Origin of the sequence: Nocardioides lacusdianchii (assembly GCF_020102855.1) — a bacterium.
GTDB lineage: Bacteria > Actinomycetota > Actinomycetes > Propionibacteriales > Nocardioidaceae > Nocardioides > Nocardioides lacusdianchii.
The window spans coordinates 56,243-171,585 of record NZ_JADHZD010000009.1; the positions used below are offsets into that span (position 1 = coordinate 56,243).

The window sequence follows — 115,343 nt, forward strand, 5'->3', positions numbered from 1 at the left end:
CCGGGGGCGATCATCTCGACCGCGCGCACGATCTCGTCGGTGTCCTGGGTGGCCAGGCAGATCGGCCAGGCGTCGATGCCGGCGAAGCGCTTGAAGAGCGCGGCCTTGCCCTCCATCACCGGCAGCGCCGCCCCGGGACCGATGTTGCCCAGGCCGAGAACGGCCGAGCCGTCGGTGACCACGGCGACGGAGTTGCCCTTGATGGTGAGCTTGCGGACGTCCTCGGGGTTGTCGTGGATCGCCATCGACACGCGTCCGACGCCGGGGGTGTAGGCCATCGACAGGTCGTCGCGGGTGCGCAGAGGCACCTTGGACGAGACCTCGATCTTGCCGCCGAGGTGGAGCAGGAACGTCCGGTCGCTGACCTTGTGGACGGTGACGCCCTCCACCGCGTCCACTGCGGCGACGAGCTCGAGGGAGTGGTCGGCGTCGGCGGCCGAGCAGGTCACGTCGACCACGAGCCGGTCGTGGCGGGACTCGGTGACGTCGATCGCGGTGACCACCCCACCGCCCTTGGCGATCGACGTGGCGACGGTCCCGACGACGTGGTGGTCGGGAGCGGTGTACAACCGCATGGTGATCGAGTACGACGACGCGGTTGCTGCCATGCGCTGACCTTCCACCGCCGGCGGGGTTACGCACAAGTCACCTGGGGCTACGCTCGCGTTGTGGACATAGTGTTCGCCGACGCCCCCGACCGCAGCCGCTTTGAGCTGCGTGCCGGCGACGAGCTGGTCGGACTCATCGACTACCGCCTCGCCGGCGACGTGATCACGCTCGTGCACACCGAGGTCCCCGAGGCGTTCGGCGGCCGGGGGTACGCCGCCCGGCTGGCCCGCGGAGCGCTCGACGACGCCCGCTCCCGGGGCCTGCGCGTCGTGCCGTCGTGCCCCTACGTGGCGGCGTACGTCGCCAAGCACCCGGACTACGCGGACCTGGTGCGCTGAGGCGCGGCGACGTTTCGACGGCGCGACACGGGGAAGCCCTATAGTCCCGCGAGGAGCACAGCGGAACGGGGGAAGCGCATGTCGGAGCTGTCCGCAGAGGTCGACGAGGCCGACGCGGTCGTCGCGCGACGGCTCCGTTTCCTCACCCGTCCCCTGCAGGCCCTCGTCAACGCCCCGCACCTGCTGGTGCTGGCGATCGTGGCGATCTGGGTCGCCTGCTCGCTGACCTACGCCGTGCTGGAGGACAAGGGCCCGATCGAGGGCCTGTGGTGGGGCATCGTGACCGGCTCGACCGTCGGCTACGGCGACTTCTACCCCGCCTCCACCACCGGACGCGCCGTCGGCGCCGTCCTGATCGTGTCGATGCTCGTGCTGGTGCCGATCGCGATCGGCCACGTCATCGCCAACCTCGTCTTCGACAAGGAGTCGCTCGCCGTGGCGACCGTGCTCGAGGACGTCCACGAGCGCATCGACCGCCTCGAGCACCTCACCCTCGCCTCGCTGGAGGCCCAGCACGGACGCGCGTGGCTCGACGAGCGGCTCGCGGAGTACGAGGCGGCCGACGCCGCCCACACCGACGTCGCCGAGCAGATGCTCGAGATGTTCCGGCCCAAGTTCCCGCAGGACCCGTCGCACCCGGACCCGGGAGGGACCCGATGACCACGCCCGTACGCCGCCGCATGCGCTCGACCAGCATCTCGCTCGGCATCACCGCGCTCATGGCCTCCAGCCTCACCGGCTGCTCCTCGAGCGCCGACTACGCCGCCGTGTGCGTCGACCCGGAGACCGAGGAGCGCGTCGACGACGACCAGTGCGACGACGACTCCGACTACAACGGCACCGGGTCCGGCTTCTTCTGGTACTACCTCGGTGCCAGCTCGCGCGTGCCGGCGATCGGCCAGACGACGTCGGGCGGCACCTTCAACGGCAGCACCCTCAACGGCACCGTCCAGCGCGGCGGCCTGCCCACGACCGGCGGCTCCACCGTCAAGTCCAGCACCACCAAGGGTGGCTTCGGCGGCAGCTCGCGCGGCTTCGGCTGACGAGCACCTCCCGACCTCCCCCTCCCACGCCCGCCTCCCAGGAGACCCCGTGACCGACCTGCTCACCGCCCTGTTCCACGCTGTCGCCTACGCCGTCGTCGGCGGGGTGATGCTCGTCGCGGCCTACTACGTCCTCGACCTCGCCACCCCCGGTCACCTCGGCACGCACCTGCGCGGGGTCGACGAGAACGGCAACGAGTCGGTCCACGCGCACTCGCGCTCGGCCGGCGTCGTCACCTCGGCCTGGCTGGTCTCCAACGCCGCCGTCCTCTTCACCGCGATCTGGACCAACGGCGAGACGTCGCTGGGCTGGGCGCTGGGCTGGACCGTCTCCTTCGGCGCTCTCGGCATCCTCCTCAACACGGTGATGTTCTTCGCCGTCGAGGCGATCACGCCGGGCGACCTGCGCCGCATCGTCACCGACCCCGGCCCGGTGCGCCCGCTGGCCTACGTCGCCGCGGCGGTCGCGCTGTCGGTCGGCGCCATCGTCTGCGCCAGCATCGCGTGAAGGGCATCGCCTGATGTGGCGCCACCGCTCGAAGGCCCGTGAGGGCTGGCGCGAGAAGGTCGTCGAGCAGGGACTCGTCTTCCCGGTCACGAAGATGCCCGACGGCTCCGAGCTCCCCTACTGGAACGAGGACGCCTGGTACGAGGTGACCATGGAAGAGGTGGAGGCTCTCGAGGCCGCCACCGAGGAGCTGTGGGCGATGTGCCTGCAGGCCGTCTCCCACATGGCCACCACCATGACCGACGAGCGGCTCGGGCTGCCGCCCGGCTCGCTCGACGTCGTACGCCGCTCGATCGAGGCAGGCGACCCCGCGCTCTACGCCCGCTTCGACCTCGCCTACGGCGCCGACGGCTCCATCAAGATGCTCGAGATCAACGGCGACACCCCCACCGGCCTCGTGGAGACCGGCATCGTCCAGTGGAACTGGATGGAGGACGTGATGCCGGAGATGGACCAGTGGAACTCCGTCCACGACCGCCTCGTCGACGGCTGGCGCGCGCTGCGGCGCTCGGGCCGCTTCGACGGCGACCGGATGCACTTCCTCTACGACCTCGGCGAGGAGGACTCCTACGACGGCGGCGAGATGGAGATGACCTGCCACTACCTCATGGACACCGCCGTCCAGGCCGGCTGGCTCGCCCTGGCCCACCCGGTGGCCGAGGTCGGCTGGAACCCCGACGCCCGCGAGTACCGCGACGTCCACGACGAGCCGCTGCGCAACGCCTTCAAGCTCTACGCCTGGGAGGAGATGCTCGCCGAGCCGTTCGGCCGCTTCATCGTCGACCGGGCCGAGGCACGGCCCACGAAGTGGATCGAGCCGGCGTGGAAGGTGCTGCTCAGCACCAAGGCGCTGCTGCCGGTGCTGTGGGAGCTCTTCCCGCGCCACCGCCTGCTGCTGCCGGCGTACTTCGACGAGCCGCGCGACCTCGAGCGCTGGGTCGCCAAGCCGCTGCACGGGCGCGAGGGCGACAACATCCGCATCCACCTCGACGACATGCTCGAGGACGTGGTGATGCCGGGCGGCTACGGCGCGGAGGGCTGGGTCTACCAGGGCTACACCGAGCTGCCGAGCTTCGAGGGCAACCGGGTCGTGCTCGGGTCGTGGATCGTGGGCGGCGAGGCCGCCGGGATGCTGGTGCGGGAGTCGGACAACATGGTCACCGACTACTTCTCCCGCGTCGCCCCGCACGTCATCTCCGACGGGCTGGCGCCGACCGAGGCCCAGGTCGCGGAGTGGCTGGCCGAGCGCGTCGGCCCCGACGCCCCCACGCTGCCCTCGTAGCCCTTTCGGCGGTCGAGTAGCCGAGCGAGGAACGAGCGAGGCGTATCGAGACCCCTCAGCGCACCACCGAGTCCGTGATCGTCCGCCTCGCCCCGAGGAAGAAGATCCCCGGCAGCGTCTCGAAGCCGGCGCTCGGGTTGTCGGTGAGCCGAGAGCCGTCGATGGTCATCGTCCCGGTGCGGTCGTTGGAGACGAAGAAGATCGCGCCGCCGCCCTCGCGGGCCCGGTTACCGGTCAGCGTCGAGTCCTCGATCTCGAGGTGGATCGCGTTGCCGTCGAGGTAGATCGCTCCGCCCGATCCCCCGCCGGGCGAGCCGGGCCGGGCGGGGTTGGCGCCGCGCCCGATCGCCCGGTTGCCGGTGAAGGTGGAGGATGAGATCCGCCACGAGACGCCGATGCTGCTCAGCGCCGAGCCGTTGCTGCACCGCCCGCCGGTGAAGGTGGAGCGGCGTACGACGACCGGTGAGTCCCGGTGTTGGTCGAGCACCCGCACCGCACCTCCGCCGACGTCGGGGCCGGTGCGGTCGCAGCGGTTGTCGACGAAGGTGGAGTCGAGGATCTTCAACCGTCCGCCGCGGGCGAAGATCGCACCGCCGCCACCGCCGTCGGTCCTCTCACCGGTCGCGTTGCCGTCGACGAAGCGCATCCGCTTCACGACCAGCCGCGGCTCGGCCTGGTCGTCGCAGTGCGACGTCGTCCAGGTCTGCGCCCGGTCGCACGTGTTCATGTAGAGGATGCGGCGCTCGCCCTGCCCGCTCAGCGCGACGCGGCCGTCGCCGTCGAGCACGACCCGCGACGAGGTGTTGACGACCTTGGCGGTGCGCTCCATCGGGATCGTCACCGGGCCCGGGCCGCAGTCGAAGGTGATGACACCACCCCTCGCCACGGCACGTACGACGGCGCGCGACGTGCAGGACGCCGGCGTCCCGGACCCCACGACCGCCCTCGCAACGGTCGAGACGCGCTCCGCCCCCTCGGTGGTTGAGGTGCGAGCGGAGCGAGCCTCGAAACCACTCGCAGCCACCGGAGCCGCCGACGCCACCACCGCGACGACCGCCGCGGCGACGACGCCGGCGCGGATCACAGCGCCTTCTCGATGTCCTTGCTCAGCTTCTCCGGCTCCGTGGTCGGCGCGAAGCGGTCGATGACCTGGCCGTCGCGGCCGATGAGGAACTTGGTGAAGTTCCACTTGATCTTCGAGCCGAGCATGCCGCCCTTGGAGTCCTTGAGCCAGTCGAAGAGCGGGTGCGCGTCGTCGCCGTTGACGTCGACCTTGGAGAACAGCGGGAAGGTCACGCCGAAGTTCTTCTCGCAGAAGTCCGAGATCTCCGCCTCGCTGCCGGGCTCCTGGTTGCCGAACTGGTCACACGGGAAGCCGAGCACGACCAGCCCCTGGTCGGCGTACGTGTCCTGGAGCTGCTGGAGGCCCTTGTACTGGCCGGTGAACCCGCACTGGGAGGCGGTGTTCACGACGAGGACGACCTTGCCGTCGTACTGCGAGAGGTCCATGTCCGTGCCGTCGATGGCAGGCGCCGAGAAGTCGGAGAGAGAAGTCATGCCACGAGTCTGCCAAACCCTCGCCAACCCGCTGGCCGGTCCATCAGGTGGCAGTGACGCTGATCTCCTGTTCGCGACTGGTCGGACAGCCCGGACCGTCGCTCACCGTCCTGGGGTCGAGCGTCGCGCTGGTGGTCCCGAGCGTGCGGCCGGCTCCGTCCACCACCTCGACCACCACCTCGCCGGGCTGGTCCAGGTCGACGTCGAGGTCGGAGAGCGCGACGTCGACGACGTACTGGTTCGCAGGCGCGGTGAGCTCCTCGCACCGGTCGTCCTGACACACGTCGATCCGCATCTCGTGGTCGTCACCGACGGTCGAGCGGTCCAGCTGGACCTCCAGAACGTCACCGATGGCCTCGTCGCCGCAGCCCGCTGCACAACCGGTGGTTCCGGCGGCTACCACCAGCAGGCCGGCGAGCACCGCACGGGTGCCCCTGCCTCGGCGCCCGGGTGCGGTCATGTCCCGGAGTCTGCCACCGCCGAGGCGTCGTAGGGCTCGCCGAAACGTCCCGCGAAGGCCCATTCCGACAGGGGCCTGCGCGTGCGGTCGCGGTGGTCGCGCGCGGCGGTGCGCTCGTCGACCTCGCCGGCGTCACCCGGCACGCCGACAGCGATGCCGGTGAGCAGCCGGTGGGAGGGCGGTACGCCGAGCGCGTCGGCCAGCGCCTCGTGGTCGAAGCCGGCGAACTGGTGGGCGTGCAGTCCCATCGCGCGCGCCTGGAGGGTGAGGTGGGCCGCGGCCTGGCCGACGTCGTAGAGCGCGAGGTCGCTGTACTCCGGCGCATCGGGGCCGTCCCCGTCGCGCACGTGCGCGACGGTGAGGAAGACGACCGACGCCCGCGGCACCCAGCCGGCGTTGCCGCGGCTCAGGCTCTCCACCAGCCGGTCGTGCCCGGGCGTGCCCGGCACGCAGACGATGAGGGCCCACGGCTGGGTGTTGCCCTTGCTCGGCGCCCACTGGGCGGCGCGCAGGAGGGTCTCGACCTCGTCGTCGCCCAGCCGGTGCGCGGCGTCGTACACGCTCGGGCTCCAGCGCGAACGCAGCGGCTCGGCGAGGTGCTCGGCGCCGGGCTGGGGGGCGCGCGGGTCGTCGCTCATGGGGCGAGTATGTCCGGCGTAGACACGCGGCTCAGTCGAGGGCGTCGAGCTCGCGCAGCGCGGACTCCCAGCGCTCGCGCCGCTCGGCGTCGGTCTGCTCCCACCATTTCGGGCCGCGCTCGCCGAGCCCGGTCTTGGCCAGCTGCGTCCGGTGCCGGGTGGCCGCCAGCTCGGCGTCGTCGCGCGCAGTGCGGACGCCGGACCTGCCCCGGCCGAGGTGCGACTTCAGGCGGGCCAGCTCGTCGACCGGGATCGCCGGGTCCGTACGCCGCCAGCGCCGGCCGTCGACGACGAGCCACTTCTCGTCCTCGGTCGGGGAGTCGTGCGGCTCGGCCATCCCTCGAGCATGCCCGACGACGACGAAGGTGCCGGACCGGCCTGCGCCGGTCCGACAGCTAGCATGAGCGAACGCGAAGGCCAGGGAGGCAGCATGCAGTTCAGTCGTCACGAGAAGATGTGCTCCTTCTGCGGCGTGCAGGGCGGCCCGGAGAGGAAGCTCGCTGGTGGTCTCGGGGCGATGATCTGCGATGAGTGCGTCAGCCACTTCCACGAGAACAACCAGCACCCCGATCGCGTGCACGAGATGTCTCGCCCGCCGTGGGACCGGATGTCGCTCTCCGAGCTCCTCGCCACCCTGCCGCTCATCACTGCGTCATCCGAGCAGAATGCGGCCTTCGTCCAGGAATGGGTCGACATGCTCCGCGAGCGGCGGGCCTCGTGGACCGAGATCGGCCAGGTCCTCGGGGTGACGCGTCAGTCCGCGTGGGAGAAGTACGCCCACCGCAGGGCCGACGACTCGGCGACGGCCTGACACGGACTGACGGTCCGCCGCCGGCACCTCAGGCGTTCGTCAAGGACCGCACCTCGCGCCGCGTCGTCGAGGCGGCGCTGCGCACGGTCAGGTCCGACACGATCGGTGCCAGACATATGCCGATGCCTTCCGGGCGCAGCGAGGTTCGTGTGTCGGCGCGGACTGTTCCGACGCGGGTCAGGACGTTGGTCTCCGTCAGGGCGCCGACAAGGCCGACCAGGCACGCCAAGGACGCGTCCGTGCCGGGGCACCGGTGCAGCCCCGCTCCGAAGGCCAGGTAGTGCCGCGACGCGGGGGTCCGACCGAGCCACCGCTGTGGAACGAAACTGCACGGGTTCTCGTACAGGGACGGGTCCCGGTGCAACACGTAAGGACTGAGCACGAAGGTGTGGCCGGCGCGGAACTCGTACGCGCCCAGGTGCACACGGCGGCGGGCCACCCGCGAGATCAGCCATGTGGGTGGGTACAGACGCAGTGCCTCGAGAACAGTCGCCCTGGTGAACGGCGACCGCCCTTGCCGTGCCAGCGCCCCGTCGGCGTGGGGTGCGCGAGCCTTCACGGCCTCGGCCCGCACCTGCGACTGCGCCTCCCCGTGGTCGGCCAGGAGCATCAGCACCCACCCCGCTGCCGCCGCCGGAACGCGTTGCGCTGCCAGCAACGCGCCGATGAGCAGGTCCGCGCGCCGGTCGACACCCGTGGGTGTGTGTGCCGCCACGAGCGAGACGAGCGGCCGCGGCTCTGGGTCTGCTGGCGCCGGCACACGCAAGGACGCGTCAGCGCACCCGATCAGGCTCGCGACGCCCGCACGCAGGCGCTCGTACCGGCGGGCGATGCGACGCCGTGCCGGCGTCCCGAACGCTGGCGGGAGAGCGAGCACGTTGCCGATGACCTCCTCGAGCGCATCGAGGAGATCGGCCACCAGGTGACCGAGGTCGTCGTAGGCAGCGCCCAGGACGTGACGACCGACAGCCTCGGAGATCACTGACTCGGCGAAGGTCAACGGGTCCAGCACGACCGGCGAATCGTTCCGCACATCCGCCAGCCGCTCATGGGTGAGACGAAGCACGTGTGTGGTGAGACCGACCATGCGCTGGCCCGCATCCCGGGGCCGAGCAACGGCCGGACCGCGACGATGTCCTCTGACTCCGCCTGATCGAGTCGCCGTCCAAGGAGGTCGTGGCTGACGTCCCAGAGCCGGTCCCGGTCACGAAGGATCTGCAAGGCCAGGTGCGGGTCGTTCACGACTGTGGTCCTGGTGTCGAACGATGCGAGGCTGCCGTACCGCCTCACGTCCATGAGGAATCCCAGCCGGTCCTCCTCGTATGCGCGGAGGTTGCCGGTCAGGAGCGATCCGACTGGTCCGGGGGGACGGCTGCTGCGCGTTCCCGAGTCGCGCTTGACCATGTCGCAGGCCTAGGTCCAGTAATACCCGGCCGGCAGGCTGCGGCGGTGCAGCCGCTGGACGATCCGAGCAATGAGGTACTTCGTGGTGCGCAAGACGACCCCCGTCGTGATTTACCTGACTGATGACAGGCACACCCTGACGGGTGAGCTGGCGTGACCCAAGCCGACACGCCGTTCGTGACGCGTCTCTGACGTTCACACGCCAGGACGGTGTGCCGCAGGAGAGCCGGGCCTCCCTCCTACTCGCCGAAGTCCTGCCAGCCGAGGGCGAGTCGTGCGCTGATGGCGCGACTGCTGAACCAGCAGGCGACACCGACCGCTGCGATGAGCGCAAGGAGCAAGGCGGCGATCTGGACCCACGGGACCACGATGGTGATCTCGGGGACGAACCACCGGGTCAGCACAAGGGGAGCCACTCCCGCCAGCACTCCGACCGGGACCGCAACTGCGAGCATCACGCCGTACTGCCGGATCACCACGCCTTGGGCCCAGCGGAGTCGTACGCCCAGCTGGGTCAGGCGACTCGCCCACGGCCTCATCGACACGACCTGGGAGTGCGTCGAGGCGATGGCCAGGAGGAACAGGAGGACGAAGAGGGCGAGCGCAGAGGCGGTGAGCGCGGCTGGGGGAACGACAGGCGGCAGGTCGCGGTGCACCTCAGCGGTCTCTGGGTTGATCCCGGCCCGGCTGAGGGCCTGGAGAACCTGCTGCGAGTCCTCAGGACTCACGCCCGTGTAGATCAGCGCGCCGTCGGAGGTGGGCAGGCCCTCAGCCTCAGCAGTCGACGTGAGCATGATGGTGGGCACAGCGACGAACCAGGGAGTGGGCCTGATCTCGGCCCTCGCTGCTTCATAGGTGCCAGCGGCCGATCCCTCGGCATCGACCAGGTCCACCGTTCCGGACGCGATCGGCAGTTCGGGGTCGATGACCAGCACCCCGCCGTTGTCGAGCACCGCGGTCTCGCGCGCGCTCAGGGTGCGTCCTACGACTCGCTCGACGTCGCTGGTCGAGTCGAAGGCGAAGGTGTTGGCGAACGTGTTGGCGGGCGAGACGGTGTTCGTCAGCTCGATGATGTCGGGGTTGGTCCGCTCGCGCAGCTCACCCAGCACCCGGACCTGGACAGGTTCCTGGTCTCGGAGCGCCGGCACCCTCTCCGCCGCCCGGACCACCGCTGCAGGTACGGGTAGGGCGGGGGTGTCGTCGTTGTCCAGGGCGACCTGCCCGGGCAGCGCGGTGGCACCTCGCAGCGCGCGCTCCGCCTCGACTGCACTGGTCACTGACACGAGCAGCCCACAGCTGCACGCGACGGCCACCACCAAGGTCGCGGTCGTGAGCCCGTTGCGACGTGAGTAGGCCGACATGAGGCGGGCCGTCAGCCGTCTGGTCAACGAGTCGGAGGGCAGGCGGGAAACAATGCCGTCGAGGAGGTCCGGGGTCGCCAGCGCTGCCACCACGGCCACCACAGCCGACAGGCGCATGCCGTCGTTCGGTGTTCGCAAGGTCATCGCGAAGTAGACCGCCACCGCCCCCGCGACCGCCGCGCAGCCGTGCCGGAGGTTCCGCATCAGCCTCGGTGTCAGCAGCGATCGTCGCGAGCCGCGTGCGCGTGGCCGCGGGTCGCGGGTGACCGCCCACAGCAACGCCGTGCCCGCGAGTGCTCCCGCGACGACCCCCGACGACGTGGCGAGCACAGCGGCAGAAGGAAAGCGCCAGGTCGCACCCGGGCTCGACCACCGGCCCGCACCCGCCTGCGCGACGGCATGGCCGGCCAGGCTGCCCAGCAAGGCCGACGCGCCGACGGCGGGAATGACCCAGGCCAGGACCCCGACCGCCCCTGCGCCGACCGCGGAGGACACCGTGACTCCTTGACGCTTCAGGTTCCGGAGGGCCGGCCCCACACGGCGCAGCATCCCCCAGAAGGCCAGCAGGATCGCCAAGGGGGTCAGTGTTGCTACGGGCACCCAGAAGGTCAGGGGCGAGCGGGCGGTCCACGCCGGCTCGGTGTCCGCGCGCGCATCAGCTCGGGTCCTGAGCGCGGAGGCGAAGTCGCTCTCGAGTGCGCTGCTCGAGCCACCTGGACCGTCGACGAGTCCCACGTCGCTCACCGTGTCAGCCAACGGGGCGACGACCCGCAACGGTTCGGGGTCGGAGATGAAGAACGTCGGAGAGGCCGTTGCCTGGGACAGCGTGGTGTCCGAGGACGGATCCAGGGTTGCCCACGTCCCCGGCGCCGCCAGCACCTGTTCGTCGTCACTCAGGGTGTTCTCCACGACCCCCACAACGGTGAAGGCGTCTGCCTGGCCGAGCACGCTGATCCGCTCACCAACGGCCAGCCGGTCCGAGATCCCTGATCCGACAAGGGCCACTTCTCCGGCGCCGGTGGGAAATCGACCCTCCACGAGGTCGAGCGCGTCGGGAAAGGGTTGCGGCTCCCACGGCATCTCCCGGTAGTAGATGCCGTCGTCGGCGAGCTCCGGAAGGGAGAGGTCGGGTGCCTGCAGGGACACCACGACGGGGATGCCGGCTGACTCGAGCCGGGACTGCAGCTGCTCGGGCGACGTCGAGCCCGCCGGGATCGAGATGCCGAGCCTGCTGATCGACGCCTCGAAGCGCCCCGGAAGTCGGTCGGCCTCCTGCTCACCAGTGAGCGTCTGTTCATCGAGGAACACGTTGACGGCGAAGGCGAAGGCGATGACCACCACGGCCGGCACGACCGCTGCTCGGGCGCGCAACCGGCTCGCGAGCCTGCGTCCCAGCGTCAGGCTCAGCACGTCGGCTCGTCCGAGACGACCCGGCCATCGAGCATGTCGACGGTGCGCGTGGCGAACTGGCGACATGCCGGGTCGTGCGATGCGACCAGCACCAGGCGGCCGTCATCACACAGCTCGCGCAGGAGGCCGAAGATCGCGGAGGCGTTGGCGCTGTCCAGCGATCCCGTCGGCTCGTCGGCGAGCAGCACCCGACGCCCTCCGGTCAGGGCGCGCGCAATGCCGACTCGCTGCCGCTGGCCACCGCTGAGCTGGCGGGGGAACCGTGCTTCATGGCCGCCGAGACCGACACGCTCGAGCAGCTCACTCGCCTCGACCAGAGCCTCGCGGGCGCTGACGCCCCTCGCTTCCAGCGGTAGGGCGACGTTCTCCGCCGCCGTGAACTCCTCGATCAGGTGGTCGGTCTGGTGGACCATGCCGATGGTCTCGCGACGCAGCCGCACGCGCTCGTCCTCGGACGCTGCCAGCAGGTCGAGGCCGTTGACCCACAGCTCGCCGCCCGTGGGCGTGTCCAGGCCCGCGATGAGATTCAGCAGGGTGGTCTTCCCCGATCCGCTGTGACCGAACAGGCCGATGAACTCACTGCCACCGGCGGCCATGTCAACTTCGTCGACCGCGTCCACCCGCTCCGCCTCGGACACGTAGGTGCGCATCAGCTTGCGGGCTGTGATCAGTTCCGTCGACATGGCCGCCACTGTCTCAGCAGCCGTTCTTCGTGCGCATCGCCGAGGTCGAGTTGCTGTTGAACCACGCCAGGTCGGGGTCGCTGCTTGCCTTGGCCATGGTGATGCGGTCGCCACCGCCGTCGACGTCGTCGGCCATGCAGCCGGTGTAGGTGTTCGACCGGTTGGCCCACGAGTCCTGCTGGTTGTTCTCGCCGTTGGCGTCATTGAAGACGTCCATCCAGCTGCCCTGGCCATGCACCTGAGCAGCGATGAGCCACTCGTAGTTGCCGTTGCCCCAGACACACATGTAGTTCGTGCCGCACTGGTTCAGGCCCGCCTGTGCGGCCGTCGGTGCAGCGAGCCCCGCGAAAGCCATCGCCCCGGCGATGACCAATCCCTTAACGCGCATCTACTTCGTCCCTCCGTGAAGCCAAGCCCGAGTAACTTGGCGGACGAAACATATCCATTTTGTCAAGATATGTCTGACACCCGTCAGGCAGTGCCTGACGGGCACTTAGACTACTCGTGCTCCTCGAGGGCCTAGGTCCCTCTCGACGGCGCGACGGCGTGGCTCGAGACCACGAGGGTTTCGGCAGCCACCCGCCACGCTCGGAGACGAGGGAGAGCTCCTCACCTCGTCCTGGAGGCCCTTCCCGACGACAAAGGCCCCGGACCGGGGTCCGGGGCCTTCGAGGTGCTGGTGCGCGAGGGGGGATTTGAACCCCCACGCCCTTTCGGACACTGCGACCTGAACGCAGCGCGTCTGCCGTTCCGCCACTCGCGCATGAAGCAGAGGGAAGGCTACCCCACGCCTGAGGCACGCTCCCAATCGGCCGTGTCCCCGCGCGACGCCCCGCCCGAGGTCACCCCTCGGGCGGGGCGGCACCCGTGCGCAACGGCGACCGGCCGGTACGCTCGGCGGCACCGATCGGGGGGTGTGTGAAGCCTGCCCACCACAACGACGTGACGCCAGCGCGAGGAGAGGAGGCCCGGAGTGAATGCGCTCCAGAGGTTCGAGCAGCGGCTCGAGTCGGTCATCTCCGGCGTCTTCGCCCGCGCCTTCCGCAGCGCCGTGCAGCCGGTCGAGATCGCCGCGGCGCTCCAGCGCGAGTGCGACAACAACGCCCAGGTGCTCAGCCGCCAGCGCCGGCTGGTGCCCAACGACTTCCACGTCGAGCTCTCCGCCTCCGACCTCGAGCGGATCGTCGGACTCGGCCGCGCGCTCGAGCAGGACCTCGTCGACCAGCTCCAGGACCACGCCGACGCGCAGGGCTACGTCTTCACCGGCCCCGTCAGCATTGCGTTCGAGTCCGCCGACGACCTGACCACCGGCCGCTTCCGGATCCGCTCCAAGGCGCAGGCGAGCGTCACCGACAACGACCAGCGCACCCGTACGCGGTCCTCGCACGCCACGCTCGAGGTCAACGGGACGCGTCATCCGCTGCGCCCGCCCGGGCTGGTCATCGGCCGCGGCACCGAGGCCGACCTGCGCATCAACGACCCCGGCGTGAGCCGCCGCCACCTCGAGCTCGAGGTGAGCATCGACGGCGTCGAGGCGGTCGACCTCGGCTCGACCAACGGCATCCTGGTCGACGGGACGAAGGTCGCGCGGGCACGCCTGCGCGACGGCTCCACGATCAAGATCGGGCACACCGAGATGACCGTCCGCATCGACGGCGGTCGCGACGAGGCCGGGGGCTGGAATGTCTGAGCTGACCCTCTTCCTGATCCGCGTGGCCTTCCTGGCCATCCTGTGGATCTTCGTGCTGTCCGCGATCTCGGTCATCCGCTCCGACATGTTCGGCGCCCGGGTGCCCGAGACGGCCCGCGGCGGCGCACCCGCGGGCCGCAAGGGCAACGGCAAGCCGAAGAAGCCGCGGCGCGGCGCCCCCACCCACCTGCTGGTGGTCGAGGGCGACAACCCGGGCACCCGCGCCGAGCTCGCCGACGCCCCGCTGCTGATCGGGCGCGGCAGCGACGCCGCGATCAAGCTCGACGACGACTACGTCTCCACCCGCCACGCCCGCGTCGGGGCCAGCGGCGACGAGTGGTTCGTGGAGGACCTCGGCTCCACCAACGGCACCTACGTCGGCCCGGTGCGCATCACCCAGCCCACCACCATCGGTGTGGGCGTCCAGGTGCGGGTCGGCAAGACGATCCTGGAGCTGCGGAAGTGATGTACCTCCACTACTCCGCGATCTCCGACGTCGGGCGCGTACGCCGGGAGAACCAGGACAGCGGCTACGCCGGTCCGTGGCTGCTCACGGTCTGCGACGGCGTCGGCGGCGCGGTGCGCGGCGACCTCGCCTCGAGCACCGCCGTCCAGGCGCTGCGCAAGCTCGACCAGGAGCCCGACGACGACATCCTCGGCCAGGTGGCCGGCGCCGTGCACCGCGCGGACGACCGGATCGGTGAGCTCGTCGAGGAGGACCCCGACCTCAACGGCACCTCCACCACCGCGACGGTCGCGCTCTTCGACGGCACCCGGTTCGGCATCGGCCACATCGGCGACAGCCGCGCCTACCTCTACCGCGGCGGCGAGCTGCGCCAGCTCACCCACGACCACACCTTCGTGCAGTCCCTCATCGACGAGGGCCGCATCACCGAGGAGCAGTCGCGGACCCACCCGCACCGCAACCTCATCCTCAAGGCGCTCGACGGCATCCGCCACGAGGAGCCCGACCTCTTCGAGGTCCCCGCCGAGCCCGGTGACCGCGTCTTCGTGTGCAGCGACGGCGCCTGCGGCACGCTGAGCCCCGAGCGGATGGCCGACATCCTCTCCACCGGCACCCCCGACTTCGCCGCGGTCGAGCTCGTCCGCGCCAGTCTCGAGGCCGGCAGCACCGACAACGTCACCTGCATCGTCGCCGACGTCTCCGAGGAGCCGCCGCCCGAGGACCTGGTCCCCCTCCTCGTGGGTGCCGCGGCCGACCTGCCCCGCCGGATGCCGCTCGGCGGCGCCGTCGGCGGGCTGTTCCGCGGCCACCGCTCCGGCGACACCGGTGAGATCGCCCCGGTCCCGGCCGACGTGCCGAAGGGCGCGTTCGCCGCCGACCCGATCGACCCCGAGGCCGCCCGCTACGCCCCCCGCGACCCGGGCCGCTACGCCTGGCTGCGCCGCCTGCTCGTCGCCGCGGTCCTCCTCGGCATCGCCTGGGTGGTCCTCGCGGCCGGCTGGTCGTGGAGCCAGCAGCAGTTCTACGTCGCCGAGCAGGACGGCCGGGTCGCGATCTTCCGCGGCATCGACGCTGACCTGCCCGGTTTCTCGCTCTCCCACGCCTACGAGATCACCGACGTCGAGCTCACCCGCCTGAGTGACATCGACGCCGAGACCGTGCGCGAGGGCATCGAGGCCGACGACCTGGACGAGGCGCGGATGACCGTCGACAACTATGCCGCGCGCCAGGACGTCGACTCAGAGTGACGGGGGTGCTGCGATGAGTCAGACCGGGACCCTGATGGGCTTCGTGCACCGGCGCCGCCGGGGCGCGGAGCTGTTCCTGCTCGTCCTCGCCCTCGCGGTCGGCATCGGCGCCTACGCCGCGGTCGGCCTGGGCCTCGAGGGCCAGGTGCCGGCCGACATCGTCGGATACGGCGGATGGCTCACCGCGCTGATCGTCGCCGCCCACGTGACCGTGCGCATCGTCGCGCCGTACGCCGACCCGGTGCTGCTGCCGCTGGTGGCCGCGCTCAACGGGTTCGGTCTGGCCATCCTCCGCCGCCTCGACATCACCTACGAGGCGCTCGGCGACCCGCACACCTTCGCCCGCCAGCAGCTGGTGTGGATGACGGTCGGAGTCGTGCTGTTCATCGTCACGCTGGTGCTGATGCGCGACCACCGCGTCCTCCAGCGCTTCACTTACACCGCCGGCCTGGCCGGCATCGTGCTGCTGATCCTGCCGTTCCTCCCGCTGATCGGCCGCGAGATCAACGGTGCCCGCATCTGGATCAACGTCGCCGGCTTCAGCTTCCAGCCCGGCGAGGTGGCGAAGGTGATGCTGGTGATCGCCTTCTCCGGCTACCTCGTCCTGCACCGCGACGCCCTCGCGCTCGCCGGGCGGCGCGTGGTCTTCGTCGACCTCCCGCGCGGGCGCGACCTGGGCCCGATCATGGCGATGTTCGGGATCTCGATGATGATACTGGTGCTCCAGAACGACCTCGGCTCCTCGCTGCTGTTCTTCGGCCTCTTCCTGGCCATGCTCTACGTCGCCACCGAGCGGCCCGGCTGGCTGGTCGTGGGGGCGGCACTCTTCGGGGCCGGCGCGCTGGCGGCGTACACGTTCGTCGACAACGTGCAGAACCGCTTCAACTTCTGGCTGCACCCGCTCGACTACTACGACGACTCGCCCGGCAGCTTCCAGCTCGTCGAGGCGCTCTTCGGACAGGGCTGGGGCGGGCTGATCGGCCGCGGGTTCGGCGACGGCTTCCCCGAGCGCGTGCCGTTCGCCTACTCCGACTTCATCATCTCCACGATCGGCGAGGAGCTCGGGCTGACCGCCGTCATGGCGATCGTGCTCTGCTACGGCCTGATCGTCGAGCGCGCCCTGCGCATCGCGCTGATCTCCCGTGACGGGTTCGGCAAGCTGATGGCGGTCGGGCTCGGCGCGATCTTCGCCCTCCAGGTCTTCGTCGTCATCGGTGGCGTCACGGGCCTCATCCCGCTGACCGGCCTCACCACCCCGTTCCTGTCCTACGGAGGCTCCTCGCTGGTCGCCAACTGGGTGGTCATCGCCCTCCTGCTGCGCATCTCCGACCAGGCCCGGCGCCCGGCGCCGCGACTGGACCCGGTCGACGACTCGGCCGCCGACAGCGAGCACACCCAGGTGGTGAAGCTGCGGTGAACAAGCCCATCCGCGTCGTCGCGGTCTTCTGCCTCGTCCTCTTCATGGCGCTGCTGGTCAACTCGACCTACCTGATGTACGTCCGCGCCGGCGACCTGGCCGAGGACCCGCGCAACCGCCGCATCCTCACCGCCACCTACTCCCGCGAGCGCGGGGCGATCCTGGTCGGCGACGAGGCGATCGCGCGCAGCGTGCCGTCCAACGACAAGTACCGCTTCCAGCGCACCTACTCCGAGCCCTTCAAGTACGCCCATGTGACCGGCTACTTCTCCTACTTCAGCTCCACCGGTGTCGAGCGCTCGCAGAACTCCGTCCTGTCCGGCGACGACTCGCGGCTGTTCGTCACGCGCCTCGTCGACATGCTCAGCAACGGCGACCCCAAGGGCGGCAACGTCCAGCTCACCCTCGACGCGGCCGCGCAGGACGCCGCATGGAACGGCCTCGAGGCGCTCCCCGGCGACGCCGAGGGGGCGGTCGTGGCCCTCGAGCCGACGACCGGTCGGGTCCTGGCGATGGCATCGACCCCGAGCTACGACCCCAACGTCCTGGCCTCCCACGACTTCGGCGCGGTGAGCGAGGCGAGCGAACGCCTCAACGAAGACCCGCGCGAGCCGCTGGTCAACCGTGCCATCTCCACCACCCTGCCGCCGGGCTCGACCTTCAAGCTCGTCACCGCGGCGGCCGCGATCGAGTCAGGTGACTACGACGCCGACTCGATGGTGCCGGGCGGCTTCCGCTACCAGCTGCCCCAGTCCTCGACCACGATCGGCAACTGGGACGGCGGCAACTGCGGCGGCCGCCGGATCACGATGACCCAGGCCCTGCAGGTCTCCTGCAACGTCTCCTTCCTCAGCCTGGCCAACGAGCTCGGCACCGAGGCGATGGCTGACCAGGCCGAGGCCTTCGGCTTCAACTCCACCTCGTTGGAGGACCTCCCCGGGCAGGCGCCGTCGCTCTACCCGCGCGACATGGACGCACCGCAGACCGCGATGTCGGGCATCGGCCAGTCCAGCGTCACCGCCACTCCCCTGCAGATGGCGATGGTGGCCGCCGCGATCGCCAACGACGGCGACGTGATGCGTCCCTACGTCGTCGAGGAGGTGCGCGCGCCCAACCTGTCGGTCCTCGACCGCACCGACCCCGAGACCATCAGCAAGGCCATCTCGAGCAGCACCGCCGACGAGCTCACCGAGATGATGGTGGCCACGGTCGACTCCGGGACCGCCTCCCCGGCGCAGATCCCGGGCATCGACGTCGCCGGCAAGACCGGCACCGCGGAGTCCACCGCAGACCGGCCGCCCTACGCCTGGTTCGTCGCCTTCGCGCCGGCGGACGATCCCCAGGTCGCGGTCGCGGTGCTCGTGCAGTCCAGCGACACCTCTCCCGACGAGATCGGCGGCGGTGCCCTCGGCGGGCCGATCGCGAAGGCGGTCATGGAGGCGGTCATGGAGGCGGTGATCAACCGGTGACGACCCTGGCCCCGGGCGGCCACGTCGACGACGCCCGCCGCTACGTCCTGGAGTCCCGCATCGCCACCGGGGGCATGGGCGAGGTCTGGTCGGCACGCGACACCGTGCTCGACCGCGCCGTCGCAGTGAAGGTGCTCAAGACCGAGTACGCCGACGACGCGCTCTTCCGCACCCGCTTCGAGACCGAGGCCCGCCACGCGGCAGCCCTCCAGCACCCCGGCATCGCGTCGGTGTTCGACTACGGCGAGAGCTCCCTCGACGACGGCTCGGGAACCCCTCGTCCCTACCTCGTGATGGAGCTCGTCGAGGGCCAGCCACTGTCGGCGCTGCTGCGCCCCGACGCACCGCTCGACCCCGCAGCCGCGCAGGACCTGCTCGCGCAGGCCGCCGACGCGCTCGGCGTGGCCCACGCCGCCGGCATCGTGCACCGCGACGTCAAGCCCGCCAACCTGCTCGTCACGCCCGACCGGCGGGTCAAGGTCACCGACTTCGGCATCGCGCGTGCCGCGGAGGGCATGGCGCTGACGAAGACCGGCGAGGTGATGGGCACGCCCGCCTACATCTCCCCCGAGCAGGCCGAGGGCGGCACCGCGAGCGCCGCCTCCGACGTCTACTCGCTCGGCGTCGTCGCCTTCGAGTGCCTCGCCGGGCGCAAGCCCTTCGTCGCCGACAGTGCCGTGGCCACCGCGATCGCCCATCTGCGCGACCCGGTGCCCGACCTGCCCGCCTCCGTGCCGGGCGACCTCGCTGCCGTCGTACGCCGTGCACTGTCCAAGGCACCCGGGGACCGCTACTCCGACGGCGCCGAGCTCGCCCGCGCCCTGCGTGAGCCCGCCGGGGCCGCGACCGTGGTCGCACCGGCCGTGGTGCCGCCGGCCGGCTCCTCGACGCAGGTGATGCCGACCGTGGCGCCGGCCGCGCCGGCCGCTGCCGCCCCTGTTCCCGCGCCCGCGCCCGACCGACGTCGTACGCCGGCGCCGTGGCCGCTGCTGCTCGGCATCGCTGCCGTGCTCGCGGCCGTACTGCTGGCGGTGTGGCTCGGCACCCGCGACGACACCGACTCCACCTCCGGCGAGACCGACACTCCCTCGCAGACGCCCGAGCCGTCGCAGACGCCGACCGGGACACCCACCGAGACTCCGACCGAGACCCCGACCGAGACCCCGACCGAGACGCCCACAGAGACCCCGAGCGAGACGGAGTCGCCGGAGCCTGCGACCGTCGAGGTCGACCCGGCGGCCTACGTCGGGCGCGACCGCAAGGACGTGGAGAAGGAGCTGCGCGACCTCGGCCTCGAGCCCACGCCGGTGGAGCTGGAGAACCCCGGCGACCAGCCCGAGGGCATCGTGGCCTCGGTGGAGCCGAGCGGCACCCTCCAGGAGGGCGACACGGTGGCGGTGAGCTACTGGGCCAAGGTGCCGCCGGGCCAGGAGAAGCAGGACGACGGAGAGGGCGACGAGGGATGACGCAGCCGGAGCCGACGCTGATCGGTGGCCGCTACGAGCTCGGCGAGCTGCTCGGCCGCGGCGGCATGGCCGAGGTCCGCAAGGGCAAGGACCAGCGCCTGGGCCGCACGGTCGCGGTCAAGAGGCTGCGCACCGACCTGGCCAGCGACGCCACCTTCCAGGCGCGCTTCCGGCGCGAGGCCCAGTCCTCGGCGTCCCTGAACCACCCGGCGATCGTCTCGACCTACGACACCGGCGAGGAGATGGCGACCGACGGCTCCGGCGTCGCCCAGCCCTACATCGTCATGGAGTGCGTCGAGGGACGCACCCTGCGCGACATCCTGCGCGAGGGTCGCAAGATCCTGCCCGAACGGGCGCTCGAGATCACCGCCGGCGTGCTGGCTGCGCTCGACTACAGCCACCGTGCGGGGATCATCCACCGCGACATCAAGCCCGGCAACGTGATGCTCACGCCGTCCGGCGACGTCAAGGTGATGGACTTCGGCATCGCCCGCGCGATCTCCGACGCCGCCTCCACGATGACCCAGACCGCGGCCGTGGTGGGCACCGCGCAGTACCTCTCCCCCGAGCAGGCCCGCGGCGAGACCGTCGACTCGCGCTCGGACGTCTACTCCACCGGCTGCATGCTCTACGAGCTCCTCACCGGCCGTCCGCCGTTCGTCGGCGACAGCCCGGTTGCCGTGGCCTACCAGCACGTCCGCGAGCCGGCCTCCCCGCCGTCGGACCTCGACGACCAGCTCGACCCCGAGATCGACGCCATCGTGATGAAGTCGCTGGCCAAGCGGGTCGAGGACCGCTACCAGAGCGCCGCGGCGATGAAGGCCGACATCGAGCGCTACCTGTCCGGCCACCCGATCCAAGCGCCCGCGGTCCTCCCGACCGCGGCCGACACGCAGTACGTCCCCGCGGCACCGCCAGCCGACGCGACCACCACCATGACCGCCGCACCACCGCCCCGTCAGGGCCAGGAGCAGCAGTCGTCCGGCGGGCGTACGGCGTGGTGGGTGCTGGGCGGTCTCCTCCTCGTGCTCCTCCTCGGGTTCGGCGCCTACCTGCTCAACGGGGTGCTCTTCGAGGAGGCGCCCGAGCGCGACCCCGTCCCCAACCTCGTCGGGCTGACCGAGGACGAGGCGCGCCTCGCGATCGCCGACGCCGGGTTCCGGGTCGGCCGCGTCACCCGGGAGACCTCCGACACCGTCGAGGCCGACCGGGTCATCGAGCAGCGTCCCAACCGCGACGCCTTCGTCGACCCCGGCAGCTCGGTCGACTTCGTGCTGTCCCTGGGCCAGCCCGAGGTCGAGGTGCCCAGCGTGGTCGGGAACCTCCGCGCCGACGCACGTGCCCAGCTGATCGCGCTGGGCCTGCGCGTCCGGTTCCAGGCGGAGGACTCCGACGAGGACCGCAACGAGGTCCTGCGCACCGAGCCTGCCGCCGGCACCTCGGTGGCGGAGAACACCACCATCACCGTCGTGTTCTCAGACGGCCCCGAGAAGGTACCGGACGTCCGCGGCCTGCAGGAGCGCGAGGCCGAGCGGACGATCCGTGAGGCCGGCTTCGTCGCCGACGTGCGCACCGACCCGGCTTCCACCGAGCCGCAGGGCACGGTCGTGGACCAGATCCCCGTCGGCGGCACGCTCGACCAGGGCAGCACCGTGACGATCTTCGTCTCCGCCTTCGAGGAACCGACCGAGACGCCCACCGAGACGCCCACCGAGACACCGACCGAGACGCCGGTGCCCACGGAGACGCCCGTCCCGACGGAGACGCCGGTGCCCACCGAGACGCCGCCCACCAGCCCGACCCCCCGCGCCTCGCGCGACTGATCGCAGCGGCGCTCAGCCGTCGAGGGGCGTCGCGTAGGTGAGGTCGAGCAGTCCGGCGTACGCCGGCGCGGTGACCGACTCGAGCTGGCTCATGTCCCACGAGACGCCGCCACCCGGGATCGCGGTGTAGTCGCGGTAGGTCGCCAGGATCGGGTCGGTGGTGAGCTCGGCCTCGAGCCGGGCGGTGTCGCCGATGCCGACGATGACGTAGGGCGGGGAGTAGGGCAGGCCGTGCAGGGTCACCTGGTTGCCCTCGCACTTGATGCCGGTGGTGGAGATGAGTCGCTGGCCCTGGATGGTGACGGCCTCCGCGCCGGCGTTCCACATGGCGTTGGCGACGGCCTGGATGTCCTGCTGGTGCACCACCAGGTCGTTGGGGTCGCCCTCGTAGGCGAACCGAGCCTCCGGCGAGGCGTCGTCGAGCACGACCTGGACGCCCGCGCCGGTCTTCTCGGTCAGCCCGGCGGGGTCGACGAGCGTCGCGATCTCGTCCTGCACCCGTCCCACCGACCGGTCTCCCAGCTGCGTGCTCAGCGCCTCGACCTCGGCGTTGAGGGTCGCGACCCGCTCGGTCAGGTCGCCGGTCTCGTCCCGCTCGGCGCGCACCACGGACGCGAGGTCGGTGAGGCGGCCACCGCGCAGGTCGAGGCCGTCGCTCTGCTCCGCGCTCACCGCGAACAGCACGCCGCTCAGCAGCACCATGACCGGCGTCGCCACCCGCCAGAGGCGGTGGCGTGCGGGGCGCACGTGTGACTGGGGCGACATGCCGACTACGCTAACCCCCCGTCGGGTGCTACGCAGCCTCGGCGAGGCGTCGACGTACGCCGACGAACCGCATCAGCCAAGCCACAGGAGCAGCAGTGTCGAAGTCCACGACGGTCACCACCGGGGAGAAGAGCTCGCTCGTCACCCCCAGGTTCCTGATCAGTCTCCTCCTGGTCGTCGCCGGCATCGGCTGGATCGTCTACTACTACGTCGGCCCCCGCGGCAACCCGCTCGCCTTCCCGCCCGTCGAGGGCTCGCCGAAGGCGATCGCCGACCTCGGGAGGTGGAACTACGCCATCGGCTTCGGCCTGCTCATGCTCGGCCTCATCGTGTCCGCGCACCCCTCGACCCCGCTCGGCCGCGGCCGCGGCGTCGTGGTCGGCATGCTGGGCTGCTTCCTGGTCGGACTGATCTGGATCTGCACCTTCTACGTCTTCTCCGACGACCTCTCCAGCCTGTGGGTCATGAACGACCTCGGGCAGTGGAACCTGGTCGTCGGCATCGCCTTCATGGCGGTCGGCTTCAGCTTCGCGACCAAGTGGGAGTAGGTTCTCCCTCGGCCCCGTAGAACGGGCCCCGCGCCTCGAGCGGTGAGTGAGGCGCCTTCCTGGGGAAGGGAAGGCGTCTCTCTCACCGCTTGAGTCGATTTCGGGGGATTTGCACACAGCAAGCGCCCCTCGCACACCTGTGCGGATTTCCACACTGTGGAGAACCCCTGTGGAGAATTACACGCCTGTAGTTATCCACACCTGTGTGCACACCTGTGGAACAACAGCGGACGCAGCACGGCCCCCGCTCCACGTCGTACGACGCGGGGCGGGGGCCGATGTCACGGAGCCGGCGGGCGGACCTCAGGTGAGCGCGAGGCCGCGTGCCACGGCGACGGCCAGCAGCACGACGGCCAGCAGGCCCAGGCCCGTCCACTGCACGACGGCACGCCGCGCCCTGGGGGCGTAGGCGACCACGGCCGCGGCCGCCGCGCCGGCGACGAAGCCACCGAGGTGGCCCTGCCAGGAGATGCCGCCGACGACCAGGCCGTAGACGCTGATCGCGACTCCGAGACCGAGGTTCTGCAGGAGCGCGCGGGTGTCCAGCCGCGCCTTGCGGGCCACCACGAGCAGCGCGCCGAGGAGGCCGAAGAGGGCGCCGGACGCCCCGACGGTCGAGCCCGACGGACTGCTGAGCAGCATCACGGCCGCGGAGCCGCCGAGCGCGCTGACGAGGTAGACGGCCAGGAAGCGGGTGCGGCCGATGATGCCCTCGAGGGCGGGGCCGAAGAGCAGGAGAGCGAACATGTTCATCGCGACGTGCCAGATCTCGACGTGGGCGAAGGCGCTGGTCAGCAGCTGCCACCAGGCGCCGTCGGCCACGCCCGCACGCCAGATCCCGTCGCTGCCGGGGACCAGGTTGCAGGCGGCCTCGCTCGGCAGGCCGGGGTAGTACTGGTTGGGCGCCGACCGCGACCCACAGCTGCCGGTCGGGGAGAGCGCCAGCAGGTCGGCGACCCGCGAGAGGCGACCGCCGGTGGCGGTGATCGCGAGCCAGACGACGGCATTGATGCCGATCAGGACGTACGTCGTCAGGCGGGGGTCGGCGCTGCGCTCGCCGCCGTACATCGCGCGGTTCTGGCGCGAGTTCTTGTTCGCCTCCTTGACGCAGTCGGGGCACTGGAAGCCCACGGCGGCGTCGCGCATGCAGTCGGGGCAGATCGGCTTGTCACAGCGCTGGCAGCGGATCCAGGTCTCGCGACCGGAGTGCCGGTAGCAGGTGGGCACCCCGGTCGCGGCCGGGTCCTCGGACGGTTGGGTCATGAGGAGGAAGGGATCAGGTCCGCGTCAGCGCTCGACGGTGACCGACTCGATCACCACGGCGTCCGTGGGACGGTCCATGGCGCCGGTCGGGGCGCTGCCGATCGCGTCGACCACGTCGCGGCTGGCCTGGTCGGCCACCTCGCCGAAGATGGTGTGCTTGCGGTTGAGCCACGGGGTGGCGCCCAGGGTGATGAAGAACTGCGAGCCGTTGGTGCCGGGACCGGCGTTGGCCATCGCGAGGAGGTAGGGCTTGTCGAAGACGAGCTCGGGGTGGATCTCGTCCTTGAACGTGTAGCCCGGGCCGCCGGTGCCGGTGCCGAGCGGGCAGCCGCCCTGGATCATGAAGCCCTCGATGACGCGGTGGAAGCCGAGGCCGTCGTAGTACTTCTCGCCGCTGCGGCCGGCGTCGTCGCGGTAGTCCTTCGTGCCCTCCGCGAGGCCGACGAAGTTCTCGACGGTCTCGGGGGCGTGGTTCGGGAAGAGGTCGATGACGATGTCGCCCTTGTTGGTCTTCAGGGTCGCCTTCAGGTCGGCCATGGGGTGTGCCTCTCAGCTGTCTGTGGGGTGGGCCTCGCAGGCCCGCGTGCGCCTCGATCCTGCCACGCACCGCCACCCACCCGGACGGGGCTGGTCGCCTCAGGGTGGGCATGGTGAGATGGAGCCACAACTGACAGAGGAGGTCACGCATGCCTTTCCGCCGCAAGAAGTCCCTCATGGACCGGGCACACGACTACGTCGAGCAGGTCTCGGAGACCGTTCTGCCCCACCTGGAGTCCGCGTGGGAGCAGGCCGTGGACAAGGCCGGGCCCGTCATCACCGACGCGCGCGAGAAGACCCAGCCGCTCATCGCCGAGGGCCGGGCCCTCGCCGCCGAGAAGGCGTCCGTGGGCGCCGCGCTCGCGAGCGAGAAGGCCGCCGAGGCCCGTGAGAAGGCCGCACCGCTCCTGGCCGAGGCCAGGGCAACCGCCAGCGAGAAGGCGTCCGTGGGCGCCGCCCTCGCCGCCGAGCGCGCCGCAGCCAGCCGCGACATCGCGGCCGCGAAGGTCAACGAGCTGCGCGGCATCGAGCCCGAGCCCAGCGGGGGCCGGCTCAAGAAGTTCCTCCTGCTGGGCGGCCTGCTGGCCCTGGGCGGCGTGGTCTTCAGCAAGGTCCGCGCCAAGCAGGACGCCGAGGCCAACTGGCAGTCGAGCTACGTCCCCCCGGCCCCGCCGGCGGCACCCTCGACCCCCCAAGCACCCGCCGCGGCACCGGTCACGCCGGCCACCACGTCCGGTGACCCGCTGACCGACCCGCTGACCGACGAGGTCACCGCGGACGACGTGGTCACCGCCGAGCCCCCGGCCGCCGAGGACGTCGGTGGCGGAGCGCCCGGCGAGGCGATCAGCGACTCGGTCGAGGAGGCCCACGAGGCCACCACGCCCGACGCGCCCGCCGAGGTCATCGACATCGACGACGTGCCGCAGAAGAAGTAGCACCACCGCTTCGGGCGGTGCGTGAGGAGGGTTTCCCGGCTCGGGAGCACCCCTCACGCACCGCCCGTTCGCATGTCCGGGGTCGACACGCCGCTCAGGTCGCGTCCGGCGGCCGGTTGGCCTCGATCCACTCGTCGATCTGCTCCCACCAGCCGTAGAGCCACTCGATCCGCTCGTCGCGGTCCTCGGGGATCTCCTCGCGCGAGACCTGCCACCACCGCATGGTGATCTGCTTGTCCATCGGCAGCTCGCGCCACAGGTCGCTCACCGTCACCAGGTGGTCGAGCCCGGTGTGGGCGACCATCAGCACGTCGGCGTCCGGTGCTGCCTCCAGCGCCGCGAGCACGCCGCCCGGGCGCGGCGCCAGCACGTGGGTCATCTCCTCCGCGCGCACCGCCATCCGCTCGAGCCCCAGCTTGCGCAGCCGGGCGATCCCGCGGTCACGCCGCTCCGGGGTGAAGTTCCCGCCCTCGGGGAAGATCACGAAGGCGTCGTTGTCGTCCAGACCCGTGGCCAGCGCCGCGATCTGCGACTCCAGGTCCTCACCCGCGACCGGGTTCGGCGAGATGAAGCGGGCCGGGATGCGGTTGAGGATCACGTCGATCGCGGGGTCCCAGGCCAGGGTGTTCTTCAGGACCACCCGCGGCTCGCGGTGGTACCAGTGCAGCAGGGCGTACATCAGGATGAACGAGTCGCCCGGGCCCGCGTGCCGGCACATGACGAGCACCGGGCCGTCGGGGTGGCGGGTCGGGTGCGGGCCGTCGGTGCGGATCCGCAGCGCCAGCACGCGCCGGGCCTCGCGGAAGAACGCGATGAGCGTGCCCTGCACGAGGTCGTAGTGGATGCCGGCGAAGTAGGGCGAGCGGATCCGCCACCCGAAGCCGCTGGCGAGCCACAGCCCGAGCAGCACGACCAGTAGCAGCGTCTCGAAGCTCAGGTAGACCACGACGAGCCACAGCAGCCGCAGCGCGCGCCAGCGGCCCGGCAGCACCGGCGCCAGGGCGGCAGCGACGAGCAGCCAGGCCGGCAGCGTGACCCACAGCAGCACGGTGAGGGCGATGACCGTCGGCGCGACGACGAACCGGCGCAGCGCCCAGACCCCGGGGTGGCTCACGGCCCGGACCCCTCGACCGGCCCGAGGGCCTCGTCGAGGTAGTCGCGGGAGGCGGCGTACGTCGCCTCGATGCGCGCCTCGACGCCCCCGAAGTCACGGTGGGAGAGCAACGAGTCGTCGCGCGCCGAGGTGCCACCAGCAGGCAGGACGTGGGCCTCGACGCCCTCGGGGATGGTCGCCATGTCACGCATGAAGCGGTGGCGGCGGGCCACCTCGAAGCTGACCCGAGCGACGTCCCACGGCCGGGTGGGCGGCGCGAGCGGCCGGTCGATCCGGCCGACCTGGAGCACGAAGACCCGGGTCGCGCCGAGCTCGACGGCCCGGCCGACGGGGATGGAGTTCACCAGGCCCCCGTCGAGGAAGTGCTCGCCGTCGATCTCGGCAGGGGGCAGGAGACCGGGTACGGCGGCGCTGGCGAGGATCGCGGGCACGAGCGGGCCGCTGGTGAACCAGTGCTCCGCCGCGCGCTCGATGCTGGCGGCGCAGACCTCGAGGCGCACGGGCAGGTCCTCGAAGTGGGCGTCCCCGAGCTCTTCCTCGAGTCGACGCCGCAGCGGCGCGGAGGAGTAGATGTGGGTGCCGGTGGTGACGGCCCGGCGGACCGTGCGCAGCGGCCGGTCGCCGTAGACGTCGCGGGACCGCGCCGTGGAGGCCCACAGCTCGGTGAGCCGGTCCACGACCGCGAGCTCGGGCTGGCGGGCCACCAGCGCGCCGTTGAGGGCGCCGACGCTCGTGCCGACGACCAGTTCGGGCACGATCCCGCGCTCCAGCAGCGCGCGCAGCATGCCGACCTCGACGGCGCCGAGGACGCCACCACCGCCGAGCACGAACGCTGTCGTCACCCGGTGAGCCTAGTGCTCAGGCCAGCTCGGGGTGCTCCGCGCGCACCCGCTGCGTCGCGCGGCGCTCGGCCCAGAAGGACAGCAGCGGGATGGTGCCGCACGCCAGCGTGACCAGCGTGAAGGGCAGGTCCCACCCGGCGCGACGCGAGAGCGCGAAGGCGCTGAACAGGAAGATCATGTAGAGCCAGCCGTGCGCGACGCCGAGGTAGGTCGTGATGGCCTCGCCGAGGTTGTGGAGGTCGGAGCCGGTCGTCACCCAGGCGGGCGTGCTGTCGAAGACTCCCCACATCGGGGAGCCGTCGAAGTTGGCCAGCGGGACGCCGACCAGGCAGAGCACCACGAGGAGGACACCGACGATGGCGGCCATGACGCGGTAGGCGGTGAGGTTGCGGGACACGGCGCCAAGGTATCGGGTGCGGCCTACCCCGCCGACGGGGAGATCTCGGGAGCGGTCGCGTCCCGGCGCCAGCGCCACCAGATGAAGGCGGCGAAGCCCCCGAAGACCCACCACTCGACGGCGTAGAGCAGGTTGCGGATGCCGGTCGCGCGGCTCGGGGTGGGCAGTGCCTCCAGCTCGGCGGCCTCCAGGCCGTCGGCGGGCTCCTGCGCGATCAGGTAGGCGGAGTAGAGATCCACGTCCACCCGCTGGACGGCGTCCGCGACGCGGATCTCGGGGAACACCTCGTCATCGGGGTCGTCGTCGGTGACCAGGCTGCCGTCGGGGGCCTGGAGCCACCCGGTCAGCTCCGCCTCGCCCGCGACCCCCAGCAGGTCGGCCTCGGGCTCGGGCGCCCACCCGCGTACGACGAGCACGGCCGCGTCGCCGACCTGGAGCGGCTCGACGGCCCAGTAGCCCGACCGTCCGCCCTGCTCGCGGTCGGCGACCCAGAAACCGCCGTCCAGCCACTCGCCGGCGACCTCCACCGGGCGGCCCAGGTCGGGCGCGGGGAACGGATCGTCGTTGCCCATCACGTCGGTCAGCGGCACCGGCGTGATGCCGGTCAGGTCGCGGGCCTCGGCCTCCCGGCTGGCCTGCCAGGCGTCGTACTGCCACTTCCCGAGCAGCCCGGCGATGCCGACGAGCACGAGCGTGAGGACCACGGCGCCGAGGTCGGTCAGCAGGCCGGGCCGGCGGGAGGAGCTCACGGGCTCGATTGTCCCAGCCGTGCGGTGAGCGCTGTCCGGCGCCTGCGAGGTGAGGTCAGGTGGAGGCGAGCGCCAGCTTCACCGCGAAGCCGAGGAAGACCGCGCCCACGGCCGACGTCGCGCCGGCCGACAGCGCCGTACGCCGCCGGAACGCGTCGGCCAGCCGGGTGCCCGCGACGATGAGGACACTGAGGTACGCCGCGCTCGCGAGCGTGGCGAGGACCCCCAGCGCCAGGAACGAGATCGCCGGGTGGGCGTAGGCCGGGTCGACGAACTGCACGAAGAACGCGACGAAGAAGAGGATCGCCTTGGGGTTGAGCAGGCTGATCACCAGCGCCCGGCGGTAGGGCCGCTCACCCTTCACCTTCGGCACGAGCCCGGCCTCCTCGGTGGCGTCGGCGAGCTGCTCGGCGACCGTGCGCCGCGAGCGCCACGTGGCCCACGCCGCCCGCATCATGCCGATCGCGAGCCAGAGCAGGTAGGACGCGCCGACCCACTTGACCACGCTGAACGCCGTCTCGTTGGCCTGGAGCAGCGACGCCACCCCCGCGGCGGAGAGCGTCATCAGCACGGCGTCACCCGTCCACACGCCCGCCGCGGCGGCGTACCCGCTGCGCACCCCGCGCCGCGCGGCGACCGACAGCACGTAGAGCGAGTTCGGTCCGGGCAGCAGGATGATGAGGATCAGGCCGACGAGGTAGGTCGGGAGGTCGTTGATGCCCAGCACGGGACCAGTGTGGGACCGGCGGGTGGGCCGGCACGACCGATTTCGAGGGGTGGTCTGGTCAGGCTCGCGGGCCGACAGGACTGGTGGAGCCTAGGGGACTCGAACCCCTAACCCCCTGCTTGCAAACCGCCTTTGAGGACCGTCCGATCAGCGATTTGAGCGTGACTGTGCAGGTCAGAAGCGGACATCGTTGGACTGGTTCGGACTTTCCTTCCCCCTAATCACCCCACGATTGTGCTCCCAGAGCAGGGGGTTGGCTGTTACCGTCTTAGCAGGCGACGCACACGGGAGGTCTCGGTCATGGCACGACGACGAGGGTTCGGCGAGCTCGAGCGACGTACCGGGCCGACGGGGCCGTCCTACCGGGCGCGGTACGCGATGCCCGACGGCAGCCGCCACTCTCGCAACTTCCGGACCAAGATGGACGCCGAGGCCTGGCTCGCTCGCGAGCGGTCGCTGATCGACCGCGACGAGTGGACGCCGCCCAAGTCCCGCAAGGTCGCCGAGGCGCGCCGCGAGCGAGAGCAGGCGATAAGCACCGTCCAGAAATACGCCGAGCGGTACGTCGCCGAGCGAGGCTTGCGACCGACGACCGTGCGGGGCTACGAGGCGCTCCTGGCGACCCGGATCCTGCCGTACTTCGGTGCGATGCCGCTGCGCGACGTGACCCTGTCGGAGATCAAGACGTGGCGACGCTCGCTCGACCCGAAGACGGCGTCTTCCAACGCGGCGGCGTACCGGCTGCTGCGCTCGATCCTCCAAGCGGCCGAAGAGGAGGAGCTGATCGACCGGGCTCCGCCGAAGATCCGCGGCGCCAGCAGCGCTCCGGTGAAGCAGGAGGTGATCCCGGCGACCTTCGACGAGATCACGGCGATCGTCGACGAGATGCCCGAGCGGTTGAAACTGCTCATCGTGCTCGCCGCCTTCGTCGGACTACGGGAGGGCGAACTTCTGGAGCTGCGTCGGTCCGACGTCGACGGGGTCACCGGCCGCATCAACGTTGCGCGAAAGGTCGACAAGGACGCCAACCCCGCGGTCCGCGGCGCCTGCCCCGAGTGCGGTCGACACATCAGCACACCGAAGACCAGGAGTGGCATCCGGACTGTGCACGTTCCTCCGCCGTTTCTGCCGATGCTCCAAAGCCACCTGCTCGAGCACGCCGCTGAAGGTCCGAGGGGCTTGCTGTTCCCCGGGGACCGTACCGACCACATGAGCGCCCGCTACCTGATGGATCGCTACCGCCCGGCCCGAGAGAAGGCCGGTCGTCCGGACCTGACGATCCACCACCTACGCCACACCGCACTCACAATTGCCGGCCAGCACGGCGCGACCGGCGCCGAGCTCCAGGCCCGCGCCGGCCACGCCTCCCAGGCAGCCATGGCGATCTACCAGCACGCCACCCTCGACCGCGACAAGGCGCTGGCCGAGAAGATCGGCGACACTTACGCCAAGTGGGCGAGCAACCGATCGGAGCAAGCGTGACACCCGAAGAGCTGAGTGCCCTGCTCGATGACCTGATCGCCACTTGGGAGAACGAGGTTGCCGAGTTCAAGGCGGTCGGCGACAACTTCTCCACCTCCGACATTGGGAAGTACTTCTCGGCTCTGTCCAACGAGGCGAACCTTCGCGGAGTAGACCGTGCCTGGCTGGTCTTCGGCGTTGACAACACGACTCGTCGCGTGGTGGGGAGCGAGTATCGCCGCAACCGCGAGCGACTCCAGGGACTGAAGAACGACATCGCGAACAGCACGGAGCCACGGGCCTCGTTCCACGAGATCTATGAACTCGACCACGCCGACGGACGGGTGCTGCTGTTTGAGGTTCCTCCGGCTCCCCGCGGAATCCCGATCTCGTGGAACGGCCATTACTACGCACGTAATGGCGAGAGCCTCGGTCCTCTCGACCTGAACAAGCTCGATGAGATCAGACAGCAGGACGCGGGGGACGACTGGTCAGCCGCAGTCCTGCCGAAGGCCACCCTCGATCACCTCGACGGGGATGCGCTGACCGCGGCCCGCGGGGCGTTCGCAGCCCGGCATCCGAACCTTGCGCCCGAAGACATCGCCGCATGGAGCACTGAGACGTTCCTGGAACGGGCTAAGCTCACGATCGACGGCGGCGTCACTCGAGCGGCCGTTCTTCTCCTGGGTCGCGAGGAAGCAGCGCACTTGCTGTCGCCACTCCTGGCAGAGATCACATGGAAGCTGACCGGCCCGGAACAGGCCTACGAGCACCTCGGCCCCCCGTTCCTCCTGAACACAACTAAGGTCTATGACCGGATCCGCAACGTACAGGTTCGACTCCTGCAGCCTGGAACGCTCATCCAGACCGAGATCCAGAAGTACGACCGGCAGAGCGTTCTCGAGGGCATCCACAACTGCGTGGCACACGCCGACTACCGCACCGGTTCCCGCATCGTCGTCACCGAGCATCCGGACCGTCTCGTTCTGGAAAACGCCGGCTCCTTCTACGACGGCAAGCCGGAGGAGTACGTCACCGATACGCGGATGCCGAAGCGCTACCGCAATCCGCTTCTCGTCTACGCCATGACGGAACTCAACATGATCGACCGCATGGGCTTCGGCATCCAGCGGATCAACCTGTCGCAGGTCAAGCGCTTCCTTCCGTTGCCGGACTACGATCTTGACGACGCAAGCGCTGTGAAGCTCACGATCTACGGCGCGGTCATCGACGCGAACTACACCGAGCAGCTGATGGAGCGGAGCGATCTCCCACTCGAGGACGTGCTCGCGCTGGACCGGGTCCAGAAGAAGTTTCCCATCAGCAGCGACGCAGCGGCGCGACTGAAGCGCGCCCACCTCGTCGAGGGCCGTCGTCCCCACCTGCACGTGTCATCCGTCGTCGCAGCAGCGGCTGACACGAAGGCGGACTACATCCGGACGCGCGCACAGGACGACGCCCATTACGCCAAGTTGGTCACCGACTACCTGACGAAGTTCGGCGAGGCGTCGCGGCAGGACATTACCCACCTGCTGTGGGACAAGTTGAGTGACGCGCTCAATGAGAAGCAGAAGCGGAACAAGGTGATGAACCTGCTCACGAAGATGCGAAAGAGCGGGCAGATCCACAACGTCGGCACTCGTACCAAGCCGCGTTGGAAGCTTACTTAGACCTGCCTCGCGTGTAGCCACTTATGCATGGACGTAAGCACCCGTCCGAGTGTTTGCGCAGGTCAGAGGCCGGTTTTGCTTACTTACAGCCGCCGGCGTCCTTGCAGGATTTAAGCAAACAGGGCCCCTCGGACAGCAACGTCACTCGGAGAAGAGGTCCAACTGCGCTTCCTCGGCCACCTTAGGCTCGTCGACCTCCTCGCCGTCGGGGACCCACACTTCGATCTCGATCGGCAGCTCTCCTAGGTGGTGCTGAATCAGTGGCCACACGTCGCTCCACCGAAGCCCGCCGTTGCCACAGCCAAGCGGTGGCAACGCCAAGCTCTTGATATCCCACTCTTGGTACCTATCGGCAAGGATCTGGAGGCCCCTCTCGACCCACTCGATCTGCGACGGATTGCGCCAGTGGTTCTTGGTCGGGAAGTTCAGGATCAGCTCGAGCTCAGGCTTGTCGCGCTTAGCGTCGGCTGGGAAGACGTAGGGGACGCCTGGCCGCACCTCGTTCCTGTCGCACCGTCGGACGTAGTCGTCGAAGTTCGCCTTGTGTGCCTGCTTGAACTTCAGTGCGACGCCCTTGCCCATGACGCCGACGCAGTTCACCGTGTTGGTGATCGTCTGCATCCGCGACTTCAGGAGCGTGTCGCGTCCGATGTGGCGGCGCGTGATCGGCATCCGGACCTCCCCTCGGTCAAAATCTAGCTTCCGAACCTTCGAAGAAGGTGTGCCGGTCAACCTGCCCGGACCAGTGCCCAACGATGCGCTTAGCTCTTTCGACTACTTCCTGAGACGGAGCAAGGAAGCCCTCGATGAACCTAGGCAGCACGGCACCTGGCACCAGTACCTCGGCCTGCGTGATCCTCTTCAACTCCGGATCGGGTGCACCCTTGAAGTCTCGCCAAGTCTCAGATCGAATGCTGTCTAGGTCGATCTGGGCAAGACCCTCAGGCGCCGGCCACCACTTGGATGCACCGGCCGCCGCGTTGCCGTCGAACACAACCACGCCCGGCTCATCGAGGACATCTCCGGATACACAGATCACGACGACGTCTCGCCGCTCGAACTTGTACAGGCGATAGAGCATCGCGTTGCGCGGGTTGATGTAGAGGTTCGCGTAGCTGTGAAGCGGCATGTCGCCGACCCACCGTCCATCACGCCTTTCCTGAACACCGCCATCCGACAGATCGTCGTGACGGACGTCAGTAGCCAAGTCGTGACACAGAATGCCTCGGCTGGCGATGCGGGCGAGGTTCGCAACGGCGGTGATGTTGTAAAGGCTGACGACCTGGCCCCGAACGACAGCCGTCCTTTGGCGCTTTTGTGCGATCCTCGTCGCCTGATCCGCCCGGAGCCGCTTCCCGGCGGCCCTATCCGCGCGACGCCGATCCTCGTCCTCTTTCAGACGACGCTGCTCGGCCTCGTATCGCTCTCGACCTAGGGCGTGCTGCTCGGCTTGGCGTTGCCGGACCGTCGCTGCGGCCTGCTCCTGGCGCTCCCTCTCAGCCGTCTCGTCTCTGCGAAGTTGATCGGCCGTCACCTCGGCCAGCCATCGATCCAAGAAGGCGTCCTGGGACGTCCCCGGTTCGGCCGACCAGACGTGCGTCGCGAGACTCTCCACCAGATCGGCGTCGTGCGCACTCAGAGCGGCGACCCGGCGGTCGATGTTGAACGCCATCTTCTGACGCGAGTCACCGGGATCCGTTCCCGACAGCGCGCACCACTGGCCCCACAGGCGGTTCATTTCCGCGGTCCTCGGCGTTGCGACCCGGGCATGCCGTCATGGTCCCAGCGCAGAAGTCTCCCCGGAGCCGCTTTCGGTGAACTCGCAGCGCAAGCGCCACAGAAGTCGTCGCACACGAGGGTGTGGTTGTCATCCCTGGACGGAGAGGCCCAGCGGTCTGGCGGCCTATAAGTTACCTCGCATGGATGATAGTATCATTGATGCGAGTATCCCGGAGGTGAGTAATGTTCGTTGGTCGTCAAGCGCAATTGGCGCGGCTTGAGGCGTTACTGCAGCAGGTTCGTGCCGACAAGGACTCCAAGCCCGGCAGGGCACTCCTCATACGCGGGCGCCGGCGCGTCGGCAAGTCCCGCCTCGTGGAGGAGTTCGTCGATCGCGCCGACGTACCCCACGTGTTTTTCGCGGCGTCAGGGCGACCGGTACGGGACGAGCTGCACTTGTTCGCGCAGGAGGTCGCCGCGTCGAACCTGCCCGGAGCTGAGCTCTTCAGTGGTACCGAGCTGGCCGGTTGGGACGCCGCACTGCGCTTGCTGGCGACCGCCCTCCCCGATGACGGCAGTGTCGTCGTCCTCGACGAGATCCCCTACCTCGTCGCGTCCGACGAGAGCTTCGAGGGAACACTCCAACGGGCGTTCGACAGAGAACTGGCGCGCAAGCGCGTCGTAGTGATCGGCATCGGTTCCGACCTGGGGATGATGGAGGCACTCAACGAGTACGGGCGGCCCTTCCACCAGCGCGCGAAGGAAATGGTCGTCCCGCCCCTCACCCCATCTGAGGTCGGCGACCTGCTGGGCCTTCCGGCAGCGGACGCCTTCGACGCGCACATCGTCACCGGCGGCCTACCGCTGATCTGCGACGAGTGGCCCACAGCCATGCCGCTGATGGACTACCTCAGCCAAGCCGTCAGCGATCCGACCTCGGCACTACTCGTCTCGGGGGAGCGCTCGCTCGCCGCCGAGTTCCCCTCCGACGCACAGGCACGCACGGTGCTGACCGCCATCGGCAGTGGAGAACGCACCTTCACCAATATCGGCCGCGCGGCGGACATCCCGCAGGGTTCACTCAACCGATCCCTGACGGCCCTCGTGGCCAAGCGCATCGTCGCCGCCGACGAGCCGCTCTCGACCAAGCCCGGGTCGAAGGACAAGCGCTACCGCGTCGCTGACCCGTACCTCCGATTCTGGCTCGCCTTCCTCGGCCCGCACCTCGACGAGATCGAGCGGGGACGCGGAGATCGCGTCCTCGCGCGCATTCGCGCGTCATGGACCTCGTGGCGTGGGCGAACGATCGAGCCGGTCATCCGCGAAGCCTTGGAACGTCTGGCGCCACCCGTGCTCACGGGCGAGGACGGCGTGCCGGGCATCGTCGGCGGCTACTGGACGCGCACCAACAAACCCGAGATCGACCTCGTGGGCGGCGACCGCGCGCCGGTCGCGAAACGCGTCCTCGCACTCGGCTCGATCAAGTGGCTCGAGAATGCTCCCTTTGATCGACACGATCTCGGTGAACTCCACGCGCACAGGACTCAACTGCCGGGCGCCGCGGTCGATACGCCGCTCATCGCCGTAGCCAGATCCGGCTGCTCGGTCAACGGTGTCGAGCACTTCAGTCCCGACGAGCTCATCGCTCACGACTGACATCGACGGCATCACCGGCCGCGTCACGAGTAGACATCTCCGCCTACGATCGGGCCGTGCCTACAGGTGACGCCGATGACCTCCGCCGTCAGTTCGACGCCCTGATCTCGGGCGCCGAGTTGGGCGACCTGCGCACGCTCGCCGACCAGATGTCGGTGGTCTCGGGCGGTGTCTTCGCGAAGCGGACGAGCAACCCGCACCTGCGACACCCCAAGCGGGACGAGCCGGCAATCTTCCGTGTCCGGGTTGACCTCAACGACGCACGTCCGCCGATCTGGCGGCGACTCGAGCTGCGCTCCGACCTCACCCTCGCCGCGGTCCACCAGGTGTTGCAGGCGGTGTACGACTGGACCGACTCCCACCTGCATCGGTTCTCCGTCGGCGGCGACACGTTCGACATGGGCGCTGAGTGGTTCCTCTGCGAGTACGACGTCGAGGAGGGCGAGGACGAAGGCACGCCTGACGCCGACGTGACGCTCGACGAGACCCTGGTCGGGCCGGGCGACGTCTTGCACTACGTCTACGACTACGGCGACAACTGGGATCTGACGATTCGCCTCGAAGAGGTCCTCCCGCTGACGAACGACGCGCCCCAAGCGAGGTGCGTCGACGGACAACGGGCCGCACCCCCGGACGACTGCGGCGGACTGCGCGATGCCGAAGATCTCGCCCAGGTCGTCGACGACCCCGCTGCCTTCGATGTCGCCGAGCTCAACCAACGCCTCGTCTCACCTGCCGGCGGACTCACCGAGTGGGGAGTGCGCCCGGACCTCGTCCACCTGCTGAACCAGCTTCAGCGGACGCCGGTCGGCGACGACTTCATCGCCCGCACCCTCGCCATCGGGGCTCCCGAACAACCGGACGTGCCGACCCTGAGGGCCAACCTTCGCGCGTACCAGTGGTTCCTCGATCGTGCAGTTGGCGACGGCATCACTCTGACCGCAGCCGGCTATCTCAAGCCCGCCGACGTCGAGGCCGCGTCGGAGGTTGTTCCCGTCGTCGGGGACTGGATTGGGAAGCGCAATCGTGAAGACCTCACGATCCCTCTGCTCGAGTTCCGCCAGTCGCTCCAGCAGATCGGGCTGCTTCGGAAGTACAAGGGCAAGCTCCTGCTCACCAAGCTCGGCAAGGCCGCTAAGGCCGACCCGGTCGTCTTGTGGCGCCACCTCGCCGACCGCCTCGTCGACGGCAACGAGGACACCTTCACGACCCAGGCTCGACTGCTGGCCCTTCTGTGCCTTGCGTCTGAACCGGAGGGACGGCACGACAAGCGATTGGCCGAAGCTCTGACCTACCTCGGCTGGAGACAGCGCGATGGACGACCTGTCAGCGTCGACCAGCCCCGATGGGCCATCAGGGAAGCCACCCACGCGCTGGCAAATGTCGCCTCGGAACAGCGTGATCGTGGGATTCCTCGAATCGATCGTCGGGCACTCACGCCACTCGCCGTGCTTATGGCAAGGACCGCTCTCTCGACCCAGGCCACGTTCGACGGAACACCCTCGAGCGGTTAGACGCATCGACGCCGTGAGGCCCTATGTCATCCCGCCCACTATGACGCTGTCCATATGGGGGAGACGGTCAAGCATCTGGCTTGTGTGGTGGGACGTCCTAGATGCGCCGAACGGCGGCGCCCGTGGTTCATCCCCCCTAGAGTGCGTTGCTCGAAGGTCCAGTCGGAGCGTTGTGACATCCTGCGAATTGCGCATGAGGAGGTGCTGTGACCGAGCAGTCGCTTGAGGGGACCGGCGACGATGCAGTGTCAATAACGCCGATTCAGCACCCTACGGCTCTTGACGCGCACGCTTGGGCCCCGGTGCCGAGCCACCTGTCACTGACGCCCGAGAAGCGCATCTCGCTTTACGACGATGTGCAGTGGGAGGAGTTCGTGCTGGAGTGGGCCACGACGTTGACTTACGAGCAGGTCATGCGCAGTGGTGGGGCACACGACCACGGCGTTGACGTCGCAGGGTTCGTCACGTCCGCTGGATTTGACGACCTATGGGACTGCTATCAATGCAAGCATTACGGGAAGGCATTGCTGCCCAGCGACGCCTACCCGGAGATCCTGAAAGTCATACTCGGCACCCTGTCCGGTCACTACACCTGGCCTCGCAAGTACAGGTTCGCTGCCCCGCACGGAGTCGGCACAACCTTGGCAGGCGTGATCCATTCCCCCACTAAGCTCAGGTCGGAGCTGACCAAGGCGCTCACTAAGGACAGGAGCACCCTCACGCCGCAACTCGGGCAGCACTCGCTGGACACGGTTCTGGCTTTCATTTCGGATGCCGACTTCAGCATATTCGGAACAGTGGAGCTCCATGAGCTCGTGGAGGCACATGCAAGCACCCGGTGGCATTCGGCCAGGTTCGGTGTCGAGCTGCCGAACCGGCCCGCTCCGCCCGAGCCCTCGTCGGACCCCACGGATGAGGAACAGCACTACATCGCCCAGCTCCTGCAGGCCTACAGCGAACGCCACGGCGGGACCTTCACCGCACCTCATGCGACAGAGCATGAGTACGTCGGAGCCCACTTCGTGCGGCAGCGCGTGGCGTTCTACAGCGCCGAGGCTCTCCGCGTCTTCGCCCGCGACTCGGTCCCGGAAGGGACGTTCGCAGCCCTACAGCAGGACATTTTCGACGGCGTCATTGAGACGCACGACCTCGGCCACGCAGACGGGCTGCAGCGGCTGGCCGAGGTCACGAAGTCAGCCCAGGGCTTGGCGATTACCTCAAACGGGCTGCTTCCGGTGTTGGCCGTCCGAGATCGCACCGGCATCTGTCACCAGCTCGCGAACGAGGAGAAGTTGCGGTGGTGTCATGCAGCCGCTGAATAGCCCGCTTGAGCTGGGACTGCGGACCCTGGTCGTGCTGACGACCGCCTTTCCGCGGACGTTCGACCTCGACCGCCTCGTTCTCCTCGACTACTGCCTCTTGCATAGCGCCGACCTCGAGGGACCACCGAGTGTGCTGCCTGCAGTTCCGAACCGCAGCGGCGAACTCGGACTCAAGCGCACAGTCCTCGACCACGGCGTCCAGCTCATGGCGCGAGCCGGCATGGTGGACCTGGTGACCACCGCTGAGGGCATGACCTACCGCGCGGGCGAGGAAGCCGCGCCGTTCCTTCGGCTCCTCGAATCGCCCCTCCTGGGTGCCCTCGGAGAGGTCGCGACGTGGGCAGTCGACGAGTTCGGCGACCTCAACACGGATCAGGTTCGCGACCGGCTCCGTACCGTTTCCGAGAGTTGGGCAACCGAGTTCGCTTGGGAGCCGACCGACGAGGAGGGGATGGTCGGATGAGACTCGTTCACCTGACCGCCGTTGGCGCCGACCTCCCGCCCGCCAGCGTGGAGTTCGCACCACGCCTCACGGTCATCTACGGAGCCTCCGAAACCGGCAAGACCTACGTGATCGACGCGTTGGACTTCATGCTTGGCGGTCGCGAGCTGCGCGAGGTGCCTGAGGCTGCCGGCTATCGATTAATGCTGCTGGGCGTGGAACTCGACGACGGTCACGTGCTTACGCTGGCGAGGGACCTGCGCGGTGGCCGCGTCTCAGTGTTCGATGAAGATCTGCGGACCCTACCGAACCGCCTTCCGGACCGTGACTTGCTTGGCCAGCACCACAAGGACAACCCTGACACGATCTCCTATTTCTTTCTTGACCAGCTGGGGATCGCGGGTGCCAAGCTGCGCAAGAACGTGCGGAACCAGGTCCAGTCGATGAGCCTGCGCAACATCGCACACCTGGTGCTGGTCGACGAGGAGCGGATGCAGTCTCGCGTCACGCCGGTTGAGAGCGGCAATCCGACCTCCAGGACTGCGGAGCGCTCTGCGTTCAAGCTGCTCCTTGAGGGCGAGGACGACTCAAGCCTCACCGAGGCTGACGACGCGGCTGCCTTCCGACGGGTTAACCACGGTCAGGTCGAGGTACTCGACCGGGCGATTGAGCAAGTGCGCTCACAGATGACCGAAGCCCCTGAGCCGGCCGAGTGCCTCGATGTCTTGGCAAGAGTCAACGCCGCCATCCGGCAGACCTCGAGTTCGATGGCTGTCCAGCTAGCCGCCCGGGACCGTCTGGTGAACGAGCGAACCCGTCTCCAGGAGCAGCGTCAACTTGGTCGCCAACAGGCTGGCGAGATCCGCACTTTGGTCGATCGGTTCACCCTGCTCGACGCCCAGTACGCCGCCGATCTAGAACGGTTGGAACTGGTCAAGGAGGCGGGCACGCTGCTCGGCTACTTCGACACTGAGGCTTGCGTATTCTGCGGGGCCGACGCGGCTCACCAGCAGCGCGAGCACGCCGTCTACGAGACCGTCCAACTCGCGGAGTCGGTAGATGCCGAGTCCGCAAAGACTCAGGCGCTCCGAGGTGACCTCGTCCTCACGCTCGGCTCGGTGCAGGCCGAGTTGGACCGTCGGCGCGACCGTCTCAGCCAGATTGATGAAGCAATGCGAGCGGCCGATGACCAACTTTCCCAAGTGGACAACACTTTACAACCGGTTCAGTCCGACCTGGACGAGCTCATGGGACGTCGTTCGCAGGTCGAGCGATGGATCGAGCGGTGGGCACGAGTTGACCAGCTCGAGGAACTGCGCGCGAGTGTCGCCCAAGAACGGCCTACGCCGGTTGATCCGGTCACGCATGGGATCACCCTTGCCTCCCAGCAGGACTTCTCGCGCAAGTTGCGCGACGTGCTGACGCAGTGGCAGGTCCCCGGCGCAAAGGAGGCAGTCTTCACGTTCGACGGCACGCCGCAGATCAATGTGCAGCAACGGAGTCGCGAGGATCGCGGCAAGGGGATGCGCTCGGTTCTGCATGCTGGCTTCAGTGTGGCGCTGAGCGAGTTTTGCACTCAGCGCGGTCTACCTCACCCCGGTTTCGTCGCACTCGATACCCCAGTCCTCACATACCGCGATGCCGACTCGGCCGGACCGTACTCCGTCAGCCCCGATGTCTCGGAGGTCGCGGCGAGATCGGTTGAAGGTGACGACGAGCTACTCAGTGGGTCCGTCGCGCGGGCGTTCTATGCCTACTTGAGCAATGGCCATCCCGGGCAGACGATCGTGCTCGAGAACCAGACGCCACCCGTGGTGGACGACGCCGACTGCACGATTGAGTACTTCACGGGAAACCCTGCGATCGGTAGGCCTGGCTTCTACCCCGTAATCGGCTAGCGAGCTTGCATCTCCTCGATTCGCTCAGTCCGGTCTGCTGCACGGATGCTGATAGCTAGTCCTGCCCCATTCCGCCGCCTGTCCACTGGTCGAGTGCGGCACACGTCCCGAGCCCTTCGCGCCACACGGGCGTTCGGCAGAGGGCAGGATGCTCCTATGAGCGATGTCGGGTTCTTCGAGGACCTAGTTGTCACCGGGACACGGCGAGTAGTGGGTGAAGTAAGAGGACTGAGGATCCTCAGGGACGCCAACCTTGTCGTACAAGGGGTACTGCGCGGGGCAATACAAATTGAGGACAACTCGGCGGTATCGGTCAGCGGTCAACTCGACCTGTCAGTCGTACGGAATGAAGGCGGCACGCTGACGTGCGCCGGCCAGGTGACAGGCTCCCGCGAGCAGTTCGACTCCGCAGCAAGCTTCGACGTAGCCGTTGGATCATTTGTGAACGACATTGTGTTGCTTGACGACGGCACTTTGCGGCCGCCAGGCGCTAACGAGCAGTTCGATGCACACAGCCGGCAGCTGTGTCTGTGGTCGCCACGCGAACAACGGTTCAAAGCAATATGGTAGGTGCGTCCTTTCGCCGCGACCGAAGGACGTGCCTAGACCTGAGCCGCTCAGCGATGTCTCATGTCTATATGAGCACCGAGATCCAAGAGGCGGTACTTGAACTCCAAGCGATGCGGGAGCGAGTCCGGGCTATCCGCACGCACCTCTGCGAGCCAAAGTCCAACGCGAATCCTCGCTACCTCGCATTGTCCAATGTCGTCAGCAACCTGACGAAGGCGATAGAAGACCTGGAGGCCGAAACAGGATGACGAATCAGCAAGAGTGCTCACCAACGGGAGGCTTTGACTACACCGCGGCCGTCTACGACTACCTTCTTTCGCTAGGAGATCCGGGCGATGAGGTCTTGACATCGATCCGTCCTTGGCTCGAGAAGACCTACGGTCTGGGCTACTCCGACGCCGCCCGTATCCGTCGGATCGCCATGGTCGAACTCACCGCTCGAGGCAAGATTGAGCGACTCAACACCCGGGGTCGTTACGTTCGGATCCTCCGCTAGCGAGATCACTGGCACGTGCGGCAGTCCGCCGCGTACCGTCCGGGGCGCGACATTGCGCCGCTTACCCGCTGGCCTTACGCCGGTCGCATGGGTTGGCCAGTCGGCGATGTACCCGTTGGACCGCGTCGCCGTCCAACGTCACTCAACTGTCGCCAGGGGAAGAGGCATCGGCGGTCGGATGTTGTGTGCTCGATGATGCGTCATCTGCGTCTCGGCACTCACTGTCCGAGGTCAAGGACGCGCTCCGCAGCCCGTGCGACGTCCAAGCTAACAAGCCGCGTCCAGACTGAACGGGCGGCTGAGCATGCCCTCTACGTCTCGACCAATGGGCGGGCGCTAGGCCAAGGTAGGGCCGTGCACAAAGACAACGACGCAAGTGGCAAGCGCCGCAGCTTTTCGCAACGTGTAGGCGACAAGGGGGAGCTTGCCTTCCGCAACTTCTGCGACCGGCACGGCCTCTTGCCCAACAAAGTCGAACAGGACTACGGGATCGACTTCATGTTTCAGGTCGACCTCGACCACGAATCTCATCAAGCCAGCAACATCGCGAACAGCTTCGCCGGGGCGTGCGTCCGTGCAAGCACGTCCAAGAACGGAAAGGTGAAACTCAATCGCGGCGACGCCGCAAACCTGCTCAATTCGCGTTCACCTCTGGTCTTTGTGCTGGCACACATCAAAGGGAAGACCGCCGACACCGCCAAGATGTACCACCGACTAGTAGACCAAGACCTTCTCTCGGAACTGCAGGACTTCCTCGACACCGACGCAGAAAGGATGAGCCTGCGACCAGGTGCATGCCTCCCCGAGTCCCAGTTCGCCGAGAGCCTTTCAACTCTATTGTCGCCTGGGTTTCTCGAGACTGTTCGGCTCAACGCCGCACAGGCCGCCATACGCGCGGTGCTGCCCCAGGCCTCGGTGGAGATACGACGTCAACCGGATGGCCAACTTACGTTGGTCTCCAACGTCGACTACTTCTCCATGTTCGAGCACGACGATGCTGACTCTGAACGTGCGGTACTCGAGACAGCCTTCGGCGATCCGGCGCAGTTTTTCGATCGTGCTACTGGCCTGAATCCGCGCCCGGAAATAGTCAAGTACCTTCGTCATCTTCCCCAGACGGCGTTGTTCGGCGGAGTTGGCTCGGACACGGAGGTAGAGCTTGAGGTCACGAGCGGACACCAGAGAGCGGTAGCCGGGTTCACCCACCGGCGGATCGGCACCCACTGGGCCTACGTCCACCCTGCCGGAGTGAGCTTGATCATCTCCCACGCTCGCGAGCGAGACGGTCAAATGGTCCACGAGACCGAGGTCTTCATAGACCCGCTCGCGGACAACGTTCTCGAAGACATCGACAATGCGCTCGAATTCTTTGAGTTGTGCTCAGACGGCGCGGCCATCCGAGAAGTCGGCAAGGGTGGCGAATCGAGCGGCCTCAGCGTCACTGAACTCTTCCGCCCCCTCGACACCCTTGCGACACTCATCCGCTCCTGGCGCGTCTGCCGAGAGCTCAGAGGATGGCCAGAACGAGCCGTCGCGCTTCGAGACGTGACCGATGCAGAGGTCTTCTACACACTGAGCGGTATCGCCCAACTCGCCACCGAGCCAGAGTCAATGGCCCGGCACTCATTCGTCATTGAGACCGTGAGCCACCCAATCGACATAAGTGACCTCGTCGAACGCCCGGTTCAGGCACTCGTTCCGGTCATCGCGAATCTCATGGATCAGACCCTCGTGCTGACGGTTGACACGAACGCGACGACCTTCGCCTTTGACGGCGAGGTGCGGGGCTTCCGGTTCCAGGCCTCAACGGACATCGAGGTTGAGACACGACCGCTTGCCCAGAAGGCGTCGATCTACCCCGAAGTTGTCGTGGATGCGAACAGCCCCACTTTCGCGCTCGCGCCCGGGCGTCACCAAGGCTCCCTTCCGTCGGAGCTAGAGGACATCCGCATCGGTTGGCAGGAGTCCGAGGATCCCGAGGAGCCCGAAGAGCCCGAAGAGCCCGAGACGCCTGCGGATGCTGACGACTAAGTTCCGATCGAGGCCGCGAACTTGCATGCAGAAGACTCGATGGACTCGCGCTTTTTCAACGGAGGCGGGTCGAAGCGACCAATCACGAGGTCGGGCACACCCGGAGAACGTCCACTCGTCTCGTGACGCGCAGCCGGAGCCGAGATGTTGCGTCTTTCCGCCGCCTGTTGGGGTCAGCCGGCTCTGCTGTCGGCAACGCTCGAAAATGAGGCCGATCCGACGCTCGAAAACGAGGCCACCGGTTCGTGCTGTCTAGTCTGCCGTGTCTTGGGTCTTGATGCTGGGCAGGGTGTCGATCCCGCGGTTGCGTAGCCGGTAGCTGGCGCCCTTGAGGGTGAGGACGTCGGCGTGGTGGACGACGCGGTCGATCATCGCGGCGGCGACGGCCTGGTCGCCGAAGACGCCGCCCCAGCCGCTGAAGGGCAGGTTGCTGGTGAGGATCAGCGAGGCGTGTTCGTAGCGGGATGAGACGAGTTGGAAGAACAGGTTGGCGGCGTCCTGCTCGAAGGGCAGGTAGCCGACCTCGTCGACGATGATCAGCCCGTAGCGCCGCAACCTCGCGAGCTCGTTCGGCAGCCGGCCGGCGCGGTGGGCTTCGGTGAGCCGGGTGACCCACTCGGTCGCGGTCGCGAACAGGACCCGGTGGCCGTGGTGGGCGGCCGCGATCCCTAGGCCGGCGGCCAGGTGGGTCTTCCCGGTGCCGGGCGGTCCGAGGAGCACGACGTTTCGTGCTTCGGTGAGGAACCCGCCCGATGCCAAGGAGGCGATCTGCTGGCGCACGGCGGGTTGGGCGTCCCAGTCGAACTCCTCGAGCGTCTTCCTGGCGGCGAACCCGGCGGCACGGATCCGCAGCTGGGCACCGGATGCGTTCCGGGCGGCGACCTCACGGTCGAGCACGGCGGCGAGGTACTCCTCATGGGTCCAGCCGGCGTCGCGGGCATGATCAGCCAGTCGACCGGCTGCTTCGGTGATCCGGGGCGCCTTCAACGCACCCGCCAGGTAGGTCAGCTGCTTGAGTGCCTCGGTGGCGTCGGTGTTCCTCTTCGTGCCCATCAAGCGACCTCGCCGTCCGCAGCGCCATCGGTGAGCCCGCCGTCGATCAGGCCGAAGGCCCGGTCGTAGTCAGCCAAGTCCCGCCCGAGTTCCTCGTCGGGATCCGCGGCAGGTCGGGGCAGTTGGAACTGCTCCCGCAACACCTTCGCAGCGGCGACGTGTGCGGGGTCGGTGACCGTCATCCCGCGTGCCCAGACTCGGTCATGGGACGCGACCAGGCGCCCGTCGTGACGGACCTCGACCCGAGCCAGGTCGGCGTGCACGTCGACGAACCTTCCGATCACGTTCGGGTCGACGGAGTAGTCGTTGCTGTCGATGCGGACGTAGTAGTCACGTCCCGATTGACCCATCCCACCGCTGGTGCCACCGGCGGCAGGGGCAGCATCGCCGCCCGATCGGCGTCGAGCAGGTCGACCGGCCTGGCCTTGATCGTGCGCACCACCCGGGCGTTCGCCTTGCCCAGCCAGTCGGTGAACTGGGCATCGAAGTCGGCCGGCGATGCGAACTCCCGACCAGGCATGAAGGAGGTCTCGAAAAACCCGTTCCTGCGTTCGACCAGACCCTTCGATTCGGGGTCGTAGGGCTTGAGCCTGACCAGCGTGGTGGCCAGGGTGCCGGTGAACGCCCCCACGCCGTCGGCATGCCGCTTGCCGCGCCCGATGCCCGACTCGTTGTCCCAGATCAACCTGCGTGGAACCCGTCCCAGCTGCTGCAGCAGCAGCCACATCGCCAGCAGCAGATCCTGGGTGTGCCGGGTCGGGATCATCTTCGCGACCATGAATCGCGAGTGCGCCGCGGTGATCACCATGACTGGCAGCAGGACCTTCGAGCCGTCCTCGAGTGGGATCTTCTTCGGCGGGAACCACAGGTCGCACTGCGCCGCGTCCCCGGCCAGCCACGTCAGCCGGTCCGACGGGTCCACCGGCCTGTGTTCAGGCCGCAACTGGCGGACGTGCTCGCGGAACCACGTGATCGACCCAGGCCAGCCGACCCGCTCGGCAATCACCGTCGCCGGCATGTCCGGCGTCATGATCAGCAGCTGCCGCACCGCCGACTCGAACGGCGTGAACGACGTCGACACCGCCGGCCGCTCGTACTTCGGCGGCCCGTCCGAGGCCACCGCCCGCGCCACCGTCGACCGCCCGATACCCAGGTCCCGCGCGACCTGACGCTGCGGAACACCATCCGCCACCAGCCGCCGGATCAGAGCCCAATCCTCCACAGAGATCACCCATCCAATCTGTCTGGGTGGCCTCGTTTTCGACCGTCGCTATGGCCTCGTTTTCAAGCGTCGTCGACATCTACCAACGTCGGGATGCAATTGGGGCAGGCAAGCGGCGCGGAAGGATGACGTCATCACGGTGTCTCTGACCATGTCCCAGTCCCATCGCTGAACCCGTGCGCCGAATGAACTCGTTGTCCGGTAGCGAGGACTGGTCTGCGGGTCGCTTGGTCGTGAGACCGGTCGCGGACAGTGAGTCAGAACTGCAGCAAGGGCGCGTTAGTTTCAGAACGCTCATCAGCAACGACCAGCACCTTGTCTCGGACTACGATCTTCCAAGTTGGCTGGGAGGTAGGGCTTCCTCCCAGCCGTTGGAACTGCTTCAGCAATTCGGTCGGATCATGCTCGAATAGGTTCTGCACAGCGTCGAGTGAACGCATAACCCTGTTCGCCCATTGCGTGCTGTCCATCGCTGTGCCGGCTGTTGTGATTCCTGAGCGCGCGGCATAAACGCGGTTGCCACGCTCGTAAAAGGTCGATACGTGCCCCTTGCGCAGCACGACGCGATCCTCCTCAGATATCGACCTCTCCAGTCCCAGAGCGCCGCGTATCGGTATGAGCGGAGCGTGATCGTCGTCGGGCCAGTTGTCCGCCATGATCGCGAGCAGGATGTCCCTGTCCCAAGTGCCGTGAGGAAAGGCCCCGACGAAGTAGGCGCGGTTCTGCACGAATGCGACAAACAGCAGCGTCGAGGACCTGACTCGGCTGCCATCTTGGGGACGAGGTCCCAAGTGCAGATGGTGTAGCCCCCACGCGCTCAGAAACCGGTCCAAATCGCGGTAGCGCCGACGTCGTGGAGCTGACGGCGAGTTGTGCGAGATCTCCACGTCTCGACTCAATCGTCGCTCCAGATCGACGCCGTTCGTCACCTCGTGATCGACGGTCCGAATCCACCGACGTAACGCACCATCGCGCTTGAGGCGACGGATGAGCTCGCGTGAGTAGATGACCTGTCGGGGAATGGGCGTCGGGAAGCGATTGGCCCAGTTGGCGTATGTCGCGAGGAGGTCGTGGGTCTCCATCGCTTCAAGATGCGCGAGGTCGTCCACTCCAGGCGCCAACTCGCGTTGCATGATGACGCGCAGGTCGTCCTCGAGTGCCATTCGGACAGTGTGACAACGTCGACCGACAGTCCACAGCGGCGAGTCATACCGCCGCGCGCTCGCTTGGACGTCAGGCCGACGGCAGGGCTCTCGCGAGTTCTCGGTGCGCTCGTTCGATGGCGTGCGCGTCCAGTGCTCCAAGGGAGCCAAGGGCCGACTGCAGTCGCTTGGGCCAGAGGACCTGGATGTTGCGCGTGGTGAATGCGCCGCCGATCAGCGGCCAGTCGGCGTCGACGAAGCATAAAACGCCATGCACAGGGATCTGATCACCGACGACTGCACGGACCACCTCGACCTGATTGAGGACTCCGTCGACCAGCTTGGTGCAGTCCCGGCGGCCGACGATGAGCCGTTCCACGCGTGGGCGAAGGAGCCCGCCTTCGATCCGGAGCTGTGGGCGTCCGCTGTACCTCTTCGCGTCGATGACGTGGACGCCCGCGGGTGTTACGGCGAGGTGGTCGATGTTCGCTCGACCACCGGGGATGCGTCGGTCGTGGAGGATCCGACACGTGTCGGACTGCAGCGAGTTCAGGCGGCCACCGAGGCGTTCCTCGCCGATGGCTCCGGTGTTCCACGCTGTGGTGGATTGCGGATCGTCGCTGAGGGCCAGGATGAGACCGCCGAGCTTCGGATGCTTGTCGCGGATGCGCTTCTCGCGGCCGGCCTTGCGGCGCTCGAACTCGCGTCGCGCGGAACTCCCCGCCGCCCCGATATCAACTTCGAGATCAAATTCAGGTTCATCGCGATCATGAGCCAGGCAGCGGACGGTCTTGGTCTCGCGCTCGTAGACGGCTTCCGCCTTCGCAGGCAGCGCGGCGTCGCAGATCCTGCACGTGCCGGCATAGCGCAGGCGCATCCTCTTCTCGGCTGGCGCCGACGTGTCGTCCACGCTTGGACCGTAACCGTCGAGTGCCGACCAGGTACTCGCATTGCTGAAGACGGCAGCGAGCCTAGGGAACGGATGCCGGTCGTAGCGTCGGGCAAGTGCCTCGCCCTCGCGCGGCGGACCATGGCGAGGCTCGGCCGACTCCGCCAGGTGCCACCCCATGAATACCCTTCTGCCCTTCCAACCCGGTGCGATGACGCCAGCCCAGCTCGCTGCAGTGTCGTACCTCGCCCGCTACTCCGGGCACACCCACACGCTGTACTCGTCCCAGCTGCGGCGCTGGTTCGCCTGGTGCGAGACGAACACGCTCGACCCGCTCATCGGGATCCAGCGCGCTCACATCGAGCTCTACATCCGACACCTCGGACAGGCCGGGCTGATGGCCTCCTCGGTCGTGACCTCGATGCACGCCGTCCGCGGGTACTTCCGTTACGCCCACATCGACGGACTCATCGTTTCCGACCCAGCGGTCTACGCGCGATTGCCGAAGGTGCACCGTGACGAGTCCCGCACCCAAGGTTTGGATCGACTCGAGCTCATCCGGTTCCTCCAAGTCGCCCAGACCCTGACCGTCCACCACGGAGCGTTGGCGTTCCTCCTCGGCATCAACGCCCTCCGGGCATCCGAGGCGGCCGCGGTCCGGATCGAGGACTACTCCGAGACCCTCCGAGGACACCGAGTGATCCACCTCGTGGGCAAGGGTGACAAGCCCGCCACCATGCCCATCACCGTCCCCGTGCTGCGAGTGCTCGAGGCCTGCCGAGGTGAGCGGACCGAGGGCCGGCTCATCCTTCGCCCGGTGTCCGGCAACCCGATCGATCGGCGAGACGCCTACCGGATGGTCGCGCGCATCGCGAAGGCGGCCGCGATCCCACGCCACATCAGCCCACACTCGCTCCGCCACGCCGCCATCACCAACGCCCTTGACGCCGGCGTGCCGCTACGCGACGCGCAGATCCTCGCCCGGCACTCCGACCCACGCACCACCGAGCACTACGACCGCGCCCGCGGCAACCTCGACCGACATGGCGTCCACTTCCTCACCGCCTACGTCGCTGGTGTCTAGTGAATGCAGAAATGGCGACGCATGCGCGTATGCCAGCGCCCACTATGGGCTACATCGCCGACGCAGCCGTCAGCCGAGCTAGGGCGTGCTTCACCACGGTGTCTTTTGTGCCCGGGTGAGGGGCAAGTGACACACAAGGTCCAGAGAAAGTTCGGCCCACGTCGCCGCGAAGCCATCGAGTACCGCCGTGTATCCGCACCCAAGCCAGTTAGTGCGAGACAGTGGCTCCAACGTTGGACATCCATGGCGGGGGAACATGACAGTGGCGGCTACGAATTCTGTGCTTGACCAGCTACTTGATCCGGCGGCATTGGCCATCTTGGCGGTCCTGGCCGTCTGCACATTGCTTGTCCGTACATGGAGGGCAAGTCGCGAGCCGAAGAGCCATCACTCGTCCCCGTATGACATGCCTGCGACGCCATTAGGCGTCCTCTATGGCCGAGATTCAGAACTGGTGTCATTGACAGGCCATGCAACGGGGTTGATCGTGATTCACGGCGACCCTGGGGCAGGCAAGAGTGAACTGCTCCGCCACAGCTCATATGGCGCTCGCGTGAGCGCATTAGCAGGTGAGCCCGTTCGGGTTGGGCGAACTGCGGGCGCTCTTCAAGCGGCCCTGATTGAGTCGCTTTCGACGGCGTTGGCGGACGCAATGGAGCAGGAGGGCGCTGCGAAGAGGTGGTCGCGGACGCTCGCCTCAGCGATCGAGAACCTCACAGCGCAGCGAGTCGGCGAGCTTACGGACGCCATAGGCGGCCTCGTGTTCGACATGATCGCCGACCGCTTGGGTGAGTCTGGCGGGGAACTCGCCCGCGACATGCGCGATTCAGTAAGTCGTAGTGCAAGCGAGAGCCTCGACCATCGGATCAAGCAGGCGGTGAGTCCCGATGTGCTTGACATCTTTAGAGCTCTTGCGAGCGAGTTGCACACGCTGTCTGGCAGACCTCTGGCCCTGTCGATTGACGCCTGTGAAGTCCTGCCCGACGAGGACTTCAGGCAACTTCTATCTCTGGCTGAAACGCCAACTGCCGGGGTCTCGATCCGGGCCGCACTCGCGACCGCCAGCGGAGTTGAGAGCTCACGAGTTCTCGAACTGAAGATGGCGGGTGCTTCTGAGGTGGAGCTTCCTGGGTTGCAGCCGTCAGCGGTCGAGGAGTGGCTACGTGCCAAGTCGCTGCCAGTGCACCACCTCGGGCATCTGCTGCGAGCGACTGACGGGTTGCCCCTCTACGTCGACGCCGCAATCGGTCACCTCCAGGCTGGCGGACGAATACGGGAGCTTCCAGTCAGGGACAACTTCGTCGAACAGACGAAGGACCTGCTCCGACGTCTCGACGCAAAGCAACAGCAAGCTGTGGTCCTCTTGTGCGCCTTCACGGACCCTCCGCCAACATCCTACGTACAAGGCGAGCTCAGGTGCACCGAGCTGGAATGGTCGGTGATCGAGGCTGAACTGATTCGGCAGCGAGCCTTTGCCACAACCGTTGGCGATCACGCGTGGTTCCACGAGGTGCGCCGACGAGCATTTTGGGAGCACGCGCTAAATCCACCCCAAAGACACTTGAGCGCGGAGACGGCCCTTCAATGGCTGATCCCTCAGCTCGAAGAGGGCCCCACAACCTACGAACTTTGCGCTGATCTTGTGACCATGTTCGAGCATGTGCCGTCGGCGATCGCGAACTTCCAAAACCTAGACCAAGTCATGTCGCTAGGCGACGAGGAGCTGAAGTTGCTGGCCGCCTTTATCGAACTAGGCGAGCAACAGCGACAACACGTCGTCGAGGTGAACTCCGCTCTGGCGCACGCGCGGACTGCGTTCGGCTCTAGAGGTGACGCGTTGACATACCTCTCGAACCTTCAGGAATGCGGCCTCCTGACCATCGCCCAAGACGAGCATCAGGCGCTGGGAGTCCCTGTGTGGGGCTCGCAAGTGGCACGCGCCGCGGCATTCGGTCGCATCGTGCGCACCTTGAATCGGACCGTCATCCCATCTATTGCGTCCGCATTGTTTGACGAGTTGTTCCGTCCTGCACTCGGACCGTTCGCGATCTCGTCTTATGGCCTCGGCTCGCCTGGCTTGGTAAGCATGAGCGAGTCCCTGAGAGAGATGGACTACGAGCGCGAGGGCGACAAGGTGACCATCCACCGGCGGTACGGCGTCATGATCCGCGGCGCTCTCGGCGACGTCGCAACGCACGCGGTGGTGTCCTTTGACGATCAGGAGGGCAGAGATCGCGCGCTTAGTCTGCTACCCGACGTCAAGGACGAGTACTCCTTCGGGGCACGGTTTTCGGTCGAATCGGTTCACCCATGGCCGCATCCGAGCGCCCCGCTTCGTTCCAACCGGTTCTTGCGAGCTGTGGAACTACTGAGCGGCGTCGACCTTGGTCACGGCTCTTCGAACAAGCGCGTGACCGCCGTTAGCACGGAGTCGCTGGAGGACGAGCTAATTGCCGTGAAGCAACTCGATGCAGTGATGCGAGGGCGAACGGAGGGGTTGGAGCGATCTGCCATGAACTTGGATCGCAGTCGCGGCTATGCGTTCTACGAGATGAACGGGTCTCAAGCAATCTGCACTCTTTACGGGACCGAGCAAGTATTAGAGATTGCGCCACCTGACGGCCGGCCTTTCGGGCCGTTGTATGCCACATCCATTGCCCTGGCAACGGGACTCGAAGGGGTCTCGGTCGGGCGCATGACCTACCGATCGGGCCGTTCAGACAAGGACCCGCTCGCTGAGCGGCTGCAGGATCATGCCAAATCGGTATCGGCCTTCAACAAAGCGCAGCGGTACCCACGAAAGGAGCTCTTGCTTGAGCAAGACACACTCCGTCGTGAGCTACTCACTGCTATGGAGCTTCGCACAGACGACGCGATCGCATTGCGCGACTCCGGCCTCATCGTGGATAAGGGAACGTCGCTATACCGCACGACGTTCCTGTCCATCCACGCTACCCGTGGTCGAACTGACCTATTGGAAGGAATGGAGCACTCACTCTCCGAGATGTCTTTCGTCAACGACAGCGAGAATGTGCTCCATCTAGTGTTCGACGCACAAGAGGACGGCGGCTGGCTACAACCCGACGACCTTGAGGCCAGATTCGGCGTATCGGCCCCAGATTCAGAGCCCATCTCGTCTTCGCAGTCGGTCCTTCAGATGGGAATCGAGCGGCGACTGGGATATGACCCTCTCGGGAGCGGGGGACTGTGGTTCCGGTGGCCGGACCTACCTGAGGAGGAGTGAGTTAAGACCGCCCTGGGCTTTTACATCAAGTGCTGTCGCGCGAGCTAGCCCATTCCGCCGCGAAACGTGGGACCGGGAGTGTCGGACTTGCGACGGCACGACAGGGCCCGTGCGTCGATCTAACGTTGGGTTCATGTCTGACGCGTGGAACGTCTCCGAAGCCGAGCTTGATGCCTTCCTTTGTGAGTGGGAGGCCGTGGATCGCGCCGCAGCCGAATATCTTGCCGAGCGAGTGCCCGGCGTTCGCGGCAGCCTTGCTGACGACGACGCCCGCTGGGTCGGCCAACTCGCCGAGACCATCTCGCCTTCTGAGGAGCCCGAGGAGGATGAGGTCGAGGCGGTGTCGGCGGTGATGGCGCTCCAACACGCCGACTGGCTCGGACTGGTGCTCGGCGCCGTACGCCGTGGGCCAGGCGCTGTTCTAGATCCTCGACGCGTGCAGACGGACGTCGACCTGCTGGATGACATCGAGGGAGAGATCGAAGACCGCGAAGGTCACCTGGACGTGCTCGAGATGGCCCTGCTCCACCTGACACCGCTATGGCAGGACCTCGGCGTGCTGGACGAGGACGACCGGCTCACAGAACGCGGTGTTTGGGGGTTGCCAAGGGCCCTCCACCGGGCATGGAGCGAGTGAAGCGTCCTTGCGTCGCCATTGCGCGCCGCATCCGGGATCTACTGACCTGGCCGCAGGTCACCAGTCCTTCGCGGACGGCACGGGACGCATCATCGCCTCCAGGTCGTCGGTCTTGATTCGGATCGTTTTGCCGCAGCGGTAGGCGCGCAGTTCACCAGCAGCGATCTTGCGGCGGATGGTCTTAGCGGACAGGCTCACCCAGACCGCGGCGCCGGTGATGCTAAGCCACCGGGGTCGCTCGTCGGGCAGTTCGGCGGTCGCGGCCACCTCACTCACCGGCCTTGAGGAAGCGGCGAAGCTCGGCGACGGTCGTGTAGAGGCGGCCGTTGCCGTTGAAGCGCCACCAGCGCGGTCCGCGCTTGAGGCGGCGCCATTCGCGGACGGTTCGCTGGGGCGTGCGGATGAACGCGCAGAAGTCCTCGAACAGGAGGATGCCGTTGTCGTCCCAGTCGTCGGGGACGCTGATCGGTGCGATGGTCATCGTGACTCCTCGGTCATCGGAGCGCCGGGTTGCGCTCATGCCCGGAAAAGCAACAGCCATCGCCTCGGATCGGACGGCAGCCGTCGAGTTCTCTCAGTCACCTACGTCCCGGATCACCCTCCGAGCGATCACATCCGAGGAGAATTGTCAGAAACCGATCCCCGGTCCGACCGGACGCGGTCCGACCGGCTGCAGCTCCTCCGGTCGCCGCCGACGCTCGGCCAGTGCGGCGGCCTGCAGCGATGCCGAGCGTCGCGGCGCCTGTGCGCCGTACCGCTCGATGTCCTCATCGACCCGGGTCGCGGCGTGGCCGGGGCCGAGGTCGGCGCGGTCGCGGCTGAAGACCTCGATCCATTGCTGGCGTGCGTCGTCGACCGAGTCGGCGACCAGGTGAGCGACGTTGCGATGGCGGCCGCGGGTCATGCCGACGTACGCCGCTGCTGCGCCGGTGGCCTCGCCGACGACGAGGTGGGCGGAGTCGACGGTCTCCCCCTGGGCGCCGTACGCGGTGGAGGCGAAGGCGAGCTCGACGTGTCGGTTGACGTAGTCGGCGGGAAGCTCGCGTTGACCGGCGCGGCCGGTGACGACGAGGCTGCCGTCGTCTCCGATGCCGGCAACCGTCCAGACGTCGCGGTTGGCGACGCCGAGGTCGCGGTCGTTGCGCCGAGTGGCGACGCGATCGCCGAGGCCGATCCGCTCACCACGGCGGGTGACGGGCTCACCATCTCGCTCACCAATCCGCTCACCAGCGTCGTGGCGGCGGTCTCGGATGGCTGCGTTGATGGATCCGACCAGCTCGCGGGTGTCTGCGATGATCAGCTCCTCACCGGCTGCGCCGATGTCGGCGAGTGCGTCGGCGCACTCGACCTCGCTGGCGTGGACGACGATCTCGCCGCGCGCAGCAAGGGCGTCGAAGACCTCACCGGGACACTCACCTCCGCGCATGAGCAGGCTGAGGTCGGCGTAGGCCGGGTCGGCGAAGCGGTGCACCGACTCGAGCTCGAGATGCGCCTCGGGCCGCACCCACCGTGCGGCGAGGTCCACCACCCCACCACGGCCGACGGCGGGCAGCTGGTGGCGGTCACCGAGCAGCGCAACGGTGGCGTGGGCTCGGTCGGCGATCGCGAACAGCGCGCGGGCGGTGTCCTGGTCGAGCATGCCGGCCTCGTCGACCAGGAGTACGTCGCCGGGCAGCAGCCGTGCGCGGGCGTCGGGACTGGCGTCGACCTGCGACCAGTGGCCGTCCTCGTCCCACCGGAACCCGTGCTGGTGGATGAGCCACGCTGCCGAGAACGCGTCGGTGCCGACCTGCTGCCGGGCTGTCTGCGCGGCCTTGAGGGTGGGGGTGACGACGACGAGTCGTCGGTCGTGGGCGTCGAGTACCTCGCGCGCGGCGGCGAGTGCTGTGGTCTTGCCGGTGCCGGCGGCGCCTTCGATGACGAGCAGACCGGCCTCGCCGGCCAGGGCGGCGACGACCGTCCGCTGAGCGATGTCGAGGTGGCCGGCGCCGTGGACGCGGGAGGCGTGCTCGACCGGTCCCATCGAACGCGTGGCGAGGCTGTCGATCAGCTCTGCCTCAATCGCGAGGACCCGGTCGGAGGTGAGGTTGCGGATGTGATCGGGTACGTCGGTCCGTTCGCGCAGTGGTCGGCACTCGCGCACTGCACGCGCGGTGAGGTCCTCGGCGAGCTCGACTCGAACGGCTCGATCCACAATGACCCCGACGGACGCGATCAGCTTCTCCGCTTCTCCTCGGATGTCGGCGGCGTTCCACGCGGAGCGCTTCGAGCCCAAGCGCGTGAGCATCAGATCGACGGCGACGTCCCGCCGGAGCCGGCCGACGGCGGTCGGGTCGAGTTGTCTCGACTGGGTCGGCGGTTGGAACCCGAGATTGAGCAGCTCGTCGTTCCAACGCGACACAAGCTCGGCACCGTTGGCAGGGACGACCTTGTCGGCGCGCGCGTCCGCCCACGCGCGCCGGTCCCAGGTGCGTCGCAGCTTCGGCCCCGGTTCTTCACCGGGATGGTCCGCTCGCCATTCGGCCTCGTAGCGGTCGACGTTGCGGGTGATCTGCGAGGCGCGCTGGCTGAACCGTCCGGCGTACGGCGCGAGCTCCTCGACCTCGCCAGCCTCGTCGAGCGTGTACCCCCGGGCGGCCAGAGCCGCACGGAACTCCGGGTCGCACATGACGGCAGCGTGACCGATGCCGTTGAGTGCCTCGATGGAGTCGACGACGCCGACCGAGTGGAGGCCACGCCACGCACCAGAGGCGAACACACGCGCGTTGATCTGGAGGTGAAGGTGACGGTGCGGGTCGCCGGCACGCGAGGTGTAGTGCCGTACGACGGCAGCCTCGACCTTCTCTACAGGCACCTGGACCTGTCGACCACGCGGTCCCACGCGCGTGGTCGCGTGCTGCGCGACCCACTCGATGACCTCCCCTGCCGCGCGCGTCTGCGCGGCTTCGTAAGCAGCTGCGACGTCGGGGTGGAGCGCAGCCGCGAGCGACCAGGTCTTGGGACCGTTGACGACCACCTCGACGAACCGCAGCGCGTGGTCGTCGTCGCGCAGTCGTCCCTTCGCCTGACCGGTGGTGACGTCGTACCCGGCGACCCAGCGCTCGTACGCCGGGCCGTCGAGGTCGGGCCGCCGTTCGGTGGCGACACCGTCGTCGCTGACGACGACGGCGTAGTGCTCGGCGACGCCGCTCCCCTCGTCCAGGTAGTAGTCGTCGGCGCGGGAGTGGTCGGCCTCGACGTAGGAGCGGGCGGCGGCGCCGGAGCCGCGGTAGAACTTCACTCCACCGTGCATGATGTGCTCGTCACCGCCCGTCACGTCTCGTCAAAGACCCCTGAAATGACTGCGGTCCGTCCCCGGGGGGACGGACCTTCTACGGACCTTCGTAGCATGCGTGCCGCTTGATCTGGGAGGGGTGGGGACGCTGGCGGCGTAGGTGTTTCAGGGAGTCGTCAAAGCACGTCACAGCAGAAGTGAGTGAGCGCGACTCGGGTCGAAGCGGCGTACCCGCTATCTCGTTGCGGCAGTCACCTTCGAGCGGTAGTCGTCGAGCAGCTTGATCACGTCGCGAGCTGCCTCGCGCGGGACCTCGTGGCCGTCGAGCTCGGCCAGCCATTCGAGGAGTTGACGCCCGTCGAGGAAGCGCACTCCATCAATGTTTGCGTTGCCCGGCACGCCTGTGCGTGCGGCGCCCCATAGGACGACGGCGGCGGTGACTGTTATGGGTTTGGCGTTCGTTCGATGCCGGGCCCCGCTCTCTCGTTTGAGCACACTACGGAGCACCCCTTCGGCCCGAAGGGCTGCCTTTCGCGAGGACCCAGCCATCGCAGGGACGTCTTCCGTGGTGATCTGGTTTCGCCACTTGGAGTCGATGACAACCACGCCACCGCGGCGGGTCACGACGATGTGGTCGATGTCGCCCGCTTGGAGTTCGACGCTGTCCACCCAGCCCCAGATGAGGCGCTTGCGCTTGGCCCGTTGGAGTTCGTTGCGGGTGTTGTCCTCTCCCCACGCCCCCCGCATCTGCCACACAGCCTGCTGATCGTGGGCGAGGAAGGCGGTGTTCAGAAGGTGGAATCCCGCGGCGACGAGGCTGGCGTGAGTGGCGCCTAGGACGTAGAGACGTGCCGGCATGGGAACGGTCAGCATGAGGACGCTGGCGAATGCGCCGAGGGCGATGGTGCCGACGACCACCAGGCCGACGATCTTCGCGTTACGTCGCATCCACGCATTGCGACGGTGTCTCAACTGCCGTGCCGGATAGGACTCGGTCTTAGCCATGCCCGTCACCTTCCTTTCCCGTTCGCGAGTCAACACGAATGTCGACGCGCGGTACCGCGAACCACAAACTCTGGTGGGCCGCACCTCGTGCGATCAGCCGGTCTGGACGCTCTCGTAGAGGGGCGCACCGAACAGCTCCCACAACACTCGGGTCGCCGGCTGAGGGGCATCAGCCCCTCAAGATGACACGCATGCACCTCCACAAGCCGGACCAACGCTCGATGCCGAAACGTCACGGCGACGTGCCCTGAGACCGTACGCTCCAACGGCCCTTCGGAAATGGAGAACGTATGCTCGAGCAGCGGATGATCGGCCAACCAGGCATGACCGGGGCCCCGGTAAGGAACATCGACGCAATAGTCGACCTTGTCCGGACCGGCGCTACCGCGTTCGACGCGGCGGTTGCCTACGTCACGGACAGCGGCGTGGACGCGCTGCTCTCCAAGATCTCATCGAGCGGCGCTGATGCTGAGTGGGCTGTCGTCACGAAACGCTTCCTGGTGAGCATTGACTGGTATCGCTCGGATCCAACAGCGCTCGAACGTCTTGCGGCGCTGCCGGCCGAGGTCCGCGTTCACGACGGACGCCGAGTCGTTGATCGGCCGGGCTGCGTCCCCTTCGTACCGTGGCACCCGAAATGGTTCTCGGTGCACGGATCGTCAGCGAGAGGCCATCTCGTCGGATCGGGAAACCTATCGCGGAACGGCCTCGTATCCGGTCATGAAGCCGGCACCTTACAGATCGTTCGCAAGCCGTCGAACAAGACAGAGAAGGTAGTCGAGGCAGCCATCCGCGCCGGCGAGGCGTGGTTCGAGGACTCCTGGACCGGCGCCGCCCCCTTGCCCACCGTTCTCGACAAGTACCGTCGCGGATTCGCTGCCCTCCCCAAGACCGAGGTTGCGCGGAATGACGATGTCGCAGATGTGTCCGGCCGGGTTGGCACTCGCTATGGACTCACCGCCGAGCAGCTCGCCGCCCTGACCTCTGCAACCAACTTCTGGATCGAAGGCACAGGAGGCATCAGCAAGAACCGCGGGCCATCTCGCCCTGGCAACCAGCTCAACATGTCGGCCCTGACCCGGGTCTTCTTCGGCGGATCCGCCGACGAGGTTCCGAGAAACTCCGCTCTCCTGTCAGTCACCATCGAACATCCAACAGACCAGACAGTCTCGTCTGGTGCTCCCATCCGGTTCAGCGACAACTCAATGGATGTCATTACGCTGCCAGTTCCTGGGTCACCGTGGTCGACGTCCTACGACGATCGGGTCCTGCTGTTTACGAAGGCGACACGTGGCGCCGCCCTCCATTATGTACTCACTGTTCGTTCCGGTGCCGGCGCTCGGTCCTGGCGCAACGCGTCAGAGGCGCAGGGAACGAGTTTCTCCATGCGCAGCGGGAGGCGCTGGGGGGTCTTCGGCTAAGGCCTTTACGCCGCAACCCGGATCCGTGGCGGAAACGGCAGGTTGTCCATACGATCCCATTCGAGGAGCGCCCAGGCCGTCCTTCAACGTCGACGTCGTAGGGAGCGCGAGCTTGAATCGTAGACATAGTCGACGATCCCACCGGCGATGATCAGTTCTACAGCCTGATCGATAACCGAGCGCGGCACAATGAACCACTCGGAGGGGTCATAGTCGCGACCCTTGCGGTCGCTCTGGGTGATGTCGAGCCGGACCTCGGCGAACACCCGATGCAGCAGGTTTTCCAGGGCTGAGATCTTGACGTTGTAGGCCGTGTAGTCCGCGACGATCTCGACCGGCGCCATCAGGTACGTCGGCGACTTCTCAGCGTTCTTGATCCGCTTCTCGACCGCGTCCCGCGAGAACCCGATCTTGTGCAGATCCTTCATCTCGGAGATCTGGGGGTCTTTGCTCAACGAGCGGAGGACGTAGATGTGGCCGCTGACCTCATCGTCGTTGAGTATTTCCGGCAGCTGGGCCTCCGCGACGATCTGGCCATCCTCATCGCCGAGACGGATTCCGAGTGACTGGCGGTACATCGAAGACTCGGTGCCGTTCTCGAAGATGCAGCGGAGGCGTTCGCGCTTGTTCTCACGTACCGTGGTCCTCTTGTACTCGGTCTCGCCCACCTCAGCGATGAACAGCATCACGCCGTTGAGAACGAAGAACGCGCCCGGAACGATGTGGGTCATGCCGGGGTACGGCAGGAGTCTGCTCGTGCCCTCGCGAAGTTCTGCGTGCTTCCGTTTGAACAGCGGCTCGAACTGTTCAAAGTCGTGAGCCGGCTTCCGGCGTGCGACATCGCCCGTGTCAAAGTGTTGACGGCGCACTGGCAGGTCGGAGACATCGAGTAGCCCGGACTCGTCGCCGAGCAGGTCGAAGTCGTCCCCCTTCAACAGGTCGTCGATCGAGCTCGGCGCTTCGGGCACGTCCAGGAGCCCAAACTCATCGAGATGCTTCAGCGCGGCGATCTTCTCCTCGTTGGCGAGGATCCCGTCGAGGCGGGCGCCGAGTTTGCGTTCGGCGATCGAGCGGGTCTGCGAATCCGGGGCCCGACCATGTGCGCGCCGGAACTCCACGATCTCCAGGAATGCCCGCTCGAGCCGGTCACTCGAAGTGACCTTGCTCGGCTTCTCTGGCGCGTCCAGCAGGCCATCAACATCAGATTCGAGCAAAACCTCGATGCTGGAGGGGTAGACGAAGTCGACCTGGCCGACGTCGTCGGCGCTGCTCATGCTTCATCCTCCATCTGCGCCGCCCTCTGCTTGGCAAGGTGCTGCTGCTTGCGCTTCTGCAAGTACAGCAGCGCCTCGGCATACCGCTTCTCTGTCGGGTCCTCCGCGCGCACCTCGGGCTTACGTCCGTTGACCTTGGCCCACGCCTGGATCTTCGGGAACATCGCGAACGCCTCCTCGTCGGTGAACTCCACCCGCGTCGCAGTGATCGCGTCCGAGATGATCCGTAACACACTCGGCGTGACCGACTTGGACATGACCTCGAAGGCCCTCTGGAACGGGTTGACCGAGTCGATCAGGTTGATGTTGATGTCGTCGATGTTGACGAATTTCTCGGCCATCTTGATGAACCGCTTGTCGCCGACCTCGCGAACCTCGCCGTTCTTGATCACCGAGTCCACGACGACCTGCTGCCGCAGTTCCTCGACCTGCGACTCATCCAAGTCGGGGTACCGCTCGCGGATGATCTTTGGGATCAGCACCTTGTTGGTCGTCTCGGGATCTACCGATCCTGCCGCGGCACGCGCGAACGTGTCATCTTGCAGAATCGTCGCCTTCAAGTCGTTGAGGTCGGTCTCGACGATCTGCCTGACGCGGTCCGACGACGGCTCCTTGAAGCCGTTGATCTTGATGACCCCTGGCGCCTTCGGATCGTCGTCACCGGTGCGCTTGGTCTTGAAGGTGAAGTTCTGCGCCAACACCTGCTCCATCAGCAACGACGCGGTGATGGCCTTGAGCATGTTGTTCACCGATACCTTCACCTCGCCCTGCGAAGCGTCGGGTTCGGCGATCAGGTTCGTGAACTGGGCGTGTGCCTTGCCCGGGCTGTCCCGGGTCACGCGCCCGATGATCTGAATCACCTCGGTCAAGGACGCTCGGTAGCCGACCGTGAGGGCGTGTTCCGCGAACGGCCAGTCGAAGCCCTCCTTCGCCATCCCGAGCGCGAGTATTACGTCGACAGCGTCACGGTCCTTGGATGCGACGGTGCCGAGGTAGTGCAGCGTGTCCGCACGCTTCTTCTGATCCGTGTCGTCCACCAGGTCGGCCACGCGAACAGTGGCTCCCGTGTCCCTACGCCGAATGCTGATGATCCCAGTATCAGCGTCGGTTGCGTCGACGTGCCCGATCGAGTCGATGATGAAGCCGACCTCTTCGATCTTGTCCTTCGTGGACTCGCCAGAGTTCACATTGGGGATGTGGATGATGGTCTTCTTGTCCAGGTCGAACACCTCGCCGAGCGCATCGGTGTAGCGGCCTTGGTAGAAGTGGTGGCCGATGCCGAGCGACTCGAGATGCTCGTAGCCGTTGAGTTGGTCGTAGTAGTTGAAGGTGACCGGCGTGAACCTTGCCTCGTCCTCGGCGGACAGCACGGGCACAGAGTCGCCGCGGAAGTAGGAGCCGGTCATCGCGACGATGTGTGCGTCGGACCCGTTCATGACATCGCGGAGCAGGGCTCCAAGCCGGCTGTTCTCCGTGTCTGCGGAGACGTGGTGGAACTCGTCGATCGCAAGCACGGTGCCGTTAAACGCATCCGGAGCGAGCTTCTCGAACGCGAACCGCAGGGTCGCGTGAGTGCAGATCAACACAGCGTCGGGGCCGTTCAGGAAGTCGATGAAAGCGCCGACCTTGCCCTGCGAAGAACCGGGGTCACACAAATTGTGCTTCACGTCCCAGTCAGCGAAGAATCCGAACCTCGTCAACCTGGTCGATGAGAACGACGCCCCGATCGACCGCTCGGGGACGGCGACGATGACCTTCTTGCGACCCTGGTTGTAGAGCTTGTCCAATGCGACAAACATCAGCGCACGGGACTTGCCCGACGCCGGGGGCGCCTTAATCAGAAGGTGCTGTGCATCTCGCTGAGCGAAGACGCGCTGCTGCATCTCGCGCATCCCAAGCGCGTCGGTGTTCACCGATGCGCCAGTCTGGGCGTAGGTCACGTCAACGACGTTGAGCGGCTTGCTCATTTCTTCGTTCCGTTCAAGGCCTCGTCCGCGGTCATTGCTTCATACATAGCGAACAGGTCCGACAATCGCTGCTCGTCGGTCTCGTAGCCGCGCTTCGAGTAGATTGAGTCGACCAGTGCATCGACCTCAGCATGCGCCGCGCGCAGGTCGGCCGGCATCAGGTCCGGGTCGTAGAGCTCTCCAAGGGTCCTCTCGCAGTGGTACTCGCGGACGTCCAGCACTCGCAACGCTGCAAGAGTCAACTGCTCCTTGGCAGCATCACTCAGCGGAGGGACGGGGAAGTTGTTGTACACGATCGTGTTCGAGTACCGATAGTCCGTCTTCAACTGGCCACCCACTGACCGCGCCCAGGCCATGTGCATTCGCGACGTTAGCAGCGAGAACAGCCAGGGCTCGGCGTCATATACGCCGAAGGCCGCATCCGATATGACGGTGTCTGGGCCGAGGTAGTCGATCGGAATGTATTCACGACGAGCCGACGAAACGCGAGGCACGATGATCGAGTCCGTTGGCTTGTAGCTGATCTGAACAAAACGGTGCGGCTGGGCAGCATAAGCTGCCGTGCTTCCCGCCTTGCTCGTCGAACGCTCCGCCGCCACACGATCGAGTCGCGCACATATCGCGGCAATCGACCGCGCCAAACCAGCTTGGCCATCGGGCACCCATAGGCAATAGCGCTCGCCGTCGTTGATGAACTCGGACGACCCCATATAGCGCTTGATGAACGCCTCGCTACGACCGTCCGCCTTGATCATCTGCCTCCGCTCGTCAGGCGACAAGATAAGACCGCCGCCATCACGCGGCATTGATCCGAACACCATGTCCGGCCGCGGGGATCCCAGTGGCTTGCGCCGACGCTCCATCACGACGTCAGCACCATCTGCTAGGTATCCGTTGATGTTGGTGGCAGCGATTTGCAGGTCGTCGGTGTAGAGGTACTTCGGCGACGACGTCTCGTTCCTCAACCCGATCACGGCCACAGTCACGCCGGCGTTGCGCTTGGCGTTGTTCTCCCACTTAAACGAGGTGTAGGCGAAGCCGACCTCGATGCCCTTGGCGAAGATCATCGGGAACATCAGACCGACGTGTTCGCCTTGGGCGACTGAGTTGGTCGTCACGAAGGCGAGCGAAGCTTCCGTGCCTTCGATGTAGTCGGCCCCCTTGATGAACCACAGCGCGATGTAGTCGAGGTTCCGCGAGTACGGACGCTTCCCGAACACGTAGTCGTAGTCGGCCTTCTGGTCTTTGGTCTGAGTCTTGGCACCTGCGTACGGCGGGTTGCCGATGAGGTAGATCTCCTCATCGCCGTCGTTGGGACACACTGACTGCCAGTCGATCCGTGCGGCGTTGCCCTCTCGGATCTGACCGGTTTCCTTGAGGGGGATCAGCGGGATGGACAGGTTGAACTTCTCCTTGAACTCGGCGTTCATCTGGTGCTTGGCGATCCACAGGGCAAGGATCGCGACCTCGACGGCGAAGTCGTCGAGCTCGATGCCGTAGAAGTTCTCGATGTTGATCTTCGATTCGGCGTAGAGCACCTGGTGGTCGACGGCGATCTCAGCGAGCCGCTCGAGGATCGCGTGCTCGAGTCGTCGCAGCTCCTTGTAGGCGATGACCAGAAAATTCCCGGAGCCACAAGCAGGGTCGAAGACCTTGATCGCGCTGATTCGCTCCAACAGCGCCTCGAGTTTTCTCGGCGAGTCGTAGGCAGCGTCGAACTCGTCCTTCAACCCATTGAGGAACAGCGGCTCGATGGTCTTCAGGATGTTCGGGACCGACGTGTAGTGCTGACCGAGGTCCGATCGCTTGCCCGGAGTAACGATGGCCTGGAACATCGAGCCGAAGATGTCTGGGTTGATCTCCCGCCAGATCAAGGTTCCGGACTCGATCAGGAGCTCGCGAGCCCGCTTCGTGAACCTCGGCACGGTGTGCTCGGCCGCCACCGTGAACAACCGTCCGTTGACGTACGGGAACTCTCGAAGGTGCTGCGGCTTGTCGCCAGCGTGGGGAGTGTCCAGCGCCCTAAAGAGATCGGTGAGGAAGTCCGCGACGTCGGACCCGTCGGCCTGGGTGTGACTGCCGACCGCATTGGTGAACTGGTTCTCACTGAAGATGCCGGTGTCCTCGGCGAAGAAGCAGAAGAGCAGCCGTGTGAAGAAGACGTTGAGTGAGTGCCTGCCGAAGGGATCGCCGAGGATCTCGGGGTTCGCGGCGAGCAGCTCATCGAAGAGCTTTCCCATCCGCTCCGCCGCTTTGACGTCTGCGTGCGCCTCAGCGACGTACTGTGCCTTCTCCATGCCAGCCCAAGGCAGGAAGAACGTGAAGTGCTGGTCAATGTCGCCGACTGGCACTATCAGGTTCTCACCAGTCTTCGTGTCGACGGCGAGCAGTTCTGAATAGTCGGTGACGATGACGAAGCGCGGGCGGTAGCGCACGACCGTTGGCGCGGTTCGCAGCTCCTCGATGAGGGCCAGCGGATCGTCGGTCGTCTCCTTGAAGTAGACGACATTCTTCTGTGCGACCTCGGTTGTCGGGTCGTCGGCAACGTTCAGCGACCCGTTGCGCAGGCGTGTGACGTTTCCCTGCGAGCGGCCGTAGGCGAGAAGCAACTCAAAGATGAACTCGCGGTCATAGAACTTCCGCCCGCCGAGCGGCGCGACCCGCTCCGCTACGGCCTTCAGGTTGAGCTTCACGTAGTGAGTCTTTCAGTCGTAGGTCGGGCTCGCTGACACGTGTCGGATCTCAGTGTTTCGATCTTGCCAGCCGGAACCGACACATCGCCGTCCCCGGGAGCGGTCGTGGCGCTTCACTGCCGCCCCGCAGCCAAACGAGTGACCGCTCACGCCGCGATCCGCGCGCATCGAGAGTGAGCCATTCCGCAGCATCAGGGGTCGAGGTTCCCGTCTCGGTCAGCTTTGATGCAGTGTGCGGTGGCTCGAGAACCGGGGCGCGGTGGCGGGGCCGAACGCTTCTACCCGGCGGCCAGTGAGCTCGGACACGATGAGGCTCAGCGCCTCACTCCCGGCATCGCGGTGCGCCAGGAGGTGGCCCTCGTCGTCGACTGCGATGTATCCGTGTTCGAAGAGGGCGTCACAGCCGAGTGTGCACGCCAGCATCGCGGCCGAGGTGAAGTCGAGGCGCTCGGCTTCGCTCAGGGTGTATCGCGGTGCGATGTGTGCCGCGACGAGAAGTCGCGATGGGAGAAGGCGTCCGCAGATGGCGCACGGCGCTTCAGTGCGGTCGTCTAGGAGGTGGTGTCGAAGAAATCGCTGCTCCCGTCGGACAGCGATTAGGGCGATGCCGTCGGTAGCGATGTCGCGCGGGCGAAGGAATTGGCTCGCTTCAGGGGCGGTGATCGAAGCAGGAGACGCGGTCATACGAGGTCCGCGGGCGGGATTATTCGCGCTCTTGGCCTTCGCGACGCAGGTAAGGCACGCCGGGAGACCGCGCATCTGGTCATTAGTGGCGAGCAGAGGTGGCTCCCCCAGCAGCCGCTCGTCGGCGCCGCGAAACCAGTGGGAGCAGTCTAGGAAGTGCCGCATCCTGATCGGGGATCCGTTCGGCTCTTGCGACTCACGGTCAACCGGCACTTTTACCCACTCGATTGTGGGCCAATCGAATGACTCCTGTCGGACTTGGCGCGAAGCAAAGAGTCGGGCCAACTCAAGTGCAGGCAGGTATTGCTCCGGGGCGGCGCGACCGTTCTCGAACCTGACGCCCTCCTGCTCGAGGACGTCGTTGGGGTCGTCGTTCCGGTCGGGGTTGCTCCAACGGAAGCCGCTGCCGTGTCGTTGTCCGCCAGATGTAAGCACCCTGACGGCATTCGGGCAGTGTGAGCAGCTCTTGATGTGGCTACCCAGACCTCGTGAGTGCACATCGACCAACGACCCCACGTCGCCATAGGTGGTCCATCGACCCGCCGGAATGACAGACATGAGGGTGTGGAGCGCGGCGAACTCGTCAGCCTTAGATGGCGGGCGGAGGAGGCGGAAGCGGGTCTCGCTGAGTCGCTCGGCCCAGCCCTCATCCTTGAGCACGCGGTGCACCTGGCGGCGGATGGCGTCGTTCTCAGGGGTCGTGCGCCCCGACTCAGCGGGAGTCCCGGCCAGGTCGGCGATGAGCCACTTGAGCGCATCGCGGGGTGCTGGCTCATACAGCCTGGTTTGGTCGCCGCGGTCGTCGGTCGCGATGTCCCACATCCGGGCGTACAGGTCATCGAACTCGAGTTCGTATGTGGCGGCACGCAGGGTGGGAGGCATGTGCCGACAGCCTACGGGGCCTGACGGGCGCGCACCCACAGATCGTCCAGGCGAACGTCGCCGCTCCAGGCAATTTCGCGGGTTCACAACTGACCGCCGGCACCTCGTCCTGGCCACCGGAAACCCAGGCTGAGCTCCTAAAGGATCGGCGTCAGACGCCGCCGGCTATTAGACAACGGCTCTGTGCTGCGTGTGCGCACGAGATGTGCGGCTTTCCGGAGCGTCAGTCTCAGGGGCCTCGTAGTCCTGACCGGGTAGGTGACGCGTTCGAATGTTCCGGAGGCGCCGATTCTAGCCGGCCCAAAGCATGGACGGTTGAGCCCGTCTCCTTTCCCCCACCAGTCCCCCTAGAGGCCGATCTCGAAGTCGACCAGAACAGTCCAGAAAAGAACAAAACCCCAGGCTGACCTGGAGTTTTGCTGGTGGAGCCTACGAGACTCGAACTCGCAACCCCCTGCTTGCAAAGCAGGTGCGCTACCAATTGCGCCAAGGCCCCCGGTGAAGCGGAGTGGAGCGTCAGGCCTTCTCGACGGTGTCGGTGGCCTCGGCCCAGAGGGCCTGCTCGTGCTTGCCCTCGTCCATCTTCTTCTTCGCGACCAGCGCGCCGCCAGCGGCGAGGGCGAGGAGCAGGAGCTTCTTCATGGACTCTCCTCGTGGAGCGAAGGGATGGAGTGGGCCTAGGAGGACTTGAACCTCCGACCTCTTCCTTATCAGGGAAGCGCTCTAACCGTCTGAGCTATAGGCCCGCACACGTCGCAAGCGACGACGCCGAAGATTACCTGAGGGTGGTCAGGCGGTGCCAATCGAGGGGTCGGTTTCGAGGCTCGCTGCGCTCGCACCTCAACCACCGAGACCCGGAGAGGACGGTCAGATCACTTCTCGTCCTCGGCGAGGGTGACCTCGATGCCGCCGAGGAGGGCGGCGGCGAGGTTGTAGAGGAAGGCCGTCAGGGTGGCGATCGCGGTCAGCAGGACCACGTCGAGCACCGAGACCAGCAGCGTGAAGCCGAGCACCCGCGACATGCCGACGTAGTCGGTGATGTCGAAGGTCGAGTTGCCGCTGTCGCCCTCGACGATGCTCGCCACGGCCGAGTTGATCGAGTCCCACACGCCGGCGGCGCCGAGCACCGACCACACCATGAAGATGGCGACGAAGGTGACCACGCCGAAGGCGACCGACAGCAGGAACGACGTCTTCATCACCGACCAGGGGTCGATGCGGGTCAGCCGCAGCCGGGCGCGACGGGGCTGGCGCCCCGCCTCCCGGCGTGCGCGGTTGCCACGCGGAGCCTTGGAGTCGGCGTTGGCGCGGTGCTCCTCGGCAGCGTTGGACAACGTGTCCTGCAGGCGTCCGGTGAGGGACCTGCGGGCAGGCTCATCCCCGGACGTACGACGCGGAGTCGCGGTGCGGTCCGACATGGATCACTCCTCGGTGTCTTCGTCGGCGCCCAGCTCGTCGGACACCTGGACGCTCGCGTCAGCGGCGTCCTGAGCCTCGATTGTTGCACCGTCGGCCACGTCCTGCGATTCGTCGACCGGGGCACCGGCCTCGTCGGCGCTCGTGTCCACGCCCGCTGCGTCGGCCGCCTCCTCGGCGACCTTGGCCTCCACGGAGCGGGCCACGACGGCCACGGTGTCGCCCTTCTTCGGCGTCACGAACTTCACGCCCATCGTCGAGCGGCCGGTGGGCCGGAAGTTGGCGTCGATCGGGCTGCGCACGACCTGGCCGCTGCTCGTGATGGAGAGGACCTCGTCCTCCTCCTCCACGATGAAGGCGCCCACCAGGCCCCCGCGGTCCTCGTTGGACAGCGACATCGCCTTGATGCCGATGCCGCCGCGGGACTGCAGGCGGTAGTCGCTGATGCGGCTGCGCTTGGCGAAGCCGCCGTCGGTGATCGTGAAGACGTACTGCTCCTTGACCTCCTCCGATGCGGCGGCGTCGCCCTCGACCGCCTCCTCGGCCGCGACCTGGTCGGCGCGGATGACCGACATCGAGAGCAGCGAGTCGCCGTCGCGGAACTTCATGCCGCGCACACCGCCGGTGGCGCGGCCCATCGGGCGCAGCTGCTCGTCGTCGGCCTTGAAGCGGATCGACTGGCCCTTGCGGGAGACCAGCAGGATGTCGTCGTCGCCGTTGACCAGCTCGGCGCCGATCAGCTCGTCGTCGTCCTCGCGGAAGTTGATCGCGATGACGCCGGCCTGACGGGGCGAGTTGTAGTCGCCGAGCTTGGTCTTCTTGACCAGGCCGGTGCGGGTGGCGAGCACGAGGTAGGGAGCCTGCTCGTAGTCGCGGATCGCCAGCACCTGGGCGATGTCCTCGTCGGGCTGGAAGCTCAGCAGGCCGGCCACGTGGCCGCCCTTCGCGTCACGCGCAGCCTCGGGCAGGTTGTAGGACTTGGTGCGGTAGACGCGACCGGCCGTGGTGAAGAACAGCAACCAGTGGTGGTTGGTCGTCGCGATGAAGTGCTGGACGACGTCGTCTCCGCGCAGGGTCGCGCCGCGCACGCCCTTGCCGCCGCGCTTCTGCAGACGGTACTGGTCGGCACGGGTGCGCTTGGCGTAGCCGCCGCGGGTGATGGAGACGACGAGGTCCTCGTCGGGGATCAGGTCCTCCATCGACAGGTCGCCGTCGGCGGCGATGATCTGCGTACGCCGGTCGTTGCCGTACTTGTCGGTGATCTCCTTCAGCTCGTCGGAGACGATCTGACGCTGGCGCGGCTCGTTGGCCAGGATGTCCTCGAGGTCGGCGATCACGCGCTCGAGCTCGGCGAGGCGGTCCATGATCTTCTGGCGCTCCAGCGCCGCGAGGCGACGCAGCTGCATCTCGAGGATGGCGTTGGCCTGCACCTCGTCGATGTCGAGCAGCGCGATGAGGCCACCGCGGGCCTCCTCGACGTCGGGGCTGCGACGGATCAGCGCGATGACCTCGTCGAGGGCGTCGAGCGCCTTCGCCAGACCGCGGTAGATGTGGGCCTGGCGCTCGGCCTCGGCGAGGCGGAAGCGCGTACGCCGCTGGATGACCTCGATCTGGTGGGTGACCCAGTTGGAGATGAACTGGTCGATCGGGAGCGTGCGGGGCACGCCGTCCACCAGCGCCAGCATGTTGGCCGAGAAGTTGGTCTGCAGCTCGGTGTGCTTGAAGAGGTTGTTGAGCACGACCCGGGCCACGGCGTCGCGCTTGAGGATGATCACCAGGCGCTGGCCCGTGCGCGAGCTGGTGTCGTCGCGCACGTCGGAGATGCCCTGGATGCGCCCGGAGTCGGCGAGCTCGGCGATCTTCAGCGCGAGGTTGTCCGGGTTGACCATGTAGGGGAGCTCGCTGATGACGAGCATCGTGCGGCCCTTGGCGTCCTCGTCGATCTCGACGACGGCGCGCTGGGAGATCGAGCCGCGTCCGGTGCGGTAGGCCTGCTCGATGCCCTGGCGGCCCACGATCAGCGCGCCGTTGGGGAAGTCGGGGCCCTTGATCCGCTCGATGACGGCGTCCTGCAGCTCCTCCTTGGTGGCATCGGGGTGCTCGAGCGCCCAGGTCGCGGCCTCGGCGACCTCACGGAGGTTGTGCGGCGGGATGCTGGTGGCCATGCCGACCGCGATGCCGGCCGAGCCGTTGACCAGCAGGTTGGGGAAGCGCGAGGGCAGGATGGTCGGCTCCTGCGAGCGACCGTCGTAGTTGGGGCGGAAGTCGACGGTGTCCTCGTCGATGTCGCGCACCATCTCCATCGCCAGCGGCGCCATCCGGCACTCGGTGTAGCGCATGGCGGCGGCGGAGTCGTTGCCCGGCGAGCCGAAGTTGCCCTGGCCGTTGATCAGCGGCGAGCGCAGGACCCACGGCTGCGCGAGGCGGACCATGGTGTCGTAGATCGCGGTGTCGCCGTGGGGGTGGTACTGACCCATCACGTCGCCGACGACGCGCGAGCACTTCGAGAAGCCGCGGTCGGGGCGGTAGCCGCCGTCGTACATGGCGTAGAGGATGCGGCGGTGCACCGGCTTCAGCCCGTCACGTACGTCGGGCAGCGCGCGCCCGACGATCACGGTCATCGCGTAGTCGATGTAGGACTGCTGCATCAGCGTCTGGAGCTCGATCGGCTGGATGCGGTCGTCGCCGAACCCGAAGCCGCCTGCGCCGGTGCCGGTGGGGGTCTCAGTCATGTGGTTCTCTCCTGCGTTCTAGGGATGTCTAGGGCTGCTCGTAGATTCGGCTAGCGGCCTAGATATCCAAGAAACGGACGTCCTTGGCGTTGCGCTGGATGAAGGAGCGGCGCTGCTCGACGTCCTCGCCCATCAGGATCGAGAAGATCTCGTCGGCCTGGGCGGCGTCCTCGAGGCCGACCTGCTTCATCAGGCGCGCGTCGGGGTCCATCGTGGTCTCCCACAGCTCGTCGGCGTTCATCTCGCCGAGACCCTTGTAGCGCTGGACCGGGTTCTCCTTGGGCAGCTTCTTGCCCTGGGCCTGCCCGTCGGCGAGCAGCGCGTCGCGCTCGGCGTCGGAGTAGACGAACTCGTGCTCGGCGGGCTTGTTCCACCGCAGGCGGTAGAGGGGCGGCTGGGCCATGTAGACGTAGCCGTGCTCGATGAGCGGCTTCATGAAGCGGAAGAGCAGCGTCAGCAGCAACGTGTTGATGTGGTGGCCGTCGACGTCGGCGTCGGCCATCATCACGACCTTGTGGTAGCGCAGCTTCTCGAGGTTGAACTCCTCGTGGATGCCGGTGCCGAGTGCGGAGATGATCGCCTGGACCTCGGAGTTGGCGAGCACCTTGTCGATGCGGGCCTTCTCGACGTTGAGGATCTTGCCGCGGATCGGGAGGATCGCCTGGATGCGCGGGTCGCGGCCCTGGCGCGCGGAGCCGCCGGCCGAGTCCCCCTCCACGATGAAGACCTCGCACTCGGCGGGGTTGGTCGACTGGCAGTCGCTGAGCTTTCCGGGCAGGCCGCCGCCGCCGAGCAGGCCCTTGCGGCCGCGGGCGAGCTCACGGGCCTTGCGCGCGGCGATGCGGGCGCTGGCCGCGGCCTGCGACTTGCGCACGATGTCGCGCCCCTCGGCCGGGTTCTCCTCGAACCACGCACCGAGCTGGTCGTTCATGATCCGCTGGGTGAAGCCCTTGGCCTCGGTGTTGCCGAGCTTGGTCTTGGTCTGGCCCTCGAACTGCGGCTCGGCGAGCTTGATGGAGACGATCGCGGTCAGGCCCTCGCGGATGTCGTCGCCCGAGACGCGGTCCTCCTTCTTCTTGATCAGACCCCACTCCTCGCCCCAGTGGTTGACCAGGGAGGTGAGGGAGGCGCGGAAGCCCTCCTCGTGGGTGCCGCCCTCGTGGGTGTTGATGTTGTTGGCGAAGGTGTGGACCGACTCGGTGTAGGAGGTGTTCCACTGCATCGCGACCTCGAGGCTCATGTGGTTCTCCACCGACTCGGGGGTGTCGGCCTCGAAGGAGATGACGGTGACGTTGGCCTTGTCCTTGCGGCGGTTGAGGTGCTCGACGTAGTCGACGAGGCCGCGGTCGTACTTGAAGACCTGCTCGAGACCGCCGGTCTCCGCTCGCTTGATCGCGTCGTGGCCGGCGTTGTCGATCGAGTTGTCGACCGTCTCGTCCTGGATGGCGTCGACGCGCGACTCCGCGTCGGCCCGCTCGTCGCGCACGACGAACTCGACGCCCTTGTTGAGGAACGCCATCTCGCGCAGGCGCGAGGTGATGGTCTCGAGGTTGTAGGTGGTGTGCTCGAAGATGTCCTCCGAGGCGTACCAGGTCACCGTGGTGCCGGTGCCCTCGCCGTCCTCCAGCGCGCGGACCTGCGCGAGGTCGGCGTCGGGCACGCCGAGCTGGAAGGACTGGCGCCACAGGTGGCCGCGGTTCTTCACCTCGGCGACCAGGCGGGTCGACAGCGCGTTGACGACCGAGACGCCGACGCCGTGGAGGCCGCCGGACACCTTGTAGCCGCCGCCTCCGAACTTTCCGCCGGCGTGGAGCATCGTCAGCGCCATCGTGAGCGCGGGCATCTCCTGCCCGGGCGCGGTGTCGGTCGGGATGCCGCGACCGTTGTCCTCCACGCGCACCCCGCCGTCGGCCTGGAGCGTCAGGACGATGCGGGTGGCGTAGCCGGCGAGCGCCTCGTCGACGCCGTTGTCCACGATCTCCCAGATCAGGTGGTGCAGGCCGCGCTCACCGGTGGACCCGATGTACATGCCGGGGCGCTTGCGCACCGCCTCGAGGCCCTCGAGGACGGTGATCGCGGAGGCGTCGTACTCGAAGGCCTCGTCGACCGCGGTCGAGGAACGCTTCTCCGCCACGACCTCGGCCGCCTCCTCCTGCGCAGCCTCCACCGACTCGGCGATGGCCTCCGCGGGGGAGGGGGGAGCGTCGGGTCCGGGTGCCTGCGAGTCGGTGGTCGGTTCGGTGGTGAACTCGTCGTTCTCTTCGCTCAAGGCACAGCCTTCTTCCCGTCGCCTGCAAGGGCGTTCGACATGAGTCGAGTCGCTGCTGCTGCCACAGGCAGCCAGACGTGCGACTCGTACGTCCATACTACTGCCTCAGGCGCTCCCACCGAAGGCCCGACCCGTGAGTTGGGGACGACGGGGGCAAAAAAGTGCCCTCAGGGGCCCCATGAGGCCGGTTCACAGCGCCGAACAGGGGGGTCGGTGGGTCCCCCTACCGGCGCGGGGCCCTCAGATCGGCATTCCGGCTCATCCGTAGGTGTCGCGCGGTCCCCGGCCGTCGCGGCTGGAGAGCCGGCCCTTGGTCCAGCTCGGCAGGTGCGGCCCGAGCACCTCGATCACGGTCACCGTGCCGTGCCCGAGCTCGGTGTTGAGGCGGCGTACGACCGAGGGCGCGAGCAGCTTGAGCTGGGTGGCCCAGGCGGTGGAGTCGGTGCGCACGACGAGCCGACCGTCGTCGAACGACTCGGGCGTGCAGTGGTCGGCGACCTCGGAGCCGACCAGCTCGGCCCAGCGGCCGAAGACGCCCTGGACCTTGAGGTCGAGCTCCCAGCCGTGGTTGGCGATCAGCCTTCCCATCGCCTGGTCGAGCAGCTGCGGGTCGCGGTCGTCGGGGCGCGCACCCGAGGAGGTGGTGCGCGTACGCCGCCGGAAGGGCGCCGCCTTCCGACGCGCGGGCTGGGTGCTGGCGCTCGCCGCTGCGGCGCGGGCGGCGGCACGCGCCAGGTCGAGACCGTCGGCGCGGTGCTCCGGTTCGGGCTCTCGCTCGACGGCCGGGTCGGGGGTCGCCTCCTCGCCGGGCGTCGGCCCGTCCTCAGGCGTCACGGGTCACCTCGCCGTCCGCGACGAGGTAGCGCACGCCCTGCAGCGACGCGGGAACGTCAGCAGCTACCGCCGCGGTGACCAGCACCTGCTCGGCACCCGCGACGAGCTGGGCGAGCTGGCTGCGACGCTCGGCGTCGAGCTCGGCGAAGACGTCGTCGAGCACGAGGATCGGGTCGTCGCCGTCCGCGCGGAGCAGGTCGTACGACGCCAGGCGCAGCGCCAGCGCGAACGACCACGACTCCCCGTGGGAGGCGTAGCCCTTGACCGGCAGGCGCAGGTCGTCGGGCCCGGACCCCGTGCCGAGGGTGAGCAGCAGCTCGTCGCGGTGCGGGCCGACGAGCGAGACCCCGCGGTCGAGCTCGTCCTTGCGCCGTGCGGCGATCGCTGCGAGCAACGCCGTCTCTAGCCCGGCGGCCGAGGTGCGAGCGGAGCGAGCCTCGAGGCCCTCCTCGGACGTGGTTTCGAGGCTCGTCGCTTGCGCTCCTCGCTCCTCAACCACCGAGGACAGGTCGATGCTGGGCTTGTACTCGAGGTCCGCGTCGTCGCGGCTCGCGCCGCGGGCCACCGCCTCGTAGGCCTTGCCGAGGTAGGGGCGCAGGTCCTCCACGAGCCGCAGGCGCGCGCCGAGGATCTCCGCGCCGACCCGGGCCAGGTTGTCGTCCCAGATCTCCAGCGTCGCCATCGCGGCGTCGCGCGACGACCCGCGCGCGATCCCGGCGGTCTTGAGCAGGCTGTTGCGCTGCTTGAGGATCCGGTCGTAGTCCGAGCGCACCCCGGCCATTCGCGGGGTCCGCAGCACCAGCAGGTCGTCGAGCATCTTGCGACGGTCCGACGGGTCGCCCTTGACCAGCGTCAGGTCGTCGGGGGCGAAGACGACGGTGCGCACCAGGCCGATGATCTCGCGCGGCCGCGGCAGCGGGGACCGGTTGATGCGAGCCCGGTTGGCGCGACCGGGGTTCAGCTCCACCTCGAGCAGGGCCGTACGCCCCTCCTTGACCACCGACGCCCGCACCACCGCCTGGTCGGCGCCGGCGCGGATGAGCGGTGCGTCGGTGGCGACCCGGTGCGAGGACAGCCGGGAGAGGTAGTCGATCGCCTCGACGAGGTTGGTCTTGCCCTGCCCGTTGCGGCCGATGAAGGCCGTGGCCCCCGGCTCCAGCGCGACGTCGAGGTCGGCGTAGGAGCGGAAGTTGTGCAGGCTCAGGTGGGCGACGTGCAAGGTCTCAACTCTCGCTGGGCTCCTCGGCAGTGCCGGCACCGGCCTTCTTCGCGGTCTCGGTCTGGTCGGCGGAACCGCCGTCCTCGACGTCGCCGCCCTTGGGGGCAGCGGTGCGCACGGCATGGCCGCCGAACTGGTTGCGCATCGCGGCCACGGCCTTCATGGCCGGGCTGTCGTCCTGGCGCGAGACGAACCGCGCGTAGAGCGCCGCCGTGATGGCGGGAGTGGCGACGGCGTTCTCGATGCCGGCCTCGACGGTCCAGCGGCCCTCGCCGGAGTCCTCGGCGTAGCCGGCGATCTGGCTCAGGCCCGGGTCGTCGTCGAGCGCGGCGACCATGAGGTCGAGCAGCCACGAGCGGATCACGGTGCCCTCGCGCCACGAGCGGAAGACCTCGGTCACGTTCTCGACCATGTCGACCTTCTCGAGCAGCTCCCAGCCCTCGGCGTAGGACTGCATGATGGCGTACTCGATGCCGTTGTGGACCATCTTCGAGAAGTGCCCGGCGCCCACCTTGCCGGCGTGGACGGAGCCGAAGTCACCCTCGGGGGCCAGCGCGTCGAAGGCCGGCTGCACCTTCGAGATGTCGTCGGCGTCGCCGCCGTACATCAGGGCGTAGCCGTTCTCCAGGCCCCAGACGCCGCCGGAGACGCCGCAGTCGACGTAGCCGATGCCCTTCGCGGCGAGCAGCTCGGCGTTGGCGATGTCGTCGGTCCAGCGCGAGTTGCCACCGTCGACCACCACGTCGCCCTCGCCGAGGAGCTCGCCGAGCTCCTTCACCGTGGCGCGGGTGGCGTCGCCGGCCGGGACCATGACCCACACGACCTTCGGGCTGGGCAGCGCCTCGGCGAGCGCGGCCAGCGAGTCGACGTCGCTGACGTCGGGGTTGCGGTCGTAGCCGACGACCGTCAGTCCTGCGCGGCGCATGCGCTCGCGCATGTTGCCGCCCATCTTGCCCAGTCCGATGAGTCCGATGTCCATGTCCGCAGCCTAGCCGGGTGCGACGCAGGAGCACGCGGCGTGGCGGAGGAGGTCGAGTAGCCCCGCGACCGAGGCACGAGGTCGCGTCAGGGCGTATCGAGACCCACGTGATCCACGAGGTCTCGATACGCCACTCGTTCCTCGCGGCTACTCGACCACCGAGTGGGTTGTGCGGCTACTCGACCACCGAGTGGGTTGTGCGGCTACTCGACCACCGAGTGGGTTGTGCGGCTACTCGACCGGCGAGTGGGTTGTGCGGCTACTCGACCGGCGAGGGGTTGCGTCGGCCGCCCGGCTCAGGAGAGTAGGCGCCGCGGCATCAGCAGGTAGCGGAAGGACCCGGCGTCGTCGGCGTCGGTCCCGGAGATCACGACCGGCTTGGTGGCCTGGGTGAAGGCGAGGTCGACGAACTCGCCGTCGATGGCGGTGAGGCCGTCGAGCAGGAACTGGGGGTTGAAGCCTGTGGTGAGGTCGTCGCCGGTGATGTCGGCGTCGACCGCCTCGGTCGCCATCGCCTCGTCGCCGGACCCGGCGTCGAGCACGATCTGGTGGTCACCGAACTTCATCTGCACCGCGGTGTTGCGCTCGGCGACGAGGGCCACGCGCTTGACGGTCTCGATGAGCTCGGCCTTGTTGACCTTGGCGATGGTGAGGTGCTCGGCCGGGAAGAGCGAGCGGACCTTGGGGAACTCGCCGTCGAGCAGGCGGGTCGTCGTGCGGCGTACCCCGCCCAGGCCGGTGCCCTCGAAGCCGATCAGGCCCTCGCCGGCGCCGCTGGCGCTGAGCGCGATGGTGACCTCGGCGCCCGACGTCAGCGACTTCGCGGTGTCGCCGAGCACCTTGGCCGGCACCAGCGCGGCGACCGACTCGTCGGGGGACTGCGGGTTCCAGGTGAGCTCGCGGTGCGAGAGGCGGAAGCGGTCGGTGGCGAGGAGCGCCATCGTGGAGCCGTCGATCTCGATCCGTACGCCGGTCAGCACCGGCAGCATGTCGTCGCGACCGGCGGCCGTGACCGCCTGGGCGACCGCGTGCGCGAAGTCGGCGCTCGACACGGTGCCGGTGGCGGAGGGCATCTCGGGCAGCGTCGGGTAGTCGGCGACCGGCATGGTCTGGAGGCTGAAGCGCGCGGAGCCGCAGGTCAGCGAGACGCGGGGACCCTCCAGGGTCAGCTCGACCGGCTTCGCAGGCAGGCTGCGGCAGATGTCGGCCAGCAGGCGACCGCTCACCAGCGCCCTGCCCTCGTCGTTGACCTCCGCGGTGAGGGTGGCGCGGGCCGAGGTCTCGTAGTCGAACGTCGACAGCATCAGGCCGGCGTCGTTGGCCTCGATGAGCAGGCCGGCCAGGACCGGCGAGCTCGGGCGGACCGGCAGGCTGCGGGCAGCCCAGGCAACGGCATCGGCGAAGACGTCGCGTTCGACGCGGAACTTCACTGGGGTCTCCTCGATGAGAGGTGGAGCGTGGGACGTGCAGGCAGACAGGGACCACACGCAGGCGTGTGGGAAGTGCATCCTGCCACGCGCACCCGGCGCCCCGGCAGGGTTCTCCCCAGAGGAAGGGCCGGTAGACGTTGGTGGGTGATCGGAACAGTCTTGAGGTTCATAGTGGTCATAGGGTCGGTGGAAACTGTGGACAACCGGCATCTCTGCAGGTCAGCGCCCTGAAAGCATGTGGATGAGGGGTGTGCACCCAGCACGGTGAACTCGCTGTGGGGTGTGGACTCCGGCGTCCTTCGTGTCATTCGTCCCGAGGTGTCCACAGGGGGTGGGGACGAAGCGCCGATCCGAACCACAAGTTCTCCACACCTCGTGGAGCATCGCGCCCCGTGTCGCACGTCGTGAGGGACCCTCAGACCTGGCGCGCCTGCATCTTGACCCGGTTGGTGAGCTCGCTGACCTGGTTGAAGACCGCGCGTCGCTCGGCGAGCAGCTGGCGGATCTTGCGGTCGGCGTACATCACGGTCGTGTGGTCGCGTCCGCCGAACTCGCGGCCGATCTGCGGCAGCGACATCGAGGTCAGCTCACGGCAGAGGTACATGCCGATCTGGCGGGCCATGACGAGGTGGCGACCGCGGGAGGGCCCGGTGAGGTCCTCGAGCGAGACGCCGAAGTAGGCGGCCGTCTGGGCGATGATCAGTGCGTGGGTGATCTCGGGCTCGCCGCCCTCGGGGATCAGGTCCTTGAGGACGATCTCGGCCAGGGTCATGTCGACCTCCTGGCGGTTGAGGTTGGCGAAGGCCGTGACCCGGATCAGCGCGCCCTCGAGCTCGCGGATGTTGGTCTGGATCTTGGAGGCGATGAACTCCAGCACGTCCGGCGGCGCGGTGAGGCGGTCCATCGCGGCCTTCTTGCGCAGGATCGCGATGCGGGTCTCGAGGTCCGGCGGCTGGACGTCGGTGATGAGACCCCACTCGAACCGGTTGCGCAGGCGGTCCTCGAGCGCCTCGAGGCGCTTGGGCGCGCGGTCGGAGGTCAGCACGATCTGCTTGTTGGCGTTGTGGAGGGTGTTGAACGTGTGGAAGAACTCTTCTTGCGTCTGGGTCTTACCCTCGAGGAACTGGATGTCGTCGATCAGCAGCACGTCGACGTCGCGGTAGCGCCGCTTGAAGCGGTCCTGCCGGTCGTCGCGGATCGCGTTGATGAACTCGTTGGTGAACTCCTCGCTGGAGACGTAGCGCACCTTGGCGTTGCTGTAGAGGCTGCGCACGTAGTGGCCGATCGCGTGGAGCAGGTGCGTCTTGCCGAGGCCGGACTCGCCGTAGACCAGGAGCGGGTTGTACGCCTTGCCCGGCGCCTCGGCCACTGCGACGGCGGCCGCGTGGGGGAACCGGTTGGACGAGCCGATGACGAAGGTCTCGAAGGTGTACTTCGGGTTCAGGCGGGTCTCCAGCGCGGACGGACGCCGCTCGCCGCTCGGGGCGGGTTCGGCGTGGTCGTGCTGAGGCGCCGGCGCGGCGTCGAACGCCGAGTCGTACGCCGGCTCATTTGTCGACAAAGCGACAGATCGATCTGTCGACTCGTCGGCCTGGGGGGACGGGACGTCCTCGAGTGCTGGGTTCACCGTCACCAGCATCCGGATCTCGCGTCCGAAGCCCTCGCTCAGCGCGTCCTCGATGTGGTTGCGCAGCCGGCCCTCGAGCTGGTTTCGCGTGAAGTCGTTGGGGACGGCGATGATCGCGGTGTTCTCGTGCAGCGTCATGGGCACGCTGGGACGCAGCCAGGCGCGCTGGTTGGGCTGGAGGTCCTCGACGATCTGCTGCCATGCCGTCCCGAGATCTACCTGCTGGTCGTCCACCGGACCGCCTTTGCTTTCCACCGTTGTCTGAAGGCTCACACCGAACACTCGGCGAACCGTGGTCCACAGAGTTGTCCACAAGCTGTGAACTGACTGGCCCGAGGACCCGGGACAGCGTCCCCGAGGCGTGCCTCGCCACGATCGTTCCAGCGTTTCCGCAGGTCAGAGGCAGTTTGGGAGCCTCTGTGACCCGGGCCACACCACGAGCGCGACCCTGGACGGACCGAGGTGGCATGGCACCGCGGAGGCTGTGAACGTAACAACCTGACGACCGTCGCGGCAAGACGTCATCCACAGGGTGTCCCGCGGGCGGTGGTCGTGGGTTTGACCCCCTCTTTCCCCACCGCGTACCGTTGGCCGGTCGCTCCGTGTCGACGGGTGCCGCATGTCCACGATCCGCCTCATGGCGGCCACGTGGGTGGGCGGTGCCGGCCGAAAGTGTCTGATCGTGGCCAAGCATCGACCGCGCCGTGGAGTGGACATCCCTCGAAACCTTCGGAGAAATAGCCGTGAGCAAGCGTACCTACCAGCCGAACAACCGTCGCCGTCACAAGGTGCACGGCTTCCGTCTGCGCATGCGGACCCGCGCCGGCCGCTCGATCCTGTCCAGCCGCCGCCGCAAGGGCCGCAAGAGCCTGGCGGTCTGACGGCCCGAGTCCACGGCTCCCGCCGTGCTCCCCGCTGTCCACCGCCTCGCCGACAGTGACGACTTCCGTCGCACCGTCCGGGGCGGACGTCGTGCCGGTTGCGCGACCCTGGTCGTCCACCTCTGGGTGGACGCCGACGCGCCTGCGGCACCGACACAGGTGGGGTTCACGGTCAGCAAGGCCGTGGGCAACGCCGCCACACGCAACCGCGTGAAGAGACGACTCCGGCACCTGACCCGGGAGCGCCTTCCGGACCTGGAAGGCCTCCCGGGTCGTGCTGCTCTCGTGGTGCGTGCGCTCCCAGCCGCCGCCGAGGCGTCCTACGCGACGCTCGGTGCCGACCTGGGCCGTACGCTCGACCGGGTGAGCGGCACATGAAGCACCTCCTGATCGGGTTCATCCGCGCGTGGCGGTTCGCGATCAGCCCGCTCTACGGCCAGGTCTGCCGCTACCACCCCAGCTGCTCGGCGTACGCCCTCGAGGCCGTCACCGAGCACGGGGCAGTGCGCGGCACCTGGCTCTCCGTACGCCGTATCGGCCGCTGCCACCCGTGGGCTGACGGCGGCTACGACCCGGTTCCGCCCCGTGTCCCCTCCCGCGCCCCCGGCGTGGGCTCCACCACCCCGAGCCAGGGAGCTTGAGTGATCGACTTCTTCGTGTCCATCGGCAGCGCCATCATGACGCCGCTCTACTACGCGATCTCCTTCGTGCTGGTGGGCTTCCACAACGTCTTCGGCGACCTGTTCGGACCCACCTCCGGCCTGGCCTGGGTGCTGTCGATCATCGGGCTGACGCTCGTGGTCCGTGCCGCGCTGATCCCGCTGTTCGTCAAGCAGATCAAGTCGAGTCGCAACATGCAGCTCATCCAGCCCAAGGTGCGTGAGCTGCAGAAGAAGTACGGCCACGACCGGGAGCGTCTCGCCCAGGAGACGATGAAGCTCTACAAGGACTCCGGGACGAACCCGTTCGCGTCCTGCCTGCCGATCCTGCTGCAGATGCCGATCTTCCTCGCGCTCTTCCGCATCCTCGACCAGGCTGCGCGAAACCCGGAGACCAAGCGTGGCCTGATGACCCCTGAGCTCAACGAGCAGCTCAGCGCGGCCGTGTTCGCCGGCGGCAAGATCTCCGACACCTTCCTCAACGCGGAGGGCGTCGAGGTGCGGGTGCTGGCCGCGGTCCTGGTGCTGGCGATGACGCTCACGACGTTCCTCACGCAGCGCCAGTTGATGAGCAAGAACATGCCGGCTGACGCGCTGTCCGGTCCCTACGCCCAGCAGCAGAAGATGCTGCTCTACGTCCTTCCGGTCGTCTTCGCGGTCGGCGGCATCGCGTTCCCCGTCGGTGTCCTCTTCTACTGGACCACCTCCAATCTGTGGACGATGGCGCAGCAGTTCTACGTCATCCGCAACAACCCCGCGCCCGGCACCCCGGCCTTCAAGGCCAAGGAGGACCGCGACCGCGCGAAGGCGGCGAAGAAGGGCATCGCGATCGAGCCCGAGGCCACGGAGGGCCCCGTCGTCACCGAGGTGAAGCCGCCGCGCCAGCAGCCGCAGCGGCAGACCAAGGCACAGCGCAACCAGAAGAAGAAGCGCTGACCCCACAGTTCTCTGCGAGCCCGTCGAGGGCGTCGCACCCCGAAGGAAGCAGGAGACACACGTGAGTGAGCAGATGACCGACACGGACGCCGCAGGCGCCGAGGTGCCCGAGGAGTCGGGCTCCGAGCAGTCCGGGACCGACGAGTCCGGAACCCCCCGCCTGACCAAGGTCCAGCGTCTCGAGCACGAGGGCGACATCGCCGCCGACTACCTCGAGGAGCTCCTCGACATCGCGGACCTCGACGGGGACCTCGACATGGACGTCGAGGGGGACCGCGCCAGCGTCCAGATCGGCGGTGCTGACCTGAGCCTGCTGGTAGGTCGCAACGGCGAGGTGCTGGAGGCCCTCCAGGAGCTGACGCGCCTGGCCGTCTACCGCGAGACCGGCGAGCGCTCCCGTCTGATGCTGGACGTCGGCGGGCACCGGGCCGAGCAGCGGACCCGGCTCGTCGCCCTGGCCGAGAAGTCCATCGCCGAGGTGAAGGAGTCCGGTGAGCCGATGTCACTGGAGCCGATGAGCGCCTTCGAGCGCAAGGTCGTCCACGACGCCGTGGCCGCGGCCGGCCTGACGTCCGAGTCGGAGGGCGCAGAGCCGAAGCGCCACGTGGTGATCCTTCCCGCGTGAGCGACGACGTTTCACGTGAAACAGCACCCTCCGTGCCCGATGTGGCACGGAGGGTGTTCGCGTCCGAGCAGCTCACCCTTGCCGAGCGCTACGCCGAGCTCCTGGCGACCGAGGGTGTCGTCCGTGGATTGATCGGCCCCCGTGAGGCGCCACGACTGTGGGACCGGCACCTGCTCAACTCGGCTGTCCTCGCCGAGGCGATCCCGACGGGATCTGAAGTGTGTGACATCGGGACGGGCGCCGGCCTGCCCGGTCTGGTCGTGGCCATCGCCCGGCCCGACCTGCGGGTGACCCTCGTCGAGCCGCTGCTGCGGCGCACGACGTTCCTGGACGAGGTGGTCGACGAGCTGGGCCTCACCCACGTGACCGTCCGGCGCGGTCGGGCAGAAGACCTCCACGGCGAGCAGGTGTTCGACGTGGTGACGTCCCGTGCGGTGGCGTCGCTGGAGAGGCTGCTCGGATGGAGCATGCCCCTGGTCGCCCCGACCGGAGCGACGGTGGCCATGAAGGGCCGGAGCGTGCACGATGAGATCGAGGCGGCGTCTGCATTCCTCCAGAAGTGGCGCTGTGGTGTCCCCGAGGTGTCCGAGGTGGGCATCGGCATCGTCGATCCACCGACGACGGTGGTCCGGGTTCCGTGGGCCGACCCGTCGCAGATAGGTTGGCCCCTTGCCCGCGATGCCAAGAGTCGCCGTACCAAGCGCAGCCCGCGCGCACCGAAGTGAGAGGTGGCCCGAGTGACGGACCGTCCCAGCGAGAGCACGAGCGCGAACCCGGGCTCCGAGACGCGCACAGAGTTTTCCACCGACCGAGGTACGCCTGCTGAGCGTGACTATCCACAGGCTTCCCCTAGTTCTCCACAGGCTGGAGGGCAGTCAGCGGTGTCGGCCGAGGTTTCACGTGAAACCGGCCCGTCGGGCGTTTCACGTGAAACACGACCGACGTGGCAGGTACGCACCGCCGCCGACATCGCGGCCCAGGACAACGACTTCACCGATCACGGAACACCCCTCGCCCAGGCCGCCCAGCACTCGGTGCTCGCGCGGTCGGGCGGCCTGCGCCGGCAGGGCGTCCCCCGCCCGGACGCCACGCGCGTGATGGTGGTCGCCAACCAGAAGGGTGGCGTCGGCAAGACGACCTCGACGGTCAACGTGGCGGCCGGCCTGGCCCAGCTGGGGCAGAAGGTGCTCGTGATCGACCTCGACCCCCAGGGCAACGCGTCCACCGCGCTGGGTGTGGAGCACCACCGCGGGACCCCGTCGACCTACGACATGCTCGTCGACGGCCAGCCCCTCGCCGAGGTCATGACCGCGTGCGCCGACCTCCCGGGCCTGTGGGCCGTGCCCGCCACGATCGACCTCGCCGGCGCGGAGATCGAGCTGGTGAGCGTGGTGGCTCGCGAGCAGCGCCTCGCCCGTGCGATCAACGCCCACCCGTTGGTCGGCACCGCCGCCGAGGTGGGTGACGAACGCTTCGACTACGTCTTCGTCGACTGCCCGCCCTCCCTCGGCCTGCTCACACTCAACGCGCTCGTCGCCGGTCGAGAGATGTTCATCCCGATCCAGGCGGAGTACTACGCCCTCGAGGGACTGGGCCAGCTGCTCGAGACGGTCGAGATGGTGCGCCAGCACCTGAACCCGCAGCTCATCGTGTCGACGATCCTGCTCACCATGTACGACGCCCGCACCCGCCTCGCCGCCGGCGTCTCGGAAGAGGTGCGCAGCCACTTCGGTGACCAGGTCCTCAAGACGGCCGTGCCCCGCTCGGTGCGCGTGTCGGAGGCGCCGTCGTACGGCCAGACGGTGATGACCTACGATCCTGCGTCGGCGGGAGCGCTGTCCTACCTGGAGGCGGCCCGCGAGATCGCCAGCAAGGGAGCCCCTGCATGAACACCACTCCGCGTCGCGGCCTCGGCCGTGGTCTGGGCTCGCTGATCCCCACCTCCCCCAGTGCGCCGCCCGCACCGGCCTCCGATCCGGACGTGAAGGACGGCGCACAGAACGGCACCCCCACGGCTGGTTCCACGTGGAACAACGGCGGGAGCGAGGCTGGCCAGGTCGGGGGCGGCACCGTGGCCGGCGCCTACTTCGCTGAGCTAGCGATCAGCCAGGTGCGCCCGAACGCCCGCCAGCCACGGCAGGTCTTCGAGGAGGAGGCGCTGGCCGAGCTGGTGCACTCCATCCGCGAGGTCGGCCTGCTACAGCCGGTCGTCGTGCGCAGGAGCGGCGAGGACTCCTACGAGCTGATCATGGGAGAGCGTCGCTGGCGTGCCTCCCAGGAGGCGGGTCGGGACACGATCCCTGCGATCGTCCGCGAGACCGACGACAACGACATGCTGCGCGACGCGCTGCTGGAGAACCTCCACCGCTCCCAGCTGAACCCGCTCGAGGAAGCGGCCGCCTACGGCCAGCTGCTCGAGGACTTCGGCTGCACCCACGAGGAGCTCGCCCAGCGCATCGGGCGCTCACGCCCGCAGATCTCCAACACCTTGCGCCTCCTCAAGCTCTCACCTGCCGTCCAACGACGCGTGGCAGCCGGCGTGTTGTCCGCCGGCCACGCCCGCGCCCTGCTGAGCGTCGACGACCCGGGCCTGCAGGACAGGCTCGCCGGTCGGGTCACCGCGGAGGGGATCTCCGTGCGGGGACTCGAGGAGATCGTGTCCGTCGGCGTCTCCGAGGACGACTCCCCCCGCGTGGTGCGCCGCAAGCCGACCGCTCCCGGGCTCGCCGAGCTCGGGGACCGGCTCTCGGACCGGCTGGAGACGCGGGTGAAGGTCGACCTGGGCAAGGCCAAGGGCAAGATCACCGTGGAGTTCGCCAGCCTCGACGACCTGCGTCGGATCGTCGACATCATGGACCCGCGCAACCGCGACGACCGCCCGATCTGAGACGAGCAGCGACGACCGAGGAACGAGGTCGGCGCGTGGGCTCGGCCAGATCGAGTAGGCCCCGCGCCTGAGGAACGAAGGCGCGACGGGGCCGTATCGAGATCTCATGTGGACTGGAGGGTCTCGATACGCCAGCTCGTTCCTCGCCGGCTACTCGACCACCGAGGGGGGTGTGCTCGTTCCTCGCCGGCTACTCGACCACCGACAGGGCTGGCCTACTTGAGTGGTTTCGAGGCTCGCTTCGCTCACACCTCAACCACCGATTATCACCAGTCGTTAAGTCGACAAAGCCACAAAGCGACAGATCGATCTGTCGACAGGTCTACTTGTTGCCTTGTCGCTTTGCTCGCTTCTCTGCGCGTTTGCGGGCGCGCTCCCGCTTCTCCGAGGCGTCGAGCACGGCCGCTTCCTCGAGCGTCGGGGCGCCGCCGCCATTCGAGGCGGGCAGCCACCAGGAGCCGGGAGGCTGCTCGGCCGGGGGGTACTCGGCGATGACCTCGTCGAGCAGCCGCGACATCCGGGCGTGGAGCTCGGCGGTCTCGCCCACGGGGTCGGCCCCGGTCACGTGCATCGGCTCACCGACCTTGATCGCGATCGTCTTGCCGCGGGAGAAGTCACGCGGGTGGTCCTTGGTCATCATCCGCTGGGTGCCCCACATGATCACCGGCACGAGCGGTACGCCGGCCTCGGCGGCGATGCGTACGGCTCCGGTCTTGAACTCCTTGAGCTCCATCGCCCGCGAGATGGTGGCCTCGGGGAAGATCCCGACCGCCTCGCCCTGGCGCAGGTGGTCGACGGCGGTGTGGAAGCTCGCCACACCCTCGCCGCGGTCCACCTCGATGTGGTGCAGGGAGCGCATGAGGGGTCCGACCCAGCGGTGGTCGAAGAGCTCGCGCTTGGCCATGAAGCGCACCAGGCGACCCGAGGGATTGGCAGCGAGGCCGCCGTAGACGAAGTCGACGTAGCCGATGTGGTTGTAGGCCAGCAGGACGCCGCCGGTGCGCGGGACGTGGTCGGTGCCCGTCATCTGGAAACGCTGCCCGAGGGCCCGGAAGGCCGTCTTGGCGGTCACGATGATCGGGGGGTAGGTCACGTCGCGCATGGGCCGAAGCCTAGGGTCCGCGCCGCGCGGCGGCGAGCGTTCGTGACAGGCGACTCACGCGTCGCCCGGCATGCTCAGCGGCGGGTGGCGAGGAAGTCCGCGATCCGCCCGATCGCCTCCTCCAGCACGCTCGCCTCCGGCAGCGTGACCAGCCGGAAGTGGTCGGGAGCCGGCCAGTTGAAGCCGGTGCCGTGCGTGACGAGGATCTTCTTGGCCCGGAGCAGGTCGATGACGAACTCCTGGTCGTCCTCGATGGCGTAGACGTCGGGGTCGAGCCGGGGGAAGCAGTAGAGCGCCCCCCGCGGCTTGACGTTGGAGACGCCCGGGATCTCGTTGAGCAGCCGGTGGGCGAGCATCGACTGCTCGTAGAAGCGTCCTCCCGGCCCGATCAGCTCCTCGATCGACTGGTAGCCACCGAGCGCGGTCTGGATGGCGTGCTGAGCGGGCACGTTGGCGCACATGCGCATGTTGGCGATGAGCGTGAGGCCCTCGAGGAAGTCGGTGGCGATCTCCTTCGGCCCCGAGATCATCACCCAGCCGGCGCGGTAGCCGCACACGCGATAGGCCTTCGAGAGGCCGGAGAACGTCAGGCACAGCACGTCGTTGCCGCCGTACGTCGCCGCGTGGTGGTGCTGGGCGTCCTCGAAGAGGATCTTCTCGTAGATCTCGTCGGCCATGACCACGAGCTGGTGGCGCCGCGCGATGTCGACGAGACCCTTGACCGTCTCCTCGCTGTAGACCGCCCCGGTGGGGTTGTTCGGGTTGATGATCACCAGCGCGTGGGTGTTCTCGGTGATCTTGGCCTCGATGTCGGCCAGGTCGGGGTTCCAGTCGTCGTCCTCGTCGCAGCGGTAGTGGACCGGGATGCCGCCAGCGAGCGTGATGGCGCCCGTCCACAGCGGGTAGTCCGGTGCCGGCACGAGGATCTCGTTGCCGTCGTCCACGAAGGCCTGGAGCACCATCGAGATGAGCTCGGAGACGCCGTTGCCGATGAAGATGTCCTCCACGCCGACGTCGCGCAGGCCGTGGGACTGGTAGTAGTGCATGACGGCGGTCCGCGCGGACCAGATGCCCTGCGAGTCGGCGTACCCCTGGGCGTCGGGCAGGTGGTGGATCATGTCGGCGAGGATCTGCTCGGGAGCCTCGAAGCCGAACGGCGCGGTGTTGCCGATGTTGAGCTTGAGGATCCGGTGGCCCTCGGCCTCGAGGCGCTGGGCCTCGACCAGGATGGGGCCGCGGACGTCGTAGCGGACACCTTGCAGCTTCTTGCTCTGTCGGATCGGGCGCACGACTCATCCTCTCAGGCGCCGCGCGGGGCTAACATCGATGTCGTGTCCCGCAAGACCGCACGCCTCACGGTCGACCACCTCGCGGAGCTGGCCGACCCGGTCCGCGCCTGCCTGTTCTGGGAGCTCACCCCGGTGGACCGGTCCCGCCTCGACCAGAACGAGCGCATCGCGGAGAAGGAGAGCTGGGTCTCCGCAGTCCTGCGCGACTGGGGCTCGTGCGGGCGGGTCGTCCGCGTCGACGGGCGCACCGTCGGGCTCATCGTCTACGCCCCGGCGCCGCGGTTCCCGGGAGCCGCGTCACTACCCACCGCGCCGTCCTCGCCGGACGCCGTGGTCGCGGCCACGGCGTGGATCGAGCCCGAGCTGCGGGGCGGCGGGCTCGGACGGCTGCTGGTGCAGGCGATGGCCGCCGACCTCGTGGAGCGCGGCCACACGGCCGTCGAGGCGTACGGCGACACGCGGGGGCGGCCGGACGGCTGCGTGCTGCCGGCGGAGTTCCTCGGCAGCGTGGGGTTCAAGACCCAGCGCGCGCACCCGACGACGCCGCGGATGCGGATGGAGCTGCGCACCGCGCTGAGCTGGAAGGACGAGGTCGAGCTGGCGCTCGAGCGCGTGTGGGGAGTCGTACGCCCCACGCAGAAGGCGGCCCGCCCGATCGGATCGGTGCGGACCGCCTCTGGCGACTAGGTCAGATCAGACCCTCGAGCTCCTTGAGGAGCGCGGCCTTGGGCTTGGCGCCGACGATGGACTTCACGACCTCGCCGCCCTGGTAGACGTTGATGGTCGGGATGCCGGTCACGCGGTAGGACGAGGGGGTCACCGGGTTCTCGTCGACGTTCATCTTGAGGAACGTCAGCTTCTCGCCGTGCTCGGCGTTCAGCTCGTCGAGGATCGGGGCGACCTGGCGGCACGGACCGCACCACTCCGCCCAGAAGTCCACGAGGACGGGCTTGTCGGACTTGAGGACCTGCGCCTCGAACTCGGCGTCGGTCACAGCGGCGATGTTGGCCACGGGTGTGCCCCTTTCATCGGGATAGGTCGGTGGGGTGTCGATCAATCCAACACCACCCCTCGGACAGTTGTTCCCGCCCTCGCGGGGGTCGCGGTAGTCCAGTGAGGGATGGCTGATGTTCCGGCGTCCGGGCGACCATTCCTCACTGGACTACCCGAGCAAGTGGTGCATGACCTACATCATGAAGTACCTTCACTACATGAGCACACAGACGGAGGTCCTCGACCGGGTTCTGCACCTGGCCACCCTGGTCCAGGCCGACCTCGCCCGCTTCGAGCGCGAGCAGGGCCTCACGACGTCGCGGGTGCATGTGCTGTGGGTGGTCGGCGCGGGTGGCCCGAGCACGCAGCAGGCCCTGGCGCAGGCGCTGGGGGTCACCCCACGCAACGTCACGGGCCTGGTGGACGGACTCGTCGCCAGCGGCCACGTGACTCGCGAGGAACACCCCACGGACCGCCGCGCCACCCTCGTCACGCTGACGGAGCTGGGCACGCGCACCGTCGACGACCTGGTGGCGTCCCACACGGACCTGGCCGCCCGGCTGTTCGGGGACGTCCCACCGGAGCGCCTCGCGGTCTTCAGCGAGGTGCTCGACGACACGACACGCCGGTTCGCCCGGCTGATGGAGGAAACGTGATGGACGCCGTACGCCGCGCGCTGGCCCTGGCCTGGAAGGCGCTCAGGCTCGAGATCACGCTCTACCGGGCGCTGGGCCGTTGGCTCGTCCGCCGACCCGAGGTGCCGGCCGGCACGGAGCCCATTGGGTACTCCCGGCTCGTGGCGCCGATGCTCTGGCTGTGGATCTTCGGCTCCGCCGTCGAGGTCGTCGTCCTCGACGTGGTGCTGAGCCGGTGGTGGACACCGCTCCGCATCCCGCTCCTGGTGGTGGGTGTCTGGGGCCTGGTGTGGATGCTGGGGATGCTCGCGGCCTACCGCGTGCGCCCGCACCTGCTGGGCGCGGAGGCGCTGCAGGTGCGTGACGGCATCCACGCCCGCGTCGACGTACCCCTGGACCGCATCGCGAGCGTCCGCACCGTCGACCACGAGCTCCCCGGGCTGCTGAGGTCCGTGCACCTCGAGGGTGAGGGCGACGACGCGACCCTGCTGGTCGGTGTCGGCAGCCGCACCAACCTCGAGCTGGTGCTCACCGGCCCGACGACCCTCCAGACGCCGCACGGCCCGTCGACCGTGGCCCGGGTGGGCCTGTGGGTCGACGAGCCGCGCGAGGTGGCAGAGGTGCTCAGGCGCCGGCGGTCTGCACCTCTTCGGTGATCGCCTCGACGGTGGCGGCGGCGTCACCGGCGGTGGACGCCTCGTGGTCGAGGGCGGCGATGAAGCGCTCGGCGTCGAGGGCGGCCGCGCAACCGGTGCCGGCAGCGGTGATCGCCTGGCGGTAGTGGTGGTCGACGAGGTCGCCGGCGGCGAAGACGCCCGGGAGGTTGGTCTTGGTCGAGGGGTGCTCGACGAGGACGTAGCCGTCGTCGTCGAGGTCGACCTGGCCGGTCAGCAGCTCCGAGCGCGGGTCGTGGCCGATCGCGATGAAGAGGCCGGTGACGTCGAGCTTCCGCTCCTCGCCCGTCACGGTGTCGCGCAGGTCGATGGACTCGAGCTTGTCGGCGCCGTTGATCGCGGCGACCTCGGAGTTCCACACCATCTCGAGCTTCGGGTCGGCGAAGGCGCGCTCCTGCATGATCTTGGAGGCGCGGAGCTCGTCGCGGCGGTGGATGAGGTAGACCTTCGACGCGAAGCGGGTGAGGAAGGTCGCCTCCTCGATGGCGGAGTCGCCGCCGCCGACGACGGCGATGGCCTGCTCGCGGAAGAAGAAGCCGTCGCACGTCGCGCACCACGACACACCGCGACCGGACAGCTCGTCCTCGCGGGGCAGGCCGAGCTTGCGGTAGCCCGAGCCCGTGGACAGGATCACCGAGCGCGCGGTGTAGGTGTCGGTGGCGGTCTTGACGACCTTCACGTCACCGGTGAGGTCGACCTCCACCACGTCGTCGGAGACCAGCTCGGCGCCGAAGCGCTCGGCCTGGGCGCGCATCTCGTCCATGAGCGCCGGACCCATGATGCCGTCGCGGAAGCCGGGGAAGTTCTCCACCTCGGTGGTGTTCATCAGCGCACCGCCGGCGGTGACCGATCCCTCGAACACCAGCGGCTCCAGCGCCGCACGGGCCGCGTAGACAGCGGCGGTGTAGCCCGAGGGCCCCGAGCCGATGATGATCACGTTGCGCGTGTCGGTGGTCTCGCTCATGGGGCTGTGTCACTCCTGGTGGGTCGGGTGTCTTCCTACGATGTGCTCAACCGATCGTAGGCCAGCGTTCTTCCCGCGCCGGGGGTGATGCGGACCCCACCCGGGGGCGGGGGCCTCAGGGAGCCGGGAGCGTGAGCGTACGCACGGGCTCGGGGACGCCGCAGACGTAGACCGCGACCTGCTGGGCCGCGCCGTCCGGGCGCTGGAAGACCAGCGCACCGGCCTGGCCGTCGACCTGGGCAGCGAGGCGGCGTACGGAGCCGGTCGCGGGCAGCTCGCACCGCCCGAGCGCGTCGGTCGAGCCGAGCTGGTAGCGCGCGACGTCCTCGCGGAGGTCGGCGACCTGCTGGTCGAGGGTGGGGTCGGCCGACGACAGCGTCGGGAGGCCGGCGTCAGGGGCGACCATCGTGCTCTTGAGGGACTCGGGCGCGGTCTCGGCGGACCCGGCGGCGCTGTCGTCGTCGGCGTCCGGCTGGGCCGACTCGGCGAGCGAGCTCTCGCGGTCGGCGGTGGCGGCGTCGCCACCGGCGGCGGTGTCGTCACCCGAGCGCGGCAGCGCCTGGCCGAGGGCGACGCCCGCGACCACCACCGCGGCCGCGGCGAGGAGGCCGACACTCGCCAGGCGGCGACGGCGGGCGCCGAGGTCGGTGACCGGCGCGGGCACGGGCTCGTCGGAGACGAGGGGATCGGTGCCGCGCTGGGCGACGAGGGACGCGAGCGCCTCGTCGAGGCGGGCGACGACCTCGGGAGGGGTGGGCCCGTCGTGGCGCGACTCGGCCAGGAGGCGGCGTACGGCCTCCTGCTCGGGGGTGGGGCGGGGGGAGTCGGTCATCGGGTCACCTCCTCGGGGATCGGCGGTCGGTCGGGTGGCTCAGGCTCAGGCGCGTGGCGGGCCGCGGGGCCGCACGGTGGGTTGGACGGGGCCGTCGGGGGGCGGGTTCCCGTGAGGCGGGTCACCGGTCGGGTGGTGCAGGTCGGCCAGGAGACCGGCCAGGCGGGTGCGACCCCGCGAGCAGCGCGACTTCACGGTGCCCTCGGCGCAGTCGAGCATCAGCGCGACCTCCGCGACCGGGTAGCCCTCCATGTCGACCAGCACCAGCGCCGCACGCTGGTCGGCCGGGAGCGTCGCGAGGGCTGCCAGCACGCGCCGACGGCGCTCGGTGCCCTCGGCCGCCTCCTCGGGGCGGTCGTCGTGCGCCGCCGTCGCCACGAGCGTGCCGCGGTCCTCGACGTCGTCGGGCAGGGCCTCGAGGCGCCTGATCTTCGAGGCACGGATCCGGTCGAGGCACGCGTTCACCACGACGCGGTGCAGCCACGTGGTCACGGCGGCCTCGCCGCGGTAGGAGCCGGCGCGGCGGAACGCCGCGATCATCCCGTCCTGCAGGCCGTCGGCGGCGTCCTCGGGGTTCCCCATCGTGCGGAGCGCGACCGCCCACAGCCGGTCGCGGTGGCGGGCGAAGAGCTCGCCGAAGGCGTCGGCGTCCCCGTCGACGTGCGCCTGGAGGAGCGCCTGGTCGGACCGGTCGCTCACCGGAGCAGTCATCCGAGCACCTGCACCTCGGAGATCGTGCCGCGGAACCCGCCGTCGACCGCCGGGATCAGGGTCAGCCAGATGGTGACGTAGCGCCCCGAGACCGCCTCGTCGAGATCCATCGTGACCGGGCCGTCGCCGGAGGCGGTGGCGACAGGGCTCAGGCCCGCGACGCCCGTCGGGGCCTCGGAGGTGACGTACGCCGCCAGCGCGGTCTGGCCACCTGCGGTGGTCACCACCACCCGGCGCACCGCGCGGGTGGTGCCGAGGTCGACGACGAGACCGACGCCGCTCTTGAGCCCGCCGGGCCCGAAGTTCTGCTGGTAGGTCGAGGTCGTCCACGCGGTCGCCGGGTCGCCGTCGAGGACGTTGGGCACCTGGTCGGGGTTCTCCTCGCGCGGAGGCGCGCCCTGCGGGTCGAAGTCATCGGCGACGAGGTCGGTGAAGGGGGTCGGCTCGGCCGCGGTCGGGCTCGCGCTCGTGGTCGGCTCGTCCGTCGAGCCGCCGGGGGTGGGCGGCTTGAGCCCGAGCTGGTAGACCGCGACGGCCGCGACGCCCACCAGCAGGCAGATGCCCACGATCATCGCGAGCCGGATCCAGCTGCGCCCCGGCACCTGCGCGCCGGTGTTGTCGAGACCGTCTCCGGTGCCCCAGCGGTCGTCGGTCCACGACCCCGACGACCACGAGCCCGTGTCACGCCCGGGCGGCCGGACGCCGGAGTCCTGGCTGACCGAGGAGTCCTGGGAGACGTCCCACGGCCAGTAGCCCTGGCCGCCGGTCGCCGCGCGGCTGCCGGGACGCGGACGGCGTACGGGCTCCCCGTCGGGCGGGTCGGGGGCGAAGAGCGGCTTCGGGGTCGGGTCGTCGAGCGGCGGCGGGGGAGCGGGCTTGTCGGCGCGCGCCCGCAGCCAGTCGACCTCGTCGTCGTCGTGGAAGACCGGCATGCCGGCCTGGGTGGGGAGGTCGGTGACAGGTGTCGCGGCCGGCTCGGGCTCGGGTTCCGGCGTGGGCTCCGGGTCCGGCTCCGGGTCCGGCGTGGGTTCTGGTTCCGGCTCCGGGTCGGGCTCGATCGCCTCGACGTCGACCACCTCGCCGTCCGGGACGGTCGGGGTCGGGGCAGGCGTGGCCACCAGCGGCCGGCCGGGTGCGACCGGCAGGGGCGTGCCGGCGACGTCGCCGACGTAGTCGTGGAGCAGGTCGCGGATCCGGCGCGCGGTGTAGTCGGAGCCGCCCTCGACCGGCGCGTGCTCGGGGTTGAGGACCTGGTCGCAGAGCGCGTCGAGCGTCCGCGGGATGCCGGCCCGGACGCGGCGCGGGCGCAGCACGTCGCCGTGCATCTCAGGGGCCGCGGGCACGCTCGAGACCGAGATGCCGGCCCACTTGCCGGTGAGCGCGCAGTAGAGCAGCCCGGCGAGGTCGATCTCGTCGACGCTGATGCGGCCGGCGGGGAGTCCGCGCAGGGCGGCCTCGACGCCGAAGCCGATGATCCGCACCTGCCCGTGCTGGTCGACCAGCACGTTCTCCGGCGTCAGGCAGCCGTGGGCGAGGCCGGCGTCGTGGGCCTCGGCCATGCTGTCGGCCACCTCGCCGACGAGCCAGGCCGCGCGCCGGGGCGCCAGCGGGCCCTCGCGGGTGAGCAGGATGTCGAGCGACTCGCCCTGGCCCCACTCGTTGACGACGTAGCACCGGCCGTCGGCGACCTCCGCGTCGAGCACGCGCAGCAGGCGCCGGTTGACCACCGGACCGCTGCGCCGTGCGGCCTCGAGCAGGGCCGGCGCGCGCTCGTCGTCGCCGGGCAGCAGGTGCACCGACACCGCGCGGTGCAGCACCTGGTCGTGGGCGCGCCAGAACCGCCCGCCGTCGCTCTCGGCGAGCAGGTCGTCGAGTCGGTAGCGCCCGGCGAGGACGTCACCGGCCTGCATCGACGTCGGCATCGCTCACCTCGCTCCCCACACGTCCGGCGTCTGTCGTCTGCTCGGGCCCACTCTAGGGAGTCTCACCCGCGCCGGAGCCGCGCCGCGACGGTGTCGACCAGGGTGGTGACCTCACGCACCCGCAGCAGCTTCGCCCCGACGAGCAGCACGACGCCGCCGACGAGCGCGCTGGTCCCGCCGCGCAGCAGCGCCAGGAACGGGCCGGGACGCTCCCCGAGGCCGGCCATCGCGAGCTCGACCAGCCAGGCGGCAGCGCCCGCGGCGGCCAGGACGAGGACCATGCGGACGAGGAAGCGGACGAGCCGCGGCGCCTCGAGCCCGCCGACCGTGCGCTGGAGGACGGCGAAGCTGAGCGCCGCGCCGACGGCGTACGACGTCAGGTAGGCCACGACGAGCATCGGGGCCGTCTCCTCGGCTGGCCGGCTCGGCACGAGGACGACGGCGACTGCGATGTTGGTGAGCGAGACGGCGAGCTGGATGAGGAAGACCAGACGCGTCATCTCCATGGCGTAGAAGCCGCGGAGCATGAAGTAGTGGATGGTGAAGAAGACCAGCGCGGGTCCGAAGAGCGCCAGCGTCGGGGCGAACCTGGCCGCCGTGTCGGGGTCGGCCCACCCGAAGGCCACCGACGCCACGTCGCCGGCGACGACGGGCAGCACGACCGCGAAGGGGAGCACGAGGGCCAGAGCGGTGCGCAGCGTCGAGCCGACGGTGCTGCCGAGCTCGGCGAGCCGGTCCTCGTGGGCGTAGGCCGACAGCCGCGGGAGTATCGCGGTGGCCAGCGACACGGTGACGATGGAGTGCGGCACCATCATGATCAGCAGGCTGCTGCTGTAGACCGTCAGGCCGGTGCCGTCGCCGCCGTTGGCGGTGCCGCCGGAGGCCAGCCGCACGACCACGAGGTACGCCGCCTGGGTGACGATCACGAACAGCACGGTCCAGATGCCCAGGGACAGCGTGTGGCGCAGCTCGGGGTCGCGGAAGTCGAAGCGCGGGCGGTAGGTGAAGCCCGAGGCCCGCAGGTAGGGCACGAGCACCAGGCACTGGGCGACGATGCCGAGGGTCGACCCGACGCCGAGCACGACCTCCTGGGCGGTGCTGAGCGCCTCGTACTGCTCGGGACCCTCACCGATCTTCCCCCACACCACGAGGTAGCCGACGAGCATCAGCACCGCGATGAGGTTGTTGGCGATCGGCGCCCACATCATCGGGCCGAAGCGGCCGCGCGCGTTGAGCACCTGCCCCACCAGGACGTACATGCCGTAGAAGAACACCTGCGGCAGGCACCACCGCGTGAGGTCGACGATCGTCTCGAGCTGCGCGACGCGGTCCGGCTCGAGCATGCGGTCGTCGAGGTAGACCCGCAGCAGCAGTGGAGCGAGCACGACCAGCAGCACGGTGACGACGCCGAGGAAGAGCGCCGACAGGGTGATGACCCGGCTCGCGTAGGCGTCGCCGCCGTCGGGGTCGGCCTTGATCCGCCGCACCAGCTGCGGCACGAGCACGGCGTTGAAGATGCCGCCCGCCAGCAGGATGTAGACCATGTTCGGCAGCGTGTTGGCGATGGTGAACAGGTCGGCGCGCAGCGCGGCGCCGAGCGCCGCGACCAGCAGCGCGCTGCGGATGAAGCCGGAGGCCCGGGAGAAGACGGTGCCGGCGGCCATCACGGCCGAGGAGGCCAGGATCCGTTGCTCGGTCATGCGCGCTCCGGGGCCGCGTCGGCCCCCGTCGCGGTGGGATGCCCCTCGGCGTCACGGGTGGTCTCGTCCGCCGGCTCGGCGGCGGCCTCGGCGGCCGCGAGCTCGGCCCGGCGCTGGCGGATCTGGCCCGGCAGGCGATAGCCGATCATGCCGAACAGGACGAGGGCGCCGAGGGCCATCACGATCCAGATGAGGGCACTGACCCGCGCGGCGCGGACCGGCAGCACGTCGCTGGAGCCGAGGGGCTCCCCGTCGATGCTGGTGACGACGAGCCGGACGCTGTGCACGCCCGCCCGGGCGGCCGTCGCCTCGTAGCGGATCACGCTCCGCGCCTGGGGACCCAGCTCTCGCTCGCCGTCGCCGGTGACGGTGAGCTCACCGTCCGTGGTCGCCCGGACCTGCACCGTCACCGGCTGGTCGAGCCCGTTGACCACGGTGGTGGGGAAGGGCCCGGCGTCGCTGGACAGCGTGACGGCGGTCGGCGCCTCGACGGTGATCTTGGCGAGGTCGTCCTCCAGCGCCCGCTCGACGCGCCCGGCCGCGCGCAGCGCCAGGCGAGGTCGGGCGCGGTGCTGCTCCGACAGGGTCACCATCACCTCGTCGCGGACCTGCTGCTCGATCGTGGTCTGCAGGGTGAGCACGCGCTCGAGGAGGGTGGAGGCGTCCGTCGCACGCTCGGCCGCGGCGAACGCCAGCGCGCCCAGCTCGGCCTCACGGTCGGTCTCGGTGTAGGAGAGGCTGGAGGCCTTCACCCCGACCGCTCCGCGCTCGGCGACCTCGGCGACCGGCACGAGGTCGAGCCAGGGGCGGTCGAGCTCGGAGAAGAAGGACGCAGCGTCCTCGCCGCGCCAGACGGTCGGGAGGGTCACGACCAGCGGGGCGGTGTCGTCGGCCGTCAGCCGCAGCGCGGCCTCGCTCAGCAGTCGCTGGCGCAGCGCGAGGGGATCGGTGGCGGCGGTCGGCCCGGGGCCACCGGACTCCGCGCCGGTGCTGGTGACGACCACCTTGTGGCCGAGGAGCCGGACGACCGAGTTCGGGGTGGTGGGCGGCAGGAGGAAGGCGTTGTCACCCAGCAGGATCACGGTGTCGGTGGACGTCGCAGCGATCGCCTCGGGGCTCAACCGGTCGGCCGCCGGTGCCACGGCGGGCTGCGTGGGCAGCTCCAGCCCCGTCATCACCTCGGCGCTGCGCGCGACCGCCTGGGCGTACCTCGTCGCGTCGTTGCGCACCGCCGCCGAGACGTCGAGGTCCCCGAAGGGCAGGGTCAGCACCGGTTGCGGTTGGGTGTCCACCAGGGCCTTGAAGCGGACGAGCCACTCGGTGGCGGCAGTGGCGAGGAGCGCCTCGTCCTCGGTGAGCTCGGGATCCTCTCCCGTCGAGGGTGGCGTGAGGGTCTCCTCGGACTCGGGCGTGGACTCCGGGGACTCGCCCCCCTCGTCCTCCGTCGGCGTCTCCGTGGGCGTCGGCTCCTGCCCGGGCACGTTCTCGTCCGGTGCGATGCTGCGCGTGGGGTTGCCGAAGGAGAGCCGGCGCAGGGCGACGAGCACCGCGGGATCCACGAGCCAGCTGTACGGCGCGGCGCCGGCGGAGTCGGCCATGTCGAGGGCCGCGTCGAGGCTGCCGCCCTCCTCCAGCCGCCGCGCCCACCGCTCGGTGCCGCCGATCGTGCCGTCCGCGGCGTACCAGACCCGCCCGCGGACCGACAGGATCACCGACGCCTCCTGGGTGGCGTCGCCCGACGGGCGGCGCGGGATGAAGGTGCGGGCGCGGCCGTCAGCGACGGCGTCGCGCGGGACCGAGCTGTCGCCCAGGGCGTGGATGCCGATCCAGTAGACGCCCTCCTCGTCGGGCACCTCGAGCAGCTCCACGGGCACGGTGTCGGTGAAGGAGGCGGTCTCCCCGGGCTCGAGCTCGTCGACCGTGGCGAACGTGCCCGGCACGGTCACCCGCTGGCCGACGTACTCGGCGGGGTCGATGGTGACCGACTCCGCGAGCGCGGTGGCGGTCGGGATCGGCGCCTGGGAGGAGAAGGCGTGCAGGTTGATCCGGGTGAAGGTCTCGTCGCTGACGTTGGTGACGGTGCCGGTGATCTCGACGTCGCCGTTGCGCGGCAGCTCGGGGCTGATCGTGTCGATGTGCACCAGGAGCGGGTCGGGCTCCTCGGCCGGGGCGGCGTACGCCGGTGCCAGCGCGCCGCTCGCGGCCGCGCCGAGGGTCAGGAGCCCCGCCAGGGCAGCGCGGAAGGACGACGGGCGGGGCACGCACCGATGTTAGATGTTCGGTGGTCCCGGACCGGCACGTAGAGTGGCCTGTCGTGTCCGACGCCGTCCTTGAGCCCCTCACCATCGTCGAGATCCAGCGCCGCGTCGGCGCGGAGCTGACGCGCATCGGATCGGTCATCGACGAGCTCGGCGCGCTGTTCGACGGGGCCGGCGAGGAGCTGGCGCTGGTCGGTGGCCCGGTGCGCGACGCGATGATCGGCCGCCTCCAGAACGACCTCGACTTCACCACCTCCGCCCGCCCCGAGGTGACCGAGCGGCTCGTGGCCGGGTGGGCCGACGCGGTCTGGGACATGGGGCGCGACTTCGGCACGATCGGGTGCCGCAAGGGCGAGTGGCAGGTGGAGATCACCACCTACCGCTCGGAGACCTACGACCCGGCCTCCCGCAACCCCGACGTGTCGTTCGGCGACTCGCTCGCCGGCGACCTCGGCCGACGCGACTTCTCGGTCAACTCGATGGCGGTGCGCGTGCCCAGCCGAGAGTTCGTCGACCCGCACGGCGGCATCGTCGACCTCGCCGAGCGGGTCCTGCGCACGCCCGGCACGCCGGAGCAGTCCTTCTCCGACGACCCGCTGCGGATGATGCGCGCCGCGCGCTTCGCCGCCCAGCTCGGCTTCTCCGTCGCCCCCGACGTGGTCGAGGCGATGACCGCGATGGCCGCGCGGATCGAGATCATCTCCGCCGAGCGGGTGCGCGACGAGCTGGTCAAGCTGGTCTGCGCCCCGCACCCGCGGCTCGGCCTCACGCTGCTCGTCGAGACCGGACTGGCAGAGCACGTGCTGCCCGAGCTGCCCGCGCTGGCGCTCGAGCGCGACGAGCACCACCGCCACAAGGACGTCTACGAGCACACCCTGACGGTCCTCGAGCAGTCGATCGACCTGGAGCACCGCCTGGGAGGTGGCCCCGACTTCGTCGCCCGCTTCGCCGCGCTCATGCACGACGTCGGCAAGCCACGCACCCGTCGCTTCGAGGCCGGCGGCATCGTCACCTTCCACCACCACGACGTGGTCGGTGCCAAGCTCACCCGCAAGCGGATGAAGGCGCTGCGGTTCTCCAACTCGGACATCGACGCGGTGTCCACGCTCGTCGAGCTGCACCTACGCTTCCACGGCTACGGCTCGGGGGAGTGGACCGACAGCGCCGTACGCCGCTACGTCCGCGACGCCGGCGACCAGCTCGAGCGGCTGCACATCCTCACCCGCGCCGACTGCACCACCCGCAACCAGCGCAAGGCCGACCGGCTGCGCCGCACCTACGACTCGCTGGAGGAGCGCATCGCGCGGCTCGGCGAGGAGGAGGAGCTGGCCTCGATCCGCCCGGACCTCGACGGCAACCAGATCATGACGATCCTGGGCATCGGCCCCGGCCGCGAGGTCGGCCAGGCCTACGCCTTCCTGCTGGAGCTCCGCATGGAGGAGGGGCCGAAGTCGCCCGAGGAGGCCGAGGCCGCGCTCCGCGCGTGGTGGGCCGGGCGCTGACCCCGGATCAGGACGGGCGCGCGGCGAGGTGGGCGTCGAGCCAGTCCGGGAACGCCAGCAGGTCGTCGAGGACGACGTCGGTGCCGGCTGCCACGAGCTCCTCGCGGGTGCAGCCGCCGGTCAGCACCGACACGCTGAGCACGTCGGCGGCCCGGGCCCCCTCGACGTCGTGGACGTGGTCGCCGACGTAGGCGAGCGCGCCCTCGCGCCGCAGCACGTCGGCCTTCCCCACGCCCCACACCCATCCCTCGAGGTGGTCGGAGGAGAGACCGAGGTGGTCGAGGTGGAGCTGTGCGTTGGGGGTGTACTTGCCGGTGACCACGAGCACCCGCCCGCCGCGGGCGCGCACCGCCTCGAACGCCTCGTGCGCGCCGGGGAGCGCCGGGACGGTGGTGATCGCGTGGTCGGGGTAGAGCGCCCGGAACCGGTCGCCGGCCGGGGCGACCTGCTCGGGCAGGAGGTAGGGCGCGAGCAGGTGGTCGAGCGGCGGACCCAGCCGGGCGGTCATCTCCTCCAGGGGGAACTCCACGCCCAGCTCGTCGCCCAGCACCTCCAGCACCTGCCGGAACCCGGCCGCGGTGTCGATCAGGGTGAGGTCGAGATCGAATCCGACGACGAGGGGGGTGCGAGCTCTCACGCGGGCGAGCGTACGGGCGCGCGGACCCCGGGACGCAGGCAGGCCCCGCCCCCCGCGAAGGGGGACGGGGCCTGCGTCAGTGCCTGCGTCGGGTGACGCGGTGGCTCACTCGCCGGCGATGAACTTCTCGAGCTCGGCGCGGCCGACCTCGTCGGCCATCTGCACCGGCGGGGACTTCATCAGGTAGGCCGAGGCCGGCAGGATCGGGCCGCCGATGCCGCGGTCCTTGGCGATCTTGGCGGCGCGGACGGCGTCGATGATGATGCCGGCCGAGTTCGGGGAGTCCCAGACCTCGAGCTTGTACTCGAGGTTGAGGGGGACGTCACCGAAGGCGCGACCCTCGAGGCGGACGTAGGCCCACTTGCGGTCGTCGAGCCACGCGACGTAGTCGGAGGGACCGATGTGGACGTTGCGGCTGTCGATCTTGTCGGCGAGCTCGCCGGTCAGGTTCGACGTCACGGCCTGGGTCTTGGAGACCTTCTTGGACTCCAGGCGCTCACGCTCGAGCATGTTCTTGAAGTCCATGTTGCCGCCGACGTTGAGCTGGTAGGTGCGGTCCAGCGCGACGCCGCGGTCCTCGAACAGCTTCGCCATCACGCGGTGGGTGATGGTGGCACCGACCTGGCTCTTGATGTCGTCGCCGACGATCGGGACGCCGGCGTCCTCGAACTTCTTGGCCCAGACCGGGTCGGAGGCGATGAAGACGGGCAGCGCGTTGACGAAGCCGACGCCGGCGTCGATGGCGCACTGGGCGTAGAACTTGTCGGCCTCCTCCGAGCCCACCGGGAGGTAGGACACGAGGACGTCGACCTCGGCGTCCTTGAGCGCCTGGACGACGTCGACCGGCTCGGCCGCGGACTCCTCGATGGTGGCGCGGTAGTACTTGCCGAGACCGTCGAGGGTCGGGCCGCGCTTGACCTCGACGCCCAGCGTCGGGACGTCGGCGATCTTGATCGTGTTGTTCTCCGAGGCGTTGATGGCCTCGGACAGGTCCTTGCCGACCTTCTTGTCGTCGACGTCGAAGGCGACGACGAACTCGACGTCCTTGACGTGGTAGTCGCCGAAGACGACGTGCATGAGCCCCGGAACGGTCCCGGTCGGGTCCGCGTCCTTGTAGTACTCAACGCCCTGGATGAGGGAGGTCGCGCAGTTGCCGACTCCCACGATCCCTACTCGTACCGAACCCATGGGGCTCTCCTTCTCTCTGCGTGTCTCGCTGACTGGTGGTCAGTCGTTGGTGGTCGGGACGCCGCCGGCGGCCCGCGGGGTGGTGAACGGTGCAGGTGACGGGGCGGTCGGCGGGGTCGGTGCCCCGTCGCCGCGCTCGGCACGGATCAGGTCCGAGAGCCACCGGACCTCGCGCTCGACCGACTCCACGCCGTGGCGCTGGAGCTCGGCGGCGTAGCGGTCGACCTCGGCCTGGGTGCGCTCGAGCTCGCCCTGCACGCGGGCGAGCCGCTCCTGCAGCCGCGAGCGCCGACCCTCCAGGACGCGGAGGCGGATCTCCATGTCGGTGGAGGAGAAGAACGCGAACCGGATGTCGAAGTTGTCGTCCTCCCACGCGGTGGGACCGACCTCCGACATGAGCCGCTGGAAGTGCTCGTTGCCGGCCTCGGTGACCTCGTAGGTGATGCGTGGACGACGACTCGTCGACGTGGTGGTGGCGGCGACCTCGGTGATGAGGTTGGCGCGCAACATCTTCTTGAGCGCCGGGTAGAGCGAGCCGTAGGACAGCACCCGACCCCATCCGAGCATCAGGTTGAGCCGCTTGCGCAGCTCGTAGCCGTGCATGGGTCCCTCGTGCAGCAGTCCGAGGACTGCGAGCTCGATGGTGTCGCCACGACGTGCCATGAGACCTATCGTACCGATATATCCGCCGGTGACGAATCAAGGATGGCCCATCGGTCCCCGTACCCTTGACCGGTGACTCAGAAGAAGCGGAGAGCCACCGGACCGGCACAGACCCGACGGCCCCAGGCGCGGCGTACGCCGAAGCAGCGCGCGGCCAAGGTCGTCAAGGTCCTCGCGGTCCTCGGTGTGGTCGGGGCGCTCGTCCTGGGCGGTGTCGTCGTGGTGCTCTACCAGGCGATCAGCATCCCCACGCCCAACTCGGCGTTCCAGGCGCAGACGACCTTCGTCTACTACGCCGACGGCAAGCGGCAGCTCGGCACCTACTACGAGGACCAGAACCGCGAGTCCATCCCGCTCGGCGAGATGCCGCAGACGATGCAGGACGCCGTGGTCGCCGCGGAGAACCGCACCTTCTGGACCGACAAGGGCATCGACCCCAAGGGCATCCTCCGCGCCTTCTTCTCCAATGCCAGCGGCAACGACCGCCAGGGTGCCTCGACGATCACCCAGCAGTACGTGAAGATCCTCTACCTGACCAGCGAGCAGAGCTACAAGCGCAAGATCCGTGAAGCGGTCGTCTCGCTCAAGATCCAGCAGCAGCTCAGCAAGTCCGAGGTCCTCGAGGGCTACCTCAACACCATCTACTTCGGCCGCGGTGCCTATGGCATCCAGGCGGCCTCGAAGGCCTTCTTCGACCACCCGGCCAGCGAGCTCACCCTCCGCGAGGCCGCGGTCCTGGCCACGGTGCTGAACAACCCGACGAGGTACGACCCGGCCAACGGCAAGGAGGCCAAGAACGACCTCAAGGTCCGCTACGAGTACGTCCTCGACAGCATGGCCGAGATGGGCTCCATCACCACCGAGGAGCGCGACAAGGCGCTCAAGCGGCTGCCGAAGTTCCCCAAGGTCGCGGCGCAGAGCCAGTTCGGTGGCCAGAAGGGCCACATGCTCTCGCTGGTGAAGAAGGAGATCCTCGCCCGCGGCATCGCCTCGGAGGAGGAGATCGACGGCGGTGGCCTCCGCATCACCACCACCTTCGACCCGCAGGTGATGGCCGACGTCGAGGAGGCCGTCAACGAGCAGCGTCCCGACGCCGGGATGCCCGGTCCGGCCGGCAACAAGGACCTCCACGTCGCCGCGGCGACCGTCGACACCAGCACCGGTGAGCTGCTCGGCTTCTACGGCGGCCAGGACTACCTCGAGTCCCAGATCAACTGGGCCGAGGCCGGCGGCATGTCCGGGTCCACGATGAAGGCCGCGACCAACGTCGCCGCGATCCGCGACGGCTTCTCGCTCAACGACACCTTCGAGGGCAACAGCCCCATCGACATCGCCGGCACGGAGTTCGGCAACCAGGGCGACACCGACTACGGCTCGGCCGTGTCGATGCTCGACGCCACCGAGAACTCCGTCAACACCGCCTACGTCGACATGGTCGACTCGATGGACGACGGCCCGCAGAAGGTCATCCAGGCCGCCGAGGACCTCGGCATCCCGGGCAACGAGACCCAGAAGTGGGGCATCCCGCGCAAGTCGATCGACTTCCAGGAGAACGTCGGCGTCACCCTCGGCACCGCGCAGGTCAGCCCGATCAACATGGCCAACGCCTACGCCACCCTCGCCAACGAGGGCGTGCGCAACGAGGTCCACGTCGTGAAGAAGGTCGTCGACAAGAACGGCGAGGTCCTCTACGAGGCGCCGAAGCGCAGCAAGGAGACCGTGGACCCCGACATCGCGGCCGACGTGACCTACTCCCTCCAGCAGGTGGTGCAGTCAGGCTCGGGCACCGAGGCCCTCGCCCTCGGGCGCCCCGCCGCGGGCAAGACCGGCACCGCGACCAACGGCGACGACGACGTCTCGTCGTCGTGGTTCGTCGGCATGACGCCCCAGATGTCCACCGCGGTGATGTACGTCCGGGGCAAGGGTCGTGAGGGTCTCGACCTGCCCCGACCCGACGGCGCCGACCTGTGGCTCCCCACGAGCTCCGACGGGCGCTCCGGCTACTTCGGCGGCAACTACCCCGCCAAGACCTGGACCGCGATCATGCAGCGCGTGATGGAGGGCATGGAGGTCGAGGACTTCCCGGAGCCGGTCTACGTCGACGGTGACGCACCGGACGGGTCCGACACCTACACCCCGCCGCCGCCGCCCCCGTCGACGTCGCAGCCCACGCGGACCCCGACCCCGACCCAGACGCCCACGGTGGAGATCCCGACGGAGGAGCCGACCGAGACGCCGACGGAGACCCCGCTGCCGACGGAGACGCCCGTCCCCACCGAGACGCCGGTGCCCACGCCGGTGCCGACGCCGACGCCGACGCCGGTGCCGACGCCGGTGCCCACGACCCCGGTGCCCCCGCCGACGGAGACCCCGACGCCGGTCGGCCGCGTCCAGCAGCGGCCGGCCCTCATCGACACCAGGCCCTGAGGTCGGCGGTGCACGCCCGGGACCGTGACGCGCCGAGTCGCACCGACCCGGTCGTCGCGACCATGTCGGAGGTCGTCGGCGGGCCCGTCGGTGACCACGCCACCGCCCACCGTTGGTGGGACGCCTCGCGGGTACTCCTCGGCGCCACCGGTGTCGTCCTGGCGCTCGGCATGCTCAGCAAGGGCGCGTGCGTGCCCTCGGGGTGGAGCAAGGCCGACCAGCCCTTCGCCCAGCTCTGCTGGAGCAACCTGGCCGGCGCCCCCGTCGACGCCTCGACCCCGCCGCGTGTCGCCTCGTGGCTCGAGAGGCTGGCCGCCCTCGGGCCGGGCACCGGGACGGTCGCGACCACGGCCGCGCTCGCCGTGCTGCTGGCGTCGCTCGCCCTCCTGGCCACGGCGCTGCTGACCCGGGTCGACCGCCGTCGCCCGTGGGCGGCGGCCGGCTGGGCACTCAGCCCGGTCCTCCTCGTGCACTGGCTCTCGTGGGAGCTCGTCGCCGCCGTCGGCGTCGCCGTGCTCCTGTGGGGCTGGACGACCGGCCGCGCCTGGGTGGCCGGCGTCGGCGCCGGCATCGGTGCGGCGTTCGCGCTCCCGGTCGCGGTGGCCTTCGTCGGCGTGGTCGCCGTCGGTGGCCGGCTGCGCGACCGCGTCGACGCCCTCGTCGCGGCAGCAGCGGCGTACGTCGTGGTCACGCTGCCCGGCCGCGGCACCACCGAGGACCCGGACCTCGGCTCGATCTGGCTCCTGCTGGAGCAGTCCGGTGTCGGGGGGTCCCGCGCCACGCGTGCGGTCGTCCAGCTGCTCGTGCTCGCGCTGGCCGCCGTGGCGGCCTGGCGGCTCGTGCGCCGCGCCGGGTCGGGCCCGGTCACCGCTGCCCGCGTCGGCCTGGTGCTGCTCGCGGCGGCGCTGGTGGTGGCGCCGTCGGCCCCTCCGGAGTCGGCGCTGCTGGTGCTGCCGCTGGCCGCGATCGCCGTACGCCGCTGGCGCGACCTGCTGGTGTGGCAGGCCCTGCACCTGCTCGGCTGGGTCATCACCGGGTGGTACGTCGGGCAGGCGCTCGTGCCGACGATCGCCGACGACGCGCGGGCCTACTGGCTGGCGGTGGTGATGCGGGTGGCCGGCCTGGTCTGGCTGGTGGTCGCCGTGCTGCGCGACGCCTCAGGTGATGACGACGCGGTCGAACTCGGTCGCGGTGAAGCGGACCCGCACCTCGATGTCCTCGCCGATGCGGGGCACCCGCGCGCCTGAGGGCACGAAGAGCATCGACGCCTGCATGTGCGGCGGCTCGGCGAAGAGCCGCTGCTTGCCGTCGATGGAGAAGGGCGAGCGCACGAAGCCGACCGCGTCGAGGCCACCGCGCGCCAGGGTGGCCGCCCTGGCCTTGAGCGACTGGTCGCCGGTCGGCGCCTCGAGGCCGATGCCGTGGGCGGTGCCGCCGCTGACCACCACGATGTGGCCGTGCTTGGGGACGCTGCGGCCGCGGTAGCCGAAGACGTCGCCGCGCTCGACCTCGTGCACGTCGAGCACGGTGGCCCCGACCTTCAGCGCCCCGCGGTCGCCGAGCCAGAGGTCGGTGCCGATGCGGGGCCGGACGGTGAAGTCGGGATAGGTCGTGGCCAGCCGGGCGTGCTCGTCGTGGGTGAGGTGGGAGACGAACACCGTGCGGGTGGGCAGGCCCGAGGCCACGATGTCGTTGATGAGCCGGCTCACCTCGCCGAGGTGGGAGGTCGTGTTGAGGGGCAGGTGCATGGCGACGCCCCGCAGCCCGTTCGAGTGACCGTGCTCCCCGACGTACTCGGCCGCCGTCGCGAGGTCGCGGCGCGTCATGCCGTGGCGTCGCATCGAGGTGAGCTGCTCGAGCAGGAAGCGCGCGCCGGGGTGGTGCGCGCGGAGCGCGGCCAGGTCCTCGGGCCGGCTCACGGTGTGCACGACCCGCGAGGCGATCCGCGGGTCGAGGGCGAGCGCGGCGCCGAAGGGACGCCACGGGGTGAGCACCAGGACGTCGCCGTCGTAGCGGCTGGTGGCCTGCTCGACCTCGTCGTAGGTGCCGACCGCGAGCAGGTCGAGGCGGGCGCCGGTCTGCTCGGCGTGGTCGGCGAGCCACTGGGCGCGGCGCGCGAGCCGGCCCAGCGTCATGCCGTAGCCATTGCCCTTGGCCACCGGGACGATGCCGGGGTTCTTGGTCGCGGTCGCGAGGAGGTGGGCGCGCCACCGCTCCCCGTCGACGGTCAGGGTGAGGCTCATCGGCTCCTCACCCTCTCCAGGCGAGGTAGAGCTGGAAGGCCTTGTAGATGGCCCGGTTGATCGGCAGGTCCCACTCGCCGGCGTGCTCGACCGCCTCGCCGCCCGTGCCGACCTTGAACTGGATCAGCCCGACGTGCGGGTCGTCGGCGTCGAGGGTCTCGGTGATGCCGCGCAGGTCGTAGACGTGGGCGCCGGCGGCCAGGGAGTGGCGGATCATCGCCCACTGCACGCCGTTGGATCCGCGGACGTCGCGCTTCTCGGTCGACGAGGCGCCGTAGGAGTACCAGGCATGGGTGCCGACCCGGATGGCGATGGTCGCCGCGACCAGGTCGCCCTCGTGGCGGGCCAGCCACAGCTGGATCCGGTCGGGGTCCTCGGCGGCGAGCGCGTCGTACATCGTCTCGAAGTAGGAGAGCGGGCGCGGGGTGAAGTGGTCGCGCTCCGCGGTGTGGGCGTAGAGGTCGTGGAAGGCCTTGAGGTCGCCGCGCTCGCCCAGGGTGACCTCGACGCCGGCCTTGTCCGCCTTCTTGATGTTGCGGCGCCAGAGCTGGTTCATGCCCGAGAGCACGTCGGCCTCGCTCCGCGGCGCGCCCTCGGCGTCGACCAGCGGGATCTGGAAGTTGAACTGCGGCTGCCCGGCGGAGAACCCGCCCTCGGTGCCCTGCTGCTGCCAGCCGAGCTCGTGGAGCTGGGCGATCACGCACGCGCCGTCCTGCGACCGCTCCAGGGGAGGTACGTCGCCGAGGCGGCGTACGGACTCGTCGGCGATGCCGGCCTTGACCTGCTCGGCCGACCAGCGGCGGGTGACCACGGGCGGTCCCATCCGGACCGCGAAGGCGCCCTGCGCCTTCAGGTGCGCGACGAGCGGGGTGAGCCAGGCCTCGAGGTCGTCGCCCGACCAGTCGATGACCGGGCCCTCGGGGAGGTAGGCGAGGTAGCGCTTGACCTTGGGCAGCTGGCGGTAGAGGACGAGGCCGACGCCGACCAGCTCGCTGCCGCGCGACCAGCCCACCGACTCCGAGCGCCACTCGGACTTCACGCTCGCCCAGGCGGGCGTCTGGAGGAAGCTGGCGGACGACCGGCCAGCGATGAACTCGCGGTGCTCGTGCGCGGAGATCGGGCGCAGGCTCAGGGGGGTCGTCACCCCGAGAAGGCTACAAGGGGCCAGGCACGACCCCCGTACGTGTCTGGCCCCTTCGTGACTACAGACGCGCCGTGGGCCGATTCGGTTGCACGTCGGGCAGAAATTCTGTCAAGAAGTTCTTGCACCTCCTCGCCCGAGCTCCTCAGAGGTGCTCGCGGAGCCAGGCGAAGTCGGCGACGTGCTCGGCCGCGCCGCCCGGGGTCTCGCAGATCACGGGGGCGCCGGCCTCGCGGACGACCCCGGCGAACTCGTCGGCGGGCAGGCGGCCCTGGCCGAAGTTGGCGTGGCGGTCGGCACCGGAGTCGAAGTCGTCGCGTGAGTCGTTGGCGTGGACGAGGTCGATGCGCCCGGTGATGGCGCGGATCCGCTCGACCGCGTCACCGAGCTCGATGCCGCCGGCCCAGGCGTGGCAGGTGTCGAGGCAGAACCCGACCTGCTCGGCGCCCTCGGCCGAGGAGATCGCGTCCCAGACGCCGGCGATCCGGTCGAGGTGGCGGGCCATCGCGTTGTCGCCGCCGGCGGTGTTCTCGATGAGGAGGGGCACCTTGAGGTCGGTGGCCTCGATCGCCTTGCGCCAGTTGTCGAACCCGACGGCCGGGTCGTCGGACTTGTTGACGTGGCCGCCGTGGACGATGAGCCCCTTCGCGCCGATCTCGGCCGCGGCGTCCATGTGCTGCTGGAGCAGCTTGCGGCTCGGGATCCGGATCCGGTTGTTGGTCGTGGCGACGTTGACGATGTAGGGGGCGTGGACGTAGAGGTCGACACCCGCCTCCTGCGCCGCGGCCCGCAGCGCGGTGGCGCCACCCTCGAAGCGCACCTCGGGACCCTTGTAGCCCTGCGGGTCGCCGAGGAAGAACTGCACCAGCAACGTCCCGCGGGCGAGCGCCTCGGCGACCGGGTCGGTCTGGTCGACGTGGGCCCCGACGGGGAGTGCGGACTGCTGGGAGGTCATGGCGTCCAGCCTAGGAGGACGCACAGACAGCCGACGACCACGGCGACGAGGCCCGTCACCGCCGCCCACCCCGCCCAGTCGACCTCGGCCGGGAGCGCAGGCGTACGCCGCCGGCGCGGGGCCGGTCCGAGGCGGTCGGGGACCGGGGGTGGGTCGGCATCGGGCACCGGCAGCCGGCGCAGCAGTCGCAGCGCCGCCTCGGCGGTGGCCAGCCGCTGCTCGGGGTCGGGGACCAGCAGGCGTTCGACGAGGGGGCGGAGCGGGTGCGACGGGACGTCGCCCTGGTGGGTCGGCGGCAGGCCGGTGATCAGGTCGAGGGCCACCCGGCCCACGGCGTAGAGGTCCTGCGTGGGCTCGGGCGGCGCGCCCCGCGCCTGCTCGGGGGCCATGTAGCCGTCGGTGCCGATCGCGCCGGGGACGGTGGTGAAGCGACGGTCGGCGATCGGGGCCGCCACGCCGAAGTCGCCGAGCCTCAGGTGCGGGTGACCGTCCCCGGTCGCCTCGAGCAGGAGGTTGGCCGGCTTGACGTCGCGGTGCACCAGTCCGGCGGCGTGCACGGCGGCCAGGCCCGTGAGCAGCTGGTCGAGCAGCAGCGCGACCGTGCCGGCGTCGAGCGGACCGTGCTCGCGCAGCAGGTCAGCGACGGAGCCGCCTGCCACCAGCTCCATGGCCAGCACCACCAGGTCGTCCTCGGCCGCCCAGCCCTGGGGCGCGACCACGTGCGGGTGGCGCACGCGCACCGCCTGCTCGCGCACGAAGCGCGCCAGGAGCGCCGAGCTGTGCTGGCCGAGCACCTTGACCGCCACGTGGCAGCGAGTGCGCTCGTCGTACGCCCTCCAGACCGAGCCCATCCCGCCGGTGCCCACTTGGTCGAGCAGGACGTAGCGCCCCGCCACGACGGCGGAGGTGCGGGACGGTGCTGCTGTGGGCACCGTCCGACGCTAGCCCCTCGCCGGCCTGCCGCGCGGGGCTCGTCCACAGGCCCTGCGGGCCCTCTCCGCAACGATTCCGACGGGTGGCCCGAGCGCTGGTATCTTTCTCCGGTTGCCTCCGGGCGACACAGCACGAACGTGGCGCCACGACCCAACGTCGTACCTGCGCCGCGAACGCACAGTCCCTCCTGCCACGGAAAGCCCGTGGCCGCTCTAGCCCAGAGGAGGTGGAGACCGCTATGCGTGCCTATGAAGTGATGGTCATCCTCGACCCGAGTCTCGACGAGCGCACCATCGAGCCGTCGCTCGACAAGTACCTCAACGTGATCCGCAAGGACGGCGGCTCGGTCGAGTCCGTCGACGTGTGGGGTCGTCGCCGGATGGCGTACGAGATCAAGAAGAACGCCGAGGGCATCTACGCCGTCGTCCAGCTGACGGCCGAGCCCGCGACGGTCAAGGAGTTCGACCGCCAGCTCACGCTGAACGAGTCGATCCTGCGCACGAAGGTCATGCGTCCCGACGCCCACTGATCGCCCTCGCGGCATCTGTGGAAAGACACTTCCCGCTGTCGGTCGCTGCCTGTTTGATGGGCAGCGCACCGGGAGCACCCCCCGGAACCACCGGCACAGCAGGACATTCTGAGGAGACCTGACATGGCAGGCGAGACCACGATCACCGTTGTCGGCAACCTGGTCGACGACCCGGAGCTGCGGTTCACCCCCTCGGGGGCACCCGTCGCGAACTTCCGGATCGCGTCGACCCCGCGCACCTTCGACCGCCAGACCAACGAGTGGAAGGACGGCGACACGCTGTTCCTTGCATGCGCGGTGTGGCGGCAGGCCGCGGAGAACGTCGCCGAGTCCCTCACCAGGGGCATGCGCGTGATCGTCCAGGGTCGCCTGAAGTCGCGTCAGTACGAGACCCGCGAGGGTGAGAAGCGCACCGTCTTCGAGATCGACGTCGAGGAGGTCGGCCCGTCGCTGCGCTCCGCATCGGCCAAGGTCACCAAGACGACCCGGTCCGGCGGCGGTGGCGGCGGCTACTCGGGTGGCGGCGGCGGTGGCGGTCAGTCCGCGCCGGCCGGCAACGACCCGTGGGCCAGCCCTGCTCCCTCGCAGGGCGGCGGCGGCAACTGGGGCGGCCAGCCCCAGGGCGGCCAGCCGCAGGGTGGCGGCCAGTCCGCCCCGCCGAACGACCCGTGGGCCACGCCCGGGGTCTCCGGCGGGAACGACGAGCCGCCCTTCTGAGGGACCCGCGGCTGAGCCTGCGAAGCCGCGTCAGGTCACCAGGTTGAGTAGCCCGCACGGCTGAGCTTGCGAAGCCGTGACCAGGGCGTATCGAAACCCCTCAGCGTGATCCGGAACGACCCAGCAACATATTCGAAACTCCATTCCGTCCCTGACTTGCCTCGGGGCCGGGCTCACTGAAAGGGAGCACCACAATGGCCAAGGCAATTCTGCGCAAGCCCAAGAAGAAGGTTTGCCAGTTCTGCAAGGAGAAGGCGACCGGTGTCGACTACAAGGACACCACCCTGCTCCGCAAGTTCATCTCCGACCGCGGCAAGATCCGCGCCCGTCGCGTGACCGGCAACTGCGTCCAGCACCAGCGCGACGTGGCCATCGCCGTCAAGAACGCGCGCGAGCTCGCCCTGCTGCCCTACACGTCCACCGGTCGCTGAGAGGAGCACGAGACATGAAGCTCATCCTGACGCAGGAAGTCGACGGCCTCGGCGCCCCCGGCGACGTGGTCGAGGTCAAGGACGGCTACGGCCGCAACTACCTCGTTCCCCGTGGCCTGGGCATCCGCTGGAGCCGTGGCGGCGAGAAGACCATCGAGTCGATCAAGGCTGCCCGCACCGCCCGTGCGGTCCGCGACGCGGACCACGCCAAGGAGGTCAAGAGCAAGCTCGAGGCCAACGCGGTCAACGTGAAGGTCCGTGCCGGCGAGGGCGGTCGCCTCTTCGGCGCCGTCACCACCTCGGAGATCGCCGACGCGATCACCGAGGTCTCCGGTGAGAAGGTCGACCGCCGCACGATCGTCGTGGCGAACCCGATCAAGTCGCTCGGCGCCCACGAGGTGTCGGTCAAGCTGCACGACGAGGTGTCCGCCACGGTGGCCCTCAACGTCGTCCCGGCCTGACGCCCCGACGCACCACGCACCACCCGCACGGCCCGCTGCCTCTCCGGAGGTGGCGGGCCGTTGCGCGTGCTACTCGGTGGGCTCGTCGCAGGGCGCGGGCGGCTGGCTGCCGCCGGAGTGGTACTCGTAGGTCTGCCCGGCCACGCGCAGCGTGATCCTGAGCCCGTCGACGAGGGCCTGGGTGTACATCTGGCCCGGCTTGGCGCAGCCGCGACTGCCGTCGCGCCAGGTGACCTCCTCGGTGGAGACCACCTCCACCTCCTCGGTGGTCACGCGCAGGGTGGTGGACAGGTCCTCGACCGCCCGCACGACGTCGGTCGGCGCGCTCGACGAAGGGCTGGCTGGAGGGCTCGACGATGGGCTGGTGTCCACGGCTGTCTCCTCGCTGTCCGGGGCTGGACCGGCGCCACCACAGGCTGCCACCAGGACGGAGGTCGCCAGCAGCAGGGGCAGTCGGCGGATCGCGGGCATCACCCCGGTCTGACGCGAGCCCTGGTGCAAACGTTCCGCAGACGGCGAAGGGGCCGGCGGTGGTGTCACCGCCGGCCCCTCCGTGTGGATCAGGTGAGGATCACTTCTTGACCACCTTGATCTTCAGCCTGTCCTTGCTGCCGAGCACCGCGGCGTCACCGAGGTACTCGACCTTCACCTTGATCTTGCCGACCTTGGTCGCCTTCGGCAGCGTGAGCCGGGCCTTGCCGTACTCGTTGAGCGTCAGCGTCCAGGTCTTCTTCTTGAGCGCACCCTTGACCGTCACCTCGACCATGCCGGACGGCACGACCTTCGGCGCGGAGACGGCGATCTTGAGCTTGGCCTTCTTGCCCTTCTTGATCACCTTCGGTGCGTCCACGTCGAGCCGCGACTTCACCTTCGGCGCCGGTGCGCCCGGGGCCGAGACCACCAGGTTGACCGGTGCGGAGGTGCTGGCGAGGTTGCCGGCGTCACCGAGGTACTTCGCGGTCACCGGGATCGTCCCGGCAGTGGCGAAACCGCTCAACGTGGCCGTGGCCTTGCCGGTGGCGTCGAGGGTGCCGGTGCCGGCCAGGCGGTCGCCCGCCCAGAACTCGACCGCGCCCGTGGCTGCCGTCTCGCCAGCGCTGAAGACCGTGGCCGTGGCCGTGGTCGTCTGACCGGTCTCGATGCGGTTCGGGTTGATCGCCAGCGCGACCTCGCTGCGCTCCGAGGCGCCCTTGACCACGACCGTCTGGGTCGTCGACGCGGGCTTGGCGCCCGGGTCGCTGGTCGTGTGGACGACCTCGTTGACCAGCCGCTGGCGCTCGTGGACGTCGCCGTCCACGGTCACCTGGTAGCTGAAGCTGGTCGGCTCGCTGACGGGCGACTCGTAGGTCATGCACACGACCGTGCCATTGGTGATGGCGGTGGTCGCGTCAGCCTTGTTGACCAGCGCTTGACCGTTGGTGCCGTCGGCGTTCTCGGTGCCGATCGTCACCTCCGACAGGTCGGCCTTGATGTCGTTGTAGGCCCACACCAGGTCGTTGCTGTCCGCGAACGCGAAGACCTGCATGTCGAGGGAGTCACCCGGGGCGTTCCAGCCGCCCAGGTTGTCCCACTCGATGACCTTCACCGCGCCGCCGGAGGCACTCGCCAACGAGACGCCGGAGTTGGCGGCCTGGTCGTAGAAGACCTGACCGTCGCGCCACATGCCGGCCGCCACGTTGTTGGGCAGCGCCGGGTTCGGCAGCACCTGCGGGACCCACGGCTCGTCGTCGTCGCTCTGCGCCCCGTTGTCGGCGCCGCCGTAGACGAGGAACCCGTCGTCGGTGAAGCCGACGCCCCGGTAGGCCTCGCCGTACCACCCGAGGGTGGTGTCGCTGAAGGCCGTCCAGATCTTGCTGTCACCGGCGTAGTCCGGCTGGGCGAGGATCTGGCCCGGGGGGTTGGTCGCGTTGAAGAGGTCGAAGTACGACGCCGTCCCGGTGAAGGGGTTGACGCACGACGGGTCGGTCTTGCTGCTCGTGACGCTGTAGCTGCCCTGGTCGCCGAAGGTCGACTCGAGCGTGCCCTCCCAGGTCACCACGCCGCCGGAAGCGGTGGCGCCGCCGGTGGCAGAGCCCTCGACGTACGTCGTGCCCTCGGGGAGCGTGTCGGTGAGGGAGTAGGTCAGGTCCTCGGGCGTGACGTTGGGCGCGACCTCGACGGTGTAGGTGATGGTGTCACCCGGTGCCGCCTCGGCCGTGTCCGCGGTCTTGGTCACGTCGTCGTCCACGCGCTCCACGGTCACCGGGACGACACCGATGTCGCCCGCGCTGGCCGGGGAGCTGCCCAGCGTGAGCGTGGCGTGCCAGGTCTGGCCGGCCTCCATCGCGTCCTCGTCCCAGAAGGTGCGGATCGAGAACGGAGTGGCGGCCGCGAGCGGACCCTCCGGGCCCTCGGCGCGCAGGTTGCCCCGGTCGCCGGCGACCACGGCGGTCACCAGGTCGGTGGTGTCGGTGCCACCGGCCGTAGAGGCCTCCCAGTTCTGCACGAGCACCCAGTAGGTGCCCGGCTCGGGGTCGGCCAGCACGACCGACTCCTCGGAGCCCGCGCTGGCGCTCGAGCCGATCACGTTGGCCTCGGTGACCTCGCCGGTCCCGACGAAGAGGTCGAAGTCGGGTGCGGTCGGGTTCTCGAGCTCGGCGATGAGGCTGGTGGCGCCGGTAGGCACCTCCAGCATCTCGACCTTGGTGCCGTTGCCGTCGAAGGCGTCGGTGTTGGTGGAGTCCTCGACGATCGAGAGCTCGACGCGCTTCTCCGGAACGAGGCCGCTGACGTCGATCTGCAGGTCGCTGATGGCGATGGCCTCGAAGCCGGACTGCGCCTGGGAGCCAGCGTCACGACGGGTGGTGATGTCGATCGACTCGGGGAGCACACCGGCCGACGGCAGGACGCCGACGGGCAGGTGCGCCTCGGGGGCCTCGGAGCCGGCGTGCGGCGTCAGCACCAGGGTGCCGAAGAGCCACTCGTCGGTCGGCATGCCGGCGTCGACCGTCGCGGTGACGGTGACGTCGGCGGTGCCGCCCTCGGTGAGGGCGACGGTGTCGACGTCGGTCGCGAGGGTGACACCTTCGGAGATGTTCTCGACCGAGACCGTCCACGTGCCGGCGCCGGTGGCGGTGCCGGTGAGCGTACGGGT

The 115,343-nt window shown here is 68.8% G+C and carries 105 protein-coding genes, 3 tRNA genes and 1 pseudogene (2 of these 109 running past the window's edge); 47 read left to right on the plus strand and 62 right to left on the minus strand.

Annotation, left to right across the window (positions count from 1 at the left end; translation table 11 throughout):
- A protein-coding gene (locus IRX98_RS13970) for an NAD-dependent malic enzyme (protein ID WP_224277735.1) crosses the window boundary here: on the minus strand, positions 1-608 show its start. It extends 772 nt beyond the left edge of the window; only the first 608 of its 1,380 coding nucleotides appear in the window; the start codon lies at positions 606-608; its stop codon lies beyond the left edge, outside the window.
- 60 nt (positions 609-668) lie between these two features.
- On the opposite strand from IRX98_RS13970, the gene IRX98_RS13975 reads away from it, so the two are divergent.
- From IRX98_RS13975 to IRX98_RS13995, 5 genes are all read left to right on the plus strand, one after another.
- On the plus strand, positions 669-947 hold the full coding sequence (locus IRX98_RS13975; protein WP_224277737.1) for a GNAT family N-acetyltransferase: 279 nt from the start codon (positions 669-671) through the stop codon (positions 945-947).
- A gap of 78 nt (positions 948-1,025) precedes the next feature.
- Positions 1,026-1,607, plus strand: coding sequence for a potassium channel family protein (locus IRX98_RS13980; RefSeq protein WP_224277739.1), 582 nt, complete (start codon positions 1,026-1,028; stop codon positions 1,605-1,607).
- Positions 1,604-1,990: a hypothetical protein gene (locus IRX98_RS13985; RefSeq protein WP_224277740.1), complete on the plus strand. Its 387-nt coding sequence runs from the start codon at positions 1,604-1,606 to the stop codon at positions 1,988-1,990. Before IRX98_RS13980 ends, IRX98_RS13985 begins: the two co-directional genes overlap by 4 nt.
- 49 nt (positions 1,991-2,039) lie before the next feature.
- A complete protein-coding gene (locus IRX98_RS13990) occupies positions 2,040-2,498 on the plus strand; it encodes a DUF350 domain-containing protein (protein WP_224277741.1) in 459 nt (152 codons plus the stop codon).
- Between the two features lie 13 nt (positions 2,499-2,511).
- Positions 2,512-3,780 (plus strand): glutathionylspermidine synthase family protein, encoded by a 1,269-nt coding sequence (locus IRX98_RS13995; protein ID WP_224277742.1) that lies wholly within the window; start codon positions 2,512-2,514, stop codon positions 3,778-3,780.
- A gap of 55 nt (positions 3,781-3,835) precedes the next feature.
- On the opposite strand, the gene IRX98_RS14000 is transcribed toward IRX98_RS13995, so the two are convergent.
- Genes IRX98_RS14000 through IRX98_RS14020 form a run of 5 tightly spaced genes read right to left on the minus strand, consistent with a single transcriptional unit; the run spans position 3,836 to position 6,772 of the window.
- Positions 3,836-4,864 (minus strand): hypothetical protein, encoded by a 1,029-nt coding sequence (locus tag IRX98_RS14000; protein WP_224277743.1) that lies wholly within the window; start codon positions 4,862-4,864, stop codon positions 3,836-3,838.
- Positions 4,861-5,337 carry a glutathione peroxidase gene (locus tag IRX98_RS14005; protein WP_224277744.1) on the minus strand — a complete coding sequence of 159 codons (477 nt, stop codon included), beginning with the start codon at positions 5,335-5,337 and terminating at the stop codon, positions 4,861-4,863. The genes IRX98_RS14000 and IRX98_RS14005 overlap by 4 nt, the downstream gene beginning before the upstream one ends.
- Before the next feature lie 43 nt (positions 5,338-5,380).
- Positions 5,381-5,797, minus strand: coding sequence for a hypothetical protein (locus IRX98_RS14010; RefSeq protein ID WP_224277745.1), 417 nt, complete (start codon positions 5,795-5,797; stop codon positions 5,381-5,383).
- On the minus strand, positions 5,794-6,435 hold the full coding sequence (locus IRX98_RS14015; protein WP_224277746.1) for a nitroreductase family protein: 642 nt from the start codon (positions 6,433-6,435) through the stop codon (positions 5,794-5,796). The genes IRX98_RS14010 and IRX98_RS14015 overlap by 4 nt, the downstream gene beginning before the upstream one ends.
- Positions 6,436-6,466: 31 nt before the next feature.
- Positions 6,467-6,772 (minus strand): hypothetical protein, encoded by a 306-nt coding sequence (locus tag IRX98_RS14020; RefSeq protein ID WP_224277748.1) that lies wholly within the window; start codon positions 6,770-6,772, stop codon positions 6,467-6,469.
- A 93-nt stretch (positions 6,773-6,865) separates the two neighbouring features.
- Between IRX98_RS14020 and IRX98_RS14025 the strand changes: the two genes are divergently transcribed.
- On the plus strand, positions 6,866-7,246 hold the full coding sequence (locus IRX98_RS14025; protein ID WP_224277750.1) for a ClpX C4-type zinc finger protein: 381 nt from the start codon (positions 6,866-6,868) through the stop codon (positions 7,244-7,246).
- 28 nt (positions 7,247-7,274) lie between these two features.
- Here IRX98_RS14025 and IRX98_RS14030 read toward each other — a convergent pair whose 3' ends face one another.
- From IRX98_RS14030 to IRX98_RS14050, 5 genes are all read right to left on the minus strand, one after another.
- A complete protein-coding gene (locus tag IRX98_RS14030; RefSeq protein WP_224277752.1) occupies positions 7,275-8,333 on the minus strand; it encodes a cytochrome P450 in 1,059 nt (352 codons plus the stop codon).
- A gap of 556 nt (positions 8,334-8,889) precedes the next feature.
- Complete coding sequence (locus IRX98_RS14035; RefSeq protein ID WP_224277753.1) at positions 8,890-11,421, minus strand: hypothetical protein; 2,532 nt, start codon at positions 11,419-11,421, stop codon at positions 8,890-8,892.
- The gene (locus tag IRX98_RS14040) at positions 11,415-12,104 is read right to left on the minus strand and encodes an ABC transporter ATP-binding protein (protein ID WP_224277924.1); all 690 of its coding nucleotides are present in this window, start codon (positions 12,102-12,104) and stop codon (positions 11,415-11,417) included. The genes IRX98_RS14035 and IRX98_RS14040 overlap by 7 nt, the downstream gene beginning before the upstream one ends.
- 13 nt (positions 12,105-12,117) lie before the next feature.
- Positions 12,118-12,492 carry a hypothetical protein gene (locus tag IRX98_RS14045; RefSeq protein ID WP_224277756.1) on the minus strand — a complete coding sequence of 125 codons (375 nt, stop codon included), beginning with the start codon at positions 12,490-12,492 and terminating at the stop codon, positions 12,118-12,120.
- Between the two features lie 289 nt (positions 12,493-12,781).
- Positions 12,782-12,867, minus strand: a tRNA-Leu gene (locus IRX98_RS14050).
- 210 nt (positions 12,868-13,077) lie between these two features.
- Here IRX98_RS14050 and IRX98_RS14055 point away from each other — a divergent pair.
- The 7 genes from IRX98_RS14055 to pknB are packed head-to-tail and all read left to right on the plus strand — an operon-like array spanning position 13,078 to position 21,682.
- Entirely contained in the window at positions 13,078-13,794 is a 717-nt protein-coding gene (locus tag IRX98_RS14055) for an FHA domain-containing protein (protein WP_224277758.1), read from the plus strand.
- Complete coding sequence (locus IRX98_RS14060) at positions 13,787-14,260, plus strand: FHA domain-containing protein FhaB/FipA (RefSeq protein ID WP_224277760.1); 474 nt, start codon at positions 13,787-13,789, stop codon at positions 14,258-14,260. The genes IRX98_RS14055 and IRX98_RS14060 overlap by 8 nt, the downstream gene beginning before the upstream one ends.
- Entirely contained in the window at positions 14,260-15,507 is a 1,248-nt protein-coding gene (locus IRX98_RS14065) for a PP2C family protein-serine/threonine phosphatase (RefSeq protein ID WP_224277762.1), read from the plus strand. The genes IRX98_RS14060 and IRX98_RS14065 overlap by 1 nt, the downstream gene beginning before the upstream one ends.
- Before the next feature lie 13 nt (positions 15,508-15,520).
- On the plus strand, positions 15,521-16,924 hold the full coding sequence (locus IRX98_RS14070) for an FtsW/RodA/SpoVE family cell cycle protein (RefSeq protein WP_224277764.1): 1,404 nt from the start codon (positions 15,521-15,523) through the stop codon (positions 16,922-16,924).
- Entirely contained in the window at positions 16,921-18,393 is a 1,473-nt protein-coding gene (locus IRX98_RS14075; RefSeq protein ID WP_224277766.1) for a peptidoglycan D,D-transpeptidase FtsI family protein, read from the plus strand. Before IRX98_RS14070 ends, IRX98_RS14075 begins: the two co-directional genes overlap by 4 nt.
- Positions 18,390-19,859 carry a serine/threonine protein kinase gene (locus IRX98_RS14080; protein WP_224277768.1) on the plus strand — a complete coding sequence of 490 codons (1,470 nt, stop codon included), beginning with the start codon at positions 18,390-18,392 and terminating at the stop codon, positions 19,857-19,859. The genes IRX98_RS14075 and IRX98_RS14080 overlap by 4 nt, the downstream gene beginning before the upstream one ends.
- Positions 19,856-21,682, plus strand: coding sequence for a Stk1 family PASTA domain-containing Ser/Thr kinase (pknB, locus tag IRX98_RS14085; protein WP_224277770.1), 1,827 nt, complete (start codon positions 19,856-19,858; stop codon positions 21,680-21,682). Before IRX98_RS14080 ends, pknB begins: the two co-directional genes overlap by 4 nt.
- A 12-nt stretch (positions 21,683-21,694) precedes the next feature.
- On the opposite strand, the gene IRX98_RS14090 is transcribed toward pknB, so the two are convergent.
- Entirely contained in the window at positions 21,695-22,447 is a 753-nt protein-coding gene (locus IRX98_RS14090; RefSeq protein WP_224277772.1) for a DUF881 domain-containing protein, read from the minus strand.
- A gap of 95 nt (positions 22,448-22,542) precedes the next feature.
- On the opposite strand from IRX98_RS14090, the gene IRX98_RS23525 reads away from it, so the two are divergent.
- Positions 22,543-22,995: a cell division protein CrgA gene (locus tag IRX98_RS23525; RefSeq protein WP_372456090.1), complete on the plus strand. Its 453-nt coding sequence runs from the start codon at positions 22,543-22,545 to the stop codon at positions 22,993-22,995.
- Between the two features lie 303 nt (positions 22,996-23,298).
- Here IRX98_RS23525 and IRX98_RS14100 read toward each other — a convergent pair whose 3' ends face one another.
- Together IRX98_RS14100 and IRX98_RS14105 are read right to left on the minus strand one after the other, a co-directional pair.
- A complete protein-coding gene (locus IRX98_RS14100; RefSeq protein WP_224277774.1) occupies positions 23,299-24,258 on the minus strand; it encodes a rhomboid family intramembrane serine protease in 960 nt (319 codons plus the stop codon).
- 24 nt (positions 24,259-24,282) lie between these two features.
- A complete protein-coding gene (locus tag IRX98_RS14105; protein WP_224277776.1) occupies positions 24,283-24,795 on the minus strand; it encodes a peptidylprolyl isomerase in 513 nt (170 codons plus the stop codon).
- 149 nt (positions 24,796-24,944) lie between these two features.
- Here IRX98_RS14105 and IRX98_RS14110 point away from each other — a divergent pair, with 149 nt between their 5' ends.
- Positions 24,945-25,730 carry a hypothetical protein gene (locus IRX98_RS14110; protein WP_224277778.1) on the plus strand — a complete coding sequence of 262 codons (786 nt, stop codon included), beginning with the start codon at positions 24,945-24,947 and terminating at the stop codon, positions 25,728-25,730.
- A gap of 94 nt (positions 25,731-25,824) precedes the next feature.
- Here IRX98_RS14110 and IRX98_RS14115 read toward each other — a convergent pair whose 3' ends face one another.
- Genes IRX98_RS14115 through leuE form a run of 5 tightly spaced genes read right to left on the minus strand, consistent with a single transcriptional unit; the run spans position 25,825 to position 29,559 of the window.
- Complete coding sequence (locus IRX98_RS14115) at positions 25,825-26,844, minus strand: lysophospholipid acyltransferase family protein (protein WP_224277780.1); 1,020 nt, start codon at positions 26,842-26,844, stop codon at positions 25,825-25,827.
- Positions 26,841-27,686, minus strand: coding sequence for a patatin-like phospholipase family protein (locus IRX98_RS14120; RefSeq protein ID WP_224277781.1), 846 nt, complete (start codon positions 27,684-27,686; stop codon positions 26,841-26,843). The genes IRX98_RS14115 and IRX98_RS14120 overlap by 4 nt, the downstream gene beginning before the upstream one ends.
- Before the next feature lie 16 nt (positions 27,687-27,702).
- Complete coding sequence (locus tag IRX98_RS14125) at positions 27,703-28,083, minus strand: DUF3817 domain-containing protein (protein WP_224277783.1); 381 nt, start codon at positions 28,081-28,083, stop codon at positions 27,703-27,705.
- Positions 28,084-28,106: 23 nt separating this feature from the next.
- Positions 28,107-28,832 (minus strand): SURF1 family protein, encoded by a 726-nt coding sequence (locus IRX98_RS14130; RefSeq protein WP_224277785.1) that lies wholly within the window; start codon positions 28,830-28,832, stop codon positions 28,107-28,109.
- Between the two features lie 55 nt (positions 28,833-28,887).
- A complete protein-coding gene (gene leuE / locus IRX98_RS14135; protein ID WP_224277787.1) occupies positions 28,888-29,559 on the minus strand; it encodes a leucine efflux protein LeuE in 672 nt (223 codons plus the stop codon).
- Positions 29,560-29,859: 300 nt separating this feature from the next.
- Between leuE and IRX98_RS14140 the strand changes: the two genes are divergently transcribed.
- Positions 29,860-31,041 carry a tyrosine-type recombinase/integrase gene (locus IRX98_RS14140; RefSeq protein ID WP_224277789.1) on the plus strand — a complete coding sequence of 394 codons (1,182 nt, stop codon included), beginning with the start codon at positions 29,860-29,862 and terminating at the stop codon, positions 31,039-31,041.
- Positions 31,011-32,690, plus strand: a complete 1,680-nt coding sequence (locus IRX98_RS14145) for an RNA-binding domain-containing protein (protein WP_224277790.1) — start codon at positions 31,011-31,013, stop codon at positions 32,688-32,690. The genes IRX98_RS14140 and IRX98_RS14145 overlap by 31 nt, the downstream gene beginning before the upstream one ends.
- Before the next feature lie 141 nt (positions 32,691-32,831).
- Here the strand turns inward: IRX98_RS14145 and IRX98_RS14150 are convergent, their stop codons facing one another.
- Positions 32,832-33,362, minus strand: coding sequence for a macro domain-containing protein (locus tag IRX98_RS14150; RefSeq protein WP_224277791.1), 531 nt, complete (start codon positions 33,360-33,362; stop codon positions 32,832-32,834).
- A 16-nt stretch (positions 33,363-33,378) separates the two neighbouring features.
- Entirely contained in the window at positions 33,379-34,428 is a 1,050-nt protein-coding gene (locus IRX98_RS14155; RefSeq protein ID WP_224277792.1) for a DUF4433 domain-containing protein, read from the minus strand.
- A 224-nt stretch (positions 34,429-34,652) separates the two neighbouring features.
- Here IRX98_RS14155 and IRX98_RS14160 point away from each other — a divergent pair, with 224 nt between their 5' ends.
- From IRX98_RS14160 to IRX98_RS14195, 8 genes are all read left to right on the plus strand, one after another.
- Positions 34,653-36,065 (plus strand): ATP-binding protein, encoded by a 1,413-nt coding sequence (locus IRX98_RS14160; RefSeq protein WP_224277793.1) that lies wholly within the window; start codon positions 34,653-34,655, stop codon positions 36,063-36,065.
- Positions 36,066-36,214: 149 nt separating this feature from the next.
- Complete coding sequence (locus IRX98_RS14165; RefSeq protein ID WP_224277938.1) at positions 36,215-37,579, plus strand: plasmid pRiA4b ORF-3 family protein; 1,365 nt, start codon at positions 36,215-36,217, stop codon at positions 37,577-37,579.
- A gap of 206 nt (positions 37,580-37,785) precedes the next feature.
- Positions 37,786-38,901, plus strand: a complete 1,116-nt coding sequence (locus IRX98_RS14170; protein ID WP_224277794.1) for an ABC-three component system protein — start codon at positions 37,786-37,788, stop codon at positions 38,899-38,901.
- Positions 38,885-39,364 (plus strand): ABC-three component system middle component 2, encoded by a 480-nt coding sequence (locus IRX98_RS14175; protein WP_224277795.1) that lies wholly within the window; start codon positions 38,885-38,887, stop codon positions 39,362-39,364. Before IRX98_RS14170 ends, IRX98_RS14175 begins: the two co-directional genes overlap by 17 nt.
- Positions 39,361-41,241, plus strand: a complete 1,881-nt coding sequence (locus IRX98_RS14180) for an AAA family ATPase (protein WP_224277796.1) — start codon at positions 39,361-39,363, stop codon at positions 41,239-41,241. Before IRX98_RS14175 ends, IRX98_RS14180 begins: the two co-directional genes overlap by 4 nt.
- Positions 41,242-41,397: 156 nt before the next feature.
- Complete coding sequence (locus IRX98_RS14185; protein ID WP_224277798.1) at positions 41,398-41,811, plus strand: hypothetical protein; 414 nt, start codon at positions 41,398-41,400, stop codon at positions 41,809-41,811.
- A 68-nt stretch (positions 41,812-41,879) separates the two neighbouring features.
- Complete coding sequence (locus IRX98_RS14190; protein WP_224277800.1) at positions 41,880-42,059, plus strand: hypothetical protein; 180 nt, start codon at positions 41,880-41,882, stop codon at positions 42,057-42,059.
- A gap of 602 nt (positions 42,060-42,661) precedes the next feature.
- The gene (locus IRX98_RS14195) at positions 42,662-44,338 is read left to right on the plus strand and encodes a hypothetical protein (protein ID WP_224277802.1); all 1,677 of its coding nucleotides are present in this window, start codon (positions 42,662-42,664) and stop codon (positions 44,336-44,338) included.
- A 252-nt stretch (positions 44,339-44,590) separates the two neighbouring features.
- Here IRX98_RS14195 and istB read toward each other — a convergent pair whose 3' ends face one another.
- From istB to IRX98_RS14215, 4 genes and pseudogenes are all read right to left on the minus strand, one after another.
- Positions 44,591-45,391: an IS21-like element helper ATPase IstB gene (istB, locus tag IRX98_RS14200; protein ID WP_224277804.1), complete on the minus strand. Its 801-nt coding sequence runs from the start codon at positions 45,389-45,391 to the stop codon at positions 44,591-44,593.
- A pseudogene (gene istA, locus IRX98_RS14205) lies at positions 45,391-46,622 on the minus strand (IS21 family transposase). The gene istB and the pseudogene istA overlap by 1 nt, the downstream one beginning before the upstream one ends.
- Before the next feature lie 248 nt (positions 46,623-46,870).
- On the minus strand, positions 46,871-47,776 hold the full coding sequence (locus IRX98_RS14210) for a hypothetical protein (protein ID WP_224277806.1): 906 nt from the start codon (positions 47,774-47,776) through the stop codon (positions 46,871-46,873).
- Positions 47,777-47,846: 70 nt separating this feature from the next.
- A complete protein-coding gene (locus IRX98_RS14215) occupies positions 47,847-48,665 on the minus strand; it encodes a nuclease-related domain-containing protein (protein ID WP_224277808.1) in 819 nt (272 codons plus the stop codon).
- A 157-nt stretch (positions 48,666-48,822) separates the two neighbouring features.
- Here IRX98_RS14215 and IRX98_RS14220 point away from each other — a divergent pair, with 157 nt between their 5' ends.
- The 3 genes from IRX98_RS14220 to IRX98_RS14230 all read left to right on the plus strand — a co-directional run bounded on the left by IRX98_RS14220 (position 48,823) and on the right by IRX98_RS14230 (position 53,609).
- Complete coding sequence (locus IRX98_RS14220; RefSeq protein ID WP_224277810.1) at positions 48,823-49,728, plus strand: tyrosine-type recombinase/integrase; 906 nt, start codon at positions 48,823-48,825, stop codon at positions 49,726-49,728.
- Between the two features lie 652 nt (positions 49,729-50,380).
- Positions 50,381-52,972 (plus strand): hypothetical protein, encoded by a 2,592-nt coding sequence (locus IRX98_RS14225; protein ID WP_224277812.1) that lies wholly within the window; start codon positions 50,381-50,383, stop codon positions 52,970-52,972.
- Positions 52,973-53,105: 133 nt separating this feature from the next.
- Positions 53,106-53,609, plus strand: coding sequence for a hypothetical protein (locus IRX98_RS14230; protein ID WP_224277814.1), 504 nt, complete (start codon positions 53,106-53,108; stop codon positions 53,607-53,609).
- A gap of 57 nt (positions 53,610-53,666) precedes the next feature.
- Here the strand turns inward: IRX98_RS14230 and IRX98_RS14235 are convergent, their stop codons facing one another.
- The 4 genes from IRX98_RS14235 to IRX98_RS14250 all read right to left on the minus strand — a co-directional run bounded on the left by IRX98_RS14235 (position 53,667) and on the right by IRX98_RS14250 (position 57,888).
- A complete protein-coding gene (locus tag IRX98_RS14235) occupies positions 53,667-53,885 on the minus strand; it encodes an excisionase family DNA-binding protein (RefSeq protein WP_224277816.1) in 219 nt (72 codons plus the stop codon).
- On the minus strand, positions 53,878-54,090 hold the full coding sequence (locus tag IRX98_RS14240) for a DNA-binding protein (protein ID WP_224277817.1): 213 nt from the start codon (positions 54,088-54,090) through the stop codon (positions 53,878-53,880). The genes IRX98_RS14235 and IRX98_RS14240 overlap by 8 nt, the downstream gene beginning before the upstream one ends.
- A gap of 147 nt (positions 54,091-54,237) precedes the next feature.
- Entirely contained in the window at positions 54,238-56,901 is a 2,664-nt protein-coding gene (mobF, locus tag IRX98_RS14245) for a MobF family relaxase (protein ID WP_224277819.1), read from the minus strand.
- Between the two features lie 216 nt (positions 56,902-57,117).
- On the minus strand, positions 57,118-57,888 hold the full coding sequence (locus IRX98_RS14250; protein ID WP_224277821.1) for an NERD domain-containing protein: 771 nt from the start codon (positions 57,886-57,888) through the stop codon (positions 57,118-57,120).
- Positions 57,889-58,178: 290 nt separating this feature from the next.
- Between IRX98_RS14250 and IRX98_RS14255 the strand changes: the two genes are divergently transcribed.
- Positions 58,179-59,309, plus strand: a complete 1,131-nt coding sequence (locus tag IRX98_RS14255) for a hypothetical protein (RefSeq protein WP_224277823.1) — start codon at positions 58,179-58,181, stop codon at positions 59,307-59,309.
- An 83-nt stretch (positions 59,310-59,392) separates the two neighbouring features.
- Here the strand turns inward: IRX98_RS14255 and IRX98_RS14260 are convergent, their stop codons facing one another.
- From IRX98_RS14260 to dnaA, 15 genes are all read right to left on the minus strand, one after another.
- A complete protein-coding gene (locus tag IRX98_RS14260; RefSeq protein WP_224277825.1) occupies positions 59,393-60,583 on the minus strand; it encodes a GIY-YIG nuclease family protein in 1,191 nt (396 codons plus the stop codon).
- Positions 60,580-62,550, minus strand: a complete 1,971-nt coding sequence (locus IRX98_RS14265; protein WP_224277827.1) for a DEAD/DEAH box helicase — start codon at positions 62,548-62,550, stop codon at positions 60,580-60,582. The genes IRX98_RS14260 and IRX98_RS14265 overlap by 4 nt, the downstream gene beginning before the upstream one ends.
- Positions 62,547-65,243 (minus strand): DNA methyltransferase, encoded by a 2,697-nt coding sequence (locus IRX98_RS14270; RefSeq protein WP_224277829.1) that lies wholly within the window; start codon positions 65,241-65,243, stop codon positions 62,547-62,549. The genes IRX98_RS14265 and IRX98_RS14270 overlap by 4 nt, the downstream gene beginning before the upstream one ends.
- Before the next feature lie 216 nt (positions 65,244-65,459).
- Positions 65,460-66,809 (minus strand): MGMT family protein, encoded by a 1,350-nt coding sequence (locus IRX98_RS14275; protein WP_224277831.1) that lies wholly within the window; start codon positions 66,807-66,809, stop codon positions 65,460-65,462.
- Between the two features lie 420 nt (positions 66,810-67,229).
- Positions 67,230-67,305: transfer RNA gene (locus tag IRX98_RS14280), tRNA-Ala, on the minus strand.
- 20 nt (positions 67,306-67,325) lie between these two features.
- A complete protein-coding gene (locus IRX98_RS14285) occupies positions 67,326-67,451 on the minus strand; it encodes a DLW-39 family protein (protein ID WP_224277833.1) in 126 nt (41 codons plus the stop codon).
- Positions 67,452-67,481: 30 nt separating this feature from the next.
- A tRNA-Ile gene (locus IRX98_RS14290) sits at positions 67,482-67,555 on the minus strand.
- A gap of 126 nt (positions 67,556-67,681) precedes the next feature.
- Positions 67,682-68,227 carry a DUF3566 domain-containing protein gene (locus IRX98_RS14295; protein WP_224277835.1) on the minus strand — a complete coding sequence of 182 codons (546 nt, stop codon included), beginning with the start codon at positions 68,225-68,227 and terminating at the stop codon, positions 67,682-67,684.
- Positions 68,228-68,230: 3 nt separating this feature from the next.
- The gene (gyrA, locus tag IRX98_RS14300; protein WP_224277837.1) at positions 68,231-70,957 is read right to left on the minus strand and encodes a DNA gyrase subunit A; all 2,727 of its coding nucleotides are present in this window, start codon (positions 70,955-70,957) and stop codon (positions 68,231-68,233) included.
- A 58-nt stretch (positions 70,958-71,015) separates the two neighbouring features.
- Positions 71,016-73,091, minus strand: coding sequence for a DNA topoisomerase (ATP-hydrolyzing) subunit B (gene gyrB, locus IRX98_RS14305; protein ID WP_224277941.1), 2,076 nt, complete (start codon positions 73,089-73,091; stop codon positions 71,016-71,018).
- A gap of 393 nt (positions 73,092-73,484) precedes the next feature.
- The gene (locus IRX98_RS14310; protein ID WP_224277839.1) at positions 73,485-74,060 is read right to left on the minus strand and encodes a DciA family protein; all 576 of its coding nucleotides are present in this window, start codon (positions 74,058-74,060) and stop codon (positions 73,485-73,487) included.
- Positions 74,050-75,279 carry a DNA replication/repair protein RecF gene (recF, locus tag IRX98_RS14315; RefSeq protein ID WP_224277841.1) on the minus strand — a complete coding sequence of 410 codons (1,230 nt, stop codon included), beginning with the start codon at positions 75,277-75,279 and terminating at the stop codon, positions 74,050-74,052. Before recF ends, IRX98_RS14310 begins: the two co-directional genes overlap by 11 nt.
- 4 nt (positions 75,280-75,283) lie before the next feature.
- Positions 75,284-76,258, minus strand: coding sequence for a phosphogluconate dehydrogenase (NAD(+)-dependent, decarboxylating) (gene gnd, locus IRX98_RS14320; RefSeq protein ID WP_224277843.1), 975 nt, complete (start codon positions 76,256-76,258; stop codon positions 75,284-75,286).
- A 296-nt stretch (positions 76,259-76,554) separates the two neighbouring features.
- Positions 76,555-77,688 (minus strand): DNA polymerase III subunit beta, encoded by a 1,134-nt coding sequence (dnaN, locus tag IRX98_RS14325; protein ID WP_224277845.1) that lies wholly within the window; start codon positions 77,686-77,688, stop codon positions 76,555-76,557.
- A gap of 415 nt (positions 77,689-78,103) precedes the next feature.
- Positions 78,104-79,588 (minus strand): chromosomal replication initiator protein DnaA, encoded by a 1,485-nt coding sequence (dnaA, locus tag IRX98_RS14330; protein WP_372456091.1) that lies wholly within the window; start codon positions 79,586-79,588, stop codon positions 78,104-78,106.
- A gap of 470 nt (positions 79,589-80,058) precedes the next feature.
- On the opposite strand from dnaA, the gene rpmH reads away from it, so the two are divergent.
- The 8 genes from rpmH (at position 80,059) to IRX98_RS14370 (ending at position 85,303) form a co-directional block, all read left to right on the plus strand.
- On the plus strand, positions 80,059-80,196 hold the full coding sequence (rpmH, locus tag IRX98_RS14335; RefSeq protein ID WP_056156542.1) for a 50S ribosomal protein L34: 138 nt from the start codon (positions 80,059-80,061) through the stop codon (positions 80,194-80,196).
- A 24-nt stretch (positions 80,197-80,220) separates the two neighbouring features.
- Positions 80,221-80,574 carry a ribonuclease P protein component gene (gene rnpA, locus IRX98_RS14340; protein ID WP_224277847.1) on the plus strand — a complete coding sequence of 118 codons (354 nt, stop codon included), beginning with the start codon at positions 80,221-80,223 and terminating at the stop codon, positions 80,572-80,574.
- Positions 80,571-80,837 (plus strand): membrane protein insertion efficiency factor YidD, encoded by a 267-nt coding sequence (gene yidD, locus IRX98_RS14345; protein WP_224277849.1) that lies wholly within the window; start codon positions 80,571-80,573, stop codon positions 80,835-80,837. Before rnpA ends, yidD begins: the two co-directional genes overlap by 4 nt.
- A complete protein-coding gene (yidC, locus tag IRX98_RS14350; protein ID WP_224277851.1) occupies positions 80,838-81,791 on the plus strand; it encodes a membrane protein insertase YidC in 954 nt (317 codons plus the stop codon).
- 73 nt (positions 81,792-81,864) lie between these two features.
- On the plus strand, positions 81,865-82,416 hold the full coding sequence (locus IRX98_RS14355) for a Jag family protein (protein ID WP_235745719.1): 552 nt from the start codon (positions 81,865-81,867) through the stop codon (positions 82,414-82,416).
- Between the two features lie 41 nt (positions 82,417-82,457).
- Positions 82,458-83,141, plus strand: a complete 684-nt coding sequence (gene rsmG / locus IRX98_RS14360) for a 16S rRNA (guanine(527)-N(7))-methyltransferase RsmG (RefSeq protein ID WP_224277853.1) — start codon at positions 82,458-82,460, stop codon at positions 83,139-83,141.
- Between the two features lie 156 nt (positions 83,142-83,297).
- On the plus strand, positions 83,298-84,305 hold the full coding sequence (locus tag IRX98_RS14365) for a ParA family protein (RefSeq protein ID WP_372456092.1): 1,008 nt from the start codon (positions 83,298-83,300) through the stop codon (positions 84,303-84,305).
- The gene (locus tag IRX98_RS14370; protein ID WP_224277854.1) at positions 84,302-85,303 is read left to right on the plus strand and encodes a ParB/RepB/Spo0J family partition protein; all 1,002 of its coding nucleotides are present in this window, start codon (positions 84,302-84,304) and stop codon (positions 85,301-85,303) included. Before IRX98_RS14365 ends, IRX98_RS14370 begins: the two co-directional genes overlap by 4 nt.
- Positions 85,304-85,625: 322 nt before the next feature.
- Here the strand turns inward: IRX98_RS14370 and IRX98_RS14375 are convergent, their stop codons facing one another.
- Both IRX98_RS14375 and IRX98_RS14380 read right to left on the minus strand, forming a co-directional pair.
- The gene (locus tag IRX98_RS14375) at positions 85,626-86,405 is read right to left on the minus strand and encodes a lysophospholipid acyltransferase family protein (RefSeq protein ID WP_224277855.1); all 780 of its coding nucleotides are present in this window, start codon (positions 86,403-86,405) and stop codon (positions 85,626-85,628) included.
- 74 nt (positions 86,406-86,479) lie between these two features.
- Positions 86,480-87,694: a pyridoxal phosphate-dependent aminotransferase gene (locus IRX98_RS14380; protein ID WP_224277856.1), complete on the minus strand. Its 1,215-nt coding sequence runs from the start codon at positions 87,692-87,694 to the stop codon at positions 86,480-86,482.
- Positions 87,695-87,736: 42 nt separating this feature from the next.
- On the opposite strand from IRX98_RS14380, the gene IRX98_RS14385 reads away from it, so the two are divergent.
- Positions 87,737-88,381 carry a GNAT family N-acetyltransferase gene (locus IRX98_RS14385; protein ID WP_224277857.1) on the plus strand — a complete coding sequence of 215 codons (645 nt, stop codon included), beginning with the start codon at positions 87,737-87,739 and terminating at the stop codon, positions 88,379-88,381.
- Between the two features lies 1 nt (position 88,382).
- On the opposite strand, the gene trxA is transcribed toward IRX98_RS14385, so the two are convergent.
- Complete coding sequence (trxA, locus tag IRX98_RS14390; RefSeq protein ID WP_091199549.1) at positions 88,383-88,706, minus strand: thioredoxin; 324 nt, start codon at positions 88,704-88,706, stop codon at positions 88,383-88,385.
- Positions 88,707-88,905: 199 nt separating this feature from the next.
- On the opposite strand from trxA, the gene IRX98_RS14395 reads away from it, so the two are divergent.
- Positions 88,906-89,343 carry a MarR family winged helix-turn-helix transcriptional regulator gene (locus IRX98_RS14395; RefSeq protein WP_224277858.1) on the plus strand — a complete coding sequence of 146 codons (438 nt, stop codon included), beginning with the start codon at positions 88,906-88,908 and terminating at the stop codon, positions 89,341-89,343.
- On the plus strand, positions 89,343-89,978 hold the full coding sequence (locus IRX98_RS14400) for a hypothetical protein (RefSeq protein ID WP_224277859.1): 636 nt from the start codon (positions 89,343-89,345) through the stop codon (positions 89,976-89,978). The genes IRX98_RS14395 and IRX98_RS14400 overlap by 1 nt, the downstream gene beginning before the upstream one ends.
- Here IRX98_RS14400 and trxB read toward each other — a convergent pair.
- The 6 genes from trxB to IRX98_RS23530 all read right to left on the minus strand — a co-directional run bounded on the left by trxB (position 89,947) and on the right by IRX98_RS23530 (position 98,386).
- The gene (gene trxB, locus IRX98_RS14405) at positions 89,947-90,960 is read right to left on the minus strand and encodes a thioredoxin-disulfide reductase (RefSeq protein WP_224277860.1); all 1,014 of its coding nucleotides are present in this window, start codon (positions 90,958-90,960) and stop codon (positions 89,947-89,949) included. The two genes, IRX98_RS14400 and trxB, sit on opposite strands and share 32 nt — an antisense overlap.
- Before the next feature lie 115 nt (positions 90,961-91,075).
- On the minus strand, positions 91,076-91,792 hold the full coding sequence (locus tag IRX98_RS14410) for a hypothetical protein (RefSeq protein ID WP_224277861.1): 717 nt from the start codon (positions 91,790-91,792) through the stop codon (positions 91,076-91,078).
- A gap of 45 nt (positions 91,793-91,837) precedes the next feature.
- The gene (gene sigM, locus IRX98_RS14415; protein ID WP_224277862.1) at positions 91,838-92,503 is read right to left on the minus strand and encodes an RNA polymerase sigma factor SigM; all 666 of its coding nucleotides are present in this window, start codon (positions 92,501-92,503) and stop codon (positions 91,838-91,840) included.
- A complete protein-coding gene (locus tag IRX98_RS14420; protein ID WP_224277863.1) occupies positions 92,500-94,425 on the minus strand; it encodes a protein kinase family protein in 1,926 nt (641 codons plus the stop codon). The genes sigM and IRX98_RS14420 overlap by 4 nt, the downstream gene beginning before the upstream one ends.
- Before the next feature lie 62 nt (positions 94,426-94,487).
- Positions 94,488-96,125, minus strand: a complete 1,638-nt coding sequence (murJ, locus tag IRX98_RS14425; RefSeq protein ID WP_224277864.1) for a murein biosynthesis integral membrane protein MurJ — start codon at positions 96,123-96,125, stop codon at positions 94,488-94,490.
- The gene (locus tag IRX98_RS23530) at positions 96,122-98,386 is read right to left on the minus strand and encodes a DUF6049 family protein (RefSeq protein ID WP_224277865.1); all 2,265 of its coding nucleotides are present in this window, start codon (positions 98,384-98,386) and stop codon (positions 96,122-96,124) included. The genes murJ and IRX98_RS23530 overlap by 4 nt, the downstream gene beginning before the upstream one ends.
- 53 nt (positions 98,387-98,439) lie before the next feature.
- Here IRX98_RS23530 and IRX98_RS14435 point away from each other — a divergent pair, with 53 nt between their 5' ends.
- Positions 98,440-99,885 (plus strand): CCA tRNA nucleotidyltransferase, encoded by a 1,446-nt coding sequence (locus IRX98_RS14435; protein ID WP_224277866.1) that lies wholly within the window; start codon positions 98,440-98,442, stop codon positions 99,883-99,885.
- 7 nt (positions 99,886-99,892) lie between these two features.
- Here the strand turns inward: IRX98_RS14435 and IRX98_RS14440 are convergent, their stop codons facing one another.
- From IRX98_RS14440 to IRX98_RS14450, 3 genes are all read right to left on the minus strand, one after another.
- Positions 99,893-100,522, minus strand: coding sequence for an HAD family hydrolase (locus tag IRX98_RS14440; protein ID WP_224277867.1), 630 nt, complete (start codon positions 100,520-100,522; stop codon positions 99,893-99,895).
- 105 nt (positions 100,523-100,627) lie between these two features.
- Positions 100,628-101,710 (minus strand): inositol-3-phosphate synthase, encoded by a 1,083-nt coding sequence (locus IRX98_RS14445; RefSeq protein WP_224277868.1) that lies wholly within the window; start codon positions 101,708-101,710, stop codon positions 100,628-100,630.
- 39 nt (positions 101,711-101,749) lie between these two features.
- Positions 101,750-102,373, minus strand: a complete 624-nt coding sequence (locus tag IRX98_RS14450) for a PadR family transcriptional regulator (RefSeq protein WP_224277869.1) — start codon at positions 102,371-102,373, stop codon at positions 101,750-101,752.
- 72 nt (positions 102,374-102,445) lie between these two features.
- Between IRX98_RS14450 and IRX98_RS14455 the strand changes: the two genes are divergently transcribed.
- Entirely contained in the window at positions 102,446-104,800 is a 2,355-nt protein-coding gene (locus tag IRX98_RS14455) for a transglycosylase domain-containing protein (protein WP_224277870.1), read from the plus strand.
- A gap of 8 nt (positions 104,801-104,808) precedes the next feature.
- On the plus strand, positions 104,809-106,047 hold the full coding sequence (locus IRX98_RS14460) for a glycosyltransferase family protein (protein ID WP_224277871.1): 1,239 nt from the start codon (positions 104,809-104,811) through the stop codon (positions 106,045-106,047).
- On the opposite strand, the gene IRX98_RS14465 is transcribed toward IRX98_RS14460, so the two are convergent.
- From IRX98_RS14465 to IRX98_RS14480, 4 genes are all read right to left on the minus strand, one after another.
- Positions 105,958-107,043, minus strand: a complete 1,086-nt coding sequence (locus tag IRX98_RS14465; RefSeq protein ID WP_224277872.1) for an alanine racemase — start codon at positions 107,041-107,043, stop codon at positions 105,958-105,960. The two genes, IRX98_RS14460 and IRX98_RS14465, sit on opposite strands and share 90 nt — an antisense overlap.
- Positions 107,044-107,050: 7 nt before the next feature.
- Positions 107,051-108,187, minus strand: coding sequence for a lipid II:glycine glycyltransferase FemX (locus IRX98_RS14470; protein WP_224277873.1), 1,137 nt, complete (start codon positions 108,185-108,187; stop codon positions 107,051-107,053).
- Between the two features lie 142 nt (positions 108,188-108,329).
- Entirely contained in the window at positions 108,330-109,139 is an 810-nt protein-coding gene (locus IRX98_RS14475) for a deoxyribonuclease IV (protein ID WP_224277875.1), read from the minus strand.
- The gene (locus IRX98_RS14480; protein WP_224277876.1) at positions 109,136-110,071 is read right to left on the minus strand and encodes a serine/threonine-protein kinase; all 936 of its coding nucleotides are present in this window, start codon (positions 110,069-110,071) and stop codon (positions 109,136-109,138) included. The genes IRX98_RS14475 and IRX98_RS14480 overlap by 4 nt, the downstream gene beginning before the upstream one ends.
- A 239-nt stretch (positions 110,072-110,310) precedes the next feature.
- On the opposite strand from IRX98_RS14480, the gene rpsF reads away from it, so the two are divergent.
- From rpsF to rplI, 4 genes are all read left to right on the plus strand, one after another.
- Entirely contained in the window at positions 110,311-110,601 is a 291-nt protein-coding gene (rpsF, locus tag IRX98_RS14485; protein ID WP_129479120.1) for a 30S ribosomal protein S6, read from the plus strand.
- A gap of 123 nt (positions 110,602-110,724) precedes the next feature.
- Positions 110,725-111,318 carry a single-stranded DNA-binding protein gene (locus IRX98_RS14490; RefSeq protein WP_224277877.1) on the plus strand — a complete coding sequence of 198 codons (594 nt, stop codon included), beginning with the start codon at positions 110,725-110,727 and terminating at the stop codon, positions 111,316-111,318.
- Between the two features lie 194 nt (positions 111,319-111,512).
- Positions 111,513-111,749 (plus strand): 30S ribosomal protein S18, encoded by a 237-nt coding sequence (rpsR, locus tag IRX98_RS14495; protein WP_056603689.1) that lies wholly within the window; start codon positions 111,513-111,515, stop codon positions 111,747-111,749.
- A gap of 14 nt (positions 111,750-111,763) precedes the next feature.
- Positions 111,764-112,210, plus strand: a complete 447-nt coding sequence (gene rplI / locus IRX98_RS14500; RefSeq protein ID WP_224277878.1) for a 50S ribosomal protein L9 — start codon at positions 111,764-111,766, stop codon at positions 112,208-112,210.
- Positions 112,211-112,279: 69 nt separating this feature from the next.
- Here the strand turns inward: rplI and IRX98_RS14505 are convergent, their stop codons facing one another.
- Positions 112,280-112,582 (minus strand): DUF8738 domain-containing protein, encoded by a 303-nt coding sequence (locus IRX98_RS14505; RefSeq protein WP_224277879.1) that lies wholly within the window; start codon positions 112,580-112,582, stop codon positions 112,280-112,282.
- A 199-nt stretch (positions 112,583-112,781) separates the two neighbouring features.
- A protein-coding gene (locus IRX98_RS23535) for a S8 family serine peptidase (RefSeq protein WP_224277880.1) crosses the window boundary here: on the minus strand, positions 112,782-115,343 show its 3' portion. Its footprint extends 2,148 nt past the window's final position; the window shows 2,562 of its 4,710 coding nt (coding positions 2,149-4,710); the start codon falls outside the window, past its right edge; the stop codon is at positions 112,782-112,784.

Bases quoted from the DNA above. Each gene is read 5' to 3' on its own strand.
- IRX98_RS13980 (WP_224277739.1), top strand. From the start codon at position 1,026: ATGTCGGAGCTGTCCGCAGAGGTCGACGAGGCCGACGCGGTCGTCGCG.
- IRX98_RS13985 (WP_224277740.1), top strand. From the start codon at position 1,604: ATGACCACGCCCGTACGCCGCCGCATGCGCTCGACCAGCATCTCGCTC.
- IRX98_RS13995 (WP_224277742.1), top strand. From the start codon at position 2,512: ATGTGGCGCCACCGCTCGAAGGCCCGTGAGGGCTGGCGCGAGAAGGTC.
- IRX98_RS14005 (WP_224277744.1), bottom strand. From the start codon at position 5,337: ATGACTTCTCTCTCCGACTTCTCGGCGCCTGCCATCGACGGCACGGAC.
- IRX98_RS14010 (WP_224277745.1), bottom strand. From the start codon at position 5,797: ATGACCGCACCCGGGCGCCGAGGCAGGGGCACCCGTGCGGTGCTCGCC.
- IRX98_RS14015 (WP_224277746.1), bottom strand. From the start codon at position 6,435: ATGAGCGACGACCCGCGCGCCCCCCAGCCCGGCGCCGAGCACCTCGCC.
- IRX98_RS14020 (WP_224277748.1), bottom strand. From the start codon at position 6,772: ATGGCCGAGCCGCACGACTCCCCGACCGAGGACGAGAAGTGGCTCGTC.
- IRX98_RS14025 (WP_224277750.1), top strand. From the start codon at position 6,866: ATGCAGTTCAGTCGTCACGAGAAGATGTGCTCCTTCTGCGGCGTGCAG.
- IRX98_RS14030 (WP_224277752.1), bottom strand. From the start codon at position 8,333: ATGGTCGGTCTCACCACACACGTGCTTCGTCTCACCCATGAGCGGCTG.
- IRX98_RS14040 (WP_224277924.1), bottom strand. From the start codon at position 12,104: ATGTCGACGGAACTGATCACAGCCCGCAAGCTGATGCGCACCTACGTG.
- IRX98_RS14045 (WP_224277756.1), bottom strand. From the start codon at position 12,492: ATGCGCGTTAAGGGATTGGTCATCGCCGGGGCGATGGCTTTCGCGGGG.
- IRX98_RS14060 (WP_224277760.1), top strand. From the start codon at position 13,787: ATGTCTGAGCTGACCCTCTTCCTGATCCGCGTGGCCTTCCTGGCCATC.
- IRX98_RS14065 (WP_224277762.1), top strand. From the start codon at position 14,260: ATGTACCTCCACTACTCCGCGATCTCCGACGTCGGGCGCGTACGCCGG.
- IRX98_RS14070 (WP_224277764.1), top strand. From the start codon at position 15,521: ATGAGTCAGACCGGGACCCTGATGGGCTTCGTGCACCGGCGCCGCCGG.
- pknB (WP_224277770.1), top strand. From the start codon at position 19,856: ATGACGCAGCCGGAGCCGACGCTGATCGGTGGCCGCTACGAGCTCGGC.
- IRX98_RS14090 (WP_224277772.1), bottom strand. From the start codon at position 22,447: ATGTCGCCCCAGTCACACGTGCGCCCCGCACGCCACCGCCTCTGGCGG.
- IRX98_RS14100 (WP_224277774.1), bottom strand. From the start codon at position 24,258: ATGACCCAACCGTCCGAGGACCCGGCCGCGACCGGGGTGCCCACCTGC.
- IRX98_RS14105 (WP_224277776.1), bottom strand. From the start codon at position 24,795: ATGGCCGACCTGAAGGCGACCCTGAAGACCAACAAGGGCGACATCGTC.
- IRX98_RS14110 (WP_224277778.1), top strand. From the start codon at position 24,945: ATGCCTTTCCGCCGCAAGAAGTCCCTCATGGACCGGGCACACGACTAC.
- IRX98_RS14140 (WP_224277789.1), top strand. From the start codon at position 29,860: ATGGCACGACGACGAGGGTTCGGCGAGCTCGAGCGACGTACCGGGCCG.
- IRX98_RS14150 (WP_224277791.1), bottom strand. From the start codon at position 33,362: ATGCCGATCACGCGCCGCCACATCGGACGCGACACGCTCCTGAAGTCG.
- IRX98_RS14155 (WP_224277792.1), bottom strand. From the start codon at position 34,428: ATGAACCGCCTGTGGGGCCAGTGGTGCGCGCTGTCGGGAACGGATCCC.
- IRX98_RS14160 (WP_224277793.1), top strand. From the start codon at position 34,653: ATGTTCGTTGGTCGTCAAGCGCAATTGGCGCGGCTTGAGGCGTTACTG.
- IRX98_RS14165 (WP_224277938.1), top strand. From the start codon at position 36,215: ATGTCGGTGGTCTCGGGCGGTGTCTTCGCGAAGCGGACGAGCAACCCG.
- IRX98_RS14175 (WP_224277795.1), top strand. From the start codon at position 38,885: ATGCAGCCGCTGAATAGCCCGCTTGAGCTGGGACTGCGGACCCTGGTC.
- IRX98_RS14180 (WP_224277796.1), top strand. From the start codon at position 39,361: ATGAGACTCGTTCACCTGACCGCCGTTGGCGCCGACCTCCCGCCCGCC.
- IRX98_RS14185 (WP_224277798.1), top strand. From the start codon at position 41,398: ATGAGCGATGTCGGGTTCTTCGAGGACCTAGTTGTCACCGGGACACGG.
- IRX98_RS14190 (WP_224277800.1), top strand. From the start codon at position 41,880: ATGAGCACCGAGATCCAAGAGGCGGTACTTGAACTCCAAGCGATGCGG.
- istB (WP_224277804.1), bottom strand. From the start codon at position 45,391: ATGGGCACGAAGAGGAACACCGACGCCACCGAGGCACTCAAGCAGCTG.
- IRX98_RS14210 (WP_224277806.1), bottom strand. From the start codon at position 47,776: ATGGCACTCGAGGACGACCTGCGCGTCATCATGCAACGCGAGTTGGCG.
- IRX98_RS14220 (WP_224277810.1), top strand. From the start codon at position 48,823: ATGAATACCCTTCTGCCCTTCCAACCCGGTGCGATGACGCCAGCCCAG.
- IRX98_RS14225 (WP_224277812.1), top strand. From the start codon at position 50,381: ATGGAGCAGGAGGGCGCTGCGAAGAGGTGGTCGCGGACGCTCGCCTCA.
- IRX98_RS14230 (WP_224277814.1), top strand. From the start codon at position 53,106: ATGTCTGACGCGTGGAACGTCTCCGAAGCCGAGCTTGATGCCTTCCTT.
- IRX98_RS14240 (WP_224277817.1), bottom strand. From the start codon at position 54,090: ATGACCATCGCACCGATCAGCGTCCCCGACGACTGGGACGACAACGGC.
- mobF (WP_224277819.1), bottom strand. From the start codon at position 56,901: ATGCACGGTGGAGTGAAGTTCTACCGCGGCTCCGGCGCCGCCGCCCGC.
- IRX98_RS14250 (WP_224277821.1), bottom strand. From the start codon at position 57,888: ATGGCTAAGACCGAGTCCTATCCGGCACGGCAGTTGAGACACCGTCGC.
- IRX98_RS14255 (WP_224277823.1), top strand. From the start codon at position 58,179: ATGCTCGAGCAGCGGATGATCGGCCAACCAGGCATGACCGGGGCCCCG.
- IRX98_RS14260 (WP_224277825.1), bottom strand. From the start codon at position 60,583: ATGAGCAGCGCCGACGACGTCGGCCAGGTCGACTTCGTCTACCCCTCC.
- IRX98_RS14265 (WP_224277827.1), bottom strand. From the start codon at position 62,550: ATGAGCAAGCCGCTCAACGTCGTTGACGTGACCTACGCCCAGACTGGC.
- IRX98_RS14275 (WP_224277831.1), bottom strand. From the start codon at position 66,809: ATGCCTCCCACCCTGCGTGCCGCCACATACGAACTCGAGTTCGATGAC.
- IRX98_RS14285 (WP_224277833.1), bottom strand. From the start codon at position 67,451: ATGAAGAAGCTCCTGCTCCTCGCCCTCGCCGCTGGCGGCGCGCTGGTC.
- IRX98_RS14295 (WP_224277835.1), bottom strand. From the start codon at position 68,227: ATGTCGGACCGCACCGCGACTCCGCGTCGTACGTCCGGGGATGAGCCT.
- gyrA (WP_224277837.1), bottom strand. From the start codon at position 70,957: ATGACTGAGACCCCCACCGGCACCGGCGCAGGCGGCTTCGGGTTCGGC.
- gnd (WP_224277843.1), bottom strand. From the start codon at position 76,258: ATGGACATCGGACTCATCGGACTGGGCAAGATGGGCGGCAACATGCGC.
- yidD (WP_224277849.1), top strand. From the start codon at position 80,571: ATGAAGCACCTCCTGATCGGGTTCATCCGCGCGTGGCGGTTCGCGATC.
- IRX98_RS14355 (WP_235745719.1), top strand. From the start codon at position 81,865: ATGACCGACACGGACGCCGCAGGCGCCGAGGTGCCCGAGGAGTCGGGC.
- IRX98_RS14370 (WP_224277854.1), top strand. From the start codon at position 84,302: ATGAACACCACTCCGCGTCGCGGCCTCGGCCGTGGTCTGGGCTCGCTG.
- IRX98_RS14375 (WP_224277855.1), bottom strand. From the start codon at position 86,405: ATGCGCGACGTGACCTACCCCCCGATCATCGTGACCGCCAAGACGGCC.
- IRX98_RS14395 (WP_224277858.1), top strand. From the start codon at position 88,906: ATGAGCACACAGACGGAGGTCCTCGACCGGGTTCTGCACCTGGCCACC.
- IRX98_RS14400 (WP_224277859.1), top strand. From the start codon at position 89,343: ATGGACGCCGTACGCCGCGCGCTGGCCCTGGCCTGGAAGGCGCTCAGG.
- trxB (WP_224277860.1), bottom strand. From the start codon at position 90,960: ATGAGCGAGACCACCGACACGCGCAACGTGATCATCATCGGCTCGGGG.
- IRX98_RS14410 (WP_224277861.1), bottom strand. From the start codon at position 91,792: ATGACCGACTCCCCCCGCCCCACCCCCGAGCAGGAGGCCGTACGCCGC.
- sigM (WP_224277862.1), bottom strand. From the start codon at position 92,503: ATGACTGCTCCGGTGAGCGACCGGTCCGACCAGGCGCTCCTCCAGGCG.
- IRX98_RS14420 (WP_224277863.1), bottom strand. From the start codon at position 94,425: ATGCCGACGTCGATGCAGGCCGGTGACGTCCTCGCCGGGCGCTACCGA.
- murJ (WP_224277864.1), bottom strand. From the start codon at position 96,125: ATGACCGAGCAACGGATCCTGGCCTCCTCGGCCGTGATGGCCGCCGGC.
- IRX98_RS14445 (WP_224277868.1), bottom strand. From the start codon at position 101,710: ATGGGTTCGGTACGAGTAGGGATCGTGGGAGTCGGCAACTGCGCGACC.
- IRX98_RS14450 (WP_224277869.1), bottom strand. From the start codon at position 102,373: ATGGCACGTCGTGGCGACACCATCGAGCTCGCAGTCCTCGGACTGCTG.
- IRX98_RS14465 (WP_224277872.1), bottom strand. From the start codon at position 107,043: ATGAGCCTCACCCTGACCGTCGACGGGGAGCGGTGGCGCGCCCACCTC.
- IRX98_RS14475 (WP_224277875.1), bottom strand. From the start codon at position 109,139: ATGACCTCCCAGCAGTCCGCACTCCCCGTCGGGGCCCACGTCGACCAG.
- rpsF (WP_129479120.1), top strand. From the start codon at position 110,311: ATGCGTGCCTATGAAGTGATGGTCATCCTCGACCCGAGTCTCGACGAG.
- IRX98_RS14490 (WP_224277877.1), top strand. From the start codon at position 110,725: ATGGCAGGCGAGACCACGATCACCGTTGTCGGCAACCTGGTCGACGAC.
- rpsR (WP_056603689.1), top strand. From the start codon at position 111,513: ATGGCCAAGGCAATTCTGCGCAAGCCCAAGAAGAAGGTTTGCCAGTTC.
- rplI (WP_224277878.1), top strand. From the start codon at position 111,764: ATGAAGCTCATCCTGACGCAGGAAGTCGACGGCCTCGGCGCCCCCGGC.